The 108,988-nt window shown below is 67.4% G+C and carries 114 protein-coding genes, 1 tRNA gene and 1 pseudogene (2 of these 116 running past the window's edge); 84 read left to right on the top strand and 32 right to left on the bottom strand.

What is annotated here, in order from left to right; all coding sequences use genetic code 11:
- From ACWPN8_RS14055 to ACWPN8_RS14035, 5 genes are all read left to right on the top strand, one after another.
- Positions 1 to 985, top strand: the 3' portion of a protein-coding gene (locus ACWPN8_RS14055; RefSeq protein ID WP_109445402.1) for a long-chain-fatty-acid--CoA ligase. It extends 761 nt beyond the left edge of the window; only the last 985 of its 1,746 coding nucleotides appear in the window; the start codon falls outside the window, past its left edge; the stop codon is at positions 983 to 985.
- Positions 982 to 1,272 (top strand): acylphosphatase, encoded by a 291-nt coding sequence (locus ACWPN8_RS14050; RefSeq protein ID WP_492241171.1) that lies wholly within the window; start codon positions 982 to 984, stop codon positions 1,270 to 1,272. Before ACWPN8_RS14055 ends, ACWPN8_RS14050 begins: the two co-directional genes overlap by 4 nt.
- A gap of 90 nt (positions 1,273 to 1,362) precedes the next feature.
- The gene (locus ACWPN8_RS14045) at positions 1,363 to 1,980 is read left to right on the top strand and encodes a hypothetical protein (protein WP_492241170.1); all 618 of its coding nucleotides are present in this window, start codon (positions 1,363 to 1,365) and stop codon (positions 1,978 to 1,980) included.
- A 44-nt stretch (positions 1,981 to 2,024) separates the two neighbouring features.
- Positions 2,025 to 2,261 (top strand): hypothetical protein, encoded by a 237-nt coding sequence (locus ACWPN8_RS14040; protein WP_492241169.1) that lies wholly within the window; start codon positions 2,025 to 2,027, stop codon positions 2,259 to 2,261.
- A complete protein-coding gene (locus tag ACWPN8_RS14035; protein WP_492241168.1) occupies positions 2,248 to 2,760 on the top strand; it encodes a hypothetical protein in 513 nt (170 codons plus the stop codon). The genes ACWPN8_RS14040 and ACWPN8_RS14035 overlap by 14 nt, the downstream gene beginning before the upstream one ends.
- On the opposite strand, the gene lipB is transcribed toward ACWPN8_RS14035, so the two are convergent.
- Complete coding sequence (lipB, locus tag ACWPN8_RS14030; RefSeq protein ID WP_109445406.1) at positions 2,757 to 3,491, bottom strand: lipoyl(octanoyl) transferase LipB; 735 nt, start codon at positions 3,489 to 3,491, stop codon at positions 2,757 to 2,759. The genes ACWPN8_RS14035 and lipB overlap by 4 nt on opposite strands.
- 162 nt (positions 3,492 to 3,653) lie before the next feature.
- Between lipB and ACWPN8_RS14025 the strand changes: the two genes are divergently transcribed.
- A tRNA-Leu gene (locus tag ACWPN8_RS14025) sits at positions 3,654 to 3,738 on the top strand.
- Between the two features lie 107 nt (positions 3,739 to 3,845).
- On the opposite strand, the gene ACWPN8_RS14020 is transcribed toward ACWPN8_RS14025, so the two are convergent.
- Positions 3,846 to 4,559 (bottom strand): phosphatase PAP2 family protein, encoded by a 714-nt coding sequence (locus tag ACWPN8_RS14020; protein ID WP_492241167.1) that lies wholly within the window; start codon positions 4,557 to 4,559, stop codon positions 3,846 to 3,848.
- A 403-nt stretch (positions 4,560 to 4,962) separates the two neighbouring features.
- Between ACWPN8_RS14020 and ACWPN8_RS14015 the strand changes: the two genes are divergently transcribed.
- Positions 4,963 to 5,268, top strand: a complete 306-nt coding sequence (locus ACWPN8_RS14015) for a hypothetical protein (RefSeq protein ID WP_492241166.1) — start codon at positions 4,963 to 4,965, stop codon at positions 5,266 to 5,268.
- Between the two features lie 92 nt (positions 5,269 to 5,360).
- On the opposite strand, the gene ACWPN8_RS14010 is transcribed toward ACWPN8_RS14015, so the two are convergent.
- Positions 5,361 to 5,663: an STAS domain-containing protein gene (locus ACWPN8_RS14010; protein WP_109445408.1), complete on the bottom strand. Its 303-nt coding sequence runs from the start codon at positions 5,661 to 5,663 to the stop codon at positions 5,361 to 5,363.
- A gap of 354 nt (positions 5,664 to 6,017) precedes the next feature.
- On the opposite strand from ACWPN8_RS14010, the gene mgtE reads away from it, so the two are divergent.
- Positions 6,018 to 7,457, top strand: coding sequence for a magnesium transporter (mgtE, locus tag ACWPN8_RS14005; protein ID WP_492241165.1), 1,440 nt, complete (start codon positions 6,018 to 6,020; stop codon positions 7,455 to 7,457).
- Between the two features lie 50 nt (positions 7,458 to 7,507).
- Here the strand turns inward: mgtE and ACWPN8_RS14000 are convergent, their stop codons facing one another.
- Positions 7,508 to 8,464, bottom strand: a complete 957-nt coding sequence (locus ACWPN8_RS14000) for an acetyl-CoA carboxylase carboxyltransferase subunit alpha (RefSeq protein ID WP_109445410.1) — start codon at positions 8,462 to 8,464, stop codon at positions 7,508 to 7,510.
- Positions 8,465 to 8,657: 193 nt separating this feature from the next.
- On the opposite strand from ACWPN8_RS14000, the gene ACWPN8_RS13995 reads away from it, so the two are divergent.
- Complete coding sequence (locus ACWPN8_RS13995; RefSeq protein WP_492241164.1) at positions 8,658 to 9,410, top strand: class I SAM-dependent methyltransferase; 753 nt, start codon at positions 8,658 to 8,660, stop codon at positions 9,408 to 9,410.
- A 35-nt stretch (positions 9,411 to 9,445) separates the two neighbouring features.
- On the opposite strand, the gene aceB is transcribed toward ACWPN8_RS13995, so the two are convergent.
- Positions 9,446 to 11,050, bottom strand: coding sequence for a malate synthase A (gene aceB, locus ACWPN8_RS13990; RefSeq protein WP_492241163.1), 1,605 nt, complete (start codon positions 11,048 to 11,050; stop codon positions 9,446 to 9,448).
- 90 nt (positions 11,051 to 11,140) lie between these two features.
- The gene (gene pspF, locus ACWPN8_RS13985; RefSeq protein ID WP_492241162.1) at positions 11,141 to 12,193 is read right to left on the bottom strand and encodes a phage shock protein operon transcriptional activator; all 1,053 of its coding nucleotides are present in this window, start codon (positions 12,191 to 12,193) and stop codon (positions 11,141 to 11,143) included.
- 179 nt (positions 12,194 to 12,372) lie between these two features.
- Between pspF and ACWPN8_RS13980 the strand changes: the two genes are divergently transcribed.
- The 4 genes from ACWPN8_RS13980 (at position 12,373) to pspC (ending at position 13,999) form a co-directional block, all read left to right on the top strand.
- Complete coding sequence (locus ACWPN8_RS13980; protein ID WP_199237550.1) at positions 12,373 to 12,537, top strand: hypothetical protein; 165 nt, start codon at positions 12,373 to 12,375, stop codon at positions 12,535 to 12,537.
- A gap of 17 nt (positions 12,538 to 12,554) precedes the next feature.
- Entirely contained in the window at positions 12,555 to 13,226 is a 672-nt protein-coding gene (gene pspA / locus ACWPN8_RS13975) for a phage shock protein PspA (RefSeq protein WP_109445414.1), read from the top strand.
- An 81-nt stretch (positions 13,227 to 13,307) separates the two neighbouring features.
- Complete coding sequence (gene pspB / locus ACWPN8_RS13970) at positions 13,308 to 13,535, top strand: envelope stress response membrane protein PspB (protein ID WP_109051986.1); 228 nt, start codon at positions 13,308 to 13,310, stop codon at positions 13,533 to 13,535.
- A gap of 62 nt (positions 13,536 to 13,597) precedes the next feature.
- Complete coding sequence (gene pspC / locus ACWPN8_RS13965) at positions 13,598 to 13,999, top strand: envelope stress response membrane protein PspC (protein WP_109445415.1); 402 nt, start codon at positions 13,598 to 13,600, stop codon at positions 13,997 to 13,999.
- Positions 14,000 to 14,068: 69 nt separating this feature from the next.
- On the opposite strand, the gene ACWPN8_RS13960 is transcribed toward pspC, so the two are convergent.
- Positions 14,069 to 14,197: a hypothetical protein gene (locus ACWPN8_RS13960; RefSeq protein ID WP_256379242.1), complete on the bottom strand. Its 129-nt coding sequence runs from the start codon at positions 14,195 to 14,197 to the stop codon at positions 14,069 to 14,071.
- Positions 14,198 to 14,466: 269 nt separating this feature from the next.
- Between ACWPN8_RS13960 and ACWPN8_RS13955 the strand changes: the two genes are divergently transcribed.
- On the top strand, positions 14,467 to 15,033 hold the full coding sequence (locus ACWPN8_RS13955) for an MAPEG family protein (RefSeq protein WP_492241161.1): 567 nt from the start codon (positions 14,467 to 14,469) through the stop codon (positions 15,031 to 15,033).
- On the opposite strand, the gene ACWPN8_RS13950 is transcribed toward ACWPN8_RS13955, so the two are convergent.
- Complete coding sequence (locus tag ACWPN8_RS13950) at positions 14,972 to 15,937, bottom strand: glycosyltransferase family 2 protein (protein ID WP_492241160.1); 966 nt, start codon at positions 15,935 to 15,937, stop codon at positions 14,972 to 14,974. The two genes, ACWPN8_RS13955 and ACWPN8_RS13950, sit on opposite strands and share 62 nt — an antisense overlap.
- Complete coding sequence (locus ACWPN8_RS13945) at positions 15,934 to 17,343, bottom strand: O-antigen polymerase (protein WP_492241159.1); 1,410 nt, start codon at positions 17,341 to 17,343, stop codon at positions 15,934 to 15,936. Before ACWPN8_RS13945 ends, ACWPN8_RS13950 begins: the two co-directional genes overlap by 4 nt.
- A 368-nt stretch (positions 17,344 to 17,711) precedes the next feature.
- Here ACWPN8_RS13945 and ACWPN8_RS13940 point away from each other — a divergent pair, with 368 nt between their 5' ends.
- Positions 17,712 to 19,562, top strand: a complete 1,851-nt coding sequence (locus tag ACWPN8_RS13940) for a right-handed parallel beta-helix repeat-containing protein (RefSeq protein WP_492241158.1) — start codon at positions 17,712 to 17,714, stop codon at positions 19,560 to 19,562.
- A gap of 129 nt (positions 19,563 to 19,691) precedes the next feature.
- On the opposite strand, the gene ACWPN8_RS13935 is transcribed toward ACWPN8_RS13940, so the two are convergent.
- From ACWPN8_RS13935 to hemC, 4 genes are all read right to left on the bottom strand, one after another.
- Positions 19,692 to 21,041 carry a heme biosynthesis protein HemY gene (locus ACWPN8_RS13935; RefSeq protein ID WP_492241157.1) on the bottom strand — a complete coding sequence of 450 codons (1,350 nt, stop codon included), beginning with the start codon at positions 21,039 to 21,041 and terminating at the stop codon, positions 19,692 to 19,694.
- Positions 21,038 to 22,792: a mitofilin family membrane protein gene (locus ACWPN8_RS13930; RefSeq protein ID WP_492241156.1), complete on the bottom strand. Its 1,755-nt coding sequence runs from the start codon at positions 22,790 to 22,792 to the stop codon at positions 21,038 to 21,040. The genes ACWPN8_RS13935 and ACWPN8_RS13930 overlap by 4 nt, the downstream gene beginning before the upstream one ends.
- A gap of 135 nt (positions 22,793 to 22,927) precedes the next feature.
- Positions 22,928 to 23,698, bottom strand: a complete 771-nt coding sequence (locus tag ACWPN8_RS13925; protein WP_492241155.1) for a uroporphyrinogen-III synthase — start codon at positions 23,696 to 23,698, stop codon at positions 22,928 to 22,930.
- A 26-nt stretch (positions 23,699 to 23,724) separates the two neighbouring features.
- Positions 23,725 to 24,663 (bottom strand): hydroxymethylbilane synthase, encoded by a 939-nt coding sequence (hemC, locus tag ACWPN8_RS13920; RefSeq protein WP_492241154.1) that lies wholly within the window; start codon positions 24,661 to 24,663, stop codon positions 23,725 to 23,727.
- A 156-nt stretch (positions 24,664 to 24,819) separates the two neighbouring features.
- Here hemC and tsaD point away from each other — a divergent pair, with 156 nt between their 5' ends.
- The 3 genes from tsaD (at position 24,820) to ACWPN8_RS13905 (ending at position 27,522) form a co-directional block, all read left to right on the top strand.
- Positions 24,820 to 25,905 (top strand): tRNA (adenosine(37)-N6)-threonylcarbamoyltransferase complex transferase subunit TsaD, encoded by a 1,086-nt coding sequence (tsaD, locus tag ACWPN8_RS13915; protein WP_492241153.1) that lies wholly within the window; start codon positions 24,820 to 24,822, stop codon positions 25,903 to 25,905.
- A 43-nt stretch (positions 25,906 to 25,948) separates the two neighbouring features.
- A complete protein-coding gene (locus tag ACWPN8_RS13910) occupies positions 25,949 to 26,968 on the top strand; it encodes an NAD(P)H-dependent glycerol-3-phosphate dehydrogenase (protein WP_492241152.1) in 1,020 nt (339 codons plus the stop codon).
- 86 nt (positions 26,969 to 27,054) lie between these two features.
- The gene (locus ACWPN8_RS13905; RefSeq protein WP_109445425.1) at positions 27,055 to 27,522 is read left to right on the top strand and encodes a DUF2141 domain-containing protein; all 468 of its coding nucleotides are present in this window, start codon (positions 27,055 to 27,057) and stop codon (positions 27,520 to 27,522) included.
- Positions 27,523 to 27,541: 19 nt separating this feature from the next.
- Here the strand turns inward: ACWPN8_RS13905 and ACWPN8_RS13900 are convergent, their stop codons facing one another.
- From ACWPN8_RS13900 to ACWPN8_RS13890, 3 genes are all read right to left on the bottom strand, one after another.
- Positions 27,542 to 28,336, bottom strand: a complete 795-nt coding sequence (locus ACWPN8_RS13900) for a methyltransferase domain-containing protein (RefSeq protein ID WP_492241151.1) — start codon at positions 28,334 to 28,336, stop codon at positions 27,542 to 27,544.
- Between the two features lie 93 nt (positions 28,337 to 28,429).
- Positions 28,430 to 28,618 carry a hypothetical protein gene (locus ACWPN8_RS13895; RefSeq protein ID WP_174471096.1) on the bottom strand — a complete coding sequence of 63 codons (189 nt, stop codon included), beginning with the start codon at positions 28,616 to 28,618 and terminating at the stop codon, positions 28,430 to 28,432.
- A 119-nt stretch (positions 28,619 to 28,737) separates the two neighbouring features.
- A complete protein-coding gene (locus tag ACWPN8_RS13890; protein ID WP_492241150.1) occupies positions 28,738 to 30,219 on the bottom strand; it encodes a sensor histidine kinase in 1,482 nt (493 codons plus the stop codon).
- 130 nt (positions 30,220 to 30,349) lie between these two features.
- Here ACWPN8_RS13890 and ACWPN8_RS13885 point away from each other — a divergent pair, with 130 nt between their 5' ends.
- The 4 genes from ACWPN8_RS13885 to ACWPN8_RS13870 all read left to right on the top strand — a co-directional run bounded on the left by ACWPN8_RS13885 (position 30,350) and on the right by ACWPN8_RS13870 (position 33,181).
- Positions 30,350 to 30,664 carry a hypothetical protein gene (locus tag ACWPN8_RS13885; RefSeq protein WP_109445429.1) on the top strand — a complete coding sequence of 105 codons (315 nt, stop codon included), beginning with the start codon at positions 30,350 to 30,352 and terminating at the stop codon, positions 30,662 to 30,664.
- Between the two features lie 69 nt (positions 30,665 to 30,733).
- Positions 30,734 to 32,179: a D-glycero-beta-D-manno-heptose-7-phosphate kinase gene (gene rfaE1, locus ACWPN8_RS13880; protein ID WP_109445430.1), complete on the top strand. Its 1,446-nt coding sequence runs from the start codon at positions 30,734 to 30,736 to the stop codon at positions 32,177 to 32,179.
- Between the two features lie 215 nt (positions 32,180 to 32,394).
- Positions 32,395 to 32,604, top strand: coding sequence for a cold-shock protein (locus tag ACWPN8_RS13875; RefSeq protein WP_109052004.1), 210 nt, complete (start codon positions 32,395 to 32,397; stop codon positions 32,602 to 32,604).
- A 208-nt stretch (positions 32,605 to 32,812) separates the two neighbouring features.
- Complete coding sequence (locus tag ACWPN8_RS13870) at positions 32,813 to 33,181, top strand: DUF6481 family protein (RefSeq protein ID WP_492241149.1); 369 nt, start codon at positions 32,813 to 32,815, stop codon at positions 33,179 to 33,181.
- A 156-nt stretch (positions 33,182 to 33,337) separates the two neighbouring features.
- Here the strand turns inward: ACWPN8_RS13870 and ACWPN8_RS13865 are convergent, their stop codons facing one another.
- Positions 33,338 to 33,496 carry an entericidin A/B family lipoprotein gene (locus tag ACWPN8_RS13865; RefSeq protein WP_042692070.1) on the bottom strand — a complete coding sequence of 53 codons (159 nt, stop codon included), beginning with the start codon at positions 33,494 to 33,496 and terminating at the stop codon, positions 33,338 to 33,340.
- 174 nt (positions 33,497 to 33,670) lie between these two features.
- Here ACWPN8_RS13865 and ACWPN8_RS13860 point away from each other — a divergent pair, with 174 nt between their 5' ends.
- Both ACWPN8_RS13860 and lpdA read left to right on the top strand, forming a co-directional pair.
- Positions 33,671 to 34,258 (top strand): Uma2 family endonuclease, encoded by a 588-nt coding sequence (locus ACWPN8_RS13860; RefSeq protein WP_492241148.1) that lies wholly within the window; start codon positions 33,671 to 33,673, stop codon positions 34,256 to 34,258.
- Positions 34,259 to 34,418: 160 nt separating this feature from the next.
- Entirely contained in the window at positions 34,419 to 35,816 is a 1,398-nt protein-coding gene (gene lpdA, locus ACWPN8_RS13855) for a dihydrolipoyl dehydrogenase (RefSeq protein ID WP_109445433.1), read from the top strand.
- 101 nt (positions 35,817 to 35,917) lie between these two features.
- On the opposite strand, the gene ACWPN8_RS13850 is transcribed toward lpdA, so the two are convergent.
- From ACWPN8_RS13850 to fsa, 4 genes are all read right to left on the bottom strand, one after another.
- Entirely contained in the window at positions 35,918 to 38,098 is a 2,181-nt protein-coding gene (locus ACWPN8_RS13850; protein ID WP_109445434.1) for a methyl-accepting chemotaxis protein, read from the bottom strand.
- Between the two features lie 309 nt (positions 38,099 to 38,407).
- Entirely contained in the window at positions 38,408 to 39,373 is a 966-nt protein-coding gene (locus ACWPN8_RS13845) for a tyrosine recombinase XerC (RefSeq protein WP_492241147.1), read from the bottom strand.
- The gene (locus ACWPN8_RS13840) at positions 39,370 to 40,092 is read right to left on the bottom strand and encodes a DUF484 family protein (protein WP_109445436.1); all 723 of its coding nucleotides are present in this window, start codon (positions 40,090 to 40,092) and stop codon (positions 39,370 to 39,372) included. The genes ACWPN8_RS13845 and ACWPN8_RS13840 overlap by 4 nt, the downstream gene beginning before the upstream one ends.
- 17 nt (positions 40,093 to 40,109) lie before the next feature.
- Positions 40,110 to 40,766 (bottom strand): fructose-6-phosphate aldolase, encoded by a 657-nt coding sequence (gene fsa, locus ACWPN8_RS13835; RefSeq protein WP_063635338.1) that lies wholly within the window; start codon positions 40,764 to 40,766, stop codon positions 40,110 to 40,112.
- 105 nt (positions 40,767 to 40,871) lie between these two features.
- On the opposite strand from fsa, the gene ACWPN8_RS13830 reads away from it, so the two are divergent.
- Entirely contained in the window at positions 40,872 to 43,178 is a 2,307-nt protein-coding gene (locus ACWPN8_RS13830; protein ID WP_247872913.1) for a primosomal protein N', read from the top strand.
- A gap of 210 nt (positions 43,179 to 43,388) precedes the next feature.
- Positions 43,389 to 43,895 carry a cache domain-containing protein gene (locus ACWPN8_RS13825; RefSeq protein WP_246307125.1) on the top strand — a complete coding sequence of 169 codons (507 nt, stop codon included), beginning with the start codon at positions 43,389 to 43,391 and terminating at the stop codon, positions 43,893 to 43,895.
- Between the two features lie 92 nt (positions 43,896 to 43,987).
- Here the strand turns inward: ACWPN8_RS13825 and ACWPN8_RS13820 are convergent, their stop codons facing one another.
- A complete protein-coding gene (locus ACWPN8_RS13820; protein WP_109445438.1) occupies positions 43,988 to 44,383 on the bottom strand; it encodes a hypothetical protein in 396 nt (131 codons plus the stop codon).
- 383 nt (positions 44,384 to 44,766) lie between these two features.
- Between ACWPN8_RS13820 and ACWPN8_RS13815 the strand changes: the two genes are divergently transcribed.
- The 9 genes from ACWPN8_RS13815 (at position 44,767) to gstA (ending at position 53,839) form a co-directional block, all read left to right on the top strand.
- Positions 44,767 to 45,336 (top strand): F0F1 ATP synthase subunit delta, encoded by a 570-nt coding sequence (locus ACWPN8_RS13815; protein WP_098739058.1) that lies wholly within the window; start codon positions 44,767 to 44,769, stop codon positions 45,334 to 45,336.
- Positions 45,336 to 46,865 carry a F0F1 ATP synthase subunit alpha gene (gene atpA / locus ACWPN8_RS13810; protein WP_098739059.1) on the top strand — a complete coding sequence of 510 codons (1,530 nt, stop codon included), beginning with the start codon at positions 45,336 to 45,338 and terminating at the stop codon, positions 46,863 to 46,865. The genes ACWPN8_RS13815 and atpA overlap by 1 nt, the downstream gene beginning before the upstream one ends.
- 87 nt (positions 46,866 to 46,952) lie before the next feature.
- A complete protein-coding gene (locus ACWPN8_RS13805; RefSeq protein ID WP_109048035.1) occupies positions 46,953 to 47,837 on the top strand; it encodes a F0F1 ATP synthase subunit gamma in 885 nt (294 codons plus the stop codon).
- An 86-nt stretch (positions 47,838 to 47,923) separates the two neighbouring features.
- A complete protein-coding gene (gene atpD, locus ACWPN8_RS13800; protein ID WP_109445439.1) occupies positions 47,924 to 49,345 on the top strand; it encodes a F0F1 ATP synthase subunit beta in 1,422 nt (473 codons plus the stop codon).
- A 133-nt stretch (positions 49,346 to 49,478) separates the two neighbouring features.
- Positions 49,479 to 49,895, top strand: a complete 417-nt coding sequence (locus tag ACWPN8_RS13795) for a F0F1 ATP synthase subunit epsilon (RefSeq protein WP_492241146.1) — start codon at positions 49,479 to 49,481, stop codon at positions 49,893 to 49,895.
- A 256-nt stretch (positions 49,896 to 50,151) separates the two neighbouring features.
- Positions 50,152 to 50,976: an acyl-ACP desaturase gene (locus ACWPN8_RS13790; RefSeq protein ID WP_109445440.1), complete on the top strand. Its 825-nt coding sequence runs from the start codon at positions 50,152 to 50,154 to the stop codon at positions 50,974 to 50,976.
- A gap of 370 nt (positions 50,977 to 51,346) precedes the next feature.
- Positions 51,347 to 51,661 carry a hypothetical protein gene (locus ACWPN8_RS13785; protein WP_109445441.1) on the top strand — a complete coding sequence of 105 codons (315 nt, stop codon included), beginning with the start codon at positions 51,347 to 51,349 and terminating at the stop codon, positions 51,659 to 51,661.
- A gap of 14 nt (positions 51,662 to 51,675) precedes the next feature.
- Positions 51,676 to 53,127 (top strand): methyl-accepting chemotaxis protein, encoded by a 1,452-nt coding sequence (locus tag ACWPN8_RS13780; RefSeq protein ID WP_492241145.1) that lies wholly within the window; start codon positions 51,676 to 51,678, stop codon positions 53,125 to 53,127.
- A 97-nt stretch (positions 53,128 to 53,224) separates the two neighbouring features.
- Complete coding sequence (gstA, locus tag ACWPN8_RS13775) at positions 53,225 to 53,839, top strand: glutathione transferase GstA (RefSeq protein WP_109445443.1); 615 nt, start codon at positions 53,225 to 53,227, stop codon at positions 53,837 to 53,839.
- Between the two features lie 86 nt (positions 53,840 to 53,925).
- Here the strand turns inward: gstA and ACWPN8_RS13770 are convergent, their stop codons facing one another.
- Positions 53,926 to 55,413 carry a DEAD/DEAH box helicase gene (locus ACWPN8_RS13770; protein WP_109445444.1) on the bottom strand — a complete coding sequence of 496 codons (1,488 nt, stop codon included), beginning with the start codon at positions 55,411 to 55,413 and terminating at the stop codon, positions 53,926 to 53,928.
- 318 nt (positions 55,414 to 55,731) lie between these two features.
- A complete protein-coding gene (locus ACWPN8_RS13765) occupies positions 55,732 to 56,280 on the bottom strand; it encodes a superoxide dismutase family protein (RefSeq protein WP_492241144.1) in 549 nt (182 codons plus the stop codon).
- A 170-nt stretch (positions 56,281 to 56,450) separates the two neighbouring features.
- Here ACWPN8_RS13765 and ACWPN8_RS13760 point away from each other — a divergent pair, with 170 nt between their 5' ends.
- The 5 genes and pseudogenes from ACWPN8_RS13760 (at position 56,451) to ACWPN8_RS13740 (ending at position 60,703) form a co-directional block, all read left to right on the top strand.
- A complete protein-coding gene (locus ACWPN8_RS13760; protein WP_376957359.1) occupies positions 56,451 to 56,897 on the top strand; it encodes a Fur family transcriptional regulator in 447 nt (148 codons plus the stop codon).
- Positions 56,894 to 57,118: a hypothetical protein gene (locus ACWPN8_RS13755; RefSeq protein WP_492241143.1), complete on the top strand. Its 225-nt coding sequence runs from the start codon at positions 56,894 to 56,896 to the stop codon at positions 57,116 to 57,118. The genes ACWPN8_RS13760 and ACWPN8_RS13755 overlap by 4 nt, the downstream gene beginning before the upstream one ends.
- Before the next feature lie 323 nt (positions 57,119 to 57,441).
- A pseudogene (locus ACWPN8_RS13750) lies at positions 57,442 to 58,095 on the top strand (phage capsid protein); the annotation flags it as partial.
- A 207-nt stretch (positions 58,096 to 58,302) separates the two neighbouring features.
- Positions 58,303 to 59,367: a nucleoid-associated protein gene (locus tag ACWPN8_RS13745; RefSeq protein ID WP_492241142.1), complete on the top strand. Its 1,065-nt coding sequence runs from the start codon at positions 58,303 to 58,305 to the stop codon at positions 59,365 to 59,367.
- Positions 59,333 to 60,703, top strand: a complete 1,371-nt coding sequence (locus ACWPN8_RS13740; RefSeq protein ID WP_492241141.1) for a hypothetical protein — start codon at positions 59,333 to 59,335, stop codon at positions 60,701 to 60,703. Before ACWPN8_RS13745 ends, ACWPN8_RS13740 begins: the two co-directional genes overlap by 35 nt.
- A gap of 13 nt (positions 60,704 to 60,716) precedes the next feature.
- On the opposite strand, the gene ACWPN8_RS13735 is transcribed toward ACWPN8_RS13740, so the two are convergent.
- The 3 genes from ACWPN8_RS13735 to ACWPN8_RS13725 form a co-directional block, all read right to left on the bottom strand.
- A complete protein-coding gene (locus tag ACWPN8_RS13735) occupies positions 60,717 to 61,844 on the bottom strand; it encodes a tyrosine-type recombinase/integrase (RefSeq protein WP_492241140.1) in 1,128 nt (375 codons plus the stop codon).
- Positions 61,780 to 62,094 (bottom strand): helix-turn-helix transcriptional regulator, encoded by a 315-nt coding sequence (locus ACWPN8_RS13730; protein WP_085090270.1) that lies wholly within the window; start codon positions 62,092 to 62,094, stop codon positions 61,780 to 61,782. Before ACWPN8_RS13730 ends, ACWPN8_RS13735 begins: the two co-directional genes overlap by 65 nt.
- 69 nt (positions 62,095 to 62,163) lie before the next feature.
- Complete coding sequence (locus ACWPN8_RS13725) at positions 62,164 to 62,886, bottom strand: hypothetical protein (RefSeq protein WP_492241139.1); 723 nt, start codon at positions 62,884 to 62,886, stop codon at positions 62,164 to 62,166.
- A 444-nt stretch (positions 62,887 to 63,330) separates the two neighbouring features.
- Between ACWPN8_RS13725 and ACWPN8_RS13720 the strand changes: the two genes are divergently transcribed.
- From ACWPN8_RS13720 to ACWPN8_RS13710, 3 genes are all read left to right on the top strand, one after another.
- Positions 63,331 to 63,504, top strand: a complete 174-nt coding sequence (locus ACWPN8_RS13720; protein ID WP_492241138.1) for a hypothetical protein — start codon at positions 63,331 to 63,333, stop codon at positions 63,502 to 63,504.
- 144 nt (positions 63,505 to 63,648) lie between these two features.
- Positions 63,649 to 63,885 (top strand): hypothetical protein, encoded by a 237-nt coding sequence (locus ACWPN8_RS13715; protein WP_492241137.1) that lies wholly within the window; start codon positions 63,649 to 63,651, stop codon positions 63,883 to 63,885.
- On the top strand, positions 63,882 to 64,418 hold the full coding sequence (locus tag ACWPN8_RS13710) for a hypothetical protein (protein ID WP_492241136.1): 537 nt from the start codon (positions 63,882 to 63,884) through the stop codon (positions 64,416 to 64,418). The genes ACWPN8_RS13715 and ACWPN8_RS13710 overlap by 4 nt, the downstream gene beginning before the upstream one ends.
- Before the next feature lie 196 nt (positions 64,419 to 64,614).
- On the opposite strand, the gene ACWPN8_RS13705 is transcribed toward ACWPN8_RS13710, so the two are convergent.
- Complete coding sequence (locus ACWPN8_RS13705; protein ID WP_492241135.1) at positions 64,615 to 65,289, bottom strand: XRE family transcriptional regulator; 675 nt, start codon at positions 65,287 to 65,289, stop codon at positions 64,615 to 64,617.
- A gap of 457 nt (positions 65,290 to 65,746) precedes the next feature.
- Here ACWPN8_RS13705 and ACWPN8_RS13700 point away from each other — a divergent pair, with 457 nt between their 5' ends.
- From ACWPN8_RS13700 to ACWPN8_RS13655, 10 genes are all read left to right on the top strand, one after another.
- A complete protein-coding gene (locus ACWPN8_RS13700; RefSeq protein WP_492241134.1) occupies positions 65,747 to 65,932 on the top strand; it encodes a hypothetical protein in 186 nt (61 codons plus the stop codon).
- A 6-nt stretch (positions 65,933 to 65,938) separates the two neighbouring features.
- A complete protein-coding gene (locus tag ACWPN8_RS13695; protein ID WP_492241133.1) occupies positions 65,939 to 66,181 on the top strand; it encodes a hypothetical protein in 243 nt (80 codons plus the stop codon).
- 314 nt (positions 66,182 to 66,495) lie between these two features.
- The gene (locus ACWPN8_RS13690; protein WP_492241132.1) at positions 66,496 to 67,047 is read left to right on the top strand and encodes a hypothetical protein; all 552 of its coding nucleotides are present in this window, start codon (positions 66,496 to 66,498) and stop codon (positions 67,045 to 67,047) included.
- Positions 67,044 to 67,985 (top strand): hypothetical protein, encoded by a 942-nt coding sequence (locus ACWPN8_RS13685; protein WP_492241131.1) that lies wholly within the window; start codon positions 67,044 to 67,046, stop codon positions 67,983 to 67,985. The genes ACWPN8_RS13690 and ACWPN8_RS13685 overlap by 4 nt, the downstream gene beginning before the upstream one ends.
- Entirely contained in the window at positions 67,985 to 69,274 is a 1,290-nt protein-coding gene (locus ACWPN8_RS13680; protein WP_492241130.1) for a DUF2800 domain-containing protein, read from the top strand. The genes ACWPN8_RS13685 and ACWPN8_RS13680 overlap by 1 nt, the downstream gene beginning before the upstream one ends.
- A 39-nt stretch (positions 69,275 to 69,313) precedes the next feature.
- Positions 69,314 to 69,889 carry an ssDNA-binding protein gene (locus tag ACWPN8_RS13675; RefSeq protein WP_492241129.1) on the top strand — a complete coding sequence of 192 codons (576 nt, stop codon included), beginning with the start codon at positions 69,314 to 69,316 and terminating at the stop codon, positions 69,887 to 69,889.
- Positions 69,890 to 69,959: 70 nt separating this feature from the next.
- Positions 69,960 to 70,232, top strand: a complete 273-nt coding sequence (locus ACWPN8_RS13670) for a DUF2312 domain-containing protein (RefSeq protein ID WP_492241128.1) — start codon at positions 69,960 to 69,962, stop codon at positions 70,230 to 70,232.
- 26 nt (positions 70,233 to 70,258) lie between these two features.
- Positions 70,259 to 70,582, top strand: a complete 324-nt coding sequence (locus ACWPN8_RS13665) for a hypothetical protein (protein ID WP_492241127.1) — start codon at positions 70,259 to 70,261, stop codon at positions 70,580 to 70,582.
- Positions 70,579 to 70,905, top strand: a complete 327-nt coding sequence (locus ACWPN8_RS13660; RefSeq protein WP_492241126.1) for a hypothetical protein — start codon at positions 70,579 to 70,581, stop codon at positions 70,903 to 70,905. Before ACWPN8_RS13665 ends, ACWPN8_RS13660 begins: the two co-directional genes overlap by 4 nt.
- Complete coding sequence (locus ACWPN8_RS13655; RefSeq protein WP_492241125.1) at positions 70,905 to 72,266, top strand: hypothetical protein; 1,362 nt, start codon at positions 70,905 to 70,907, stop codon at positions 72,264 to 72,266. The genes ACWPN8_RS13660 and ACWPN8_RS13655 overlap by 1 nt, the downstream gene beginning before the upstream one ends.
- A 53-nt stretch (positions 72,267 to 72,319) precedes the next feature.
- On the opposite strand, the gene ACWPN8_RS13650 is transcribed toward ACWPN8_RS13655, so the two are convergent.
- On the bottom strand, positions 72,320 to 73,192 hold the full coding sequence (locus tag ACWPN8_RS13650) for an HNH endonuclease (RefSeq protein WP_492241124.1): 873 nt from the start codon (positions 73,190 to 73,192) through the stop codon (positions 72,320 to 72,322).
- A 119-nt stretch (positions 73,193 to 73,311) separates the two neighbouring features.
- On the opposite strand from ACWPN8_RS13650, the gene ACWPN8_RS13645 reads away from it, so the two are divergent.
- The 9 genes from ACWPN8_RS13645 to nusG all read left to right on the top strand — a co-directional run bounded on the left by ACWPN8_RS13645 (position 73,312) and on the right by nusG (position 82,044).
- On the top strand, positions 73,312 to 74,283 hold the full coding sequence (locus tag ACWPN8_RS13645; protein ID WP_492241123.1) for a DNA-methyltransferase: 972 nt from the start codon (positions 73,312 to 73,314) through the stop codon (positions 74,281 to 74,283).
- Positions 74,280 to 74,681, top strand: coding sequence for a hypothetical protein (locus ACWPN8_RS13640; RefSeq protein WP_492241122.1), 402 nt, complete (start codon positions 74,280 to 74,282; stop codon positions 74,679 to 74,681). Before ACWPN8_RS13645 ends, ACWPN8_RS13640 begins: the two co-directional genes overlap by 4 nt.
- A complete protein-coding gene (locus ACWPN8_RS13635; protein WP_492241121.1) occupies positions 74,678 to 74,890 on the top strand; it encodes a DUF7220 family protein in 213 nt (70 codons plus the stop codon). Before ACWPN8_RS13640 ends, ACWPN8_RS13635 begins: the two co-directional genes overlap by 4 nt.
- Positions 74,890 to 75,408 carry an NUMOD4 motif-containing HNH endonuclease gene (locus tag ACWPN8_RS13630; RefSeq protein WP_492241120.1) on the top strand — a complete coding sequence of 173 codons (519 nt, stop codon included), beginning with the start codon at positions 74,890 to 74,892 and terminating at the stop codon, positions 75,406 to 75,408. The genes ACWPN8_RS13635 and ACWPN8_RS13630 overlap by 1 nt, the downstream gene beginning before the upstream one ends.
- Positions 75,401 to 77,512: a DNA polymerase gene (locus tag ACWPN8_RS13625; RefSeq protein WP_492241119.1), complete on the top strand. Its 2,112-nt coding sequence runs from the start codon at positions 75,401 to 75,403 to the stop codon at positions 77,510 to 77,512. The genes ACWPN8_RS13630 and ACWPN8_RS13625 overlap by 8 nt, the downstream gene beginning before the upstream one ends.
- A complete protein-coding gene (locus ACWPN8_RS13620; RefSeq protein WP_492241118.1) occupies positions 77,509 to 78,423 on the top strand; it encodes a hypothetical protein in 915 nt (304 codons plus the stop codon). The genes ACWPN8_RS13625 and ACWPN8_RS13620 overlap by 4 nt, the downstream gene beginning before the upstream one ends.
- Positions 78,420 to 78,782 (top strand): HNH endonuclease, encoded by a 363-nt coding sequence (locus tag ACWPN8_RS13615; protein WP_492241117.1) that lies wholly within the window; start codon positions 78,420 to 78,422, stop codon positions 78,780 to 78,782. Before ACWPN8_RS13620 ends, ACWPN8_RS13615 begins: the two co-directional genes overlap by 4 nt.
- Positions 78,783 to 78,836: 54 nt before the next feature.
- Entirely contained in the window at positions 78,837 to 81,056 is a 2,220-nt protein-coding gene (locus ACWPN8_RS13610) for an AAA family ATPase (RefSeq protein WP_492241116.1), read from the top strand.
- A 451-nt stretch (positions 81,057 to 81,507) separates the two neighbouring features.
- Complete coding sequence (nusG, locus tag ACWPN8_RS13605; protein WP_492241115.1) at positions 81,508 to 82,044, top strand: transcription termination/antitermination protein NusG; 537 nt, start codon at positions 81,508 to 81,510, stop codon at positions 82,042 to 82,044.
- Between the two features lie 125 nt (positions 82,045 to 82,169).
- Here nusG and ACWPN8_RS13600 read toward each other — a convergent pair whose 3' ends face one another.
- Positions 82,170 to 82,361 (bottom strand): helix-turn-helix domain-containing protein, encoded by a 192-nt coding sequence (locus ACWPN8_RS13600; protein ID WP_492241114.1) that lies wholly within the window; start codon positions 82,359 to 82,361, stop codon positions 82,170 to 82,172.
- Positions 82,362 to 82,686: 325 nt separating this feature from the next.
- Complete coding sequence (locus tag ACWPN8_RS13595) at positions 82,687 to 82,899, bottom strand: helix-turn-helix domain-containing protein (protein WP_492241113.1); 213 nt, start codon at positions 82,897 to 82,899, stop codon at positions 82,687 to 82,689.
- Between the two features lie 320 nt (positions 82,900 to 83,219).
- Here ACWPN8_RS13595 and ACWPN8_RS13590 point away from each other — a divergent pair, with 320 nt between their 5' ends.
- From ACWPN8_RS13590 to ACWPN8_RS13515, 16 genes are all read left to right on the top strand, one after another.
- Positions 83,220 to 83,510, top strand: coding sequence for a hypothetical protein (locus ACWPN8_RS13590; protein ID WP_492241112.1), 291 nt, complete (start codon positions 83,220 to 83,222; stop codon positions 83,508 to 83,510).
- Complete coding sequence (locus ACWPN8_RS13585) at positions 83,510 to 83,692, top strand: hypothetical protein (RefSeq protein ID WP_492241111.1); 183 nt, start codon at positions 83,510 to 83,512, stop codon at positions 83,690 to 83,692. Before ACWPN8_RS13590 ends, ACWPN8_RS13585 begins: the two co-directional genes overlap by 1 nt.
- On the top strand, positions 83,692 to 83,994 hold the full coding sequence (locus tag ACWPN8_RS13580) for an HNH endonuclease (RefSeq protein ID WP_492241110.1): 303 nt from the start codon (positions 83,692 to 83,694) through the stop codon (positions 83,992 to 83,994). Before ACWPN8_RS13585 ends, ACWPN8_RS13580 begins: the two co-directional genes overlap by 1 nt.
- A 96-nt stretch (positions 83,995 to 84,090) precedes the next feature.
- Positions 84,091 to 84,594, top strand: coding sequence for a P27 family phage terminase small subunit (locus ACWPN8_RS13575; protein ID WP_492241109.1), 504 nt, complete (start codon positions 84,091 to 84,093; stop codon positions 84,592 to 84,594).
- Between the two features lie 92 nt (positions 84,595 to 84,686).
- Positions 84,687 to 86,390, top strand: a complete 1,704-nt coding sequence (locus ACWPN8_RS13570) for a terminase large subunit (RefSeq protein ID WP_492241108.1) — start codon at positions 84,687 to 84,689, stop codon at positions 86,388 to 86,390.
- Positions 86,391 to 86,397: 7 nt separating this feature from the next.
- Entirely contained in the window at positions 86,398 to 88,347 is a 1,950-nt protein-coding gene (locus ACWPN8_RS13565) for a phage portal protein (protein WP_492241107.1), read from the top strand.
- A gap of 201 nt (positions 88,348 to 88,548) precedes the next feature.
- Complete coding sequence (locus ACWPN8_RS13560; protein ID WP_492241106.1) at positions 88,549 to 89,706, top strand: HK97 family phage prohead protease; 1,158 nt, start codon at positions 88,549 to 88,551, stop codon at positions 89,704 to 89,706.
- 83 nt (positions 89,707 to 89,789) lie between these two features.
- Complete coding sequence (locus ACWPN8_RS13555; RefSeq protein WP_492241105.1) at positions 89,790 to 91,145, top strand: phage major capsid protein; 1,356 nt, start codon at positions 89,790 to 89,792, stop codon at positions 91,143 to 91,145.
- 22 nt (positions 91,146 to 91,167) lie between these two features.
- A complete protein-coding gene (locus tag ACWPN8_RS13550; protein WP_492241104.1) occupies positions 91,168 to 91,638 on the top strand; it encodes a hypothetical protein in 471 nt (156 codons plus the stop codon).
- 55 nt (positions 91,639 to 91,693) lie between these two features.
- A complete protein-coding gene (locus tag ACWPN8_RS13545) occupies positions 91,694 to 92,140 on the top strand; it encodes a hypothetical protein (protein WP_492241103.1) in 447 nt (148 codons plus the stop codon).
- Positions 92,141 to 92,277: 137 nt separating this feature from the next.
- Positions 92,278 to 92,940, top strand: a complete 663-nt coding sequence (locus ACWPN8_RS13540; protein WP_492241102.1) for a hypothetical protein — start codon at positions 92,278 to 92,280, stop codon at positions 92,938 to 92,940.
- Positions 92,941 to 92,944: 4 nt separating this feature from the next.
- Positions 92,945 to 93,286 carry a hypothetical protein gene (locus ACWPN8_RS13535; RefSeq protein ID WP_492241101.1) on the top strand — a complete coding sequence of 114 codons (342 nt, stop codon included), beginning with the start codon at positions 92,945 to 92,947 and terminating at the stop codon, positions 93,284 to 93,286.
- Positions 93,287 to 93,290: 4 nt separating this feature from the next.
- Positions 93,291 to 93,749, top strand: coding sequence for a hypothetical protein (locus tag ACWPN8_RS13530; RefSeq protein WP_492241100.1), 459 nt, complete (start codon positions 93,291 to 93,293; stop codon positions 93,747 to 93,749).
- A gap of 5 nt (positions 93,750 to 93,754) precedes the next feature.
- A complete protein-coding gene (locus ACWPN8_RS13525) occupies positions 93,755 to 93,988 on the top strand; it encodes a hypothetical protein (RefSeq protein ID WP_492241099.1) in 234 nt (77 codons plus the stop codon).
- 87 nt (positions 93,989 to 94,075) lie between these two features.
- Positions 94,076 to 95,566 (top strand): phage tail tube protein, encoded by a 1,491-nt coding sequence (locus ACWPN8_RS13520; RefSeq protein ID WP_492241098.1) that lies wholly within the window; start codon positions 94,076 to 94,078, stop codon positions 95,564 to 95,566.
- A gap of 148 nt (positions 95,567 to 95,714) precedes the next feature.
- Entirely contained in the window at positions 95,715 to 96,119 is a 405-nt protein-coding gene (locus tag ACWPN8_RS13515) for a hypothetical protein (RefSeq protein ID WP_492241097.1), read from the top strand.
- An 8-nt stretch (positions 96,120 to 96,127) separates the two neighbouring features.
- Here ACWPN8_RS13515 and ACWPN8_RS13510 read toward each other — a convergent pair whose 3' ends face one another.
- A complete protein-coding gene (locus ACWPN8_RS13510; RefSeq protein ID WP_492241096.1) occupies positions 96,128 to 96,289 on the bottom strand; it encodes a hypothetical protein in 162 nt (53 codons plus the stop codon).
- 36 nt (positions 96,290 to 96,325) lie between these two features.
- Here ACWPN8_RS13510 and ACWPN8_RS13505 point away from each other — a divergent pair, with 36 nt between their 5' ends.
- The 6 genes in view from ACWPN8_RS13505 to ACWPN8_RS13480 are tightly spaced (at most 18 nt apart) and all read left to right on the top strand, a layout consistent with a single transcriptional unit that may run on beyond the window.
- Positions 96,326 to 96,499, top strand: coding sequence for a hypothetical protein (locus ACWPN8_RS13505; protein ID WP_492241095.1), 174 nt, complete (start codon positions 96,326 to 96,328; stop codon positions 96,497 to 96,499).
- 3 nt (positions 96,500 to 96,502) lie between these two features.
- On the top strand, positions 96,503 to 97,252 hold the full coding sequence (locus tag ACWPN8_RS13500; protein WP_492241094.1) for a hypothetical protein: 750 nt from the start codon (positions 96,503 to 96,505) through the stop codon (positions 97,250 to 97,252).
- Positions 97,253 to 97,270: 18 nt separating this feature from the next.
- The gene (locus ACWPN8_RS13495; RefSeq protein ID WP_492241093.1) at positions 97,271 to 106,237 is read left to right on the top strand and encodes a transglycosylase SLT domain-containing protein; all 8,967 of its coding nucleotides are present in this window, start codon (positions 97,271 to 97,273) and stop codon (positions 106,235 to 106,237) included.
- A gap of 11 nt (positions 106,238 to 106,248) precedes the next feature.
- Positions 106,249 to 107,832, top strand: a complete 1,584-nt coding sequence (locus ACWPN8_RS13490) for a hypothetical protein (RefSeq protein ID WP_492241092.1) — start codon at positions 106,249 to 106,251, stop codon at positions 107,830 to 107,832.
- 2 nt (positions 107,833 to 107,834) lie between these two features.
- Positions 107,835 to 108,797 carry a hypothetical protein gene (locus ACWPN8_RS13485; RefSeq protein ID WP_492241091.1) on the top strand — a complete coding sequence of 321 codons (963 nt, stop codon included), beginning with the start codon at positions 107,835 to 107,837 and terminating at the stop codon, positions 108,795 to 108,797.
- Positions 108,794 to 108,988, top strand: partial view of an SPRY domain-containing protein gene (locus tag ACWPN8_RS13480; protein ID WP_492241090.1) — the beginning only. It continues 2,142 nt past the right edge of the window; the window shows 195 of its 2,337 coding nt (coding positions 1–195); it begins with the start codon at positions 108,794 to 108,796; the stop codon falls past the right edge of the window. Before ACWPN8_RS13485 ends, ACWPN8_RS13480 begins: the two co-directional genes overlap by 4 nt.

Genomic DNA, 108,988 nt, shown 5'->3' with positions numbered 1-108,988 from the left:
GGGGGAGGGCGGTGCGGAAGACGGGCAGGAGCGCATGCTGGGCGTGCTGCCGCTGTTCCATGTCTTCGCCATGACCGCGGTGATGAATTTCGGCCTTCATCTGGGGGCGGAGATCATCCTGCTGCCGCGCTTCGAACTGGAGCAGGTGATGCGCACCCTGCAGAAGGAGCGGATCACCCTGTTCCCGGCGGTGCCGACCATCTACACGGCGATCAACCATCACAAGCACCTGAAGGACTACGACCTGTCCTCCATCCGCTTCTGCATGTCGGGCGGGGCGCCGCTGCCGCTGGAGGTGAAGGAGGCGTTCGAGCGCACCACCGGCTGCACGCTGGTGGAAGGCTACGGACTGTCGGAATGCTCGCCCGTCGCGACGGTGAACCCGGCGGTGTTGCATGCGACCAAGAAGGGCTCCATCGGCCTGCCGCTGCCTGGTACGATCATCGAGATCGTCAGCCTGGAGGAGCCGCGCCGCGTCCTGCCCCCCGGCGAGAAGGGCGAGGTCTGCATCCGCGGGCCGCAGGTGATGAAGGGCTATTGGCGCCGCCCGGCCGAAACGGCTGAGACGCTGATCGACGGGCGGCTGCACACCGGCGATGTCGGGATCATGGACGAGGACGGCTACACCACCATCGTCGACCGCATCAAGGACATGATCCTGTGCAGCGGTTTCAACGTCTATCCCCGCAATGTCGAGGAGGCGATCTACCTGCATCCCGCCGTCGCCGAGTGCGTGGTGGCCGGCGTGCCGGACGAGTATCGCGGCCAGACGGTCAAGGCCTATGTCCGGCTCGACGACGGCCAGAGCCTGACCGCCGGGGAGCTGACCGCCTTCCTGAAGGACAAGCTGTCGCCCATCGAGATGCCGAAAGTCGTGGAATTCCGCCAGGAGCTGCCCAAGACCATGATCGGGAAACTGTCCCGCAAGGCCCTGCTGGACGAGGAGCAGGTCAGGCGGACCGCGGCGAAGGATGGCGCCGCATGAGCGCCGACGACCGGAAGGCGGTGCGTGTCCGCATCCAGGGCAAGGTGCAGGGGGTGTGGTATCGTGGCTGGACCGTTGAGCGGGCCGGCACGCTCGGTCTGACCGGCTGGGTGCGCAACCGCAGCGACGGCACGGTGGAGGCCCTGTTCGCCGGCCCCGCCGACACCGTCGACCGCATGCTGGAGGACTGCCGCCGCGGCCCGCCGTCGGCAATCGTCCGCGACGTGGTGTCCGAACCGGAACAGGATCCGGGCATGGCCGGGTTCGAGCAGCGGCCGACGGCATGAGCCCGGCGTTAGCCTTCCGCTAACCATGACGGCGGCATGCTGGCGGTGGATGCGGGTTTTGGGCCTTGTGGTTGAGGGGCGACGGCCGGGATGACCGCCAACAAATCGGATGTGGCCGGGATGAAGGCCATGCTCACCGGCGTCTTCGCCAAGGCGGCGAAGGCGAAGGACAAGGCCGGCCGCAAGCCGGGTGCCGCCCCGACTCCGAAATCCTCCACCGGGCCGGGGCAGGACCCCGCCGTCCGTCTCAGCCTGGGGCCTGTGGCGGTGGAGGATGCGCCGGCACGCCCGTTCCAAGCTCTCCAAGCTTCGGCGGCTGATGATGGCCTTGCCGACCGGCTGGACCCTGCGATCCGGGCGCTGGCGCGCGATCTCGGGCGGCTGCTGACCGCCTTCGGGATGGACGGAAGCGAGGCCGCGGCGGCGGAGGCGGCGCTGGCCGCCCGCTTCGGCGATGCCGAGCGCCGGGCTGCCGTCGCCGCGCTGGATGGCCCGGCGGGCGCTTTGCGGCCCTTGGCAGACGGTGTCCGGCAGGAGGTGGCGGTCGAGCTGAGCGGGATCGGCCTTGCCTTGTCCGATGGAAAGGCGTGCGTGCGGCTGGACGGTGCGGCCCTTGCGCTGGCGCGGGTGCCGGCGGAAGAGAGGGGGAGGGGCTGGCCGCCATCCTCGGCGCCCTCCGCTCCGCCATCCGGCCGGGCAAGGGGCTGACGGTCGAGACCGACCGGGTCGCCATCGACGATCTCGGCCGGGTGATGGAGATTCTGACCGCGGCGATGACCGCGCCGCCGCAAGGTCTGGAAGGCACGGTGATGCTGTCGCCCTCGGGTGCGCCTGCCGATGGCGGGGCGATGGAACTGGCGCTGACGCTGTCAGGCCGGCTGGGAGAGGCGGTCGCCCCCGCACTGCCCGAAGCCAAGCCGGCAAAGGAGCGTCAGCCTGGCGATGTGGTGGGCGAGGTGAAGGAGCGTGGGTTCGATGTCCGGATTTGATGTGCGCGTCCTGGCAGCCCTTTGCCTGTGCGGACTGGTGCTGCCGGGGGCCGCGCCGGCGCTGGCCGGTGCGCTGGAGCGGACGGAGCCCGGCCATCAGGCGCCGCCGCAGCCGGGGGGCAACCTGCCCATCGCCCCGCCCATCGTGCAGTATGCGCTGCCCTCGCAATGGATGACGATCCGTTCCAAGGAGGACTGGCGCAAGGCCGGCAGCTTCGAGAAGGAGTTGAGCAAGGATTGCGCCGCCCTGCGCTTCGGCGAAATCGAGCCGATGCGCTTCCGCGCCTATTACAAGGGCGAGGTGCTGGGCGTCGCCTTCGGCCATGGGCTGAACCTGCGCGACCCCGGCAGGAAGGCCGACCGCAAGAAGATCTACCTGTTCCGCAACGGCGATTCGACCAACTGCACCGTGCAGTCGATGGACAACAAGGACCCGCGGGTGAACCCTGCCGGCAACCAGGCCGCCACCCCGGCCGCCGGCGGGTTCAAGAAGTATTAGACTTCCGACCCATCCCGCATCTCGCCGCCGAACACCTCCGGCCAGGCCGCGATCAGGGCGGAGTCCACATCCTCCATCGTCACCAGCTGGCCCAGCGCCACGATGGAGGTGACGCCATGCTCGGCGATGCCGCAGGGGACGATGCCGCCGAAATGGGACAGGTCCGGCTCGACGTTCAGGGCGATGCCGTGGAAGCTGACCCAGCGGCGCACCCGCACGCCGATGGCGGCGATCTTGTCCTCCTGCCCTTTCAGCCCGCCATAGGGCTGCTTGTCGACCCAGATGCCGACGCGCCCCTCGCGCCGCTCGCCCTTGATGTTGAAGGAGGCGAGCGTGCGGACGATCCACTCCTCCAGGTCGCGGACGAAGCCGCGGATGTCGGCGCCGCGCGCCTTCAGGTCCAGCATGACGTAGGCCACCCGCTGTCCCGGCCCGTGATAGGTGTACTGGCCGCCGCGGCCGCTGCGGTAGACGGGGAAGCGGTCGGCCTCCAGCAGATCCTCGTCCCTGGCACTGGTGCCGGCGGTGTAGAGCGGCGGATGTTCCAGCAGCCAGACCAGTTCCGGTGCCGTGCCGGCGCGGATCGCCTCGACGCGCGCCTCCATCTCGGCGATGGCGTCGGGGTAGGGCACAGGCTCGTCGGAAATGCGCCACTCGATCGGCTGCCGGGCGGCGGAGGTGTCGGGCTGACTGGCGGACAGGCTGGCAGGCTGGCTTGTCAGGGAGGTCATTCGATGGGTTCTCTGATGGCATCGGTGGACCGGCCGGAGGGCCGTTCCGAATTTTTCTTCGCAGAAGATGATTGTAGCGCTTGATCGACCGTCGGGAAGCTGATATCTACCCGCTCCACCCGATGAGGCGCGCAAGCGAGCGTCGGGGACTACCAGCCTGATGCGGTCGTGGCGGAATTGGTAGACGCGCAGCGTTGAGGTCGCTGTGGGGCAACCCGTGGAAGTTCGAGTCTTCTCGACCGCACCACTCTCCCATGCAGATGGGACCATCCCGGGGATACGGGAAAGACGAAAGGCCCGCAGGTCGCAAGACCGAGCGGGCTTTTTCGTGTCCGGGCCCCGGCGTTGCTGGATTTAGCCGGCCAGCGCGTGCAGCAGCTTCGATGCTCCGCCGGCGGCGCGGCGGACATCCTCGAACAGCACCATCATCTCGTAGATCGCCAGGAAGGCGCCGCTGTAGAACCAGGGGCGCCAGCGGTCCTCAATCCGGGCGACCAGCCGGTGAACGCCGTCCATCGGCAGCAGCCGGGCGACCGCCACGGCGCTGAGGATGCCCAGCAGCGCGCCGCCGGTGACGTCGCCAGGGTAATGCAGGCCGAGATAGACCCGCGGCAGCGAGATCACCAGCGCCGCCCACAGGCAGGCCAGCAATCCCCATGGACGGGAGGCGCGGACGAAGGTGGCGGCCAGTGCGAAGCCCAGGGCGGCATTGTCGCTGGGGAAGGAACTCCAGTTCTTCAGCGCCTCGCGGCTCTGGCCGATGGGCGGGACGAAGGGCAGGCCGGCGTCGTGCAACGGTCGGGGCCGGGCCGGCATCACCGCCTGGATCAGGATGGATGCCGCCACCGCCAGCACCACGGCGGCGATGGCGTCCACAACCAGCCGGCGTCCGCCCTGCGTGTCCTCCCGGCGGAACCACAGCCACCACAGCGCCGCGCTGAACAGGCCGAGCTTGACCAGATAGATGTTGGCGATCCCGCGCACCGCCATGTCCAACGCCGCGCTGTGCCCGGCAAACTGTTTCAGCCAGAGCAGCAGCGTCTGGTCGAGGCGATGCAGAGACTCCACACGGCGTCTCCTCGAAAGGACGGGAGGGAGGTGCCAAGTGTTGCGGTTTTATGACAGGGGCGGTCAATGGAGCATCGGAAGACGCCATCCGGGTCAGGGACGGCGGCTTCGGGGTGCCTCTCCCGCCGATGCCTCCCGCTGGCCCCGGGCCATACACTCCCGATTGCAGACAGCGGGTGGCTTCATGAGATGAAGAAGCATTTGATATCGATGTCGATAATATGAAGAAAATATAATCGGCTGAATGATGCTGTCAGAGAACAATTGCCCTGCTGTTTTCTGCCCTACTCTTGCCGCTTATCGAAAGTGGTAATATCCTGCGCTGCGAGAGGCGGAGTGGATGGCGATAAGCCAAGCCATTCAAGATACGGATTGCATGGGGGATTTTATGGCGACTGTCGTGATGATGAAACACCCGCAGACGGGGCTTACCAAGAAGGGGCTGGTCGGGTTCAGCTGGACCACGCTGTTCTTCGGCGGCTTTCCTGCCCTGTTCCGCGGCGACTGGGGGATGGGCCTTCTCCTGACGCTGCTGGCCTTCTTCACCGGTAACATTTCCAGCATCATCGCCGCGTTTCTCTACAACAAGAGCTACACGTCCAAGCTGATCGAGAAGGGCTACGTCTTCGCCGATACCGAGGCGTTGAACAGCCTGGCCCGCGCCAAGCTCGGCGTCGATACGGGTGCCGCGGTGCCGAACCCGACCTGATCGGTCGTGACCGTTCGATCTCGAGGCGGAAAAGACGAAGGGCGGTGCACGGTGCGGCACCGCCCTTCGTCTTTTCCGGCCCCTTGTCCTTTTCAGCGGAACTCGATGTATCGGTCCAGCGTGGCGCGGCGCAGCGCGCGGACGATGTGAGGGGGAGCGCCGCTGGCGACGATGTGGCCGCCGGCCTCCCGGCAGCGGTTGGCCAGGATGAACATCATCCCGATGGCGGCGGAATCGATGAAGGTGACGAAACGCAGGTCGATCCGGACCACCGGTTTGGCCGCGAAATCCCAGTCGCGCAGCATGTCGTGGAAGCGGTTGCCATCCTCATAGGTGCAGCGGCCGGACAACAGGATGCCGTCGCAACCATCGACAGTGGTGAAGGCATACTCCATCGGCCCGTCCGGTCCCTCTCCCCATGATGCGGCGCCTGCGATGCGCTGCGGGCCCATGGGAGCATGAAGGGTTGCGGCGGTGCAAGGGTATGGTGGCAAAAGCGGCCGAGCCGGCCGGCCCCTGCCGAAGCGGGCTGGACAAACGGAGGCGGCGCCTCTATGTCGGGGTCGCTTCCGCCGACACCGGTCCCGTTCCCTTGCAGCGGATTTCCGGAACCGGCCGGAAGGCTTCCACAACCCGCAAACCCTGAACGCCGCCGGCCACCGTCCGATGTCGCGGAGCCGTCTGCCGTTCCCTTGCCGCCGCTTCGGCCTGGCATCCGGGGATTGCATCGTCGAAGGGAGGGTGCCGGCATGCCCACCGATCCCCATGCACCGGTTCCGCGGACGGACAGCGCCGCCAGCGCCCATGGTCATGCCCAGGGACAGGGCCTGGAGGCTGAGGACGAACGTCGCTACGGCGTCGAGCCGGAGTTCGTGGAGGCGATCGCCGGCCTGCTGCGCGCCCGCGAGCGCGATGCCGTGCTGGCGCGGCTGGACGGGCTGCATGCCGCCGACATCGCCGACCTGATCGAACAGGCCGAGCCGGCCGAGCGCGCCGACCTGATCGACCTGCTGCCCACCGAGCTGGATGGCGAGGTGCTGTCCTACCTGAACCCGGACCTGCGCGAATCGCTGATCGGGCGGTTCGAGCCGCAGGAACTGGCCGACGCCGTCGCCGACCTCGACACCGACGACGCGGTGGAACTGATCGAGGATCTGGACGCGGAGACGCGGGCGCAGATCCTGGCGAAGCTGCCCGATGCCGAACGCGCCCTGGTCCAGGAGAACCTGACCTACGACGAGGACAGCGCCGGCCGCATGATGCAGCGCGAGCTGGTCGCGGTGCCGGAATTCTGGACGGTCGGCAAGACCATCGACTTCATCCGGGCGGCGACCGACACGCTGCCGGAGGATTTCTACGACATCTTCATCGTCGATCCGATGCACCGGGTGGTCGGGGCCGTGCCGCTGTCTCGCCTGCTGCGCCAGCGCCGCGCCGTGCGCATCGCCGATCTGGTGACCGGCGAGGTCGACGCCATCCCCGCCACCATGGAGCGGGAGGAGGTGGCGAACCTGTTCCGTCAATATGCCCTGGTGTCGGCCCCGGTGGTCGATGCCGCCGGCCGGCTGATCGGCGTCATCACCGTCGACGACGTCGTGCGCATCATCGACGAGGAGGCGGACGACGACCTGCGCAAGCTGAGCGGGTCGGGCGACAGCGGCGTGTTCAGCGGCATCGGCGACATCGCCCGCAGCCGTGTCGGCTGGCTGATCATCAACCTCGGCACCGCCTTCCTGGCGTCGGGCGTCATCTCGCTGTTCGAGGGCACCATCGAGCAGATCGTGGCGCTGGCGGTGCTGATGCCCATCGTCGCCTCGATGGGCGGCAATGCCGGCACCCAGACGCTGGCGGTCGTCGTCCGCGCGCTCGCGACTCACGACCTGTCGTCGGCCAACGCGATGCGCGTGGTGGGGAAGGAGCTGCTGGTCGGGCTGATCAACGGCGGCATCTTCGCCGTGATGGTCGGGCTGATCGCGCTGGTCTGGTACGGCCCGCTGATCGGCGTCGTCATCGGACTCGCCATGATCATCAATCTGGTGGTGGCGGGCCTGAGCGGAGCGCTGATCCCGCTGGGGCTGGAAAAGCTGGGGGTGGACCCGGCGGTGTCGAGTGCGGTGTTCCTGACGACGGTGACGGACGTCGTCGGCTTCCTGGCATTCCTCGGGCTGGCGTCGGTGTTTTTGCTGTAGGGGAGAGTCTCCCCGCGAGTGCGGGGGAGGGCCGCACAGGGCTTCGGGCTTCAGCCCAGGCCCTTCTGCCCCATCTCCAGGAACTTCTCGCGGCGCTTGGCGCGCAGGGTGACGCCGTCCAGCCCGTCCATTTCGCCCAGCGACTCCTCGATGCAGTCGCCCAGCTTCCTGATCGTCTCGGCCGGGTCGCGGTGGGCGCCGCCGATGGGCTCGCTCACCACATGGTCGATGACGCCCAGTTCCTTCAGGTCCTGGCTGATCAGGCGCAGCGCGATGGCCGCCTCGCCCGCCATGTCGGAGCTGCGCCACAGGATCGACGCGCAGCCTTCCGGCGAGATCACCGAATAGATGGCGTGTTCCAGCATCAGCACGCGGTCGGCGGTGGCGATCGCGATGGCGCCGCCCGAGCCGCCTTCGCCGATGACCGAGGCGACCATCGGCACGTTCAGCCGCAGGCAGCGCTCGATGCTCTTGGCGATGGCCTCGGCCTGGCCGCGCTCCTCCGCCTGGACGCCGGGGAAGGCGCCGGCGGTGTCGACCAGCGAGACCACCGGCAGCTTGAAGCGGTCGGCCAGATCCATCAGGCGCTGGGCCTTGCGGTAGCCTTCCGGCTTCGCCATGCCGAAATTGTGGCGGACGCGCGTTTCGGTGTCGTTGCCCTTCTCCTGGCCGATCACCACCACGGACCGGCCGCGGAAGCGACCCAGACCGCCGATGACCGCACGGTCCTCGGCGAAATGGCGGTCGCCGGCCAGCGGCGTGAAGTCCTCGATCAGGCCATGCACATAGTCCAGGCAGTGCGGCCGATTGGGGTGGCGGGCCACCTGTACCTTCTGCGCGGGCGTGAGCTTGGCGTAGGTCTGCCGCAGGAGCTTGTCGACCTTGGCCTGCAGCTTGGCGACCTCGTCGGCGATGTTGATGTCGCCGGCGTTGGTCAGATGCCGCAACTCCTCGATCTTGCCTTCAAGCTCGGCGATGGGCTTTTCGAATTCCAGGAAGGTCTGCATGCCGGACACAGGTGGTTGGCGAGGCGCACGAAAAATCGCGCGCTTGGTAGCACGCCCGGCGCGCCTGCGCCACAGCGGAAAGATGCGGGGCACCCCGGGAAGGGTTCCGCGACGAACCCACAGGGTTTATCCTCATCCGCCGGGAAATTCCAAGCCTAATCGTTGTCCCGGTTGATCGAGGCGATCCCACCCCATGCGTTCCTTCAAGGACCATTTCTCCGGCCATGCCGGCGACTACCGCGCCTTCCGGCCGAGCTATCCGCCCGGATTGGCAGCCGCCCTGGCCGATGCGGCACCGGCGCGCGGGCTGGCCTGGGACGTCGGCTGCGGCAACGGGCAGTTCTCCGTGGCGCTGGCCGGGCAGTTCGCGGCGGTCCAGGCCACCGACGCCAGCGCGGAGCAGATCGCGCAAGGCCAAGCGCATGACCGCGTCCGCTATGCCGTCGCCCCGGCGGAGGAAAGCGGCCTCCCCGACGGCTGCTGCGACCTGATCGTCGCGGCGCAGGCGGCGCACTGGTTCGACCTCGGGCGCTTCTATGCCGAGGTGAGGCGGGTGGCGAAGCCGGGGGCGGCGGTGGCGCTGGTCTGCTACGGCCGCCAGTGGCTGGACGATCCCGTTCTGGATCCGGTGGTGGAGCGGTTCCACAACGGCACGCTGGGGCCTTACTGGCCGGCCGACCGCTGGAAGGTGATCGAGGGCTATCGCGGCATGGACTTCCCGTTTCCGGAACTGCCGGTGCCGCCGCTGGCGATGGAGGCGGCGTGGCCGCTGCCGCGGCTGCTCGGCTACATGAACACCTGGTCGGGGGTGAAGGCGGCGACCAGGGCGCTGGGCAGCAACCCGCTGGAGGAGTTTGCCGAGGAGATCGCGCCGCTGTGGGGCGACCCGGAGACCGAGCGGCGGATCCGCTGGCCGCTGACGGTCCGGCTGGGGCGGGTGGGGTAGGGGGCGCTGCGTCCCCCTCCTTGACGCTTCGCCTTTTACGCTCCCTCCGCCACCACCCGCTCATAGGCCGGCAGGGTCAGGAAGTCGGCGAAGTCCTCCCGCGCCACCAGATCGCGGAACAGGGCCGCGGCGTCGGTGTAGCGGCCCCCGGCGTAGGCTTCGGCGCCGGCGCGGGCCTTCCAGGCCGACAGCTCCCCGGCGATGACGCGGTCGACGAGGTCCAGCGTCACGGCCTGACCGTCGTCCAGCGCGGTGCCGGTGTGGAGCCATTGCCAGAGCTGGGTGCGGCTGATCTCCGCCGTGGCGGCGTCCTCCATCAGGTTGAACAGCGGGACACAGCCCTGGCCGCGCAGCCACGCCTCGATATAGCCGATGCCGACCGCCACATTGTTGCGCAAGCCCGCCTCGGTCTTCGGCCCGGCGGGCACCGCCAGCAGGTCGGCGGCGGTGACGCTCACGTCGGTGCGCTTGCGGGCGATCTGGTTCGGCGTCGGCATGTAGGCGTCGAACACCTCGCGCGCCACCGGGACCAGCCCGGGATGTGCGACCCAGGTGCCGTCATGGCCGTTGGACGCCTCGCGCTCCTTGTCGGCGCGCACGCGGGAGAAGGCGACCTCGTTGGCCTCCGGGTTGTCCTTGACCGGGATGAAGGCGGCCATGCCGCCGATGGCCGGCGCGTTGCGGCGGTGGCAGGTCTTGACCGCCAGCTGGCTGTAGGCCGACAGGAAGGGGGTGGCCATCGTCACCTCCGCCCGGTCGGGCATGACGGCGGCGGGGTCCTTGCGGAACTTCTTGATGAAGCTGAAGATATAGTCCCAGCGGCCGCAGTTCAGGCCGGCGGAATGCTCGCGCAGCTCATACAGGATCTCGTCCATCTCGAAGGCGGCGAGGATGGTCTCGATCAGCACCGTCGCCTTGATCGAGCCGTGCGGCAGATGGAGATACTCCTCCGCCACCAGGAAGACCTCGCGCCACAGCCGCGCCTCGAAATGGCTTTCCAGCTTGGGCAGGTAGAAATAGGGACCGCTGCCGCGCGCCAGCAGCTCCTTGGCGTTGTGGAAAACATGCAGGCCGAAGTCGAACAGCGCGCCCGACATCGGCTCGCCGTCCATCAGCACATGGCGTTCCTCCAGATGCCAGCCGCGCGGCCGGACCTTGAGCACCGCGGTCTTGTCCCCGAGGCGGTATTTCTTCCCGCTGGCCGGATCCTCGTGGGTGATGGTCCGGCGCACCGCGTCGCGGATGTTGATCTGCCCCTCGACCAGATTGGTCCAGGTCGGACAGGTGGCATCCTCGTAATCGGCCATGAAGACTTTGGCGCCGCTGTTCAGCGCGTTGATGACCATCTTGCGGTCGACCGGGCCGGTGATCTCCACCCGGCGGTCGAGCAGGTCGACGGGCAGCGGGCTGATCGTCCAGTCGGCGTCGCGGATCGCGCGGGTTTCCGGCAGGAAGTCGGGCTTGTGGCCCTGGTCGAGCAATGCCTGCCGCTTGGTCCGCACATCCAGCAGCCGCAGCCGTTCGCCGCCGAAGCGCCCCTCCAGCTCCGCCAGGAAGGCCATTGCCTCCGGCGTCAGGATCTCCTCGAAACCGGGGTTGATCGGACCGCGGACCTCAAGACCCGACATGCTGGTGACCATCGTGCTGCTCCCCATCCCGTATCGTGGCGAACCGCTCTGCCGGCGGTTGGCAACTGGTATAACACGGCAAACGAGCAGCCCGGGGACGGCCTAAGGTCGCAGATGGGCCGGCGGGATCAGCCCGTGCTTCTTCAGCATGCCGCGCAGCTGGTGATAGCCCAGCCCCAGCAACTCGGCGGTCTGGCGCTGGTTGAAGCGGTTGCGCTCCAGCGCGTCGCGCAGGATAGATTCCTCGAAAGCGCGGACCTGATCGAGGATGCCGCCATCGAAGGCGGGGACGGCGGCGGAGACGGGGACGGGGGCCTGCGTTGTGGGAGGCGCCGCCTCGACGCGTGCCGCCTCTTGGCGGGCATTCGGGGCCGCGGCCGGACGCCAGGGCGACTCGAAGGGGTCGAGGACGATGTGGTCGAGCGGCTCGTCGGGGTCGGCGGCGGCGACGGAGCGCTCCACCGCGTTGCGCAGCTCGCGCACGTTGCCGGGCCAGTCATGGCCGCGCAGCCGGTCGAGGGCAGCATCGGTGAAGCCGGGGAACAGCGGGCGTTGCAGCTCGCGCACCATGCCATGGGCGAAATGCTCGGCCAGCGGCGGGATGTCGGCGGGGCGGGCGCGCAGCGGCGGCAGGGTCACCACATCGAAGGCCAGCCGGTCGAGCAGGTCGGCGCGGAAGCGGCCGGCGGCGGCCAGCGCCGGCAGGTCGGCGTTGGTGGCGCCGACGACCCGGACATCGACGGTGGCGGTGCGCCCGCCGACCCGCTCGATCTCGCCATACTCGACGGCGCGCAGCAGCTTTTCCTGAACGGCGGGGGAGGCGGTGGCGATCTCGTCGAGGAACAGGGTGCCGCCGTCGGCCTGCTCGATCCGGCCGATCTGCCGGCGGGTGGCGCCGGTGAAGGCCCCGGCCTCATGCCCGAACAGCTCCGAATCCAGCAGCGACTCCGGCAGGGCCGCGCAGTTCACCTTGACGAAGGGACGGTCCCACCGCTGCGACAGGTAGTGCAGCCGGGCGGCGATCAGCTCCTTGCCGGTCCCGCGCTCGCCGATCACCAGCACCGGCCGTTCCAGCGGCGCCACCCGCGACACATGTGCCAGCGCCGCCAGGAAGGCGGGCGATTCGCCGAGCAGGGAAGGCGGAGTGGCGGACATCGTGGATTTTGCCAATGGTTCGCTGATTTGACGACTATATCGTCTAAATGGCGATGCGGCAATCCACGGGTTTGAGCAGTGCGAACTGCCCGATGTCCAGGCGTTCCAACGGGTTGGAGCCTTTTCGGCCGAACTGGCACGGTGGTTGCGATAGCTCTGTCATGGCAAGGAGGTCATCCATGAGCGACTTCAGCGATTTCCGCCGCCGCTACGGCGGTGACCGCTTCACCGCGTCGCAGGGGCGCCCGCTGGCGCGCCGCGTGCGCAACTATCTCGCCACCCGGCCGGCCGAAAGCTGGCTGTTCTTCTTCGCCGGCATCGTCGCCGGCGCCATCCTCGGCTGATTGACGGGATACCTATCATGAGCATCTTTTCGCGCCTGACCGACATCGTGCAGTCGAACCTCAACTCCCTGCTCGACCGCGCCGAGGAGCCGGAGAAGCTGATCCGCCTGATCATCCAGGAGATGGAAGACACGCTGGTCGAGGTGCGCTCCTCCACCGTCAAGATCATCGCGGAGAAGAAGGAGATCGAACGCCGCGTCGCCGATCTCCGCCGCGAGCGCGACGAGTGGGACCGCAAGGCCGAGGTGGCACTGACCGCCGGCCGCGAGGATCTCGCCAAGGGCGCCCTGATGGCCAAGTCGAAGGTCGCCGAGCAGGCCGACACGCTGACCGAACAGCTGGTGCAGGTCGAAGCGGCCCTGTCCAAGGCCAACGAGGACATCGGCCGCCTGCAGGCCAAGCTGGCCGACGCCAAGGCCCGCGAGAAGGCGCTGGTGGCCCGCACCCAGACCGCGGCCAACCGCGTCAAGGTGCGCGGCGCCCTGCATGACGAGCGCATCAACGAGGCGCTGTCGCGCTTCGAGCAGGTCGAGCGCAACCTGGACGAGCTGGAGGGCCGCGTCGAGTCCTACGACATCGGCCGCACCAAGAGCCTGACCGAGGAGATCGCCGAACTTGAGGCGAGCCAGAAGGTCGAGGAGGATCTGGCCGCGCTGAAGGCCCGTGTCGCCGCCCGCCGCAACGGCTGACGGCGGATCGGACCCGGCCGCCGGGGTGGGGCTTCGAGGCCCCACCCACTCCCCTCACGACAATAAGAAGGCCCGACGACCATGGGGTTCCTGGGTTTCGTCCTTGCGGTGCTGTTCCTGGTGGTGGTGGCGCCGGTCTGGATCGTCTTCCACTACATCACCAAATGGCGCTCGCAGCGCGGGCTGTCCGCGCAGGACGAACGGCTTCTGGCCGAACTGTGGGAAATCTCCAACCGGCTGGAGACTCGCGTCCATGCGCTGGAACGCGTGCTGGACGCCGAGGCGCCGAATTGGCGCAACAAGCTGTGACGGTGGTTCGCCGGCTGTAGCGCGCCTTTTCAGGCAGTTTCATTCAATATTTGGGAGGAGTCATGGACCGCGCGTCCCCTTACGACTCGCCGAATCCGCACCGGCTCTACCGCGACCCGCAGCGCGGGGTGCTGGGCGGGGTGTGCACGGGCATCGCCGATTACTTCGGGATGCAGCCGGGCGTCGTCCGGCTGGCGATGCTAGTCGCCCTGTTCTTCTTTTCGGTGCCGCTGGTGATCGCCTATGTCATCGCGCTGATCGTGCTGCCGGTGCGTCCGCCGCAGCTGTACCGCGATGCCGAGGAAGAGGCGTTCTGGCGGACGGTGTCGACCAAGCCCGACCGCTCGCTCGCGGGCCTGACCCAGCGCTTCCGCGACATGGAGAAGCGGATCGTCGGGATGGAAGCCTACGTCGCCTCGAAGGAATTCGAGCTGAACCGCGCGATCCGCGATCTGGATCGCTGATTGCCTCAGAGATTGCCTCAGAATGAGCCGGTCCGCCGATCCCCGACCGGGGTCGGGGGGCCGGTGACGTCAGCGCCGCTGGCGGCGCCGGTCGCGGACGCGGATCGGAATCGGTTTGGGCGTCGGCATCGTGGCGATCAGACCGGCCAACGCCGCAGCCGTCGCCACCGCACCACCCAGCAGAACGAGATCCATCATAGGCCCTCCACCATCGAGATCCCCGCGTTCACCCACATGGTGAAGCAGATGGTTACAACATGGTAGCGAAAAGAGTGACTGACAACATCTCCGCCCATTGCGGTCGCCCCTAGGTCACACCGCCAGGGGACACCGGAGGCGGCGTCCGGGCCTTGATCCAAATCACGGGCTGGGCCGTTATTGGTCGAAAGGACAGAGAGCCGTCTTTTCCAGATGGGAAGGGGCAGGCGCTTTGTCGAATCGCCGCCCTTTGACGGAGCCCCGCCCCGATGTCCGAAAGCAGCCTTCACCAACGCGCCTCCCGCCGGCGCAAATCCCTGCTCCGCGGTGCTTTGATGCTGAACGGGGCGTCGGTGGTGGTGACGGCGCTGTTGTTCGTCCTGCTGCTGTCGCTGGTGGCGCCGCCGATGGGGCTGAACGCGCCCGGCGCGCGGATGGCGCTGTGGGCCCGGCTGGCTCTGTGGCCGGCGCTGCTGCTGTTCGGCATGGTCGCCGGCGTGATGGCGATGCGCGGCCGCAGCCAGGCCTTCAACCCGATCGAGGATCCCGAGTCGCGCGGCCAGCGCGTCTGCCAGCGGGTGCTGGCCAACAGCGTGGAACAGTCCGCCATCTTCGTCCCGGCTCTGGCAGCCCTGGTCGCCACCCTGCCGCAGCCCTCGCTGGGAGCGGCGGTGGTGGCGACCGGCCTGTTCGTGCTGGGGCGGCTGCTGTTCTGGGCGGGGTATCTGGTGCATCCCTTCGCGCGGGCGCCGGGCATGGCGATGACGCTGACCGTCAATCTGATCGTGCTGGGCTGGGCCGTTCTGCTGCAACTGGGCGGGATGCAGCCCGGCTGACGGGTTTGTCCGCAGATTTTCTTTCCAGTGGGGCAGCGCTGGCCGGGGCCGCGGTCTTCGCCAGATGCAGCCAGCGATTATAGGCCTCCACACTGACCGGCGCCCGGTGCTTCCGCCCGATGCGGACGATCTCCGGCAGGGCCAGCAGCACCTTCAGATCGGTCAGGCGTGGGCCGTTGCGCAGGTTCTTCCAGCTGTTGCCGGCCCAGCTGCGCGCCAGCCGCCACGCCATCAACGACGACGGGCAGCGCGCCACCTCGCGGATCAGGTCGTTGCGGTGGTTGTAGAAGCGCTCCATCCCCGGCTTGCGGCCCTTCTCGCTCTTGTCGTGGTAGACCATGACGTCGGGCAATGCCACGACGCGGTAGCCGGCGCCGACCAGCCGCAGGCAGCGATCCTTCTCCTCGCCCTGGCGGTAGAGCTCCGGCATGTAGAGACCGACCTGCTCCACGGCGCTTCGCCGCAGCAGATGGCCGCATCCGACATACCAGGGCACGTCGAACGGAGCGGCGCCCTTGGGAAAATAGACCAGCCCGTCGCGCGTCTCGATGTTGCAGGCGACGGCGGCGACCTCCGGATTCTCCTCCAGATAGGCGACGCAGCGGGCGAGCCCGTCCGGATCCTCGAACCAGCTGTCGTCGTCGACAGACAGGATGCAGTCGCCGGTGGTGTTCACGAAACCGAAGTTGCGGGCCAGGATCAGCCCGCCATTGTGCGGCTGGCGGACGTAGCGGACGGTGGGGAACTCCGCCCGCATCATGGCGCCGGTGCCATCGCTGGAGCCGTCGTCGATGACGATGATCTCCATCGGCGGGGTGGTCTGGGTCATCAGCCGGGTCAGCGCGATGCGCAGTTCCGGCCCGCGGTTGTAGGTGGCGATGACGGCGCTGACGCTCAGCGTCATGACGGCCTCCTTCCGACGTAATTGGGCGGTGCCACCACCGGGCGAAGCGGGTCGTCGTCCAGGATGCCCCAGGCGCGCAAGGCTCGCGTCAGCCCGATCCACAGCAGGATCGGCAGCAGCGAGAAGAAGCCGAACTTCACAATGGTGATGTTGCCGTCGCGGAACCATTGCAGGCACAGCGGCAGGAAGGCGCAATAGAACAGCACGGCATAGCGGTTGCGGAATCCGCTGGTCCAGAACCAGCGGTGCAGGCGGCCGAGGATCAGGCCGACCACCACCATGGTGACGATCATGCCGATCCAGCCGGCGCTCATCCAGCCGTCGCCGGGCAGCGAGGTGGTCAGGTTGTAGAAGACGCCGTAGTCGTTCAGGTCCACCCATTTCACCGGCGCGCCCACCGGCTTGCCCGGCCACAGCAGGCGGGGGATCGGCTCGGTGAACAGCTGCAGATACTGGGTGAACCAGGTGTAGGTCGCAGATTGCTTCGGCACCACCCACAGGATGTAGGCGAGGAAGTCGAAGTTCGCCAGATCCTGGCCGGCCAGCGCGTCGAGCGCCCGGCCGCTGCCGCTGCCGCCGTTGAACTTCAGCAGGACGGAGGCGGGCGCGTCGCCGGCCAGCACGTCGCGGAAGGCGTCGCGGTTGTTGCCCAGCACGGTGAACAGCCCCATCACCGGGATGGCCGCCAGCACATGCCACAGCCGGAACCATTTGGTGCGGCTGCGGTACAGCATCAGCAGCACCAGACCCAGGATGCCCATGATGATGGCCCAGCGGCCCCAGCCCAGATAGGCGCGGTAGGCGACGAAGCCGGCGAAGGGGATGAAGGACAGCGGGTGGAAGCGGCAGACCCAGATCAGCCCCAGCGTCAGCGGCAGGCCCATCGAATGGGCCTCCGCGATGTAGCCGGTGGTGTTGGTGTAGATCGGCTGGCCGGTCAGCGGGTCGCGCTCCATCTGCACGTCGCCGGTGCCGTCGAAACTGGCGCCGCCCTGGCGCTGGACCGCCGAATAGATGGCGAGCGGACCCAGTAGCGCCGCGGTGGTCAGGAAGGCGACGATGTCGACGCGGTCGAAGGTGAAGGCCGGCGCCGGCTCGCCGTTCGGGGTCCAATCGGGCCGGACCAGACCCGCCCAGATGCAGGCGGCGGAAAAAGCGATCAACGCCACCGAACTGACCACCAGCGTCATGACGAACTGCTGCTCGCTCGGCCAGAATCCCATGAACAGCCAGACATCGTCGAAATGCTGGGTGTGGACCAGGACCGGCCGCATGACGAAGACCAGGGTGTGGAAGATCAGGTACAGCGTCAGCGGATGGAACATCGACGCGCTGCCGGAGCTGAGGTACACCGCGGTCACCAGCACCAGCACCAGGACCTGCGCGATCAGCGCCATTTCGATCATCGGCAAACCGTCCCCGGTTGTAGGCTCCGCCTGGACAGACAGGCGATCCGCAGGCAAACGGGTACGACCGGCCGGTCAGGCTAGGATGAAAAGCCAGCCTATACGTCCCGTCCCGGTCGGGCAGGTGTGCAGAGGGCGTGGCCCCTTCGCACCCGCACACCCCCTTCGCGCTTTTGCCGGTGCCGTTGGCCTGGGTCAGTCTCCCCCCTTCGGCGGCCTTCACGGCTGTTTCGCCCGGCCGCCATTTTGGAGGAGGTTCTCCCATGTTCCGTTCCCAAACTCGTCTTCGGAGTGGAGCGGCCCAAATCCTGCCTCGGGTTCTGCTGACGTCCGCGTTTCTGCTGACCGCCGCCGGATGGGGGCCGGCGTTGGCGGCACAGACAAGTTCCAATGAGACGACCTTCTACGTCTCGCCCACCGGCAACGACCGCTGGTCGGGGCGCCTTGCCCAACCGTCGGCCGATGGGCGCGACGGTCCGTTCGCCACGCCGGCCCGTGCGCTGGCCGCCGCCAAGGGAAGCGGGCCGGCGACCGTGCGGCTGCACGGCGGCACCTATCGGCTGACCGCCCCGCTGGTGGTGGATGCGTCGCTGCCGGGGCTGCGGCTGGCCGCGGTGGAGGGCGAGCAGCCGGTGCTGTCGGGGGGCGAGGCGGTCGGCGGCGCGCAGACGGCCAACGGCGTGCTGTCGGCGCCGCTGACCCGCGATCCGGCGCTGGACGTGTCCATCGGCGGCCCCGGTGAAAGGTTGCGCCTGGACGCGGCACGCAGCGGCGATTTCACGCCCGGCGATCCGCGCAGCGGCTGGTTCCCGGCCAAGGCTGTGCAGTCCGATCCCAAGAGCCAGGGGAGCAAGCGGCAGATGCGGCTGCCTCCCGGCCTGCTGAAGGCCGGCTGGTCTGGGCCGGGGGTGCGGGCGCAGGCGCTGGACCGCGAACGTCTGTCCGACGATTTGCTGGGGGTGGTGTCGGCCGACCCCGGCGGGTTGCTGAGCTTCGACGGCGACGGGCAGTATCCGTACCGCGACGGTTCGACCGTGCGGTTGCTCGGCCATCCCGATTTCCTGACGCGGCCGGGCGAATTCGCCTGGGACGCCAGGGCGAAGCGCCTGCTGGTCAAGCCGCCGACCGGGTTGAACGCCGCCGGGGCGGATCTGGTGGTGGCGCGGCAGCCGGTGCTGCTGCGGCTGGACAATGCCCGCAACGTGTCGGTGGAAGGGCTGACCTTCACCGACGTGCCGTGGGACGGCAACGCGGTGGTGGTGAGGGGCGGCAGCGGGGCACGGGTCGCCGGCAACCGCTTCGCCCTGGTCGGCACCGCGGTGATGCTGGACGGCGCCAGCCGGACCGAGGTGTCGGGCAACCGGATGGAGCATCTCGGCCGCTCCGGCGTGGTGCTGGCGCCCGGCAGCAGCGACAACCGCATCCTCGCCAACCGCATCAGCGACATCGGCGAGGTGCGCTTCTTCAGCGGCGGCGTGATGGGGGCCGGCATCCGCAACACGCTGATCGCCCACAACGACATCCGGCGGTCGGCCCGCTACGGCATCTCGATCAAGAACTGGAACCCGCAGACGGTGAACAGCGACAACACCATCGAGTTCAACCGCATCCGCGACACCGCGCGCCAGACCGCCGATGCCGGCGCCATCGAGATGCTGGGCCGCAGCGGCAACGACACCCGCAGCTTCGTCCGCTTCAACGACATCCGCGACACCGGTGGGCTCGCCACCGATGCGCAGGGGCGCTGGCTGGCCCGCTACAAGGGGTTCGGCATCTATCTCGACGACATGACCAGCGGCGTGACGGTGCAGGGCAATCTGCTGGAGAACACCGGGATGGCGGCGATCTTCCTGCATGGCGGCGACAACAACCGGGTGGCCGACAACATCACGGTGATGAACGACGGCAAGGACCGCTTCCTGCGGCTGGAATGGGTGCCCAGCGCCGGACAGGCCGGGCGGATGCACGGCAATGTCGCCGACGGCAATGTGGTGGCCGGCCCGTCGCCGAAGGAGCAGCTCGTCAACAGCCTGTCGGGCGGCGAATACCGCATCGACAACACCCGGCTGGAGAGCGCGGCGCCCGTTGCGGAGACGGCCGGTGCCGCTGGTGGTGCTGCCCGGGCCGCGGCCCCACCGGCGGGCGGTCGTCTGCTGGACCGCCTGCTGGCGATGAAGGAACTGCCGCTGGACCGCGTCGGTCCGGAGGGGATGCGGTAGGGCTGCGATGCTCGGGGAGATCGCAGGCGCGGTGGACGGGAGACCGCCGACGCCTACGTCTGTCCCATAAAGAAAAAGCGCCCTTCCCGGTGGGGAAGGGCGCTTTTTCTCGTGCTCTGCAACGATCCCTTACGCGGTCGCCGGACGGGCCAGCGCCGGGGGGATGTCGGTCGGTTCCATCACCGGGACGGCCACCGTCGGGGTCTTCCAGGTCAGGCTGTCGAAGGCGCCGCAATGGCCGCACAGGCCACCCCAATTGTGGCTGACCGCTCCGCAGGAGCCGCAGGTCCACACCGGATCCTCCGGCGCGGCGGCGGCCTGGGCCAGCCAGTCCTTCGCCGCCTCCTCGTCATGGCGCTCGCCGCGGTCCAGCTCGGCCATCAGGCGGTAGGTGCGGCGGGTCGGGCCGATCTCCATGGCGCGGTTCAGGTGCTGGCGCGCCTCGCCCCACAGCTGGGCCTCGATGGCGGCCTGGGCGACGGCGAGGTGGGACTCGGCCGAATCGGGGGCCTGACGCACCAGCTTCTGGAACAGGCGGACACGGGTCAGCGCGTCATAGCTGGACACGATGGTCCGGTAGATGTCGGCCAGTTCCGGATGCGGCGCGTGGCGCCACGCCCGCTCGACCACCTTGGCGGCCGGCTTCAGCCGGTCGGCGGCGACCTGGAGGCGGGCCAGCCGCACGGCGGCGGGGGCGAAGCCGGGCATCATGTCGTGCGCCGCCTGGGCATGCGACAGGGCGGCGTCGGCACGGCCGCGGCGCTCCGCCTCGAAGCTGCGCTCCAGCAGCAGGACGGCGCGGTGGCGGCGGCCCTCCTCGGTCGGGATGGCCCCGCTCTGGATCGCCTGTTGCAGGGTGCCCTCGGCCGCAGCCCAGTCGCCGGCCTGCGCCTCCAGGTCATAGAGCGTGCTGAGCAGCCAGGGCGTGTTGGGCTGGAGCCCGCGCGCCTTGCGGGCGAGGTTCAGAGCCTCCACCCGGTCGCCCGACTTGATCGCCTGGGTCAGCAGCCCGCGCATGCCGAGGAAGGCGGTTTCCGGCCGTTCCAGCATCGCTTCGAAATACTGGCGGGCGGCGCGCTCGTCGCCCTGCAACTGGGCGGCCTGGGCCGACAGCAGCATGGTCAGCGGCGGCTCGTTCAGCAGGCCGTCGGCCTTGCGCGCCATCTTGCGCGCCGTCGGCGCGTCGCCGGCGGCGATGGCGACCATGCCCTGGGTCAGGGCGCGGTAGCCGCGCTCGCGGCGGCGGGCCCGGCTGTGGCGGCGCAGCCGCTGCGGCGTGCGGATGACGCCACGCAGCAGGCGGTAGCCCAGCGCCGCGATGCCCAGCGTCGCCAGCGTGACCAGCAGGGCGACCCAGAAGGGCGCCTCGACGGCGTAGCCCAGCCAATGGACGCTGACGGTGCCGGGACGGTCGGCAAGCCAGATCGCGGCGGCGATGACCACCGCGACCTTCAGAAGGAACCAGAGGGCGCGGATCATTGGGCCGTCCCCTTCCCGCCGGCGGCGGTGGTCATCAGGGCGATGGCGCGGTCGTTCAGCTGGCGTGCGGCCTGATCGGCGGCCACGCGCGCCTTGGCGTCGGCCAGCCACGGAGCGGCGGTCTGGGCGGCCGGACCCTGGAGGGTCGACAGCTCCTCCACCGCCTTGGCCAAGTTGCCGGCGGAGAGAGCGGCCTCGGCGCGGGCGACGACGGCGTCGGCGGTGGTGCCGACAACCCCACCGCCCTCACGGCGCACGGTGACCAGGGTGGACAGCTTGCCGACCGCCGAGTCGATCCAGCTGTTGCCCTCGCCGCGGATTTCAGCGCGGACGATCTCGCCGGCCAGCGGCTGGAAGCGGTCGGTCAGCTGGGCGCGAGTCGGGATGCCCTTGGCGGCATAGGGCGCCACGGCGTCGAGCGGCTGGGTCACGCCGGCATCGGCGATGTTGAGCGCGCGGACCGCCTGCAGATCCTGCTGGAACGGCTGCCCGCCCGACAGGGAGGCGCGCAGCTGACCGGCGGCCAGCACCAGCGCCTGGGCGGCGGTGGCGGCGTCCTGCCGCTCGCTGACGGCCTGATTGACGCTGGTGACCTGCTGCTTCAGCGAGTCGACCTCGCCACGCAGCTCCTGCGCGGCCTGGGCGTTGCCGGAAGCGGCGGTGACCTTCTGCTCCAGGGCGGCGAGGCGGTCGGCCAGCGCCTTCTGGGCATCGGCGGCGCTGGCGGCGGCGGCGGTGTCCGGGGTGGCGGCCGGGCGCTTCTCCAGCGCATCGATCCGCTGGGTCAGCGCGGAGACATCGACGCTGGCGCTGCCGTTGCCGGCGGCGGCCGGACGCTGCTCCAGCTTGCCGAGGCGGTCGGCCAGCTGCTGGATCTGCGACCGCAGCGCCGGATCGGCCGGCGCGGGCGCGGCGCCGGAGGCGGCGGGCGGCGGGGCTGCCGGCCAGCCGGGCAGGGCCGGACCCCACCAGGGCTCCGACAAGGCGGCGGCGCCGACCAGCAGGGCCACGACCGAGAGCGCGGTGGCGAAACCGCCGCCGGAACGCGGCTCCTCGATATAGGACGGGGTGGGGGCGATGGTCGGACGCACCGGCTCGGCATCGGCGCTGCGGCTGTAGCCCGCGCTGCCGGTGCTGCCGGACGGCGTCCAGCTGGTGGTCGAAGAGGTCGTCTTCGTCCCGCCCGACTTGATGGAATCCGTCTTCGTGTCTTCGGCCTTCTCCGCGTCGCTCTTCGGCAGGTCGCCCAGGCTGTCGGTGGCGCCGATGGGCGTTGCCGGCGGGATCAGGGCATCGGCGGATTGCAGCTCGGTCACCGCACCGGCGGTCGCGCTGGGGGCCGGGGTGTCGGCGTCGGAGATGGTGCCGGGAATGGTGTCGGCCGGGGAGGCGGCCGGGATCGGCTCGACCACCGGAACCACGTCGATCGTGGTAACGGGCGGGATGATGACGGCGGCCGCGGAGGCATCCGCCGGACGGTCCTCGCTGGGGGTCGCCGCGTCCAGGTCGGCGTCGTCCAGCTTGATGCGGTGCTTGGCGGCGGCGGCGCGCAGGTCGGCATGGCGGGCGAGCGGGATGGCGCCGCGCTTCTTCCAGCCCTGGACCGTCGTCACCGGGGTGTCCAGCTTGTGGGCCATCGGGCGGATGCCGCCGAAACGTTCGACGATGCGGTCGACCGCCGCATTGCCGGTGCTGGCGCCGTCGCCGTCACGGTCGGTGCCGGGGCGTTCGGAGCCTGGACGAGAGGTCATGGGCTGTACCTTCGGTTCGCTGTTGTTCGTTGTAACGTCACAGCCCCCTGACCGGTCCCCCTCGTCCCCCGTACGGCTGAGCCGACCATCCGGAAGCACCGGAGGCGTAAGCCGTACGGCCGGACCGCGCCGGGGTTACCCGGCGACCGGCAACAGATCGAGCAGGGAGTCCTGCTCCGGCCGAGCCGCCACCCGTACGCTTCGCCACGGCATCTCTCCCTGTCCGCCGTACGCACGGGCAGCCTCCGCGACCGCGGGGCTGAGGCAGAACGCATCGACCGTACGACAACAGTCGACCAGCCCCGCCTCGGCCAGCAGCCTAACAAAGGATGTTGCGGTACGGGGAGAGAAAAACAACACGCCGTCGAGTGCGGACGTACGCAAAAATGTCGCGGTATCCTCCGAGAGGGTTAGCGCGGGTACGGCATCGTACATCACGCTGCGCCGCAGCGTGAAACCGGCCGCCCCCAGCAGGCCGGCAAGGTCGCCCGCCACCTTGCTTCCCGCCACATGCAGGAGCGTCCCGGCGGACGGATCGCGCAGCGAGCGCACCCGCTCGGCCAGCGCGTACACGTCGCCCGACGCACTGTCGACGTCGGCGAAGCCGGCCGCCCGCGCCGCCCGCGCCGTGGCGTCCCCGACGGCTTGCACCGGACGGTCACGCCGGCTCGTACGTTTGGCGTAGGCGCGTACGCCGTTTGCGCTGGTGAACAGCAGCGCCTGTACGTCCGATAGGTCGGGTTCCGGCCCGTCGAGCCAGACCATCGACAGCATCGGCTCCACCGCCACCGCATGGCCGAGCGCCTCCAGCCGGCGGACCAGCGGCTCGGCATCCTCCGCCGGACGGGTCACCAGCAGGCGCGTACGGGGGTTGCGACGGGGCGGTTCGGGCTGCTTTTCCGTCATGCGGAAAACCTGACCGGAGCGGGGGATCAGTGGGGGGCGGCGACGAAGAAATCGGGCGGCAGCTGCGCCCGGATCTCGGTGCCGGCATCGCTGCCGAGCGACTCGGCCTCGTCCGGCCGTCCGCGGCGCTCGGTCCGGAAGATGATGCTGCCGTCATGCGACAGCACCTTGGCGCGCAGATGCAGCCCGTCGCCGTCCAGCATCGCCAGCGCCGCGATGGGCGTGCGGCAGGAGCCGTCCAGCGCGGCCAGCAGAGCGCGCTCCGCCGTGACGCGGACCATGGTCTCATCGCAGTTCAGCGGAGCCAGCAGGGCGCGGGTGGTGTCGTCGTCGCTGCGGATCTCGATGCCGATGGCGCCCTGGGCCACCGCCGGCAGCATGGTTTCCGGTTCCAGCACCGCGGTGATGCGGTCGGTCAGGCCGAGGCGGCGCAGGCCGGCCAGCGCCAGCAGGGTGGCGTCGACCTCGCCGGCGTCCAGCTTGGACAGGCGGGTCTGCACGTTGCCGCGCAGCGGGAAGATCGTCAGGTCGGGACGAAGTTCCAGGACCTGGGCCTGGCGGCGCAGGCCGGCGGTGCCGACCACCGCGCCCGGCGGCAGATCGGCCAGCCCACAGCCGGTGCGCGAGAAGAAGGCGTCGCGCGGATCCTCGCGCGGCAGCAGGGTGGCGATCTCCAGCCCGTCGGGAAGCTGGGTCGGCACGTCCTTCATCGAATGGACGGCAAGGTCGGCGCGGCCGTCGAACAGCGCCTCCTCCAGCTCCTTGGTGAACAGGCCCTTGCCGCCCGCTTCCGCCAGGGTGCGGTCGAGGATGCGGTCGCCGGTGGTCTTGAAGACGACGATCTCGATGGCGCCGGGCGCGGCGAGATGCGGATGGGCAGCGATCAGGCGGTCGCGGGTTTCATGGGCCTGCGCCAGCGCCAGCGGGCTGCCGCGCGTCCCGATACGGAGCGGGTGGGTCGTCATAGGGCGTGTTCTAGGGGATCCGCGCAGCTTTGCAAGGATTCGTCGGCTCCTCATACATAAGATTGAGGCGGATCAAATTTCATGCGCGTGGGTGGGTGCCGGGCCGCCCGCAACTCCATCCTGTACCCGGACCGCCAAGGCGGCTAATTTGGCGCCATGATCGTTCTTGGAATCGAAACGAGCTGCGACGAGACGGCCGCCGCAATCGTCACCGACGCGCGCGAAATCCGCGCCGACGTCGTGCTGTCGCAGCTGGACGACCACACGCCCTATGGCGGTGTCGTCCCGGAAATCGCCGCCCGCGCCCATCTGGAACATCTGGACGGGCTGATCCGCCGCGCCATGGACGAGGCCGGGATCGGCTTCGGCGACCTCGATGCGGTGGCGGCCACCGGCGGGCCGGGGCTGATCGGCGGCGTCATCGTCGGCGTGATGACCGCCAAGGCCATCGCCGCGGCGCGCGGGCTGCCCTTCGTTGCGGTGAACCATCTGGAAGGCCACGCGCTGACCGCGCGGCTGACCGACAATGTCGCCTTTCCCTACCTGCTGCTGCTGGTGTCGGGCGGACATTGCCAGCTTCTGGCGGTCGAGGGCGTTGGGCGCTACCGCCGGCTCGGCACCACCATCGACGATGCGGTCGGCGAGGCGTTCGACAAGACCGCCAAGCTGCTGGGGCTGGGCTATCCCGGCGGGCCGCTGGTGGAGAAGGCGGCGGCGCGCGCCACCGACCCGGCGCGCTTCGAGCTGCCGCGGCCGATGCTGGGGCGTCCGGGCTGCGACTTCTCCTTCTCCGGGCTGAAGACTGCGGTGCGGCGTCATGTGGAAGAGTTGGGCGGCACATCGTGCGGCGTGCTGTCGGATGCGGATCGCGACGATCTCGCCGCCGCCTTCCAGGCGACGGTGGCGGAGGTGCTGGCCGACCGTTGCGCCCGTGCCATCCGCCGCTTCAAGGAGGACCATCCGCAGGGCGGCGCCCTGGTGGTCGCCGGCGGCGTGGCGGCCAACAAGGCGATCCGCAGCCGGCTGTCGATCCTTGCAGAAAAACAGGGCATGCCGTTCGTCGCCCCACCGCTGCGCCTGTGCACCGACAATGCGGCGATGATCGCCTGGGCCGGGATCGAGCGCTTCCGCATGGGCGAGAGCGACCCGCTGAACTTCGCCCCCCGTCCGCGCTGGCCGCTGGACCCGAACGCGGCGCCGGTGATCGGGCGTGCAGGCGTGGGTGCGGGGGTGAAGGCGTGATGGACGCGCACTTATCCTTTTCTTCCCGCGTAGGTGACCTGCCATGAGTGCCTTGCCCATCTCCACCCTCAACCGCATCGGCGTCGTCGGCGGTGGCGCCTGGGGTACGGCATTGGCGCTGGCGGCGTTGCGGGCCGGGCGGGAGACGGTGCTGTGGGCGCGCGAGCCGGCGGTGGTGGAGGCGATGAGCATCCGCCGCGAGAACCGCGACTATCTTCCCGGCGTGCCGCTGCCCGATGCGCTGCGGGTCACCGGCGAGCTGGCCAATCTCGGCGGCTGCGACGCGGTGCTGCTGGTGTCGCCGGCCCAGCATGCGCGCGTCGTCACCGCGCGGCTGGCACCAATTCTGAAGCCGGGGGCGCCGGTCGTCGTCTGCGCCAAGGGGATCGAGCTGGACAGCCACGCGCTGATGAGCGAGGCGGTGGCGGCGTCGCTGCCGGCCGGCAATCCGGTGGCGATCCTGTCCGGTCCGACCTTCGCGGCGGAGGTGGCGCGCGGGCTGCCGACGGCGGTGACGCTGGCCTGTGCCGACCATGACCTCGGCACGGCGCTGGTCGCGGCGCTGGGCAGCCGCACCTTCCGTCCCTACCGCTCGGACGATGTCGTCGGCTCGCAGATCGGCGGGGCGGTGAAGAATGTGCTGGCCATCGCCTGCGGCGTGGTCGAGGGGCGGCGGCTCGGCGACAATGCGCGGGCGGCGCTGATCACCCGCGGGCTGGCGGAGATCACCCGGCTGGCGCTGGCGCTCGGCGGCCGGGCGGAGACGCTGATGGGGCTGTCGGGGCTGGGCGACCTGACGCTGACCTGCTCCAGCCTGCAGTCGCGCAACATGTCGCTGGGGGCGGCCCTGGGCGAAGGCAAGGCGCTGGCCGAGATCCTGGCGGTGCGCCGGTCGGTGGCGGAGGGCGTCTATACCGCCGCCGCGGTGGTCGGGCTGGCGGCGAAGCTGGGCGTCGACATGCCGATCTGCGCCGCCGTCGACGCCATCCTGAACCGCGGCGCCGGGCTGGACGAGACCATCGACGGGCTGCTGTCGCGGCCGTTCCGCGGAGAGGGCGTCTAAGGGACGGGCTGATCTACGGTCGTCATGGTCGCGTACTGTACCGCGAAGCACCCGGCCGGTCGGGTGCCGCCAGGGGAGAACGGGGAATGACGGCACGGCGACGGTTCACAAGTTGGTTCACAAGGACGATTGCCCCGGTGGCGCTGCTGGCGCTGGCCGCCTTGGGATCGGGCGCGGGAACCGCTGCGGCCGGGGAACTCCGCGCAACCGTCCGCAACGTCAAGCCCAATCAGGGCAAGGTGATGGTCGCGCTGTTCGACAGCGCCGAGGCGCAGAAGGCGAAGGCGCCGCGCGCCGGCTATTTCGTCGCGGCGCTGGGGACCGAGGTGCAGGTGGTGTTTCCGGACCTGCCGGCCGGGCGCTATGGGCTGATCGCCTTCCAGGATCTCGACAACAATGGGGAGATGGCCACCGGCCTGTTCGGCATCCCGGCCGAACCGCACGGATTCAGCCGTTCCGCCCGCGGCAGCTTCGGCCCGCCGGGCTTCGACGATTATGCCGTGGCGGTCGGGGCCTCCGGCGTCGCGACGACGGAGATCCGGCTGGTCGAGTGATGGGCCGGCAGCGGAGTCCTCACACCTGCGCCAACAGGAACAGCCACTTGGTCGGTATCAAGGCGCCGCCGCTGGAATGTTCGGGATAGGCGGTCTCCAGCCGGCGGCGGTAGGCGGCAAGGAAGCCGTCGAGGTCGGGGCCGGCCAGACGGTCCATCACCGGAACCAGCGCCGACTGGTGCAGCCATTGCAGAAGCGGCACGTCGCCGTCGAGCGCGTGGAAATACTCGGTCTCCCAAAGGTCGATCACGGCGCCTTGGGGAGACAGCCAGTCATAATAGTCCTGGGCGCCGTGGCCGGGGCTTTCCGTCTGCTCCGCCGCGGGCCAGGCATCGTGCAGCCGGTCCGACCATGGGCCGTCGGCAGCGGTTTCCAGCAGCAGGCGGTGGGCGGTCTGGGACTGCGGGCGGGGCAGGGCGACGGCCAGGACGCCGCCGGGGCTGAGCGACTGCAGCAGGTCGGGGAACAGCCGTTCGTGCCCGCCCAGATGGTGGAGCCCGCCGACGGAGATGACGAGGTCTACCGGCCAGTGCGGGCGCCATTCGCCGAGATCGGCCTGCTGGTAGCGCACGCGCGACGGCGTGTCGGCGGCCCAGCGCAGCATCGCCGGGGAATGGTCGACCGCCAGCACGTCGGCCTGGGGCCAGCGCGCCGCCAGCAGCCGGGACAGCTGTCCGGCTCCGCAGCAGAGATCGACGACGGTGTGCGGTGTCGGAGAGAAGGGAAGCGCCGCCGTCAGGTCCATGACGGGACGGCGGCGCAGGACATCGATGGTCGCGAAGGCGTTGGGGTCCGCCCTTGTTGCCCATGTCATAGAGCATGTCATGTGGCACCCGCTTCGTTGGGCGCCTGCTCCCACCCGGGTGGTTCACCCGGCCTTCATGTTACCGGTCGCTTGGCGCGAGGGTCAGTGGGCGGAGCCCAGACGGTCGAAATAGCGGCCGATCGACGCGAAGATGAAGAGCACGCAGCCGAGGAAAACGATCAGGCCACCGGCCGCGAAGGCCTCGTCCGCCGCGCGCGAGGAGGCGAGCAGCCCGACGAAGGCCATGATGCCGGCGAGGATGGGGTTGATCCAGAAGGAGAAGGCTTTCACGTCGCGGAGTCCTTTCAGAACAAGGCGTTGGCGGTGGGGAAGCGCCCGCCTCCCGCCCCGCCGGGCTGCTCGCGAACGCTTCGGCTTTGAAGGAATTCTGCGGGACGAACCCGGCAGAATCAATGCGACACAAACGACTTGTGCGCTGCAACGGCTACAGCACCGCTGTCCGCATTGCATTGCGGTATGTCAAGGGCGAAGGCCGTTCCGGCGGCGTCGCTTTCCACCAGCCGCAACTCACCGCCATGGGCGCGCAACACCTCCCGCGCGATGGCAAGGCCGAGCCCGATTCCGCCGGCCCGCGCCGATCCGGCGAAGGGCTGGAACAGGTTCTCCCGCGCCCGCGGCGCCAGTCCGGGGCCGTTGTCGGCGACGGTCAGGGTCAGACGGTCGGCTTGCCCGGCCTGGATGGAGAGACGCACCCGGTCGGCGCCGGCCTGCACCGCGTTGCGGCCGAGATTGACGAGCGCACGGCCAAGCTGGGCGGCATCGACCTGCGCCAGCGTGCCGGCGGGGATGTCGTTGACCCAGTCCGCTTCCACCCGGCCGCCGTCGGGCCGGGCGGTGGCGAGAACCTCGGCGCCGACCTCCTCCACCAGCCGGCGCAGGTCCGTAGGCGCGGGAGAGAGCGGCAGGACGCCGTCGCGGGTGAAGGACAGGGTCTGGCTGCACAGCTCCACCGCCCGGTCCAGCGAGGCGACCAGCCGTGGCGTCACCCGCCGCACCTCCGGATCGGCGCTCTCGGTCAGCCGCTCCGACAGGAGGGAGGCGGTGGACAGGATGCCGCGCAGGTCGTGGTTGATCTTCGCCACCGCGGTGCCCAGCGTGGCGAGCCGCTCGCGCTGGCGCAGGGCGGCGCGCACCGTGCCCTGCATGGCGGCCAGCTCGCGCTCCGCCACGCCGATCTCGTCGGCGCGGGTGCCGGGCACCAGCGGCGGGGCGCCGTCGGGGTCGCGGCGGAAGGCGACCACCTCGGCGGTCAGGCGACGCATTGGCCGCACCAGCAGGGCATGCAGCGTGACATAGACCAGGATCGCCGCGATCAGCGAGATGGCGACCGACACCGCCAGGATGCGGCGGGAGAAATCGAGCATGGCGTCGATCAGCGGCCGCTCATCCATCGTTACCTCGACGCGCTGGGCCGGGTCGTTGGGCGACCGGTCGATCACCCGGATCACCCGGTTGCGCTGCGGCCCGACAGCGCCTCCCAGGGCGCCTTCAAGGGCGAGCCACAGGGCGTTGCCGGCATCGACGAACTGCATGCCCATGCCGGTGCCGCGCAGGTCGTACACCGCATCGGCCTGCGGCGGCATCGGGCGCGACAGCATGTAGACGCGGGCACCCGGCTGGATCAGGTCGATGACGTGGGTGCCGGTGTAGGCCAGCAGCTTGGCCTGCAATTCCTTCGTCACCATCAGGTCGGGGGCCGCCTCCACCGACAAGGCGGCGATGTGGGCGGCAGCCAGCCGCTCCTCCAGGTAGCTCATCCGGAAGCGCGCGATGGAGGGGGCGTAGATCAGCACCTCCGCCAGCAGCACGAACAGGATGGTGAGCAGCAGGAGCTTGGCCGACAGGCTGGTCGCGACGATGGGACGGGGCATGGTGGCTCGCAATGTGCCGGATGTGCTGGCGGAGAGGGCGCGTGACCTTACGCGCCGGACAGTCATCTTCTACACTAAGCGGCCGTCAGCGGCCCGGATGTCGGAAGGCGGCATGACCGGAGGATGTGCGATGCGGAATTTCCTGAAATACGAGGCGGTCACCACCATGGAACGCAATGCGGCGCTGACCGCGGTCGCCGATGCGCTGGGGGCGGCCGGGGGCTGGATCGTCGACCACACGCTGTTCTCCGACATCATGGCGACCATCCGCTTCGCGCTGCCGGGCGACCGGACCGGGATCTTCGAGGCAGCGCTGGCCGATGCCGGCCTGACCGTCGAGCCGGCGGCGGGGACTGCCGGTGCGGAGGAGGTGAACGGAGCGATCAGCCTGACCTTTGCCCGCGGATCCGGCGATCTGCGTCGGGACGTTCCCGCTTTTTCCTGATGCCTTCATTCCGGCCGGCGCAAACTTGTCCTCTGGCGTTACCGCTTTGGCATTGGTAAGACAGGCGCCATGAGCGACCTTGCCCGTCACATCGACACCCTGTCGCGCGCCAACGTGCTGTGCCTTGGCGACGTGATGCTTGACCGTTTCGTCTATGGTTCGGTGGACCGGGTGTCGCCGGAGGCGCCGATTCCCGTCCTGCGCGTGGACCGCGAAGTGCCCAAGCTGGGCGGCGCCGGCAATGTCGCGGCCAATCTGGTGGCGCTGGAGGCGGACTGCCGCTTCGTCTCGGTGGTCGGGCGCGACGGCGTCGGCACCGATCTGCTGGCCCTGCTGCGGCGCGAGGGCGTCAGCGACGGCGCCATCGTGATGGAGGACGGGCGCCAGACCACGGTGAAGACCCGCTTCATCGCCGGCCAGCAGCAGCTTCTGCGCACCGACATCGAGACGGTGGTGCCGATCACCGTGACCGACCGCGTGCTGGAGCGTGTGCGCGGCCTGCTGCCCGAGGTGGGCGGCGTCATCCTGTCCGACTATGGCAAGGGCGTGCTGACCGACGAGCTGGTGGTGGCGGTGATCGCCGCCGCGCGGCAGGCCGGGCGCACCGTGGTGGTCGATCCGAAGGGGCGCGACTACCGGCGCTATCGCGGGGCCGACATCGTCACGCCGAACCGCAAGGAGCTGATGGAGGCCACCGGCCTGCCGGCGCGCACCGACGAGGAGGTGATCGCCGCCGCCCGCCACCTGATCGCCACCTGCGGCATCGGCGCCGTCGTCGCCACCCGCAGCGAGCAGGGCATGTCGGTGGTGACCGCCGAGGATGCGGTGCACCTGCCGGCCGAGGCGCGCGAGGTGTTCGACGTGTCGGGCGCCGGCGACACCGTGGTGGCGACGCTGACCGCCGCGCTGTCGGTGGGGATCGATCTGGTCGATTCGGCGCGGCTTGCCAATCTGGCGGCCGGCATCGTGGTGGGCAAGGTCGGCACGGCGGTGGTCCGCTCGGCCGAACTGCTGTCCGGCCTGCACGAGCAGCAGTGGCGCCATGGCGAGGAGAAGGTGCTGACCCGCGACGCCGCGGCGGAACGGGCGGAGCGCTGGCGGCTGCGCGGCAAGCGGGTGGGCTTCACCAACGGCTGCTTCGACCTGCTGCATCCCGGCCATATCGCGCTGCTGAAGCAGGCCCGCGCCGCCTGCGACGTGCTGGTGGTCGGGCTGAACAGCGATGCGTCGGTGAAGCGGCTGAAGGGCGAAAGCCGGCCGGTCCAGAACGAGACGGCGCGCGCCACGGTCCTGGCGTCGCTGGGCTGCGTCGATCTGGTGGTGATCTTCGGCGAGGACACGCCGGAGACGCTGATTCACGCCCTGCGTCCCGACGTGCTGGTCAAGGGGGCCGACTACACCATCGCGACGGTGGTGGGGGCGGATTTCGTCCAGAGCTATGGCGGAAAAGTGGTGCTGGCCGATCTGGTCCAGGGACAGAGCACGACAAACACCATCAAGCGTATGAAGGGGTGAGACGATACGGCGGGCCGCGTCCGCCGGGATCGCATGTCGGCCCATCGCGATTGTCACTTGCAACCGCTCGGCCCATGCCCCAGTTAAGGGAGGTCGACGTTGCTCTGGGCTTTGTTATTCCGATCCGTCCTGCGGATTTGGGTCTCTTCCCCGAAGTGAAATTGATGCGCCTGCGCAACTTCGCGCGGGGGCAACGCCAGGAAGGGAACTGACCCATGGCTATCGGTACCGTCAAGTTTTTCAATTCGACCAAGGGCTTTGGCTTCATTCAGCCGGAAGACGGCACGGCCGACGTGTTCGTCCACATCTCCGCTGTCGAGCGCGCCGGCATCAGCAACCTCGGTGAAGGCCAGAAGCTGTCCTTCGACGCGATCCGCGATCCGCGCCGCGGCAAGGTTGCGGCCGAGAACCTGCGCGCGCTCTGAGCGCAGCAGGGTCGAAGAGAAAGGGCGGCTCCGGCCGCCCTTTTTTTGTACTGGAAATCGGGAGCGCCGCAGCCGGGACTGCTCGTCCCTGGCGCCGCATCTCTGCCTTTGGCGGTCCTGCCAATCGCATCTTTCGGCGGTTCGGCCCGATATGAGACTTGCTTGATGGTCTGCCTGCGGGCGTGACCAATTTCAGAAATGGATGGATATGAACGGTTTCAAGAATGCAGGGCTTTCGGAGCGTCTGAGCGCAGCCGCCGGCGCGAAGAAGGCACTGCTGGAAAAGTTCAAGGCGCAGCCCGGTGTGAACGATCCGATCTTCGCGGAGCGTGAAGAGGCCCGGCGGGCCGTCCGCATCGCCCGTGAGGCCCGCGAGGCCGAGCGCAATGCCGCGCGCGATGCCCGCAAGGCCGCCGAGCAGGAAGCGTTGAAGGCGGAACAGGCCGAGCAGGCTGCCCGCGAAGCGCTGGCGGTTCAGGGGCTTGCCGAGCAGGCCGAGCGCCAGATGGCTGCGGCGGCGGAGGCGAAAGCCGCCCGCGATGCCCGCTATGCCGCGCGCAAGGCCAGGAACCGCTGACGCGGATCGCGGGAGCCCGGCAACCGGTCCGACCCGCGGCACCGACCCTCTGACACAGCAATGGCCTCCCATGCGGTTCGGATCGAACGCATGGGAGGCCATTGCTTTTTGGGGTCGGCTCCGGGGGAGGTTCCCGGAGCCGCGAAGGCTTCGGGATTACATCTTCTTCTGGACGTTGTCGGCGCCGCGCTCGATGGCGCGACCGCCGGCCTGCACGTCCTGGCCGGCGCCCTCGACGGTGTTGCAGGCGGCCAGCGTGGTGCCCAGCAGGGTGCCCAGGACGGCGAGCAGGGCGAACTTCTTGATGGTGGTCATGGCGGTGGTCTCCGTTGCGGTGGCGCTGTGATGCCGTTTGAACGCAAGCGGGGCCGTAAAGGTTTCCGGAATCGGAAGGGGAGGGGACTTGCGCAAAAGGGGTGCCCTTCGCTTCCATGCCGCAATGGACTACATTGGCACTGTTCCCGAACGCCATTCGGATCGGAGACCGCCATGCCGCTCGCCCGCCGCTTCACCCCGCTGACGACCGTCGAGGAATTCCTGGCGATGGAGTTCCGGGACGACGCCCGGTATGAACTCGTCGATGGCGGGATCGTCGCTCAGGGCCATCCCAGCCGGGCGCATAGCACCCTGCAAGGCGCGCTGACACGCCGGATCGGCAATTCATTGGAAGACCGCAACCGTCGCACCGGCCAATCCTGTGTCGTTTTGCCGGAAGCCGGCGTCCGTCCGCATTTCGACCCGACGCACAATTACCGGGTCGCCGACCTCGCAGTGACCTGCGAACCCTTCAACCCGGAAATCCCCTACACCACCGCACCGGTGCTGCTGGTGGAGATCCTGTCGCCGACGGAGGAGAAGGCGCAGCGGGCCAAGCTGCACGCCTATGCCGCCATGCCGTCGGTGCGCGAGATCCTGTTCCTCAATTCGCGGGCCGTCCGGGCGGAACTGCACCGCCGCGATTCGGACGATCTCTGGCCCGCGGCACCCGAGGTGCTGGAGGAGGAGGGGCGGCTGGTGCTGGAGACCGCCGGTCTCGACATGCCGCTGGCGGAGCTTTACCGCGACCTCGGCTTCTGACCTCCCACCATCGGGCAACCCTGCCTCCAGAGACGAAGTGTCCCGTTGCCACGGGGCGTGAGCGCGGGCATAAATCGCCCCGCGGATGATCCCGCGCGCCCTCCCCGCTGGATGGGACGGCTTTTGGCAACGAGCAAGAATGGCGAAAGGAAAGCCTCTCATGGCTGAAAGCACTTTTGACGTCGTTGTGATCGGCGGCGGCCCCGGCGGGTATGTCTGCGCGATCCGCGCGGCGCAGCTCGGCTTCAAGGTCGCCTGCGTCGAGAAGCGGGGGACGCTGGGCGGCACCTGCCTGAACGTCGGCTGCATCCCGTCCAAGGCTCTGCTGGCGGCGTCGGAGAAGTTCGAGGAAGCGGCCCACGGCCTCGCCAAGTTCGGCATCAAGGTCGGCGGCGTCGAACTCGACCTGCCGGGCATGCAGGCCCACAAGGACAAGGTCGTCAAGGACAACGTCACCGGCATCGAGTTCCTGTTCAAGAAGAACAAGATCGCCTGGCTGAAGGGTGCCGGCAAGATCACCGCCGCCAACACCGTCGAGGTCGAGGGCGTCGGCGCCATCACCGCGTCGAAGGCGATCGTCATCGCCACCGGCTCCGACGTGACCCCGCTGCCGGGCATCGCCATCGACGAGAAGCGCGTGGTGTCCTCCACCGGCGCCCTGTCGCTGCCGGAGGTGCCGAAGCATCTGGTCGTCATCGGCGGCGGCGTGATCGGTCTGGAGCTGGGCTCGGTCTGGGGCCGGCTGGGCGCCAAGGTGACGGTGGTCGAGTATCTCGACCGCGTGCTGCCGACCATGGACAACGAGCTGTCCAAGCAGGCCCAGCGCATCTTCGCCAAGCAGGGCATGGACTTCAAGCTGAGCACCAAGGTGACCGGCGCGTCCGTGACCGAGACCGGCGTGAGCCTGACGGTCGAGCCCGCCGCCGGCGGTGCCGCGCAGACCATCGAGGCCGACACCGTCCTGGTCGCCATCGGCCGCCGCCCCTACACCGAGGGCCTCGGCCTGGAGGCGGTGGGCGTCGAGCTGGACCGCGGCCGCGTCAAGATCGACCACCACTTCCAGACCAACGTGCCGGGCATCTACGCCATCGGTGATGTGGTCGAAGGCCCGATGCTGGCCCACAAGGCCGAGGAGGAGGGCGTCGCGCTCGCCGAGCAGCTGGCCGGCCAGAAGAGCCACGTCAACCACGACCTGGTTCCCGGCGTCGTCTACACCTGGCCGGAAGTCGCCGCCGTCGGCAAGACCGAGGAGCAGCTGAAGGCCGCGGGCGTCGCCTACAAGGCCGGCAAGTTCCCGTTCACCGCCAACGGCCGCGCGCGTGCCGGCGGCAACACCGACGGCTTCGTGAAGATCCTGTCGGATGCCGCCACCGACAAGGTGCTGGGCGTCCACATGATCGGCCCGAACGTGTCGGAGATGATCGGCGAGCTGGTGCTGGCCATGGAGTTCAGCGCGTCGGCCGAAGACGTCGCCCGTACCTGCCACGCCCACCCGACCTTGTCGGAAGCGGTCAAGGAAGCGGCGCTGGCGGTGGACGGGCGTCCGCTGCACATCTGATCCCTGACAGCCGATCTGCGGGCTGCAAGGTTCGTAACGATGAAAGGCTCCTTCACCGGCCGGTGGAGGAGCCTTTCGTATTTTCGCGATCAATCAGCCCGTCACGCCGCGCGGATCGTCGACAGGAAGCCGTTCACCGCGCTGCGCAGGCGGCCGGCATCGTTGGCGAGCTGGCCGGAAACCGACAGGACGTTCTCGGCGGAGTGGCCGGCCTCGACGGCGGCGCTGCGGACATCGGCGATGGTCTTGGTCACCTCCTGGGTGCCGCTGGCCGCCTGTTGGACATTGCGGGCGATCTCGGCGGTGGCGGAGCCCTGTTCCTCCACCGCGGCGGCGATGGCGGTGGAGATCTCGTCGATCTGGGCGATGATGCCGCCGATGCCCTTGATGGCGCCGGCGGTCTCGCCGGTGACCCGCTGCATGCCGGTGACGTGGCCGGCGATCTCCTCCGTCGCCTTGGCGGTCTGGCTTGCGAGGCTCTTCACCTCCTGGGCGACCACGGCGAAGCCCTTGCCGGCCTCTCCGGCGCGGGCGGCCTCGATGGTGGCGTTCAGCGCCAGCAGATTGGTCTGGCTGGCGATGTCCTGGATCAGCTGCACCACGGTGCCGATCTTCTCCGCCGCCTCCGTCAGGCTCAGGACCTGGCCGTTGGCCTGCTGGGCGGCCTCGACCGCCTCGCGGGCGATCTGGGCGGAACGGTTGACGCGCTCGCCGATCTCCTGGATCGAGGCCGACAGCTCCTCGGTCGCGCTGGCAACGGTCTGAACGTTGCTGCTGGCATCCTGGGAGGCGGTGGCGACCACGCCGGCCTGCTGGCTGGTCTGGGTCGCGGTGGCGGTCATCGTCTGGGCGGTGCCGGTCATCGACTGGGCGGCGCGGTCGACGCCGTCCACCACGTTCATCACCTGGGCTTCCAGAGTGTCGGCCAGCTGCAGCATGGCCTTGCGGCGCTCGGCGTCGGCCTTGGCCTGATCCTCCGCCCGCTGGTCGATCATCCGCTTCAGCTCGGCCATCATCTTGCGCAGGGCCTCGGCCAGCGCGCCGACCTCGTCGGATTGCCGGATGTCCAGCGTCTGGTCGAAGCGGCCGGCGGCGATGCCCTCGGCGAAGGCGACGCTGGCGCGGATCGGCCGGGCGACGCCGCCGGCGACCACCCACATCACCGCGACGGCACCGAGCGCGACCAGGGCGCCGACGGAGACCTGCCAGAGGATGTTAGAATTGGCCCGCTCCCCCAACTCCATGGACAGCGCCATGCCGTCGGCCAGCACGATGTCCTTCGGCACCTGGACCAGAACGGCCCACGGCTTCTCGGTGTTGCCGAGCGTGATGGGAGCGAAGCTGCGCAGCATGTTGGTGGAGGCTTCGATGTCGACATGCGGCTTGCCCGCCTGGACGCTCGCCAGATCGGCCTGCCAGGAGACGTCGAAGGTGGAGATCGACTGGCCGATCAGGTCGGGCCGGGCACTGTGGGCGACGATCAGACCCATGTTGCTGATGATGACCACTTGGCTGCGGCCGTTGAAAACCGCGGCGCTGACCTTGGTCGACAGCTGCTGGACGAAGTCGAGGTTGAAGTCGGCGCCGGCCACGCCGCGGAACTTGCCGCCGATGACCACCGGAACCGATAGGGTCGCCAGGAACACCTGCTTGCCCTGCACGATGTAGGGCAAGGGGTCGAGCACGCTTTCCCGCCCGGTCTCCTGCGGGCCGATGTACCAGCCGCCCTTCATCACGCCGTTGGGATGACGGTCGCGGCTGTCGTACTCGACCAGCGGCTGCATGGCGATGCGGCCGTTCTGGTCGCGGTTCCAGTAGGGGATGAAGCGGCCGGTGGCGTCGGTGCCGGTCTCGCGGCGGCCCCGGAACTCCTCGTCCCGGCCATCGAGCGCGTCGGGCTCCCAGGCCGAATAGGTGCCGTTGAACAGCGGGTTGCGCTTCAGCACCGACAGCAGCACGCCGTTGAAGGCTTCGCGCCGCCGGTCCGGCGGGACATGGCCGGGCGCCCCGTCGTCGGCGAGGCTGGAGAAGCCGGTCGCCATCGTCCGCGCGGCATTCAGCGCGGTGTCGAACTCCGACCGCAGCAAGCCGGCCTGGGTCGCTGCGAGATTCTGCAGGGACTCCGTCGTCTTGCTTTCGAGGATCCGTTCGACGTTCCCGGTGACGAACTCATTGCTTGAGCGGGTCGACAGTACGGCGAAGCCGACCAGCACGGCGACGGTGCCTGCCAGGCAGAAGCCCGACAGCATCGCAATCTTGGATTGGATGGATTTCGTCTGCATAAAGTCTTTCCCCCGGCTTCTCCGCATGGATAGAGGGGACTGTCGATCTTCAAAATTAACGGCAGATTAACGAGAGTTAGGGGGTAAAACCTCGTCTTCGGGACTTAAGTATTAAGTCCGAGTTGTTCTATAGGATAATTTAAAGAAATTGCCTTAGGAGGTTTAAAAGCTTTGAGCGGTAATTTTATATCAATTGATGGATCTTGTCGTGAGCTTCGGGATTCAGCCATCTGGCCCACCGCATGTGACGCGGCCATAGGTTCAGAAATGAATACCCCAATATGCGCAGACGCTTAGAGGCGGAGAGCGTCAGCCCTTGCGCGCCCGCGGATGGGCATTGCGATACACGTTCATCAGCTGCTCGTTCTCGACATCCGTATAGCGCTGGGTCGTGGAGAGCGACGCGTGGCCGAGCAGATCCTGGATGGCGCGCAGGTCGCCGCCGTCCGCCAAAAGGTGTGTCGCGAAACTATGCCGCAGGGCGTGCGGGGTGGCGCTGTCCGGCATGCCCATCAGGGCGCGCAGCTTCTGCATCTGGTGCTGGGCGACGCTGGCGTTCAGCCGGCCGCCGCGGGTGCCGACGAACAGCGGGCCGTCGGGCGCGAGCGTAAAGGGGCAGGACTCGATGTAGGCGCGCACCGCCTCCGTCACCGCCGGCAGGACCGGGATCATGCGGTCCTTGCGCCCCTTGCCGGTGACGCGCAGCGTGTCGCCCAACGGGGCGTCCTTGCGCGCCAGTCCCAGCGCTTCGGAAATGCGCAGGCCGCAGCCGTAGAGCAGGGTGAACAGGGCGCGGTCGCGCTTGCCGATCCAGGGCTCCTCGCGGTCGCGCTCGGCCTCCTCCAGCAGGCGGTCGGCGTCGATCTCGGTCAGCGGACGCGGGGCCGGGCGCTTGACCTTCGGGGTCGCCAGCGTGGCGACGGCGGGGTTGTGCAGACGCCCACTGCGGTCGAGCCAGCGGAACAGGTTGCGCACCGCCGCCAGCTTGCGTGCCCGGCTGGCCCCGACCAGCCCGTCCATCGCCAGCCTGGACATCCAGGCGCGGAAATCCGCCGCCTTCAGGTCGCCCAGGTCGTTCAGTGAGGGCGGCGAGCCGCCGCGGAATTCGGTAAGGAAGCGCAGGAACTCGCCCACATCGGCGGTGTAGGCCGACAGGGTGTGGCGGGAGACCGCCTTCTCGCTCTCCATCCAGCGCCGCCAATGGGCGAGCACATCCTGGACGTCGGGCTTGGCGGAGAACCCCAAGCTTGGAACGCCGGGCACAGGTTCGGTCACGCCGGCAGCTCCAGCCAGCCGCGGATCACCCGCTCGATCACGCGGGCGAGGAAGCCCACCAGTTCGGTGCCCTGGCCGTTGTGGAAGGTGTCGGGCTCGCGGCTGCCGAAGGCGAGCAGCCCGTCCGGCGTCTCGCTGGAGACCTGGATGCGGATCAGCGCCTCCGACCGGACGAGGCCGGCGCCGGGGCCGTAGATCTCGGGATCGCCCTGGATGTCGGTGTTCAGCACCACGTCGGCGCGGCCCAACCGGTCGGCGATGGCGCCCGGCTCCACCACCCGCACGCCGGAGCGGTGGACATGGGGGATGTCGGTGCCGTTGGATTCGATGACCAGACAGGCGACGTCGAGGTCGAGCAGGACCGCGAGGTCGGTGGTGATGGTCTGGATCAGCTGTTCGAAGCTCTGGGCGTCGAGCAGGAACAGCACCGCGGCATGGATGCGGTTCTGGCTGTTCAGGTTGGCCCGGCTGGTGCCGATCAGCTCGCGCTGTTGGTCCTTGAGGGTGCGGACCTCGGCGCGCAGCCGGTCGACCATGAAGGCCTGGAGGTCCACCACCCCACGCCCGCGGTCGAGCGACGGCGGGGTCAGGTGGTGGACCAGATCGGCGTTCTGGGCCAGGAAGTCCGGGTGCTTCCGCAGGTAGGCGCGGACATCCTCCGAAGAGAGCGTCGACGCCTGATGCGGCGGGTGGCCCGGTTCGCGGCCCCTGTCGGCCATGATCGCTCCGGCCCGCCTTACAGGATCGACTGGCCGGTCTTCTTCCAGTCCTCGACGAACTGGGAGAGACCCTTGTCGGTCAGCGGGTGGTTGAACAGCTGCTTCAGCACCGACGCCGGCGCGGTCACGACATGGGCGCCCAGGCGGGCGGCCTTGACGATGTGCATCGGGTTGCGGATCGAGGCGACCAGCACCTCGGTCTTGAAGGCGTCGTAATTGTTATAGATCTCACAGATGTCCTTGATGATGCCCATGCCGTCCTGGCCGATGTCGTCCAGGCGGCCGACGAAGGGCGACACGAAGCTGGCGCCGGCCTTGGCCGCCAGGATCGCCTGGGCGGGGGAGAAGCACAGCGTGACGTTGACCATCGTCCCTTCGGACGAGATGATCTTGCAGACCTTCAGGCCGGCCGGGGTCAGCGGCACCTTCACCGCGACGCGGTGGGAGATCTTGGCGATCTTGTGGGCTTCGGCGAGCATGGTCTCGAAGTCGGTGGACGCCACCTCGGCGCTGACCGGACCGTTGACGACGTCGCAAATCTCGGCCACGAGGTCGAGGAATTGACGGCCGGACTTGGCGATCAGGGAGGGGTTGGTGGTAACACCGTCCAGCAGACCGGTATCGGCCAGATCGCGGATCTCGGCGATGTCGGCGGTGTCGACGAAGAACTTCATGACGAAGGGTCCATGCTTGCTGATGTTGACCGGAACCGGCCGCGCCGGAAAGCTGACCGACGCGCCGTCCCGCCCGGTGCCCGGGACATGAGGCCACTCTAGCCGATGCGTTCGATTTCCGCCAGTTCCGCCCCGGGCTTTCAGGGGGATCTTCTTGGGGACGCGCCCGAAACGGGGCAGCCCGAAGGCGATTCCGCAGCAAATTCCGCAGATTTCCCGGCGAAGCCGCAGCAGCGCGGGCCGGACCGCCGCGTCGCCGTGCTGCTGCCGCTGCCCTTGCGCGAGGCCTACGACTACCGCGTGCCCGACGGACTGGAGCTGGTTCCCGGCGATTTCGTCGAGGTGCCGCTGGGGCCGCGCCGGCTGATCGGCGTCGTCTGGGGGCCCGGTGCCGGGACGGTGGATTCCGGCCGGCTGAAGGCGGTGGTGCGCCGGTTCGACGTGCCGCCGATGACCGAGGTCGGCCGCCGCTTCGTCGAATGGGTCGCCGCCTACACCATGACGCCGCCGGGCTTCGTCCTGCGCATGGCGGTCAGCGTGCCGTCGGCGCTGGAGCCGCCCAAGCCGATGCTGGCCTATCTGCGCAAGCCGGATGCGGAACCGCCGCCCGGCTTCAAGATGACCGACCCGCGCAAGCGCATCCTGGCCCTGCTGGCGGATGGCCCGCCCCGCACCCCGGCGGAACTGGCGGAGGAGGCCGGCTGCGGCGTGACGGTGGTGCGCGGGCTGGCCGAGGCCGGGCTGCTCGACCCGGTCATGCTGCAACCGACGCGGCTCGGCCGGCCGGACTGGCGCCGGCCCGGACCGACCCTGTCGGCGAACCAGCAGGGGGCGGCCGACGATCTGCGCGAGCGGGTGACCTCGGGATGCTATTCCACCGTCCTGCTCGACGGCGTCACCGGATCGGGCAAGACGGAGGTCTATTACGAGGCGATCTCCGCGGCGCTGGAACAGGGCAAGCAGGCGCTGGTGCTGCTGCCGGAGATCGCGCTGTCGGCGCAATGGCTCGACCGCTTCGCCCGCCGCTTCGGCGCACCGCCGGCGGAGTGGCATTCGGAACTGACCGGGGCGCAGCGCCGCGACACCTGGCGCGCGGTGTCGAAGGGCGAGGTGCCGGTGGTGGTGGGCGCCCGCTCGGCGCTGTTCCTGCCCTATCCCGATCTCGGCGTCATCGTCGTCGACGAGGAGCACGACTCCGCCTACAAGCAGGAGGAGGGGGCGATCTACCATGCCCGCGACATGGCGGTGGCGCGGGCGCATCTCGGCGGGTTGCCGATCGTGCTGGTGTCGGCCACGCCGTCGCTGGAGACCAAGGTCAACGCCGACAGCCACCGCTATGCCCGGATCGAACTGCCGTCCCGCCATGGCGGCGCCGTGCTGCCCGACGTGGAACTGGTCGATCTGCGGCGCGACCGCCCGCCCGCCCGGCACTGGCTGGCGCCCAGCCTGCGCAAGGCGCTGACCGACACGCTGGCCGGCGGCGAACAGGCGATGCTGTTCCTGAACCGCCGCGGCTATGCCCCGCTGACCCTGTGCCGCGCCTGCGGCCACCGCATGCAATGCCCGAACTGCACGGCCTGGCTGGTCGAGCACCGGCTCGCCCGCAAGCTGCAATGCCACCATTGCGGTTTGCAGCAGCCCTTGCCCCATGCCTGCCCGGACTGCGGCGAGGAAGGGACGATGGCCGCCTGCGGTCCCGGCGTGGAGCGCATCGCCGAGGAGGTGGCGGAGCTGTTCCCCGACGCCCGTGCCGCCATCATGGCGTCCGACACCCTGCACGGCCCGCGCGCCATCCAGGAGATGGTCGAGAGCATCGGCCGGCATGAGCTGGACATCATCATCGGCACCCAGGTGATGGCGAAGGGCCACCATTTCCCGATGCTGACGCTGGTCGGGGTGGTCGATGCCGACCTGGGGCTGAACGGCGGCGACCTGCGGGCGGCGGAGCGCACCTACCAGCTGCTGCATCAGGTGGCGGGACGTGCCGGGCGCGGCGAGCGGCCGGGCCGGGTGATGCTGCAGACCTTCATGCCCGAGCATCCGGTGATGCAGGCGCTGGCCGCCGGCGACCGCGACGGCTTCTATCAGCTGGAGGCGGAGATGCGGCTGGAGGCCGGCATGCCGCCCTTCGGCCGGCTGGCGGCGCTGATCGTGTCGGGCGAGGACCCGACTCTGGTGGAGCGGGTGGCGATGGCGCTGGGCCGCGCAGCGCCGCGCAGCGACACCGTCCATATATTGGGGCCGGCCCCGGCGCCGCTGGCCCTGCTGCGCGGGCGGCACCGCCGCCGCCTGCTGATGAAGGCGCCGCGCAGCACCCAGGTGCAGCCGCTGATCGCCGAGTGGCTGGACAGGGTGGAGATCCCGCCGGCCATCCGCGTGCAGATCGATGTCGATCCCTACAGCTTCCTTTAGCCGCGGTTAAGGCGACCGGACCATGCTGCGGCGAATTGACACGATGCGGTCCCGCGGACGGCCCGGCATGGCACCTGTGACGTTTGGTCCATTGCACAGCGCGGGGCATGGTATTACCACGGCAGGGATGGTTCCGAATCGAAACATCCCTGCCGGGATGAAACCCGCGGAGCCGAACGTCACAGGGACAGGTTCGGGCTGATGGTCGGCATGCTCTCCAAGCTTCGTCTGCGCGTTCAGCGGCAAACCCTGCTGACCGTGCTGCCGGTTCTTCTGCTGCTGGTGGTCATCGCGTTCGCCGCCGGCGCTCCGGCCCGCACCCGCGGCACCGACGCCGAGGCGCTGACGATGATCGACCGTGCCCAGCAGCTGCTGGAGCGGATCGGTCCGGACGCGGCGGCCGAAGCGTTTGCCGGCCATGATAGCGCTTTCACCGACCGTGACCTCTACCCGATGCTGCTGGACGACAAGGGCGTGATGGTCGCCCATGGCTGGACCGCGACGCTGAACGGGTCGAACCTGAACGAGTTGCACGACATCGAGGGCAAGCCCTTCATCCGCGAGGCACTGGACGGGGTGGCGCGCGACGGGCGGACCGACGTCACCTATCGATGGATCGATCCGCTGACGGGGCAGGTCGCGCGCAAGACGATGCACGCCCGCCGTCTGGTGCTGAACGGCAAGCCCTACATGCTGGCGGTCGGCGTCTATCGCTGAAGTCTTTGTGAAACCGGTGCGGCGGGTTGCCGCACGTCACTTTTTTACATGGTGAAATTTCGGGATGGCCGCCGCTCCCGGCCTGAAGCGGATCAGAAAATCCGCGGGCGGCGCGGGCGCCAGATCGACAGGCAGTCCGCGGCGCTGTCGGCGGCGCCGATGCCGTACCAGCCCGACCGGTCATGGAAGGACAGATTGTAGCGGCCCTTGGCGTCGCGCTCGAAGCGGAAGACGGGGCGGTCGACCTCCGGCAGCAGCACCAGAAGCCGGTCATGATCGCGTCCCGACTCGCGCAGCACACCGGCCCAATGGCCGTCGCGGATCTTCGGTTCGGCCACGGCGGCGAAGGCGTCCATATCGTCAGGGGTGAAGCGGGCGCGGCAGAACTGGATGATTTTCGCCCCGCGCTCTTCCCCGCGGGAGCCGGCGCCGGCGGCGGTGTCCGCGTCGGCAGTCGCAACAATGTCGGTCGTCGGCTGGATGGTCATCGCGGATAAGGTCCCTGGTCGCCTGGAGCGGCTGCGGCGGGGCAAAATGACGGGAAACCAAGGTCGGATCGCCCACCCGCGCGGTTCCGGCCGACCGTGGATCAGATTGGTTAACCTTGAATTAAACAGGCAATAGGGCCACATCGAAGTCACAGCCGGTATGACCAGTCGAGCTCGACTCGAGTCCTCGGCGAACGCAGTTGCGACCAATGATTCCGCAGTTGCTCAAAACGCCGCAGCCAAATTGTCCAGACCCCGTTGCGTGGGCGCGATTCCTGTGATATTGGACCGCTCGCTTTCGCGGCCGGGGTGTTTGTGCCTCGGGTTGACACCCTATAAGGCCGCCGAATTCACCGTCTACCGAACTCAATTCGAGGGATCAGGTGGCATCCGAAGGAACAGGCGTATCCGAACTCGCCGCGCGTTACTCCATCGCGCTGTTCGAGCTTGCGGACGAAAACCAGGCGTTGGACACGGTCGCGAGCGATCTGACCACGCTGAAGCAGATCCTGGCCGAGAGCGCTGACCTCCGTCGCCTCGTCCGCAGCCCCGTCATCAGCCGCGCCGATCAGGGCAAGGCCATGGCCGCTGTCCTGGACAGCGCCGGCGTGTCCGATCTGACCAAGCGCTTCATCGGGCTGGTGGCGGCCAACCGCCGCCTGTTCTCGATCGACGGCATGATCGAAGGCTTCCTGGCCGAACTGGCCCGGCGCCGCGGCGAGGTCACGGCGCAGGTCACCTCGGCCCAGCCGCTGAGCGATGCCCAGCGCAACGCCGTCATCGACGCGCTCAAGGCGTCCATCGGTTCCAAGGTGCTGGTGAACACCTCCGTCGATCCGGAGTTGATCGGCGGCATGATCGTTAAGTTCGGCTCGCGCATGGTCGATACCTCGGTGCGAACGAAGCTGAACAAATTGCAACTCGCCATGAAGGCCTCAGGGGGATCAGTCTGATGGATATCCGCGCCGCAGAAATCTCTGCGATCCTCAAGCAGCAGATCGCGAATTTCGGGACCGAGGCGGATGTCGCCGAGGTTGGTCAGGTCCTGTCGGTGGGTGACGGCGTCGCCCGCGTGCACGGCCTGGACAACGTCCGCGCCGGCGAAATGGTCGAGTTCCCGGGTGGCCTGCAGGGCATGGCGCTGAACCTCGAGACCGACAATGTCGGTATCGTGATCTTCGGCGACGACCGCGGCATCAAGGAAGGCGACACCGTCAAGCGCACCGGCACCATCGTCGACGTTCCGGTCGGCCGTGGCCTGCTGGGCCGCGTCGTGGACGGCCTGGGCAACCCGATCGACGGCAAGGGCCCGCTGGTCGACGTCACCCGCACCCGCGTGGAAGTGAAGGCCCCCGGCATCATCCCGCGCAAGTCGGTGCACGAGCCGATGCAGACCGGCCTGAAGGCCGTCGACAGCCTGGTTCCGATCGGGCGCGGCCAGCGCGAGCTGATCATCGGTGACCGTCAGACCGGCAAGACCGCCGTCGTCATCGACACCTTCCTGAACCAGAAGCCGATCAACCAGGGCGACGACGAGAGCAAGAAGCTCTACTGCATCTACGTCGCCGTCGGCCAGAAGCGCTCCACCGTCGCCCAGATCGTCAAGACCCTGGAAGACGCCGGCGCCATGGAATACTCCATCGTCGTCGCCGCCACCGCGTCGGAGCCGGCTCCGCTGCAGTTCCTGGCGCCGTACACCGGCTGCACGATGGGCGAGTATTTCCGCGACAACGGCATGCACGCCCTGATCGTGTACGACGATCTGTCCAAGCAGGCCGTCGCCTACCGCCAGATGTCGCTGCTGCTCCGCCGTCCGCCGGGCCGCGAAGCCTATCCGGGCGACGTGTTCTACCTCCACAGCCGCCTGCTGGAGCGCGCCGCCAAGATGGGCGACGCCCATGGCAACGGCTCGCTGACCGCCCTGCCGGTCATCGAAACCCAGGCCGGCGACGTGTCCGCCTACATTCCGACCAACGTGATTTCGATCACCGACGGTCAGATCTTCCTGGAAACCGGCCTGTTCTACAAGGGCATCCGCCCCGCCATCAACGTCGGTCTGTCGGTGAGCCGCGTCGGCTCCGCCGCCCAGATCAAGGCGATGAAGCAGGTCGCCGGCACCATCAAGATGGAACTCGCGCAGTACCGCGAGATGGCCGCCTTCGCCCAGTTCGCCTCGGACCTCGACGCCTCGACCCAGCGCCTGCTGGCCCGTGGCGCCCGTCTGACCGAGCTGCTGAAGCAGGGCCAGTTCCAGCCGCTGCCGGTTGAAGAGCAGGTCGTGTCGATCTTCGCCGGCGTGAAGGGCTACCTGGACGCCATCAAGGTCGAGGACGTCAACCGCTTCGAGGCCAAGTTCCTGTCGGAAATCCGCGCCAAGGGCGCCGATATCCTGGCGGCGATCCGCACCGACAAGCAGATCACCTCGGCGACCGAAGAGAAGCTGAAGGCTTTCCTCGACGGCTTCGCCAAGGTCTTCGCCTGACCGACCGCGCGCGGGGGCGGGAAACCGCCCCCCACCGTCTTGAAGAGACGGTCACGGAACGACCTCGAGCGGAATTGAAGGGCCGGCATGCCTAACCTCAAGGACCTAAAGAACCGGATCGCGAGCGTCCAGTCGACGCGCAAGATCACCTCGGCCATGAAGATGGTTGCGGCTTCCAAGCTGCGCCGCGCCCAGGAGCAGGCGGAAGCCAGCGGTCCCTACGCGGAGCGTATGGGCCGGATGCTGTCGTCCCTGGCCGCCAACGTGCAGGACAGCGGCAACGGGCCGAAGCTGATGACCGGGACGGGCGCCGACAAGGTGCATCTGCTGGTCGTCATCAGCTCAGACCGTGGTCTGTGCGGCGCCTTCAACGGCTCCATCGTCCGCGAGGCCAAGCGCCAGATCACGCGCCTGCAGGGCGAGGGCAAGACCGTCAAGGTGCTGACCGTCGGCCGCAAGGGCCGCGACCAGCTGCGCCGCGAGTTCGCCTCGCTGATCGTCGAGAGCTACGAGGATGTCGGCCGCCGCCGGCTCGGCTTCAGCGACGCCGACATGGTGGCGACGAAGGTGCTGGCGATGTTCGACGCCGGCGAGTTCGACGTCTGCTCGGTCGTCTTCAACAAGTTCAAGTCGGCGATCTCCCAGATCGTCACGGTTCAGCAGCTCATTCCGTTCGCCGTCCCCGGCGAGGCGGTCGCGGCCACCGACGAGGTGAAGCCGCTCTATGAGTTCGAGCCGGACGAGGAGCAGATCCTCGCCGAACTGCTGCCGCGCAACCTGTCCATCCAGATCTACCGCGCCCTCCTGGAGAGCGCCGCGTCCGAGCAGGGCGCCCGGATGACCGCGATGGACAACGCGACGCGCAACGCCGGCGACATGATCAACAAGCTGACGATCACCTACAATCGGACGCGCCAGGCCTACATCACCAAGGAGCTGATCGAGATCATCTCCGGTGCCGAAGCCCTGTAACGGCAGCATCCGACACGTAGGGCCAAGCCCATTTGCGCCGGCGACGGCATACCGACACTTACCGAGTTCCTAGGGAGCTTTACTCCATGGCCACCACCAATTCTGTCGGCAAGATCACGCAGGTCACGGGCGCCGTCGTGGACGTGCAGTTCAACGGCGACCTGCCGGCGATCCTGAACGCCCTGCACACCCAGAACGACGGCAAGACCCTCGTTCTGGAAGTGGCGCAGCACTTGGGTGAGAGCACGGTCCGCACCATCGCCATGGACAGCACCGACGGTCTGGTGCGCGGCGCCGAGGTGACCGACACCGGCGCTCCCATCGCCGTGCCGGTCGGCCCGGAGACGCTGGGCCGCATCATCAACGTCATCGGCGAGCCGATCGACGAGCGCGGTGCGGTCAACGCCGCCCGCTCGCTGCCGATCCACCGTCAGGCCCCGGACTTCGTCGACCAGTCGACGGACGCCGAAGTGCTGATCACCGGCATCAAGGTCATCGACCTGCTGGCTCCCTACGCCAAGGGCGGCAAGATCGGCCTGTTCGGCGGCGCCGGCGTCGGCAAGACCGTGACGATCATGGAGCTGATCAACAACGTCGCCAAGGCGCACGGCGGTGTGTCGGTGTTCGCCGGCGTGGGTGAGCGTACCCGCGAGGGCAACGACCTCTACCACGAGATGATCGAGTCGGGCGTCATCAAGCTCGACGGCCCGGGCTCCAAGGTGGCCTTGGTGTACGGTCAGATGAACGAGCCGCCGGGTGCCCGCGCCCGCGTCGCGCTGAGCGGCCTGACCCTCGCGGAGTACTTCCGCGACGAGGAAGGCCAGGACGTGCTGTTCTTCGTGGACAACATCTTCCGCTTCACGCAGGCCGGTTCGGAAGTGTCGGCTCTGCTGGGCCGCATCCCGTCGGCGGTGGGCTACCAGCCGACGCTGGGCACCGACATGGGCGCCCTGCAGGAGCGCATCACCTCGACCAAGAAGGGCTCGATCACCTCGGTGCAGGCCATTTACGTGCCCGCCGACGATCTGACCGACCCGGCCCCGGCCGCCTCCTTCGCCCACCTGGACGCCACCACGGTGCTGTCGCGCTCGATCGCCGAAATGGCCATCTTCCCGGCCGTGGACCCGCTCGACTCGACCAGCCGCATCCTCGACCCGCGCGTCGTCGGTGAGGAGCACTACGGCGTCGCCCGTTCGGTGCAGAAGGTTCTGCAGACCTACAAGTCGCTGCAGGACATCATCGCCATCCTGGGCATGGACGAGCTGTCGGAAGAGGACAAGCTGGTCGTGGCCCGCGCCCGCAAGATCCAGCGCTTCCTGTCGCAGCCGTTCCACGTCGCCGAGGTGTTCACCGGCACCCCGGGCGTGCTGGTCCCGCTCGAGGAGACCATCAAGGGCTTCAAGGGCATCGTGAACGGCGACTACGATCACCTGCCGGAGGCCGCCTTCTACATGGTCGGCACCATCGACGAGGCGATCGCCAAGGCCAAGAAGCTGGCCGCCGCCTGATCCCCACAAGGGATCGCGGCATTCCGGCCCGGCTCGATCATTCTTGAGGAAGCCGGACGGAAATCGACATCAGCACACCCCCTCCCCCCGTCAGCGGGGGAGGGGGTTCCTATGAAGAGGCACCAGGAAACCCATGGCCGATAAAGTCGAATTCGAGCTGGTCTCGCCGGAAAAGCTGCTGAAGTCGCAGCCCGTGGACATGGTCGTGGTGCCGGGTTCGGAAGGCGATTTCGGCGTGCTCGCCGGTCATTCGCCGATGATCTCGACCGTGCGTCCGGGTGTCATCGACGTCTATGAAGGCGACCGCATCGTCGACCGCGTCTTCGTCGCCGGCGGCTTCGCCGAGGTCACCGAGGCCCGCTGCACCGTCCTGGCCGAGGAAGCGGTTGCGCTGACCGACCTGGACCGCGCCGCGGTCGAGAAGCAGATCAAGGACCTGTCCGAGGATCTGGACGACAGCAAGTCCGACGCCGAGCGGGCCGCCACGGAGTCCAAGCTGGCCGTCGCGCGGGCCAAGCTGGACGCGCTGAGCCAGGGCTCCGCTCACTGAGTGGCAGCGGCCGTCGGCCCGGCATGCCTGGCAAACGGCGTATATCTCTTCGGTCGAACGGGCGGCTTGGGTCTCCAGGCCGCCCGTTTGCGTTGCGACTCGGTTGCATCGCGGTGAAGACCGACTACATTCCAAGGCCTGAACCGTGAACCCTGCCGCACCCGATGGGCAGGTGGGGACACAGGCACCAGAGAACCCTTTCCCGATATGACCCGGCCGCGGAGATGCGGCCCAAAACGAGGCGGTAGAGCGGAACATGGCGCGTGCGCATTGGCGGATCGACGAGCTTCCCTGGGACCGCTTCGATGCCGGGAAGATCGACCCCGATCTGGTTCCCCTGATCAAGGCGGCGGCCCTGGTGGAATTCAACGCCGACGACTACACCGCCTATCTGTGCAACGTCTTCAACGACGATCCGGAATTTCAGGAGACCGCCCGCGGCTGGGCGGTGGAGGAGGTCCAGCATGGCGAGGCGCTTGGGCGCTGGGCCGAGCTGGTCGACCCGACCTTCGACTTCCGGGCGGCGGTCGAGCGCTTCCGCGCCGGCTATCGCGTGCCGATCGACCTCGACGCCTCGGTCCGCGGCTCGCGTACCGGCGAGATGATCGCCCGCTGCATGGTGGAGACCGGCACCAGCTCCTACTACGCCGCCATCGGCGATTCGACCGACGAGCCGGTGCTGAAGGAGATCTGCCGCAACATCGCCGCCGACGAACTGCGCCACTACAAGATCTTCTACACCTACGCCAAGAAGTATCTGGACCGCGAAGGGCTGAACAAGGTCCAGCGGCTGAAGGTGGCGCTGTCGCGCATCGGTGAGTCGGAGGACGACGAGCTGGCCTATGCCTATTACGCGGCCAACGCGCCGGCCGACGCCGTCTACGAGCACAAGCTCTACAACGCCGCCTACAAGCGCCGGGCGTTCGGCCGCTATCGCCGCAAGCATGTCGACCGCGCCATCGCCATGCTGTTCAAGGCCTGCGGGTTGAAGCCGCACACCCGGCTTTGCAGCATGGCCTCGCGCGGGGCCTGGTGGTTCATCGACCGCCAGGCACGGAAGCTGGCGGCGCAGGCTGTCTGATGCTGTCCGAACAGCCGGGTGGCCCCCCGGCTGTGGTTCTTTGCCGGGAGGATGGTACTTTCTGTCGCTTTCCCGGGAGACAAAATAAGGAACAAACTGCGGCTGCGACAGAATATCACCCGGTTCAGGTGATGGTGATGTGAGAAGGCCGAAGACATTCAGCTGATGTCTTCTGGTTGGGTCGATATGCTCGATTGAGCATTCCGGCTGCATGAAGTGGATTTTGTTGCCGTCATAGGCTTTGTCCACTTGTCGTATCCAACTTGCTGCTGATCTCCTTTTAGGCGGACTCCGAGATCCAGGCGCGCGGGCTTTGCGTAACGGTGGCTATGAGCTTGTCCGTTCGCATGCCGATGGGTGGTTGCCGCCGATGATCCGTTTCCACGTTCCAGCCTTCCTCCTGCTTCTGGCGGGCGCAGCCGCTCTGCCGGTGGCCGCGTCCGGTGCCGGGGATCCGGCAGAACCGGTCGCCGCAGTGTTCGCGCCCGGTACGACGCTTGCCGAAGCGATGGACCATGTGCTGGCGGCCGGTGGTGTTCCGCTGCGTGGCGGCCCCTTCGCAAACATCGTCGTCGCGAGGTCGGCCGACCCGGACTTCGCCGTCTCCCTGCATCTGCATGGCGCCTGGCTGCTGCTCGATCCGATTCTCGCTGGATGCGCGGACCTGCGCCGTCTGCCGTCATGACCCTGAGGTCTTCCATGAACAATCTCGACCGACTGCGCTCCGCCAGTGAGCGGGCGATGCTCGCCTATCTGTGGAGCTATGTGCCGATCCTGGCCGCATTCTCCTGGTCGATGGGCCGCGGCTGGGTCGTTCCGGTGCTGGCGCTGTTGGTCGCGGCCGCTGCCACGCTCGGCCGGTTCTCCGGCAACGGCGCCTCGCGACGCAGCCTGTCGGCAGTCGCGCTGATGCTGCAGAGCGCCCTGGTCGTCGCGGTGGGGCAGGGCCAGCCCTGGCAGGTCGATCTGCATTTCCTGTTCTTCGCCAATCTGGCGGCGCTGATCGCCTTCATCGACGTCGGCGCGCTGGTGATGGCGACGCTGGCCGTGGCCGCGCATCATCTGGTCCTGAACTTCGCCCTGCCCTATGCCCTGCTGCCGGAGGGCGGGAACCTGTTGCGGGTGCTCTACCACGCGGTCGCGGTGCTGATCGAGGTGGCGGTCCTGGTCACGGTCGCCTGGAAAGGGCAGGGGCTGCTGAACAGGCTGGAGGCGACGCTGGACACCGCCGAGGAGGCCCGCCGCCGCGCCGAACTGCTGGCTGCCGAACAGCGGGCGTCGGAAGACCGGGCAGGCGATGAGCGCCGGCGTGCCCTGAGCGAGGTGGCCGGCAAGCTCCAGGCGGTGATCGGCGCCTCTGCGGGACAAATCCTCACGGCATCCGATGCACTGAGCGGCGATTCCCAGGCCGTCGCCTCCACCATCGGCAGCACGCGTGTCCAGCTGGCGGACGCCCTGCGCTCCATCGGCGGGGCGGTGGAGCGGGTGCATGACATGACACTGGCGGCGGATCAGCTTGCCGGATCGACCGGCATCATCCGCGGGCAGCTCGACCGCGCCACCGGCATCGTCTCCACCGCTAGCCGGCAGGCGGAGGCGACGCGGACCATCGTGTCGTTGCTGGAAAACACCGCCGCCCAGGTGGAGGACATCACCCGGCTGATCGGCGACATCGCCGGCCAGACCAATCTGCTGGCGCTGAACGCCACCATCGAAGCGGCGCGGGCGGGGGAAGCCGGCAAGGGCTTCGCCGTCGTGGCGGGGGAGGTCAAGCAGCTGGCGAGCCAGACCGCGCGGGCGACCGACGACATCGCCCGGCAGGTGGCGGATATCCAGGCCTCGTCCAGGCGAACCGCCCGGGCTATCGGGGAGATCGTCGACACCATCGGCAGCATGAACGAGGTGACGCTCGGCATCGCCGGCGCCGTCGAGCAGCAGGGCATCGCCGCCCAATCAATCATCGGCCAGATCCAGACCTCGGCGCAGGAAGCCCGCGGTCTGGCGGCCACGGTCGAGGGGGTGCGCGCGGTGGCCGACGGCTCCGGCTCCGCGGCCGAGGCGATGGAGCGGCGCCTCGATGTGGTGCGCCGCAGTGCAGCCCAGCTTCAGAGCGAGGTGGCATCGCTTGCCATTTCAATCCGGGCGGCGTGAAAGAGCCGGAACCGGTTGGGACGGGGCTGGCGGCCGCTGGTGGACTGCGCTACGCCTTTCGTTCCAACCATCACCACTCAAACGGGGTTCCGGAGACATGAAGCTCTATTACAAGCCGGGTGCCTGCTCGCTGTCGCCGCACATCGTCCTGTGCGAGGCCGGGCTGCCCTTCGAGCTGGTCAAGGTCGATCTCGTGACCAAGACGCTGGCCGACGGCAGCGATTTCCGCGCGGTGAACCCGAAGGGGCAGGTGCCGACCCTGGCGCTCGATGAGGGCGGCATCCTGACCGAGGGTGCGGTGATCGTGCAGTACATCGCCGACAAGGCGCCGGCCAGCGGCCTGATCCCCGCGGTCGGCACGATGGAGCGCTACCGCGTGCAGGAACTGCTGAACTTCATCGGGTCGGAACTGCACAAGGGCGTCGTCCCGCTGTTCCCGATGCTGAACGACGTGGTGTCCGACACCCATCGCCAATTCGCCACCAAGGTCCTGAGCGGCAAGCTGGCGGTGCTGGACCAGCAGCTTGCGGGCAAAGCCTACCTGACCGGCGACAGCTTTACCGTTGCCGACGCCTATGCCTACACGGTGCTGAGCTGGCTGCCGCGCATCAAGTTCGACCTGTCGCCCTTCCCGAACCTGACGGCCTTCGCCGAACGCGTCGCCGCCCGTCCGGCGGTGCAGGCGGCACACGCCGCCGAAGCCCAGGGCTGAGCGCCGGCCGGTCTTGATGAGGACCGGATAGAAAAAGGCCCCGTCTCGGCGAGAGACGGGGCCTTTTCCTTGATGACAATCCGCGGTCAGGCGGCGTTGGGCTTGCGCCGCATCGGGGTGTTGCCGCCGGGAGTGCCGGCCGCGCGCGGCGCCTGCTTGCCGCTGCCGTTGCCATGGCTGTTGCCATGCGACACGGCGTGCGGGGCCGGGCGGCGGTCGTGGCGGTTCTGGTCGTTGCGGGCGGCGTCCGGACGCGGGGCGCCGGCCGGCTTTCCGGCCTTCTGCGGCGCCTTGGCGGGCTGCTGGACAGCCTTGGGTGCCGCCTTCGGCGCGGCGGGACGGGCCTGCTGCTGGTTGCGGTTGTTCTGGTTGCGGTTGCTGCCCGGCGCCTTGGGGCGGGGCGGCGGCTTGGACGAGGCGTGGATCTGCGCCACCTCCACCGCATGGTAGGGATGGGTGGTGTCGGCCGGGATCGGCTGGCGGATCGTCTTCTCGATGTCCTTCAGATAGCCGACCTCTTCATGGTCGCAGAAGGACACTGCACTGCCGTCGGTGCCGGCGCGCGCGGTCCGGCCGATGCGGTGGACGTAGCTTTCCGGCTCGTTCGGCAGGTCGAAGTTGATGACGTGGCTGATGCCGTCGATGTCGATGCCGCGTGCGGCGATGTCGGTCGCCACCAGCGCCCGCAGCTCGCCGTTGCGGAAGCTCTCCAGCGCGCGGACGCGGGCCGACTGCGACTTGTCGCCATGGATGGCGTCGGCGGTGATGCCGGCCTTCTTCAGGTGGTCGGCGATGCGGTCGGCGCCATGCTTGGTGCGGGCGAAGACGATGGTGCGGGCCATCGCCGAATCCTCCAGCAGGTCGGCCAGCAGGCGGCGCTTGTCGGCACGGTCGACGAACAGGACGCGCTGGTTGATGCGCTCCACCGTGGTCGACTGCGGCGTCACCTCGATGCGCTCGGCATCGGTCAGGATGCTGTTGGCGAGATCCACCACCGCGTCGGGCATGGTGGCGGAGAACAGCAGGGTCTGCCTGTCCTTCGGCAGCACCGCGACCACCTTCCGCACGTCGCGGATGAAGCCCATGTCGAGCATGCGGTCGGCCTCGTCGAGGACGAAGAACTCGATGGTGCCGAGGTTGACGTGGTTCTGCGCCATCAGGTCGAGCAGGCGGCCGGGGGTGGCGATCAGCACCTCGACGCCGCGGGCGATGGCGGAGACCTGCGGGCTCTGGCCGACGCCGCCATGGATGACGGTGCGGCGGATCGGCAGATGGCGGCCGTAGGTGGTGAAGCTGTCGCCGATCTGCAGCGCCAGTTCGCGCGTCGGGGTCAGGATCAGCACGCGGGGCGACTTGGCGGCCACGCGCTTCTTGTTCTGGAACAGCCGCTGCAGGATCGGCAGCGTGAAGGCGGCGGTCTTGCCGGTGCCGGTCTGGGCGAGGCCGAGCACGTCGCGGCCGGCCAGCAGCAGCGGGATGGCGCCGGCCTGGATCGGCGTGGCCGTGGAGTAGCCTTCCTCGGCGACGGCGCGCAGAAGAGGCTCGATCAGGCCGAGGCCGGAAAATTCGGTCATGGAAGTGATGGTCCTGGTCACCAGAATGGGGGCCGCGCCAGGAGGGAGCGGCCGGGCTTGCGCGCTCCGCGGCGGGTTGGCGCGGAGCCGTCGGGCGGCGGGCGATCGGGCGCGCGCAAGTCCTGCGCGGCGCCGGGCGCCGTCCGACCCCGGACAGATAGGGCCGATGGCTTGATTTGGCAAGCAAACTCGGCGCGCGGCAGGGGTGCGCCGTGCCGGTTCGCCCGGACAAGCGGAGGCTTGGCGGCAGGAAAGGGGCGCGGACCGGCTCCGCTCTCTTGCGGCATACGGTCGCGCCCCGTGGCTTCGCGCGGAGGCTTACGGCTTCTTGATCACGCCGCAGGCGATGCGGTCGCCGGAATTGCCAGCCGGTTGGCTGAGGTAATCGTCGGGCTGGGCATGAACGACGATCGAGGTGCCGCCCTGCTTGAACAGGCCGTCGGCGCCGTCGGTCAGGGTGACCATGTGGGTGATCGCCTCGAACCCGGCCTTGCCGGCCTCGTTGGCCCAGATGTTGGGCAGCTCGCCGTAATGCATGTGCTCGGCCTCCAGCCCGTGCTTGGCGCCCTGGGCGGCGAAATGGCCGCCGGCCGCCTTGAAATCGGGGGTGCAGGCACCGTTTTCGTGGATGTGGATGCCGTGCCAGCCCGGCGGCAACCCTTCCAGCTGGCCATGCACCAGGATGCCGTGCGGGAATTTGGTGAAGGTGACGGTGCCCAGCGGCTTGCCCTGCGCGTCGGCGACGGCGGCCTGGGCGGCGGGAGCAGGGGTGGCGGCGGTGGCGGATTGCTGGGCGAGCGCCGGAGCGGCGGCCAGCGACAGGCCGGCGAACAGCAGGGCCGGGGTCAGGGACAGGGTGCGGGGCATTCTGGTGGGTCCTCCGTCTTGAGTGTTGGCCTGTTGGCCGGCGCCCCCGGCCGGCGCGTTTGGACGGCCGGCAAGGGGGACGACTTCACGCCGCTGCGAAACCGCTCTGGGATTGCGAACGGTTTTCAGTATGATGGGGGCATCGGCAAGCAAAGACCAGGGTTGGGGTTATGACGTCGCGTCTGGAAGCGTTGTGCATGGAAAAGGGCCTGAAGATGACCGGCCAGCGTCGTGTCATTTCGCAGGTGTTGTCGGAGGCGGACGACCACCCCGACGTCGAGGAGGTGCATCGCCGCGCCGTGCAGATCGACCCGCGCATCTCCATCGCTACCGTCTACCGCACCATGCGGCTGCTGGAGGATGCGCAGGTGATCGAGCGCGTCGACCTGGGCGACGGCCGCGCACGCTATGAAGAGGCGACGGCGGACCACCACCATCACCTGATCGACACCCGCACCGGCCGGATCATCGAATTCGCCAGCCCGGAGCTGGAGGCGATGAAGGAGCGGATCGCCCACGAGCTTGGCTACAAGATCGTCGGCCACCGGCTTGAAATCTACGGGGTGCCGCTGGACGACGCGGCCGACGGCGCCCGGGATGAGGAGGAGCGTCCATGACCGATCCCCGTTTCCCCGAGGCCGACCAGCCCGTCGCCGAGGCCATCGCCTGCCGGAATGCGGTACAGCGCTGCTACTCCGGCCTGTGCCGCTGCGGCCAGCCGGAGCGCTATGCGCTGGAGGCGGCGGTGACCGTCTACCGCTACCACCATCCGGAGATTCCGCCGGCCCAGGCGGAGACCATCGTCAGCCATTGGGTGGCGGGACCGGTTCGGCATTGAGGGTCCGGGCGGCAAGATCGCCTCAGTGGACGTTTTATGAAAATAGTCCTTGATCGTCTCCGCATAAAGTCCTAAAACCAAACCTGTCAAGGCGACGGGTCCGCCCCCGGACATCGCGCCCGACAGCACCAAAGCTCCCCCCTCGCTTCGGTCCGAAAAGGGCCGGCCGGACACTCCCAATGTCCGGCCGGCCCTTTTTGTTTTCGCGTTTCGCCCGCGGCCGGCGCTGCGTCCTGCACGCACCCCCGACAACCGGATGGCGGAACGTTCCCCCCGCCTTGCTCCCCGCGGGATCCGCAGGAACGCGAAAGGAAACCATACCCATGTCGACCAGCATCGCCCAGGCATTCGTCAAGCAGTTCGAGCGCGAGGTCCATGAGGCTTACCAGCGCATGGGTTCCAAGCTGCGCAACACCGTGCGCGGCAAGAACAATGTGCAGGGCGCCTCCACCGTCTTCCAGAAGGTCGGCAAGGGTGCCGCCGCCACCAAGTCGCGCCACGGCGCGGTTCCGGTGATGAACCTGGACCACACGCCGGTGGAGTGCGCGCTGTACGACTTCTATGCCGGCGACTGGGTCGACCGGCTGGACGAGCTGAAGACCAACATCGACGAGCGGCAGATCATCGCCAATGCCGGCGCCTATGCGTTGGGCCGCAAGACCGACGAGCTGCTGATCGCCGAGCTGAACAGGTCCGTCAACTATGCCGGCAGCGCCACCGACGGGCTGACCAAGGCCAAGATCCTGACGGCCTTCGAGATGATGGGCGAGGCCGACGTGCCGGACGACGGCCAGCGCTATGCCGTCGTCGGCTGGAAGCAGTGGAGCCAGCTGCTGGGGATCGAGGAGTTCGCCAGCGCCGACTATGTCGGCTCCGACGAGCTGCCCTGGCGCGGCACCCAGGCCAAGCGCTGGCTCGGCACGCTGTGGCTGCCGCATTCCGGCCTGACGCTGAGCGGCACCGTCCGGCTCTGCCACTGAAAGTCGATGACATTGATTTTTCTGCGTTTTTCAGCCGTTTTGCAACAGTTTGCAGCGATCCTTCTCAGCGCTATGTGACCATTGAAGATCACAAATCAAAGCCGCGAAGCGCATACTATAGTATGCGAAACTCGAGGTGCTAGATCTCTATACCGAAAAGGATTATCCATATTCTCCGCCGTCTAATCTTGTTGCGGAGTTGCTATGTCGGTCGCTGACGTTGTCGATACTGATACCATTATTATTGAGCGAATGATCTTCCATATTGTCGGGGCTCAGCTAGCTGCGGCGGATTTGCTCGAAGAAATCGTCGACGTGACTCCGTATGAAGATTTTTTCGCTGAACGATTGAAGTCGGCCTTTCGAGGAGCGGCTTACCGCTTCAAAGTCGCATCAACGATGCGTGACAAGGTGAAGGAGGCTCTGGATTCAGCTGATAGGTTTGTTCCAGTTTCTCATGTATTGGCAGCGCGTTTCCAAGAGCTGTACCTGATCGATAAGAGGCTCTCGCCTGGGGCCGTCATGTTTTTTCTGTTTCGGCGTGGTGATGATCGCTTCGCTGCAGTTTTGAAGTTTGATGACACACGTGTCATCGCTTACCGTACAGAAGTTCGTGCGGGTAGGAAGCATGCTGTGCTTCAGGATCTGATGAATACGTTCGTCCAAGAGCGTGCTGCAATGCAAAAGTCGGCCGTTATCAAGATTGAAGAAGAAGGCGGCCAGCTTCTTTGCACTGACCGTAGCGGGCATCATGGGGATCTAACTGACCGCTTCCGCGATTTCTTGGATGCGCGGCGCGAGATGACCCATGCAGATATGACGAAGCGGCTTTTTGATGCCATCATGAATACGGGGCGCGCATGTGCGGATGAACTTCCGAGGGAGGTCCGTAGCCAGCTTCGCGGACGTGCACGCCAAGCCCTAGAGCGCATGGGGGGTTACAATCCTGAGCAACGAGCAGAACTCGTGCATGCGGTGTTCGGCGCCCTTGACGAAGACTCAAAAGTTCATGAAAAGTTCTCTTCTGCGCTTAAGGCGGCCAAAATCCGTGATGAGCCTATCCGCTTTGACACCGCCAATCTCCCTGTTGGAGCTAGGCGCATTAAGGAGACGACTGAGGGCGTGATGGTGGTCTATAAGCTAGAGGACGTGGAGTCTGGCGTCGTTCGGTTTACCGATGCGCCAGGAGGTCGGAAGCAGATTGTAATCGAAACGGACGGCTTTTTGCTCGACGATGACCTGGACGATAAAACTCGCATCCGCCGTTAAGCGCCTAGCAGCCGAGAGCGGAACCTTAAACGAGACAGCGGAAGCGCTTGTCGCTAGCGGTCGCCTCACGGCTTTAGACCAACTGCAGGAACTGGTGAGCTTGGCAGCGGATGCTGCCAAGTATAATGTTCTGTTGACCGTAAAGGATGGGATAAACGAAGATTTCGACGTTGCAAATTCATCTGAGGAATTAATACTAGGACAAGAAGTCCGCATACGGGTATCCAAAGGAATTGGGAGTCTTATTAGATTTTTTACGTTCGAAGGGTTTTGTAACGGCCTTACATCTCCGGATGTTATGCGGGGTGCAAGGCGGATACTGATTGCAGAAGAATTTTCGCCATTCCGTTCATTATCCTGTGATGTGCAGCCTTGGGATGAAGAGGCGAATGAGCTCGGTATCCCTGTTGGCGCTACAAGCGCAACAGAGATTGATCCGAGGAAAATCGTTCGCGATTTGACGGGAAATTCTCTGCCACCTCTTATCGATTTTTGGCTTCTGGCTCATAAGCCAGAAGCAGGCTCACGAATATTCGAAGCGTGGATGGATGCGTCAGCAAATGCCCTCATCGCTCTGCCCGCTGCCGAGATTTGGCCTGACGGAAGCGAATGTAAGGTCACGTTGGCTGGCCCTCGAAAGCGGACGCTGCGTTTCAATGCAAAAGCAATCAAGCCGCATTCTATCCACGCGGCTTTAACAGATGCAGTCCGATGGGTTTGTGATGTTCCTCGCGAAGCAGAGGTCAGGCACACACTGTTGGTTAAGCGACTGGCCACCGAGTGGCCGGCCGACGATCCATCCTGGGAAGAGGGACTCCCTCGTGTTCTCGGCGTTGCACTTGATGGTGCAAAGGCTGATTACAAAGCCCATCTCCATGAAAAAACAGCTGAAACACTCAAGGCTCTTGGTGACCTTAGAAAAGCGCTCAATGAAGAGACCGCAAAGGTTGTCGAGAGAACCCAGGGCTTAACTGCAGCATTGTTCCGTGACCTTGCATTAGCGATTGGAGCACTTTCCGTTCGTATGCTTGCATTAGCAGGCGATGGCAAGGCTCTGTCAGGGACTCGCTATGTTGTCTTGGCAATGGCGATCTGGATGATCGTCAGCTTATTATTGAGCTTGAAAACAAACCGCCGGTTCCTGCGTTTGCAGTCTCGCATGCGTGCATCTTGGCATCGTCGTATTCACGCAGTTCTCTCTAGCAGAGATTTCAATGCGTTGGCTCGTCGGCCACTGAAAGAAGCAACAAAGGCATATCGTGAGACAGCGCAATGGGTTGGTTTGATTTATCTAATTATTGCGTTTGCACTTGCCACCATTGGAATTGTGGTATAGTTCCGCAGTTGACCTACCTCGCCAAAGTGATCACATTCTGATCCCCTGGCTCATCAACGGCCCGCGCCAGCTTCCCAAACGCTCCCAGCGCCAGCTTCCTCGTCCGGGCCTGATAATCGCGCAGGCTGGTCTCTGACCGGCCTGCATGCCCGGAGATCGAGGACACCTCGGCATCGGTGCAGCCGGCCTCATAGAGCCGCGTGATCGCCGTGCCGCGCAGGTCGTGCCAGTGCAGGTCCACATCCTCGCCCAGGACCGCGTCGCGCAGCTTGCGCCATTGGTAATCGACGTTGCCGGGCTCCAGCGCCCGGTATCCCCGCTCGCCGTCCCAGGGCAGCAGCGCACCGCCACAGTCGGGCAGGTCGAGCAGCTCGTCCATCAGCTCCTGGAGCGGGGGCAGGGCGAACACCGGGATCCAGACCTGGGCGCCGGTCGTCTTCCGTGTCTTCGTCGGGATGACGTGCAGCCAGCCGTCGCGGTAGTGGTCGCGCCGGATGCTGCACATGTCCCGCTGACGCACCGCGGTCAGCAGGGCGAACCGCATCGCCCGCGCCAGATGGGGCGGGGCGGCGGCCAGGAGGGCGGCCTCCTGCTCGCCGGTCAGGATGATGTCCTTGCGGGTGCCGTGGCTGGTCAGGCGCTTGATGCGGGATGCGTGGTTCACATCGACCATGCCGCGGTCGTAGGCGAACTGGAGCATCAGCGACATGAGCCCGGTGATCTTGTCGGCCTTCGCCGGTGTGGCGGCCAGCTCATCGCGCCAGCGGTAGAAGTCCTCCCGCACGCGCCGACGGCTGAGGTCGGTCAGGGTCTGGAACTCGAACCGGTCGATGATCTCGCCGATCATGCGGTCGCGGTCCTGGCGCGTCTTCGGCACCAGGGCGAGGTATTCGGGGCTCTGCTGGTAGGCGTGGCCAATGACCTTCCAAGCGGACTCGGGCTTCTTGGCCTTCGCGCGGCGCGGCCGGCCGGCGCGGCGCGCTCGGCGGAGGCTGGCCTCGAACTCGGCGGTGCCGGGCTCTCCCTCCAGCTTCTGGTTGGTCGCGCGGTCGTAGTGGTAGACGCGGACGGAGCCGTCAGCGAGCGTGCGCCTGACGCTGTTTATGCCTTTTGGCTTCGTGGGCTTCGCGCCGCCGGTCATAATCGTCGTCCTCCGCTTCCTGCATCTTCGACGCGAAGGGACCGGAGTCAACAGCCCGGTCGATTGCAACCCGATCCCAGGTGATCCGGCCTTCCCGGGCGCCGCGTCGGACGCCCGGTGGCCAGATGCCGGCGTTCACCTCCTCGTCGAAGGTGGTCGTCGACACCCCGAGGTAGGCGGCAGCCTGCTCACGGCTGAGGAAGCGCGGCCAGAAGGGCAGGGCGGCCATGTCATCGAGTCGCGCGACCATGCTGGTACCGATCCTCCGGGTGGGTGTCGTGCCGGTTTCCAGTGCCGGCATGGGACAAGGTGGGTAGTGTCAACCGGCGTCGACCGGCGGCGAGAGTGCCTGCCCGACGACCCGGCCGATGATCATGGCGTGCTCGGTCGTCATGTGGCCGTCGTGCCCGATGCCCAGCCCGACGAAGCCCACCCAGCCGAGCCGGTGGTACCGGACGAAGTGATGGATCGGCGCATCCTCCAGCAGGGTGTGGAGAGCGAGCGTGCCGTTCAGGAGCCGCACGGCCACCTGTTCGCCCTTCCGGTAGCAGGGCGGCGTCATGTCGATCAGCTGGCCCTGGACGACGGCATAGCCCTCGCGCAGGCCCACCAGCCCGGCCGGCGGTGCGGCGGCGATCTTCGGCGCGTCCCTGGTCGATCCCTCGACGCGGAGCCGGTATTCGTTTGGGGCCTTCTGGTGCGGCCCCTTCCGGCGCCAGAGCAGCTTGCGGTCGACCAGGGCGTTCACGACGGTGCTGATGGTCGAGTAGCGGACACCGCTGCCGGTGGCGACATCCGACAGCGCAATCGGCGTCCACGACTCGGCCGACAGCCGGGGCTCCAGATAGGCCCAGACCTGACGCGCCTTCTCCGGTAGGTCCACCGAGAGGCCGGGCGGCTGGTCGTGGTGGGCGGCGTCGTTGGCGGCCTGGGCAATCTCGCCGGTCAGCAGGCCGCGCCGGTAGGCCATGAAGACCTCGATCACCTCCTTGCGGACCTGTGCGGCCTGGGGCGTCCGGGACAGCATGCAGATGACCAGCACCTGACCCTCGTTGAGCCAGTACTCCTTACCGGGCCGGCCACGCGATGGCGCAACCAATGATTTTGTTGCCGCCGACATCAAAATCTCGCCGTGCATCTCTAGCTCATTGCGATTGGCGGCGATGAGCGTTCGCACCGATCTCAGTTGAGCCATTCCCAGCCGCTCCGCGACTCGAAGGTCCAAGATGCGGAGCTCATCGTTGGCGAAGGGCTTGATGTCCGTAGGTGTCAGAGAGAGGGCGGCAGCCATGGCAGGCTACTCCTTGATTATGATGTTGCAGAAGCGCATGCTATCACGAGATTTGCTATATTCAATATCAGGAAGGCTATGCAGATAACAATTCCCGTTTGCCCGGTAGCATCGCTCGCCCTCATACCCCGTTCCATGATCACGGGTCGTCAAATCCGAGGTGCATGCGGACTGCTGGGTTGGAACCTTAAGCAGTTGGCTGAGAAGTCCGGCGTCAGTTGGGCCACGGTTCAGCGTATGCAGATGGAAAATGGAATACCGGGGCAAAGCGCACAAAAAGTTGCAGCAGTTGAGGCTGCACTGGTCGCCGCCGGTATTGAATTCATCGAGGACGATGGCGTGAAGCTACGTCGGCCATCGGCGCAATAAGCGGGTCTGGAACAACCGCTCCGATATCCCATGCGCCTGATGCATCGCATTCCATTCGGTTTTAAGTGCGACACGGTATGCCTAGGATGACAGGTCAATTGACGTGTCGAACTTATTTGTCGTACAAGGCGGAGCAAGCCCGCAGTGAATGCGCGCACCAACAACTCTGTCTGGCACGCCCCAATGGACCAAGCCAAGGTCGACGAGTTCAAGGCCCTCCTCTCCGGCAAGGGCCTGCGAGACGTTTCTCGTTGGACGCTTCCGAACGACGACGTACCGTTCAACGAGGACGATGCCCTCGCTGACTTCATGGACGGTCTGGATGCCGCTTTCGACGCCAACACCGCTGTTATCTCCAATATCGGTGCCGCGAAAAAGTGATTGCGATTCCGGATGGAGAAGATGATCTCAGCGTTCCCAACAACGACGCTGAGGAGCTGGAGCGGACGGCTCGTCGTTGCGCGTTCTTTTCGGACGCCTTCGAGGGGTATAATTCGCGCCTCAAGAAATTCGGCATCGACAGTGCCACGATGAGCGCTGTGTTGCTGGGAAATTGTGTAGAAAGCTATTTTCTCGATATCCGCCGCCTCAAGACATTTCACGGCATGGAGCGAGCGGATCGGTTCAAGATTGCCAGCTATTCCCTGAAATGGCTGAGCAAAATCAAGCCTATTCAAATCGGTCCCCTGGGGCATTTGCCGCCTGACGCTCAAAAGCGCGGCCTTTTGGTGAATGCGGACTTCGGGTTGATTTGCGCGATGTTGATTGCAAAAATTGATAACGCCAAGGTTGAGCCTCGCCTCCGCTCCGGGATGCTCTACTCCGCGCATTATCGCGAAATCGAAGCCGGTAACATGGCTTTGCATATGTGGACCTTGGCTCAGGCTTACCCCCGCACGCCTAAAAAGGCCTGAGCGCAACTCACTAAGCACTGCCCCCGCATTCTTAATAACCCCGCCCGCCATCCGGCCGGCGGGTTTTTGCGTTTTGGCCTGTCCAAACAAAGAGCGCCTCCCGGTTGACCGGCGGGCTTGATGCCCAACCGCAGGGAGACGCTATGCCGAGGTGGTGTTTTCAGTCCAGAGCTTTCTAAATCCAATCCGGTATGGATTATGGCTCCTGCAGCCCGACGACGGTATGGACGGTGTCGAGGTCTTCCTCGGCCACGGTGAACTCGCGTGCCTCCGGTTGGTACTCCCGCAGGACCACGCCCTCTGGCGACCGCCGGACGAACTCCTTGATCAGTATGGCTTGGTTCCGCTTCACGACGATGACGCCGGCACCGCAGGCCGGGGGCTTGTAGGGGTTGATGTGGAGGATTTGAGCCGGCCGGAAACGGGGCATCATCGATTCGCCGACCACATACATGCCGTACGGATCGCGGGCGTTCTTCAGGTAATCCGGCTTCTTCACCCAGTCGATGGGGCCGTCCTCCAGGAACATCTCCTGATCGACACCGCCGCGCGCAGCAGCGCGAACGGGCATGCTTTCGTGCGGGTTGTTGGGAAGGACCATGGGGGTAGGCTGCATGGCGCCTGCATTCCGCAGGGCGCCTCCAGCGCTCTTGAGCTCTGATCCCGGTAAAGGGGGCTCTAAGAGGTCCAGCCCTAAGAGCACCGTGGGCTCGACGCCCAGCGGCTTCGCGAGTTTCACGGCCCAGTCGACGGTCATCTTCCGCTGACCGGCTTCCAGCTTGTTGATCTGCGGCTGCGAGGTCCCGGCCAGTTCTGCCAGCTTCTCTTGGCTCAACCCGGCGGCCTGCCGCAATTCGCGCAATGTGCTCATGCTTGAACGATACCGTCCTGGTATTAGAAAGTCCACATCGGTTTGCACATTACGCTTGCCGGTATATTCTGAATTGGTGTAATCCAATTCGTTATGACGCTGGACCAATGGTTAGCCCTCGCTCGGCACACGGAAACGTCCTTCGCGGCCTTAATCGGTGCGACCCAGGCAGCGGTCAACCGGTACAGGCGCGGTAAGCGCATCCCTCAGCCTGACGTGATGGCCAGGATCGTGAAGGAGACCGGAGGTCTCGTCACGCCGAACGACTTCTACGGCTGCACCATGGAGGTCAACGCCCACGGCTCCCCGGGGCCGCCGAAGCCATCCCGCAAGCGTGGGCGCCCGCCCAGCCCGGCGGACCAAGCGGCACTGTAAGCGCCATCCCTTTTGCTCCCGACAATTCGAACACCAACCTATGCGCCGGCCGATCTGGCGCGAACGCCAGAGGTTTGCCCACATGCCCCGAACCGTTGCCCGTTCCGATGCCGAGATTGACGACCTGCTGAACCGCTGCTCCGCGCTGTTCGACGCTGGCGGCGACGGAAGCCTCCAAGCCGCTGCGATTTCCAACGCCTTCGAGTGGCTATACGGCGACATGGACCTCGACCCGCTCGCGTGCTTCCCCGAGCCGGAGGAGGACTGATCCGCCATGGACGACCACATCCTCCGTCCCATGGGTGCCGCAACCCTGCGCATCGAGCCCGACACCCAGCCCGGCCGGCTGATCGCCTCCATCACCGACGAGCGGGACTACTGCCTGACGCGCCACAGTGTCACCTCTGACGTAGCCGGCGCCTTGGCGATGGAGGCGATGGGTCAGCACTACCTGAGCGCCCGCTCGGGCGAGTTGTGGCTCTGTCACCGCGCCAATCAGCTTTCCCGCGCCACCTGAGTTTCGCGGCCAGCCCGCGTCCGAGGCCCGCGCCCTCCATCCATCCGGGCGTGTGGCGTTTCCTCCCAGACCTCTCGCCGCCGGGCGGCCCCCAAAGCCCGGCGGCACCTATTCCCAGCCCCTTACCCAGCGATGGGTGGGGCCTTAAGGCGTTGCGGACACCCGGCGCAACTGGGCTACCCCGCCGGCAAGCCGCTCTCCGATATCGCGCGGCGCCCCTCCGGGAGCCCGACGCCAATGGCCGAGTTTTTCCTCCTGCTCCTTCTGTACGTCGTGCTGCTCGGCATCGGCGTCGCGCTGGGCTGGTAGCCGCCATGTCCCTTCTCTTCACCATCGATCCGGGCCTGGACGGCGCCGTGACCAAGCTGCGCCACCGGGGCGGCCTGATCGTCGATTTGCGCATCTTCGACATGCCGACGGTCGAACGCCCGGTCGGCAAGGGCAAGGCGCGCACCGTCCGCCGCGAACTGGATTACGCCGGGCTGCGCGAGCTGCTGCTGCCCGATCCCTGCGAGGCGGTCGACGCCGTGCTGGAGGAGGTCGGCCCGATGCCGTCGGACGGCGCGGTTGGAGCCTTCAAGTTCGGCACCTGCTATGGCGGCATCCGAGGCGTCCTGGCTGGGCTGCACATCCCAGTCACCCTGGTTCGGCCGAACGAATGGAAGCGGGCGCTCCGCGTCCCGGCGGACAAGACCGCAGCCCGCGCCAGGGCATCCGAACTGCTCCCGGCCTATGCGGGCAATTGGCCCCTGAAGAAGCACGACGGCCGGGCAGAGTCCGCACTGCTTGGCCTCTGGGGGCTGCGCTTCCTGTCCGGCCAGTCGCCCATCGACCCGGACGCTGATCTGGAGGCGATGCTGGCATGAACAACAAGGCCCGCCTGGACAAGCAGCGGCGCGACGACCGCGCGCTCGCCCGGATCGCCAAAGAGCACCGGGCGCGTGAACTCGCCGAGCTGCAAGCCGACCCGGCCGGCCGGAACCTGATGGCCCTTCTGGACGAGTTGCGCGCCGCGCCGCTCGACCGCTGGGCACCGATCGTCACGAAACAGCCCTGGCTGTTCGCACAGCCTCCCGAATTCCGGACCACGGCGGTTCGGCTCCTGGATGACCTCTGGTGCGACCTGCTGGCCGCCACCGGAGGCGACCCGATGAACGAACCGGCCCCGTGGGACGAACCGAGCGCCTTTCAGCGCATCCGCTGGGCGCTCTCCACCCCGCAGGCCGCTCCCCGGCCTGCACCCACCACCGCAAAGGCGAGACCAAAAATCATGCTGACGATGACGCTCAACGGCCCCGAAGACGTGCCGGTGCTCCGCTCCACCCTGACCGCCCTGCACGGCGCGCTCTGCGGCACCACGGCCCTGACGGCGCCGGCCGCTGTGGACGACGACGCCGACGGTCAGGCGGGCGAGCCCACCCGCCGGAAGCGCCGGACGAAGGCCGAGATCGAGGCGGACAACGCGGCTGCCGCCGCCGCTGCCCAGCAGGCCGCCCCGTCCACCGCCACCCCGGCCACCCCGGCCGTCCCGACGCCCGCGGCTCCGGAAGAGGAAGACCCGCTGGCGATGCTGGACGACGGCCCCGCGCCCACCCCGGCCGCTCCCGCCAATCCCTGGGATGTCTGCTTCACGAAGACCTACAGCCGCGACGAGGTGAACACGGCCCTGCGTGGCTGGGCGACCAAGGCCGGCGGCGCGGCGACCCGCAACCTGCTGAACCACCTGGGCGCCCAGAACTCCAGTTCCATCGCGCCGGAGAAGTTCTCCGAGTGCATGGCCGTCATCATGGGCAAGCCGATCTGATGACCGCCGTGGTGCATGCCGAGCGCGCACATGCGTCGCTCGGCGCATCCGGGGCTTATCGCTGGATGGCGTGCCCCGGATCCGTCGCCCTGACGGCCAATCTGCCCAATCCCACAAGCCAGTATGCCGCCGAGGGCACCGCCGCACACGAAGCGCTGGAACTCTGTCTGTCCGGCAAGCACGACGCCGTCGAGATGATCGGCCGGCGGTTCGGTAAGTGCGAGGCGTTCCCGGACGGCTTCGAGGTGGACGAGGAGATGGCGGAGGCCGTTCAGGTCGCCATCGACTGGGTGCAGCAGGTGATGGAGCCCGGCGACGTCCTTTTCCTGGAACGCAAGTTCGACCTGACGCCACTGGCGCACACCCGGCCGGCCCTGGCCGCGGCGGGCGTGGCGATGTTCGGCACCTGCGACATCCTGATCTGGAAGCCGGCGCTCGGCTGGCTCTACGTCGCCGATTACAAGCACGGCAAGGGCGTGCCGGTGGACGTCGTGGGCAATCCGCAGCTCCGCTATTACGCCCTTGGCGCGCTGGAGGCCATGGCGGCTGAAGGGGCGTATCCGTCCCGCGCCGTCCTCTACGTCATCCAGCCGCGGGCGTTCCACCGCTCCGGCCCGGTGCGGTCGGACGATATCGACGTGCTCGATCTGGTGGACTGGTCGGACAGCCTCATGTCCGCCGCCACCGAGACGACGGTGGAGGCCCCGCGCCTCGCGGCCGGCGACCACTGCAAGTTCTGCACGGGCGCGCATCTCTGCCCCGAGCTGGACCGGCACAGCCGTGCGCTCGCCGTCGCCGAGTTCGATCCGGTGCCCGCTCCGGACGAGGTGTTCACGCCGCCGGATCCGTCCACGCTGACCCCGGAGCAGTTGGCCCATGTGCTGGACCGTGCCGAGATCGTCGAGACGTGGATCAAGGCGGTTCGGGCACACGCCTTCCGCCTCCTCGACAGTGGCGCAGCGGTGCCCGGCTACAAGCTGGTGCAGGGCACCGGTCGCCGGAAGTGGGCCGACGACATCGAGGCCGCCATCGTCCTGTCCGAACTGGGCGTTGCCGATGACGACTATGCGCCCCGCAAGATCGTCACGCCCGCCCAGGCCGAGAAGGTGCTTGGCGCCGTGCTGAAGCAGCAGGGCGTCAAGGGGTTCGCCAAAGAAGCCAAGACCAAGCTCTGGGGCCTGACCGTCACCCTGCCCGCCGGCGCCACGCTGGCGCGCGATGAGGACCCGCGCCCGGTGCTGGCTGGCGCCACCGGCGCCGCGGCCGAGTTCGACGCCATCCCCGACTGATTTCCACCACCACCCCTAAGAGACCAAAGGACCAAAGACATGGCCGAATCCAAGTCGCGTCTCCTCACCCCCAAGGCCCGCCTGCTGTGGGCGGCCGATCTGTTCACCGCCCAGGCCAACGACGCCGGCAAGATGATGTTCGGCTGCACGCTCGTGTTCGATGAGGCCGCGCAGCAGACGCCCGAGTTCAAGGCGATCCTCCTGGCCTACAAGGAAGTGCGGGACGCCACCCTGGCGAAAGAGAAAGGGGCGGACCCGGCGGACTACCGGAACCCCTTCAATAAGGGCGACAAGAAGGCGTCCAAGTTTGCCGGCTACGCGCCGGGCAGCATCTATCTGAACGTCAAGACGAAGTTCAAGCCGCAGGTGATCGGTCGCCGCAAGGAAGACCTGACCGAAGAGGACTGTTACTCCGGCTGCTACGTCCGGGCGACGCTGGAACGCCCGTATTTCTACGAAAACAAGGGCAACAAGGGGTTCAGCTTCGGGCTGGGCAATGTCCAGAAGATCGCGGACGGCGACCGGCTGGGCGGCGGTGCGTCGGCCGAGGACGAGTTCGACGCCGTGGATAGCGGCGGCACCACCGGCGACGACCTCGACGACCTGCTCGCCTGATTTGGGCTCGCTGCCGGGGTGCGTTGCGCCCCGGCGGCCCGCGCCACCCGATAACCCGTGAGGACCCGCAATGAGCGGCATCGGACACAACAGCGACGTCGGCGGCATCGCCCGTGACCGCCTGAAATCCTTCGTCGAGCGCATCGAGCGTCTTGAGGAAGAGAAGCGCGGCCTGCAGGAGGACATCAAGGAAATCTACGCGGAGGCGAAGGGCACCGGCTTCGACACCAAGATCATTCGCATGGTCATCCGCCGACGCAAGATGGACAAGGCGGACCGCCAGGAACAGGACACGATCCTGGAACTCTACGAGGACGCCCTCCTCGACGAACTGCTGGCCTGAGGCGCGCGATGGCCGCGGCGCGCACCTTGTCCCCAGCGAGCGAACTGGCGTTGGCCGCTGGGCTCTATGTCGGGAAGCCTTTCCCCGATCCGGTCACCGCGGCTGGCCGGCTGCGCCGCGCCCTTGAGGCGCTGGACGGCTGCCCGTTGGGCGAGGGGCTGGGCGCTCTGCGTGACGCCGCGGCCCGCCACCTTACCGGCCAAGCCGAAACGCCCACGGCGCTGGATGACGCGCTCCGCGCCTACTGCGCCGCGCGCACCTCAGCCCGCCATCGCGAACAGCCGCCTATGCGCCGCTCCCTCGGCGGCGCGACGCACGCCCACCACTCCGCCCCGGAGGACGAGCTGTGACCCTAGACAATGACCTCCTGGACCTGTGGCTGCTAGCCGGCTTGGTTGGCGGTCTGGACGAACCGACCGCCAAGCAGTTGATCGAGGAGTTGCAGGAACTTCGCGTCGAGGCGGAAGCCGCCGCAGCCGACACGCGGACGAAGATCGCCAAGGACATGTCCCTCCCGCTCGACCGTCACGACCGCGCGGTAAAGCGGCTGGAAGAGCTTCGCGACGATCTGGCTGCCCGCATGTCCGACTTCAACGAAGAGATCACCGCCGCGCTGACCGAGATCGGCGAGGCCGGTGACGAACTCCACACGATCAAAGAGGCGGACGTTTGATGGACGCCTATGCCGAATTCCTCCGCCGGAAGGCCATCATCGACCCGCCGACCGGCCTGACCGAGATCCCGGACCTGCCCGACTGCCTGTTCCCGCACCAGCGCGACATCGTGCGGTGGGCGCTCCGCCGCGGGCGTGCCGCTCTGTTCGCCGGCACCGGCCTGGGCAAGTCGCTCATGGAGCTGACCTGGGCGCACGCCGTCCACCGCGCCACCGGGCGCGACGTCCTGCTGTTCGCCCCGCTGGCCGTGGCTGCGCAGATGGTCCGCGAAGCCGAGAAGTTCGGCATCCCGGCCGCGCAGGTCGCGCACCAGATCGACGTTGCGCCCGGCGTAAGCGTCACGAACTACCAGAAGATCGAACACTTCGATCTGAGCTATTTCGGCGGCGTGGTGCTGGACGAGAGCAGCATCCTCAAGAGCTTCTCCGGCTACTTCCGGAACGCGCTGATCGAGGCGTGCGCGGGCATTCCCTACCGGCTGGCCGCCTCGGCGACGCCGGCCCCGAACGACTTCATGGAACTGGGCAACCATGCCGAGTTCCTGGGCGTGATGAGCTACACGTCCATGCTCGCCACCTTCTTCGTTCACGACGGCGGCGACACTTCGAAATGGCGGCTCAAGGGCCACGCCGAATCGGAGTTCTGGCGCTGGATGTGCTCTTGGGCCGTCATGCTGCGCAAGCCGTCCGACCTGGGTTACCCCGACGGGGCGTACAAGCTGCCGCCCCTGCACCAGCTGCTCCACGCGGTGGAGACCGGCGGCGCCCCGGCCCGGACGCTGCGCGAGCGGCTGGCCGCCCGCCGCGGCACGCTGGAGGCCCGCGTTGCCCGCGCCGCCGCCATCACCCCGACCGACCGGCCTTTCGTATGGTGGTGCAACCTGAACGACGAGAGCGCGGCCCTGGCGGCATCCATCCCCGGCGCCGTCGAGATCCGGGGTGGTGAGCCCGAGGATGTGAAGGAGCGCAAGCTGGTCGACTTCAGCGAAGGCCGGATCCGGACGCTGATCACCAAGCCGTCGATCTGTGGGTTCGGCATGAACTGGCAGCACTGCGCCGATACCGGCTTCGTCGGGCTGAACGACAGCTTCGAGCAGCTCTATCAGGCCATCCGCCGCTTCTGGCGTTTCGGCCAAACCCGGCCGGTCACCGTCAACTTGGTCGCCGCCGACGTCGAGGGCGCGGTGCTGGAGAACCTCCAGCGCAAGGAGGCCGCCGCCGACCGGATGGCCGAGATGATGGTGGCGCACATGGCCAATCTCTCCTCCGACCTCGTGCGTGCCACCTCGCGCGACCGGGGCGACTACAACCCCACCCTGCCGCTCCGGCTCCCGGACTGGCTGACCAATGAGGCTGCGTGATGACCTCGCCCTTTACCGGCACGGCGCTGCCGACGATGCGTTCGGTGGCCGACTTAGGCCATGGCCCTTTGACGTCGCTGCCTGCGCGGGTGCGCCGGAGCTTGTCCCGCATAGATTTGGCTGATCTGCCTGGCCAGTGCGTCGTTCATCTCCTTGCCTCCGGCGCCGTGATGAATATGCGTATGGCAGGTCGGACAGATTCCAGCCATATGCCTCGGATCATCGGGCCCGCCATCGCTTACCCGACGAATGTGATGCGGCTCCAAATATGGGCCGCCACCTCTACGCTGGAATGGCGCGGGCTGCCCACAGCATTCGCATACGCCGGCGGCTCGCCTCAGCACGTACCGTTTGACAACCGCGCTGCGTTGGTAGATGCGCCGTGGAGCGCCTTCTATTGGACCTGCATTGCCAGTGTCCGCCGCAGCGAATGCACGCCGCCGCAGTTCTTCAAGGTCCAAATCAAGATCGTCTTGATCGGCCACTTCTTCAATGTCGTTGAACGCTTCAATCGGGACGAGCCGAAATACGATCGCTGTGCGCATATTGAGCAAGCGATCTGGGGCTTGCTCTTCAGTAGCGCCGGCACAAAAGAACTGTCCAACGAAACGCAATCCGCCGGCACGGGGCTGTTTCTCGAAGAGCAACAGGTCTTTCCCATTCCGGAGATGATCGCGGATCGCCTTGTTGCCTTTTGTGAATCGCATCGGCCCAACTTGGCCTTCACCGAAGTAACGGAAGATCTGGCGGTCCTCTGTCCACCCGTCCGCATACCCGTGCTGCACTCCGCTTTCGCCGGTGATTGCGAAGATCACCGGCTGTCCGGCGGGTGTGATGATACCACCTTGCTCCTGCCCACGGTACGGGCCGTGGATATCTCGCTGACGGTTGTAAATTCGATCGCGAACGAAATCCCCGAAGGTCATCTGGCAAACCTATGCGTTGGTTTGCGCGATCGTATTTCCGCGACCTTGGCGTGTCATCCCGAAACCGACCGGTCTGGACCCTCCGTCCAGCGGCATCGCGCGGCGGGGGGCTCGGCGCGATGATCAACGCCATCAACCAGCACGTCACCGATCGGTATGCCCTCTACCACGGCGACGCCTGCGAGCTGATCCGGGCCATCCCGGACAACAGCATCCATTTTGGGGTGCATAGCCCCCCGTTTGAAGGGCTCTACAAGTTCAGCAACTCGGACCGGGACATCAGCAACGGCGAGGGCGAGGTGTTCTGGCAGCACTATGGCTTCCTGATCGGGGAGTTGCTGCGCGTCACCGTGCCCGGCCGGCTGCACAGCGTCCACGTTATGCAGCTGCCGACCACCAAGTTCCGCGATGGCTTCATCGGCATGCGCGATTTCCGCGGCGACGTCGTGCGCACCTATCAGGCCGCCGGATGGATCATGCATTCCGAGGTCTGCATCTGGAAGGACCCGGTCACCGCCCAGCAACGGACGAAGTCCATCCGCCTGCTGCACAAGCAGGTCTGCAAGGACAGCACGATCAGCGGCCAGGGCCTCGCCGATTACGTCGTCACCTTCCGCAAGCCCGGCGACAACCCGGAACCGGTTGCCGATCAGTTCGACGCCTACATCGGCGAAGGGCTGGACGTGAGCTATGCCGCCTACCAGCGGGAAGCCGCCGTGCGCGCCGCCAAGGGGCAGGCGCAATGGCCCTTCGAACAGTGGCGCTCCATCCTGGTCTGGCAGCGCTACGCCTCGCCCGTCTGGATGGACATCAAGGCCACCCGGACCCTGCAATACCGGGGCGGGCGGGACGAGAAGGACGAGCAGCACATCTCGCCCCTGCAACTCGACGTCATCGAGCGCTGCATCGACCTGTGGAGCAATTCCGGAGACACGGTGCTGACGCCCTTCGCCGGCATCGGCTCGGAGGTCTGGTGCGCCGTGAACATGGGGCGCCGCGGCATCGGGTTCGAGCTGAAGGAAAGCTATTACCGCCAAGCCCTGAAGAACCTGGGCGAACTCGACGCCGAACTGGAGGCGCTGCTGTCATGACGATCCTGGATGCCGCCCTGGCCGCCGTGCGCACCGCGCCGGCCGGCTCCCTGAAACTCAGCCGCACCGTGGCCTACGCGCTGGGCGACGGCGACTCAGTCAGCCGCAGAGCCTTCGAGCTTTACGGCTCGGCGATGCACCCGGAAGGCCAGCCCAAAAAAGGACCGGTCTGGCTGCCGCCGCAATACACCGAGGCGCTTGGCACGGCCGGCAAGCCGCTTCCCGAGGGCTGGAGCCTGTGGAGCGGCATGAGCCGCAGCGGCCCCTTTGCCGTCGCCTCCCACCCCGAACATGGCGAGCTGCGTGAAGTCGCAGCCACTGAAACCCTCGCCCGTCTGGCCGCCGCCCTGCGCGCCCGGATTGAGGCCGCTGCCGACCTGGAGGCCCTTCTGTCATGACCGGCCAAACCCGCATCATGTCGCTGCTGGAGGCCTCTGCGAACACCATGTCGGGCTTCGCCCTGTCCTGGGTTGCGGGGCTTTTCGTCTATCCGCTGTTTGGCGCCTCTTTCACGGCGGCGCAGAACACCGGGATCTCGCTGATCTACACCGCGATCAGCCTGGGCCGGTCCTACTGCTGGCGCCGCCTCTTCAACAGGGGGCGCTGATGCCGACCCGCGAAACTTGGCGCCCGGTGCCGGGCTTCGAAGGGCTGTACGACGTCAGCGACCTCGGGCGCGTGCGCTCGCGAGATCGCGTGTACATGCAGATCTCACGCAATGGGAATCTGCACGAGCACTCGATGCGCGGCCGGTTGCTGCGCCCCGGCCCTCTCGGGTCACTCGGGCACCTGTGCGTCGTGCTGGGGCGGGGTAACACTCGGACCGTCCACTCGCTGGCGCTCGAAGCCTTCGTCGGCCCGCGCCCCGCGGGGCAAGACATTCTCCACATAAACGGAGACGCGGGGGATAACGCTCTGGTTAACTTGAGATACGCTTCGCGCTCCGAGAACAATGTCGACATAAGCCGGCACGACCGGAGAAAGCTGAAGATTTCTCAAATCAAAGACATAAGGCGGAACAACACCGGGCGACACTACGACGCCGAGGTGCTGGCTGCTCTACACGGATGCTGCGCATCTCAGATTTGGAACATCTGGACAGGGAGGCATTGGCGCCATGTCTAGAGTTTTGCATTTGGACTTCGAGACAAAAAGCACCGTCGACCTGCGGAAGGCGGGCGTCTACCGCTATGCCCAGGACCCGACGACGGATGTCTGGTGCGCCTGCTTCGCCGTCGACGAAGCCCCGGTGCAGGTCTGGACGCCCGGCCAGCCGGTCCCGGACGCCTGGGTGCGGGCCTGCGATGAAGGTTGGGAGGTTCACGCCCACAACGCGCAGTTCGAGCGCGTTGTGGTCAACTACCTGCTTGCCCGCCGCTATGGCTGGCCGGCCCCGCGCCTGGAGCAGTGGCACTGCACGGCGGCTCTCGCAGCAGCCATGGCCGTGCCCCGGTCCCTGGAAGAGGCGCTCCGCGTCATGGGCGTGGCCGTCCAGAAGGACATGGAGGGCTATCGGCTGATGATGCAGATGGCCCGGCCGCGCAAGCCGACGAAGGATCATCCCGGCCTGCGCTGGTGGGACGAGCCGGCGAAGATCGAGCGGCTGATCGCCTACTGCAAGGTGGACGTGGATGGCGAGCGCGCCCTTGGCGCCCGTCTGCGCAAGCTGTCGCCGGCGGAGCGCGCCGTCTACCTGCATGACCAGCTGATCAACGACCGCGGCATCAAGCTGGACATCGGGCTCGTCAACGCCGCGCGCGAGTTGACCACCAACGCCCAGGCCATGCTGAACAAGGAGTTGGAGGAGGTCACGCGCGGGTGGGTGGCCGCCGCCACCAAGGCGAAGGACCTGACCGCTTGGCTGGCCGCCGAGGGCATCGAGGCGGACAGCGTCGCGAAGCCGGCCGTGCGGGCGATGCTGGCCGATCCGGACACGCCGAAGGTGGTCCGCCGTGCCCTGGAAATCCGCCAGGAGGCCGCGAAGTCCAGCACGGCCAAGCTGACCGCCATGCTGGCCGCAGTGTGCGCGGACGAGCGGGTGCGCGGCCTGCTGCTCTATCACGGGGCCGGTACCGGCCGCTGGGCGGGCAAGCTGGTGCAGCCGCAGAACTTCCCGCGCGCGTCCGCCAAGGACGACGTGATCGCCTTCATCCTGGAATGTGCCGACGCTGCGCTGGTGTCGATGCTGCTGGGCGCGCCGCTCGCCATCGTCGCGTCCCTGCTGCGCCCGTGCCTGATCGCCGCCGACGGGCACGACCTGCTCGCCGCCGACTATTCGAACATCGAGGGCCGGGTGACGGCATGGTTCGCGGGCGAGACCTGGAAGATCCAGGCCTTCCGCGACTATGACACGATCATCGGCACCACCCCGGACGGCAAGCCGGAGCGCAAGGGGCTGGACCTCTACGTGCTGGCCTACGCCCGCTCGTTCAGCCTGGACCCGTCTGAGGTGGACGACCAAAAGCGCCAGATCGGCAAGGTCATGGAGCTGTCCATGGGCTTCCAGGGCGGCGTCGGGGCCTTCCAGAACATGGCGGCCAACTATGGCGTGAAGGTCCCGGACGAAGAGGCCGACCGGCTGAAGCGCGCATGGCGCGAGGCGCACCCCGCCGTCGTGCAGATGTGGCGCGATCTTGAGGAAGCGGCGCTGGACGCCGTGCGTCGGCCGGGCGAGGTGGTCAAATGCCTGCGTGGCCGCATCGCCTTCCGGGTGAAAGGCGGCTTCCTGTGGATGGTCCTGCCGTCCGGGCGACCGCTGGCCTACGCCTCGCCCAAGGCCGAATTGGCCGAGATGCCTTGGGACGACGAGAAATGGGAGCCATGCGCCGATGAAGCGACGGCCATCCTGGATCACGGCGACGCGCTGATCGAATTCGACCCGGTGCGCCGGCGGGCTTTGGTGCGCCGCCCGGCCATGAAGGAGGCGGTGACTTTCTGGGGCGTGGACAGCAAGACCCGGAAGTGGAGCAAGCAGAAGGGCTACGGTGGGCTGTGGACCGAGAACGCCGTCCAGGCCACCGCCCGCGACATCATGACCAACGGCATGGCGGGCGCCGAGCGCGCTGGCTACCCCGTGGTGCTGACCGTCCATGACGAAGTGGTGACCGAGCCCCCGGAGGGGCACGGCTCCGTCGACGAATTCCAGAACATCATGTGCGACCTGCCGGCCTGGGCTGCGGGGCTTCCCGTCGCGGCGGCCGGCTGGCGCGGAAAGCGGTATCGGAAATGAAGCGCATCGCCATGTTCAGCGGTGGCGTTGGGAGTTGGGCGGCTGCTCGGCGCGATGCCGATGAGCATGGCGCCGCCGACCTGACGCTCCTGTTCACCGACGTGATTTGCGAGAGCGGCGACCTGTACCGCTTCCTGATCGAAGGTGCGTGCAACATCTTCGACCAGCAGCCCCCGGCGGACCTGCTGGCTTGGTGGCGCACGGTCCCGGAATACCACGAGGATCCAGCCGCCCGCGCCCAGGCGCTCGCCGCGCTCCGGACGGAGATGCGCGCCGTCCTGCCGCAACTGGTCTGGCTGGCTGACGGGCGGAGCCCTTGGCAGGTCTTCGAGGAAGAGCGCTTTCTCGGCAACAGCCGCCGCGATCCATGCAGCCGCATCCTGAAGCGGGAACTGGCGGATCGCTGGCTTCGGGACAATTGCGCGCCGGAGGACACCTTGGTCCTGGTGGGCATCGATTGGACCGAGGAGCACCGTTACGTTCGGCTCAGCGGGCTCCGCGCGCTGGAAGGGTGGTGGTACGAAGCGCCCATGTGCGATGCGCCCTTCTACATGAAAGACGCCATGTTCGCGCTTCTTGCGCTCGCAGGCATCGCCCCTCCGGTCCTCTACGGGCAGGGCTTCGCGCATAACAACTGCGGCGGCTTTTGCGTGAAAGCAGGCATCGGCCATTTCGTTCTTCTGCTCCGGGCCATCCCGTCCCTCTACGCATTTTGCGAACGCGAGGAGCAGCGGATCATCCGGCTTATCGGAAAGCCGGTCGGGATTCTGACTGACCGGCGAGGTGGCAAGCGCGTGCCCATGACCTTGCGCCATCTCCGCGAGCGGGTCGAGGCCGGGGAGAAGTTCGACCGGTTTGACCTCGGGGGGTGCGGTTGCTTCTCGGGCGTCGAGGAGCTTGAGCCAACATGACCCGCCTGTATGCCGCTCATCTCCAGTGGCATCCGGGCATCCGTTGCCACTACTGCGGCGCCGTCCTGGGCAAGCCGGGCCGGAACCTGCCGCACAGCTTCAGCCGCGATCACATCGTTCCGCGCAGCCGGGGAGGCTCGAACAGCGCAAGCAACCTCGTGCCATCCTGCCGCGCCTGCAACCTGGATAAGGGGAACATGCTGGTCGAAGAGTGGCGGCGCGCCCGCGCTCTGCGCCAGTTCCCCAGGTTCACCCCCGAACAGACGCAATGGCTGGAAGCCCTTGGTTTCCAGTTTCCCAAGCCCACTCCCGTCTTCTTCTGGTTCGAGCGGGACACCCTCGAATACATGCTGTCCTGAGAGGCGCAATGACTTCGTTCCGCGCATGGTTCGACGCCGGCTTCACGGATTCTGGTGTCCGTCGTGCCGCCCGGCGCACCGCTGTCCGAGCGCACCAAGCTGCGCCTGGAAGACCGCGGCAAGGTGCCCGGCTTGCATGGGTGCCACGGCTGGTACGGCTTCGATTGGATGAAGCACACGGCGACCGCCGATGAGGTGCTGACCTGGGAAGGCCATGGCGCCAACCTGGGTCTTCGCGCTACCCGATTCCCGGCCATCGACATCGACGTCACGGACCGCGAGATCCGGGACTTCATCCAGGGGCTAGCTGATCGGCATCTCGGTCCCGCGCCCGCGCGCACCGGCCGGGCGCCTAAGCTGCTGCTGGTCTACAGGCTGGCTGAAGGCCAGACGCCGATGACCCGCCGCCGGCTATGGTTCAAGGGGCCGGACGGACGCGACCACCTTGTCGAGTTGCTGGGCCACGGCCAGCAGTATGTCGTCGAAGGGACGCACCCCGTCACGCGCAAGCCCTACAGCTGGGACGTCAGCCCGGCCGATCTGGGCGCGGACATCCTCGCCCCCATCACCCACGCGCAGATGGACACCTTCGCCGAGGAGCTGGAGACCCTGCTCGATTGCGTTGGCTGCACGGATCTGCGATGGGAAGGCTCGGGGGATGAGGTGACGGACCGGGCGGCCATCGTGCAGAACGACCTGCTGGCGCCCAGCCTCGACGCCCTGGCCGCCGCCGTCGCCACCATCCCGAACGACAACGATCGGTTCCCGAACCGCACGGACTATCTGCGCATGGGCTGCGCCATCAAGGCCGCCGGTGCCGATGACCCTGATCGGGCCATGGAGGTCTGGGAGGAGTGGGCCGGCCGCTGGGAAGGCAACGCGATCGTCGCCGGCAACGACCCGGTCGAAGTCGTCTCGGACTGGGAGCGCATGAAGCCGCCGTTCGAGGTCGGGTGGGGCTATGTGCGCGACGTCGCCCAGGACTGCGGATTCCCGGTCGCCGCCGGCGAGTTCGACGATCTGCCGGAAGAGCCGGACGCCGCCGGCGGCGAGGAGGTCAAGCGGTACGCCCCGATCCCGCGCACCCTGCCGGCCGGCTTCGCACCCGCCGCCATCCCACGCCGCCGGTGGGTGCTGGGCGCCCGGTTCCTGCGCGGTGCCGTGACCGGTGGCATCGGCGCGCCCGGTGTCTCCAAGTCGACCATGTCCATCCTGTCGGCGCTGGCCGTCATCACCGGCCGCAGCGACCTGACGGGCGAGACGGTACATGTCCGAGGCAACGCCTGGGTCCACAACAACGAAGACCCGCTGGACGAGTTGGAGCGGCGCATCGCTGGCGTGTGTCTGCGCCACGGCATCGAGTTCGATGAGGTCCGCCCGCATCTGTTCTACAGCAGCGGCGCCGATCAGCGCCTCGTTGTGGCGGGCAAGGACGCTTCCGGCACCGTCCGGCGGCATAAGGGAGCGGCGGAGATCGAGGCCTTCATCCGCGAGAACAAGATCGTGTTCTGGGCATGTGACCCGTTCGTCTCGACGCATGACGGCGTAGCCGAGAACGCCAACGAGGAAATCGAGAAGGTGGTGGGGGTGTTCCGCGAGATCGCCCAGGCCACGGACTGCGCCCTCGATCTGGTCCACCACGCCGTCAAGAACCACTCGGGCAACAGCGAGGCCCGCGCCGGCGACATGAACGCAGCGCGCGGTGCCAGCGCCTTCATCGGCGCGGTGCGCGTCGCATACACCCTGTCCGCCATGAGCCAGGACACCGCCGAAGAGCTGAACCTGCAGGACGACGAGGCCGCGCGCCTCGTGCGCCTGGACGCCGCCAAGGGCAACTATGCCCCGCGGTCCTGGGAGCCGCGCTGGTACAAGCTGGAGAGCCAGTCGCTCGGCAACGGCGAGGACTTGGCGGACGATGACCTGCTGACCGGGGCGGGCGGCCCGGACACCGTGGGCGTCCATGTGCTGTTCGACATCGGCGCAGCACGCCGGGCTGCCGAGGAGCGCCAGGAGGACAAGGCGGCCGAGAAGATCGCCCAGGACCGGGACGACATCGTCGCCGAAATGCCCGGTGACGCCTGCCTGCTGGCCGACCTGATCCCGAGCCTGTGCGCCCGCTGGGAGGTGAAGGACCGCATGGCGCGGGAGCGCATCACGGTGGCGCTACCCGCCGGGAAGGACATGGCGGCAGCTGGATGGATGGTCCGGGCGGACCGCGCAGGGCGGACGGATCGCTCGCCTATCGAGGTTCGCCGCTGGCGAGCAGGCGGGTAGCGCGCGGCATGCTGCACCTGCGTTGCACCGTTGCATTTAGCCCCCGACTGCAACGGTGCAACCCTTGGAAACCCTGGACGAAGTGTCATGTTGCAGTGCCGTTGCAGTCGATCTCACTGCAACGCCGAAAATCAGGGCTCAAAAGCCTAGGGTTTTCAAGGGTTGCACCGTTGCAGTGGGTTGCACCCCTAAAGGGGTGTTCCGCTCCGTTGCAACGCTCCACACCCAGGTCTTTAGGGCCTTCCCCAAACACCACAACCGGAGTGGCCGCGGTGAACAGCGCGGCCACGATGGACGGAGCGGGACACAGCGCAGAACAGGGGCCGGATGGAGGACAAATCGATAGGTGGTATGATTGACGGTTGTGTTACCACCACCTGTTGATTTCTGGTTTCAGGCGCGCTACGGTCTCCCCATCGTCCCGCCCTTTTTTGCCGCTGGAGCTTGACCCATGGGCCTTGATGTTCCGGACCTTCACGGCAAGCGCTGGCACGTCGCGGTGGTCAAGCCGCAGGTGCAGTATCGGGACATCGCTCGGAAGGCCCTTGAGGCGCGTGGCTATGCGGTCCTGTTGCCGATGTGCAGGGAGCTGGTCGCCGGCAAGGCCGTGGAGCGGCCGATGTACGGGAGGTATCTGTTCGTCGGGGTCGGACCGGATCAAGACGGCTGGAGCATCCGGTGGGCGCCCGGCATCCAGCACATGACCCTGGACGCCAAGCGCCGCCCCGTCACCGTGGGCATTCCCGTGCTGGCGGCCATCGGCGCGCGCATGCAGGCCGATGGCGGGGTGGTGGACCTCTGCCCGAAGCCCGTGGCGGTCGGATCCGGCTTCGCTCCAGGCCAACAGGTCCGGGTAGCAGAGGGGCTGTTCGACGGGATGAGCGGCCTGTTCGAGGCTGACGAGGGCGAGCGGTGCCGTGTGCTTCTGAGACTCTTTGACCGCGAGACGGTGGCGCACGTTCCTGCCCGCAAGCTGGTTGCCGCATAGTCCTTGACGGACGCAATCGATAGGCGTACACCGGTCCTCAAGTGGACCTGATTTCTCGGCCCACGGCGGATGCCGTGGCGGTTCAGGTTCAAGCGCCCGCCCGGTCTTTACCGCGGCGGGTTTCGTCATTCTGGTTCGCCGAAAGGAGCCAATCCGGCCTGGACCGCAGCACAGGCGAGAGCCACAGTCCGGCTGATCGGACGTTCATCGGCTTCCCAGAGTTGGACGCTCCGTTTGGTGACGCCGAGCGCATCAGCAGCTTCCTGCTGCGTCAGGTTCTGGCCCTTGCGCCACGTCTTGAACTCTTCGCCGTTCATGCTAACCTCTCGCTCCAGGAGGTGACGCGCTTCCGTCCATCTGGTAGGTGGAGCCGGTTTCCCGGCCCCACCCTTCGGCCCTTAGCCCTTCTCCCTGGTGTCCAGTTCAATCTCGGCGGTCAACCTGATCTTGAACCTGACTTTCGGGAAGAGGCCCTTCAGCCACTCCAGAATGTTCACTGCGCGTCACCTCCTTTCGGTTCGTCGTTCGGGACCATCCCGTCCGACAAGTTCAAGATAGGCGAACAGAGTTCGCCAGTCAACAGGAAAAGCGAACTCTGTTCGTTTTTCTTTGCCCGCCCGGCCCTCACCGAGGCGGGTTTTGTCATTCCGGCCCCTCGAAATCGGCAATGCCTTGGCACAGAGCGGCAAGGGCCAGCCTGACAGTCTTCGGGATCTCGACCGGTCGCCCGTCATCGCGCCGGGTGCCACGCTCGTACAACTCGACGGACGATTTGCTGATATCGAGCGCATCGGCCAAGCCCTGCTGGCTTAGCTTCAGATGCTTGCGGGTGCGTTGGAAGTCTTGCGGGGTCATGGGATCAGCCTTACATTTGGGGGGACACGGGGCTGAGCGTCACCTCAGCCCCGCGCTCCCGCCCTTAGCCCCTCAGGATGTCAAGCACCAGCTTGATGATCCCGAGGATCAGGGCCAGGAGTTTGAGGAGGCGTTCCAAGCGCTGCATCCTCTGTCTCCCAGTCGGCGGGGGGAGGCCTGTCCTCCCCCTACCGCGCCGACAAGAGAAGAATAGCGTACTGAGTACGCTAACGCAAGCAGAAAAAGCGTACTGAGTGCGCTTTTCTTCGCCCGCCCGGTCTTTGCCGCGGCGGGTTTCGTCGTTTCGGGGATCACCGCACATGGAAAACCTGCCGATCCCCGATGTCGGGGAAACCATCGTTCGTCTTGCCGGCCTGTCTCCGGCTGCCCAGGTCGCCGCCGTCATCATGATCGGCTTGATCGGGCTGGCCTGGATCATCACCCGCCGGCCGCAACCCGGTCCCGGCAACGAGACGTTCCAACTCGTCATCAACGCAATGAACGAGCAAGCCAAAGCCACGAACGCCCTGGCTGAACAGGTCGAGCGCATCGTGGAACAGAATGCCGACATCATCGCCCGGCTGTCGGTCAAGACGATGGAGCACGCTTGATGTTCGACGCACCGGCCGATCATCTCGCCCTCGCTGCCGTCCAGATCAACGCTGTCGCTGCCGCCTACGCTCGCGCCTCCGACATCGTCCGTCCGCTGATGCGCGACATCCCGGACGGTCACATCGCTGTCGGCGCCATGGACGGCTTTGTCGCGATCATCCCGAAGCTTAGGGAGGGCTGATGCCGTCCCGCCCGCCGGTCTTCCGCGCCCCCGGCTGGCAGCCTGCGCCGCGCAAGCGTCCGCAGGTCCAAAACGCCTACTACGGCTCGTCCGAATGGAAGCGGCTCCGTGCGGCTTGCCTCGCGCGAGACGGACACCGCTGCACCGATCCACACTGCGCCACGCCTGATCGCGGCGTCGGCGGGCGCCTGATCGCCGACCACATCACCCCCCGCCGCGAGGGTGGGCCCGATGCTCTGTCGAACCTGCGAACCCTTTGCCCTGCCTGCGATAATCGTCGGCACGGCAAGCGCGGTGGGTAGGGGGAGCCGATCCTTGGCAGGCCCGAGGGGGTCTACCGGTGGGTGGTAAAATTCCTGTGCGTGCAAAATGGAAACAAAAGGGTTCGGAGGCTGAAAATGGCAGGACGCCCCCCAAAGCCGACGCACCTGAAACTGGTCACCGGCACGGCGCAGAAGTGCCGCACCAACAAGCGGGAACCGAAGCCCGAGCGTTCGATCCCGTCGCCGCCGGCCCACCTGACCGACAAGGCCAAGACCACCTGGGGCGCCGTCTCGGTGCTCCTCGACAAGATGGGCGTGCTGACCGAAGCCGACGGCTTGGCGATGGTCGGGCTGTGCGAGGCATACGCCGATCTGCTGGCCGCGCGTGAGTCGCTGTCCCGCCCGCTGACGATAGAGTCGGAGGGCGGCAGCACGGTCTTCGCCGAGGGCGGCGAGCGGTATTACTGGACCATGGGCAAAAGCGGCCCGATGCGTCGCGCCCGCCCGGAGATCGCCGACATCGCCGATGCCGACCGCCGGTTCGCCGCGTGGCTGGCGAAGTTCGGCCTCACGCCGGCGGATCGGACCCGCGTGGCTGGTCAGCTGCCCGGTGACAGCAACCCGTTCGCGGACCTGTAATGCCCCGCGCGCCTCGTCAACACCAGCCGGGCGTCCGTCGGCCCCGTGGAGCGGCCGGCGGCAAGCCTCCCGGCCCGGTCGCACACCCGCATGTGGAACTGGCCGAGCGCTACATCGACGACGCGCTGTCCGGCGCGGTGTCAGCCTGCAAATGGGTAAAGCTGGCGTGCCAACGACACCGGAACGACCTGCGCGCCGACAACGCCGCGGACTGGCCGTATCGCTTCGATGCGGTGAAGGCCGAGAAGGCGTGCAAGTTCATCGAGTTGATGCCGCACACGAAGGGCAAGTGGGCGCGTCCGGATCCGCTGAACCCGAAGGGTCATCTGCTCCGCCTGGAGCCCTGGCAGTGCTTCATCGTCTGCATGGTCTTCGGATGGGTGCGCAAGGCCGACGGCTTCCGCCGGTTCCGGCTGGTTTACATCGAGGTGCCGCGCAAGAATGGCAAGTCTGCGCTGGTGGCGGCCATCGGTCTCTACATGCTGTGCGCCGACGGCGAACACGGGGCGGAGGTCTACTCGGGCGCCACAACCGAAAAACAGGCATGGGAGGTGTTCGGCCCGGCCCGACAGATGGCGAACGGCCGGCCCGACCTGAAGCGGCATTTCGGGGTGGAGGTGAACGCTTCGAACATCTCGATCCTGGGGAACAGCAGCAAGTTCGAGCCCGTCATCGGCAAGCCCGGCGACGGCGCTTCACCGTCCTGTTCCATCACGGACGAATATCACGAGCACGCGACCAGCGATCAGTTCGACACCATGGTGACGGGCATGGGCGCTCGCGAGCAACCGCTGGCGATCGTCATCACCACGGCAGGCGATAACATCGCCGGCCCCTGCTACGACATGCGCGACGTCGTGCGGAAGGTGCTGGAAAAGGTTGCGAACGACGACGAGCTGTTCGGGATCATCTACACCGTCGACGATGCCGACGACTGGACCACAGCCGAGGCGCTACGCAAGGCCAACCCCAACATGGGGGTTTCGGTCAGCGAGGAATTCCTCCTCGCCCGGCAGCGCGAGGCGATCAACAACCCCCGCAACCGCGGGCGCTTCCTGACGAAGCACCTAAACAAGTGGGTGAACGCCCGGTCAGCCTACTTCGATATGGCCGCCTGGGACCGGTGCGAGGTGCCTGGGCTGAAGCTGGCGGACTTCGTCGGCCGCCGGGTGGCGCTGGGGCTGGACCTGTCCAGCAAGGTCGATATAGCAGCGCTGGAGGTGCTGGTCCTGCCGGAGAGCGACGACGAGCCATACCGCCTCTTCACATTCCACTACCTGCCAGAGGACACCGTCCTCCTGCCGGAGAACGAGCACTATCAGGCGTGGGATGCGGAAGGGTGGCTGATCGTTACCGGCGGCAATATCATCGACTATGGCGTCATTGAGGAGGACATCCTCGACATCTGCGCGCGGTTCCAGGTGGAAAACATCGCCTACGATCCGCACCAAGCCACGATGCTGGTAACCCGGCTCCAGGCCAGGAAAGCGCCGGTGACTGAGTACCGGCCACTGGTGCTGAATTTCTCCGAGCCGATGAAGGAACTCGACGCCCTGATTCGTGGCGGGAAGCTGCAGCATGCCGGTGACCCGGGCATGAAGTGGATGATGTCCAACGTCGTGGCCCGGCCCGACAAGAAGGACAACGTCTATCCGACCAAGGAAAAGGACGCGAAGAAGATCGATGGGCCGGTGGCCCTGATCTCCGCGCTCGGCGTTTCGATGACGCCCGCCGATGACGACGGGCCGTCTGTCTACCACTCCACGGAACGCTCTGGCGGCTTTCTGACGATTTGAGGTGCCCATGGGCAAGCGAAAGCGGGACCGGCAACAGAGCGTTGCCGTGCAGAAGGAGCTTGGCTCATCGCAGAACCCTTCCGACCTTTTTGTGTCGCTGATGGGCGGGGCGCCCGCGGCTTCCGGCGTCCGGGTTTCCGACATGGCGGCGATGCGCGTCTCCGCGGTCTATTCCTGCGTCCGGGTGATCGCGGAGGATGGGGCGAAGTTGAAGCCGCAGGTCTGGCGGGAGAAGCCGGACGGCTCGCGGGAGCCGGCAACCGACCACCCGCTCCACGCGATCCTGCGGCGCCCCAACCGGCACATGACCCCGGTCAGCCTGTTGCTCGCGCTGTTCTCGGCCTGGGGGTTCCGGGGCAACTCCATCGCCGTGATCCTGCGGGACCGGTTCGGAAACGCAACCGGGCTGTGGCCGGTGCATCCGGGCAGCGTCACGATATACGAGGCGATGGACGGACGCCTGTTCTACGCCATCTCCCGGCGGACGACGCTGGAGAACGCCATGCTCCGCAACGTCCCGCTGATGGTGCCGGATTACGACATCTTCCATGTCCGCGGGATGACGTTCGACGGCGTCGTCGGCCTGTCGCCCCTGGCGCAGCTTCGCGAGTTCATCGGCATTGCCATCGCGGGCGAGGAGCTGTCGGCTAAGCTGATGGCGAACGGTGCCCAGCCAAGCGGCGTCCTGAAGCACCCGAAGGTGCTCACGAAGGATGTGGCCGACCGGCTGAGCGCAAGCTGGAACGGCCGGCACGGCGGACCCGGCAACGCCGGCAAGACGGTGGTGCTCGAGGAGGGGATGGAGTTCGACCAGCTGGGCATGACCTCGGTTGACGCGCAGTTCCTGGAGCAGCGCAAGCTGACGATCGAGGAGATCGCCCGCGGCTTCCGCGTTCCGCTGCACATGATCGGCATGCTGGATCGGATGACGAACAACAACGTCGAGGCGCTGACCCGCGCCTACTACGATCAGACCCTCATGCCGATGCTGGAGGCGTTTGAGGCCGAGTTCGCGCGGGCCTTCAACCTGCCGGACGGCGTCTACGTCGAGTTCGATGTCCGCCGCCTGCTGCGCGCCGACTTCAAGACCCGCCAGGAAGGCATGCGGACCATGTTCCAGTCCGGCGCCCTGATGCCGAACGAGTGGCGCATCGAGGAGGGTTACAACCCCACCCCGGCCGGCCGCGTCTTCGCTCGCCCGCTGAACACCGCCTACGTGGACGAGCACGGCGTCGTCGTCTCCATCACCCCGCCCGGGGGGAGCAGCGACGGAGGTCAGACCAAACATAAGAATGACGACGATTCGGGCGCTCTGGAGGTGGCGCGCGCCCCTTTTGACCGAAAAGTTATAGGGAAGTTGAGACTGAAGCGGGTCTACGTCCGCGACAGCAAAGGGCGTTTTTCCCGTGTCCCACACGCTTCGGATAACCGGATCGCTGCTTGGGTGCTTGCCCTTGCCGGCCGACGAAACCGCGGGCAAAAGCTCCGCTTTCGCCAGACGCTGAGGAAAGTCGGCGAGATATCCTCAGCGGTGTCCGAGGCAGCAAAAGCTCACGGTATCAAGCTGAATGGCCGCAGCCTGCACGTCAGCGCGAAGGATATCGATCATATGCTGTCGCTACACCGCGATAAGGATCGGAACCGGGTACCGGCCTCAGTCATTGCCACTCTGCCGGCTATTATGCGCTCTCCAAAAGCCGTCCTGGCGCAGATTGTCGGGAACGATATAGGCGGACGTCCAATCTATGCCAACGGACTGGTTTATGTGGCGGATGTGCCCGGAGACACACGGCTGGCCAGGATCTGGGTTCCATTCGACAATCCCATAACCATGCCTGCCCGGTCCGGGCAGAAGCGACAGAAGATCGTCGCGCCGGGACCGCACAGCGCGACGCTGACCGATGCGCATCATCTGCGGAATAAAGAGAAATTCAGGGTTCTGACGGGAAGTCTTTGAGACCGCTCGGAGGGGCGCACGTCCCTCATACCGAGACCCCTGCAAGCAAGCTTTCAGGAGACGCGTGCCGGCCACGGCGATTTCCGGTCGTCGAGCGGTCTCAAGAAAAATTATAGGGGCTTTCGCCAGCCTGCACAAGTCGCCGGACAGCGCTTTCGTGTGCGCTCGGACTACGGCACGTTTGCTACACGAGGAACTGAAATGAACATCCAGCGCAAAACACAGAGCGGTGTTGCCACCACTCTGTCCGACCTGCGGCAAGTCCGCGTCATCTGTTCGGCCCCCGACGTGGACCGCGCCGGCGACATGGTGGTTCAGTCCGGCATCGACCTCGTCGCCTATCGCTCCAACCCGGTGGTGCTGTGGCAGCACGACCCGGACCGGCCGATTGCCCACTGCGCCGAGATCGGCGTCACCGACGGCAAGCTGACTGCCCTGGTCCAGTTCCCGCCGGCCGGCGAGGACGAGCTTGCCGATCTGATTTACAACCGTGTGAAGAACAAGGTTGTCAATGCCGTGTCCATCGGCTTCATGGGCAAGAACCTGTCGGCGCTGGACCCGGCCAACCCCCCGCGGTTCGACACCAACGGCTGCAACCTGGGCGGCGGGGTCAAATACGAGACCTGCGAACTGGCGGAGCTATCCTTCGTGTCTGTCCCGGCAGTCCGCGGCGCCCTGGTGGTGGAGCGGTCTGGCACGGTATCGATCGATGCCGCTGAACTGGCGAAGCTGCGCGCCGCCGCCGCCGTGCCGCAGAAGCTGGCAAGCGAATTCCGCACCATCGCCAAGACGGCGCAGAAGGGGGTGAAGGGGCAAATCCTCCGCCTCGCCAACATGGCGGAGAGGTCGGTGGAGGGGGCTGTAGCCAAGGCCGCGCCGCCGCTGACCGCCAAGGGGTTGTGGCACATCGGCCATCTCGCCAGCACCCTCTCTGACCTCAACTGGATCCAGGGTAGCTCCGCCGCCGAGGCGGATTGGGAAGGTGACGACAGCGCCGTTCCCGGCATGCTGGCCGACGCGATGCGCCAGCTGGGCGCCGTGCTGATCGCCATGACCCAGGAAGAGGTCGGGGAATTGCTGGCCGAGCTGGGCGAGCAGGAAGGCGACGACATCGCCAAGGATGCTCCGGCGCTGACCGTGAAGGACATCATCGGTGCCCTGCACGGCAAGGCCATTCCCAGCCTCACCGTCAAAGCCGGGCGCGTGCTGTCCAGCACCAACGAGGCCAGCCTGACCCAGGCCCGCGACTTGATCGACGGCGTGATCCAGCAGGTCGCGACCGAGGACGACGATCTGGAGACCAGAGCGGCCGACCTCCGGATGCTGGAACTGAAGACCCTCGAACTCACCCTCGCCTAACCGCAGGGGAACCCAATCCGCTTTCCTGGCGGATGACCGGCCGGCCGCACCTCGCGCCCGGCCTCTTTTGCGTGGAGCATTTCATGAAGACGATCCCCGAAATCCGCCAGGCACTCGCCGCGGCGGTTGGTACCGCCAAGACCGCGTCCGCCGCGATCACCACGGCCAAGAGTGCGCTCCGCACGGCCGACGCCGCCGGCAAGGAGACTGCGACCAAGGCCGTGATCGACGCCGAGAAGGCGTACACGGACGCCCATCAGGTCGCGAAGGAACTGGGCGAGGAACTGGAGCGCGCGGTGGCGATGGAAACCATGGCGGCCGGCGGCGCCACGCCGCGTAGCGCTCCGGAGGGCACCTTCGCCCCGCTGCCGGCCACCGTGAAGGGCAGCGAGGAGGTGGTCAAGATGGCGCCGATCCGCCGCATGCTCGCCGACATCATGGTCCGCCACACGGGCGGCGAGCTGAATGCGGAGAAGTGGCTCGGGCAGGCCTATGGCGAGGACACCGTCGCCGTCATCCAGCGCTCGATGAACCTCAGCAACTATGCGGCCGGCGGCGCGCTGTCCCTCCCGGACTTTGCCTCGGTGATCATCGGTGGCCTGGACAACATGACGGTGGTGCGCCGCATGTCGCCCCAGGTCCTGAACGTGCCGGGCACCATGATCCTGCCCAAGGAGACGCAGGCGCCGAACGGTTCGTGGACCGGTGAAAACACCGCGCCGACGCCGGGCGAGTTCAAGTTCGGCGACATCCGCCTCGACCCCAAGCGCCTTGCCATCGAGGCGGTCATCTCCCGCCGGTTGCTGGATCAGGCACGCAACGGCGGCGCGGCGGTGCGCAACCTCGAAAGCTATGTCGTTCGCCGGTTGCAGGAGCGCACGGCGGTCAATGAGGACTCCGGCTTCCTCCGTGGCGGCGGGACCGAGCATGTGCCGCTCGGCCTGCGCTCGCAGATCGCCGCCGGAAATGTGTTCGCCAGCAGCGGAGCCGACTCGGCCTCCATCGAGGCGGACCTGCGCAAGGCGGTGACGAAGCCGAAGGAGGCGAACATCATCGTCACCAGCGGCTATTGGGTGATGGCGCCGCGCACCGTGGCGAAGCTGGCCGACCTGCGCGACCCGAACGGGAACAAGATCTACCCGAGCATCGACGTCAACAACACCCTGCTGCGCAATCCGATCATGGAGACCAATCAGGTTCCCGTGAACCTGGGCGGGGCCAACACGGAGATCCTGTTCTTCAACGGCCCGAGCATCATCGTTGCCAATGGCTCGGACGCTGAGGTCCGCGTGTCGCTGGAGGGCGGCTACATCGGCGCGGACGGGAAGAGCTACTTCCTGACTCAGACCAACGAAATCCTCATCCACATGGAGCTGTACGCCGACTGCAAGCTGGAGCGGCCGGAAGCCGGCTCCTGCATCACCGGCGTCAGCTACTAACCCGAGCGGGAGGCATATCACCATGCACGCATCCATGCAGAATGCGGCGGCGCTGATCGCCGCCCGCCACGGCGTTGCCGGCGTCGACGTGACGGCCGGTGGAGCCGGCGACAACATCGAGGTCAACTGCGCCTGGGTCGACCGCCGCGGCTTCGCGTCGCTCAAGGCCGTGGTGACCTACACCGCCACGCTGGCCGCCGCCGCGACGCTGACCTTCGCCGCCAACCTTCAGGACGCCAGCGACAGCAGCGGCACCGGTGCGGACGATTACGGCCCGGCGCTGCCGGCCACCGTGGTTGGCACCGGGCCGGGCGGCAGCGGAACCGTGACCGGTGTGGTGGAGCTGGACTTCGACCTGAGCGGCACGGGCCGGTATGTCCGGCTTCAGGTGACGCCGAACCTGTCGGCGGCCAACACGGACGTCTGCGAGTTCGGGGTGACCTACATCCTGGCCGGCGCCACCGAGAACCCGGTCAGCGGCACGCTGGTCTGATCCGGTCCCCAACCAGAACCAGAAGGGGCGGGGTCGAAAGGCCCCGCCATGCACCATGCTCGTGCGCTTCCTGAAGAACCACACCCCCTATCTCGCAGGGGAAACCGCCTCATTTCCCGCCGCTCAAGCGGCCTCATTCATCGCCAAGCGCGTGGCTGTGGCGGCCACCTCCACCCCGCTCGACAGCGCCGAGGACGGGCCGCCCACCCTGGGGGAGCAGCTGGATAGCCTGCTGGCCGGCTTCCGGCAGCGCGGCATCGATGTCGATCCGACCACGCCGATTGGCGATCTCGTGTTCCACGCCGAGAGCATCCTGGCGGCCGACCGGAGCGCCGCCGACGCCGGGGTGGCGATCGGCCCGGCGCCCGGCGGCGAGGACGCGGCCTCCGGTATCGCCCCCGCCGGCGATAAGCCCGCCGCTGAGGCGAAGCCCGAACCCGAGGTGACTGAAGGTCAGCGGCGCACCGTGACCCCTCCCCGCGTCGCCAAGAGCGCCCAGTGATGGCGAGCGCACCGGAGCGGGACGAAGTCGCGAAGCCGGCGCCCGTCGAACAGCCCCAGCGCATCACGCGCGATCTGCGACCGGCGAAGCCGGCGGCAACGTCGCGGGGCGTTCCTTACACCACCAAGGGGTGATCTATGCCGACCATCGTCGTCACCTCCCCCGCAACCGACCGTCGGCTGTGCGCTCTTGACGCCCTCAAGGCGGAACTCGGCATCGATGCCGGCGACACCCTGTCCGACGCTTGGCTGGAGGCGGAAGCCCTGTCCGCGTCCGACCGGGTTGCGGAGGCATGCCGGATCGCTGGCGACGATGCCGGCGATGCTCCGGCCACCTTTGTGGCGGAGGTGGCGGTTGTCACCTTCGGCGCTGACGAAACCCCGAACGGGAACGTGCTGGAGCTTCCCTGGCGCTACCCGGCCCGCGTGACCGCCGTCGCCATCGGCGGGGAGGCCCTGGACAGCGCTTTCTATCGAGGGCAGCCGAAATCCGGGCTGCTGTCGCGGCTGGTCTCGGGCGGCCGGGCTGGCTGCTGGGAGCGCGAAGAGATTGCCGTCACCATCGTGTCGGGCTGGGCGGTCGATAAGATGCCAACGGTCCTGCAGGATGCCGTGAAGCGGCTGGTGCGGCTGCGCTGGGAGGCCAAGGGCCGGGATATCACGGTGAAGGCCGAAGAGACCGACGGCGTCGGGCGTACGGAATATTGGGTCGGCAGCATGGCGGCCTCCGGTTCGGCCCTGCCGGTTGATGTGCTCGACTCGCTCTATGCGGCCGGCTTTGTCGATGTCGCCGGGGGGTGAGGCCATGGCCCGCTCCCGCGAAGCCCGCATGATCGGCAAGCGTGGCAAGCCGGTTGTGCTGCGCCGCCTGCAACCCGCCTTCACCGAAGTGATCCTCCAGGCGTTCTGGCGGGAGACCGGCAATGACCCCCTGAACGGCAGCGCCGCGCAACGGACCTTCTCGGTCATCATCGCGGCCGACGCCCTGGCGGAAACCGCCTTCCCGGCCGGCGGGCCGCAGAAGGGCGATTTGGTCATCATCAAGCCGACCATCGCGAACGGCGCCTGGACCGGCGGCGGTCAGACGTTGACGGTTTCCACCCCCGGCGAGCGCATCGGCGGCTGGTGGATGGAAGCGAAGGGTTGACCCCATGGCGACGATCCAAGCCTTCAACGCGATCCGCGCTTTCATCCAGGCCAATTGGCCGGACGTCGCGCCGCACGACTGCCCCCTGGAATGGGACAACGAGCCGATCACGCCGCCGCAGCCCTACGGCTCGATAGACCCCAGCACCAATAGGCCGGTGGTCAACGCCTGGGGCCGGGTGCTGATCGACGGCGACCTGTGGGGGCAGGCCAGCATCGGTACTGGCAGCCCGGACACCGATCGGTGGGAGGAAACCGGCTCGCTGATGCTGTTCGTCTTCGTGCCGGTCGGCACCGGCTCCGAGCTGACCCGCGAGTTGCTGACCGCCTTCGCCGAAATGTGCCGCGGGCAGGACATCGGCACCGTCGAGTTTCAGGACATCCGTTTCGACCCCATCGGCGCCAAGGACGACACCGGCAACTGGTGGGGCATGCACATCGTCATCGACTGGAAGAGAGGATAGCCATCATGGCTGAGACCACCCCCACCCCCATCGTCGCCAAGTCCTTCACCACCCTCAGCCGCCGATTCGCCGCCGGCCAGCCGGTCACCGAGGCCGACATCGACGGCCAGCTGACCTTTGCCGATTGGGTCCGCCTCGGCCACATCGCCATGCCCGCCGCCGCGGAGTCGGAGCCCAGCGCCGCGAAGAAGGGCGGTAAGGCGCCCGCTGGCGACGCGACCGAGCCGCCCGCCGCCTGATCCACCTCCCCCCACCCCTGACGATCACCACGCCGCCGGCACCGCCCGAGCGGCTTTTTTCATGCCCGGCTGAAAGGAGCCGCCACCATGTCCAGTTCCAACCGTGTCCGCCTGACCGGCGTCGCCGAGACGACGTACGGCACCACCCCCACCACCCCGCGCATGCGCAAGCAGCGCGTCACGTCCATCGGCCTGTCGAACAAGGCGGTCTACGTCGACAGCGACGACATCCGCGACGACCGGATGAACTCCGACTCGGTGCTGGTCGGCCAGACCAACGACGGCCAACTCGGCATCGAATGGCACTACCCGGCTGACGGCTGCCTGTTGTCTAGCGAGATGGAGTCGGCGTTCGGCAGCCGCTGGAGCAACACTCCGAGCCGTGACAACGACGGCACCGCCGGCAGCGTGATCCAGTCGGTTACCGCTTCGACCCAGGTTGTTGCGGTGGCGAATGCCGCCGCCTTCGTCACCGGTCATCTGGTCTACTTCAGCGGGTTCGGCCCCGCCGCCAACCGCAACAAGCTCGCCAAGGTCACGACCGGCAGCGCGACTGCCCCGGCCTTCGTCGGTGCCGGACTGGTGGACGAGGCGAGCCCGGCCACGGGCGCCCGCATGAAGGTTGTCGGGTTCGAGGGCGCCGCCGACGACATCAAGGCCGTGGCCGACGGGCTGACCTCCGAGGCCGGTGGGCTGGACTTCACCACGCTCGGCCTGCGGGTCGGCCAGTGGGTGAAGCCCGGCGACATCGCCGCCGGCAACCGCTTCGCCACCGCCGGCACCAACGGCTTTGCCCGCGTGGTCGGCATCGCTGCCCGCAAGCTGACCCTGGACAACCTGCCGGGCCAATGGGGCGCAGACACCGGTGCCGGGAAGTCGATCCGGGTGTTTTTCGGGGACGTGCTGGTCAACGGCGTGGAGCAGATCGGCCTGACCCTGGAGCGCGGCTTCATGGATCACACGCCGCCATCCTACATCGCCCAGACCGGTATGCGGGTGAACACGCTGGAGTTCGGCGGGCAGGCCAAGGAGAAGGCCACCGGTTCGATCTCCTTCACCGGGATGAAGGGGATCGTCAGCCCGACCAGTCTGGACGCGACGCCCGATGCCGAGCCGGACAGCAACCTCTATCCGGTGATGGCGTTCAGCGCCAACTGCGGCCGGATCGGTGAAGCCGGCGCGGCCCTCGGCAAGCCCAATTGGGCGAAGGGGGTGAAGTTCACCCTCAACAACAACCTGAGGACCATCGACGCGGCGGCTGACGGCGACAGCATCGCCATGGGTCCGGTCGATGTGGTGGACGGCTCCTGCGATGTGTCGGTCGATCTGGACACCCATTTCGGCAACGCGGACCTGCTCGCCAAGGTGCTGGCCGGCACGCCCACCAGCCTCAACGCCCGCCTCCAGAAGGGCACCCAGGCGATGGTCTGGGAGGCTCCGCGCCTGACCCCGAAGGAAGGCGACCCCAACATCAGCGGCAAGAACACGGACGTCATGCTGCCGGTGAAGCTGTCCGGCTCGAAGGACAGCCTGACCGGGGCGCAGCTGATCGTGAACCGGTTCGAGTTCGTCCGCTGATCTGACGAGACCCCGACGACCACGGGAAAGAGGCTGCCGGCCCTGCCGGCGGCATGACGGCACGCGCGGGCCGCGGGCGGGCGTTTGGTCGGCGCCCGCCCAACCATCGCGCATTTCCGACCAACCGACCAATCAAGGACTTTCGACCGTGGCAAACCTCGCATCCCTGAAGCGCTCCACCGCCGCCCTCACCTCCGGCGCCTGGAAGCGTCCCGACCCCGATCTCGATCTGCAGATCCTCACCCGCGGCTTCACCGACGAGTATCAGGACGCCCAGGCATCCAAGCAGCGCAAGGCCGCCAAGGGCTTCGGCGGTGATACGGAGAAGCTGCCGGTGGCGATGAAGCGCTCGATCAACATCGAATGCCTGATCAAACATTGCCTGCTCGACGTCAAGATGACGGACGACGACGGCAACCCGGTCTCCTTCGAGGAGTTCTGCGACACCATCCGCGATCCGGATTTCTCCGAACTCGCCACCGCGGCCTTCACCGCCGCCGGCATGGTCTCCGCCGACCGCGAGGCCGACGCAAAGGAAGCCGAGGGAAACTGACGGCGGCCCTACGGGACCATCTCAACCGCAAGGCGGACAGCAACGATCTGCTGGCCGACCTTGCGGAGGATGACCCCGACGCGGCCGAGATGGTGGCCGCCCGCCTGGATGACGAGGGCGAGGCGGTCGAACCCCTGCCCTGGTGCCGGTGGGCGTGGCGTGCCTGGCACGCGCTCTCCGATGACCGGCAATGGCGGGGCGGCGGTATGGGGCCGCCCAGCCCCTGCAACATCCCGTGGTCAGTGGCCCGCGCCTATGCCGACGACCACGGGCACGACCTCCCCCTCCTTCTCCGCCTGCTTCGCGCCATGGACGGCGTCTATGCCGAGTGGTGGGCGGAGAAGGTGAAGGAGGCGAACAAGAAGCCGACGACGGAGTGAGCGATGGCGACGAAAGCAGCAGCCTTCAACGCCCGGCTCCGGGTCTTCGTGGATCGGGCGCTCTCTCCAGAGGCCCAATCCCGCCGGCTGGCGGAAATCGCCATCACCGAGCGGGACAGGCTGATCGCCGCCGGCCGGGCCACCCGCCGCTATCGGCGCTGGGTCGATGGGGTCGAGGGTGCGCCCGAGACCGCAGTTCGGCCAGCCGATGGCGGGCGGATCGTCTACCGGTTCTCGATCATGGGCGCGGTCTGCACCTTCGCCCTGTCGTTCCTCATCAACCGCTCGCCGCCCCGATCCTCCGCCCCGCTGAACCCTGCCACGGGCAAGACGGCGCACTACCGGGACGGCTTCTATTTCGGGATCAAGGACAGTTCATCGCCCCGCGGGGACGCCGGTGGCCGGTTCGTCCCCGCCGCACAGTTCAACCCTGCGGCGCTGTCCCCCACCATCACCGAGATCATCATCGGCAACGTGCTGCCCTACAGCCGCAAGGTCGACGTGCAGCTGATCGGGGGTCAGTCGCTGTCATTCCCGGTGCCGCCCGGTCTGTTCGATGATGCCGTGAAGGCGATCCGCTCCCGCTTCGGCGACCTCGTGGAGGTCAAGCGGGTCTACACGATGGATTTCCCCAACCAGTACCGCCTGCGCCAGCGGCAGGTCTGGACCACCGGCAAGCACAAAGGGCTTTCCCGTGGCCGGCAAGGCACGCGCGTGGAAAGCCCCGCCCTGATCATCCAGCCCCGCCGCTGATGCACCCGAGGACCGCCCATGACTGATCAGATCGAGAGCCTTGACGTAGGCTTCCAAGACGGTGTGTCGGCTGGCGCCAAGAAGGCGACCGACGCGGTCACGGGCCTGGGCGACGCCTTCAGCGCCACCGAGGCGAAGGCGGAGCGTGCCGGCAAGGGCACGAAGAAGGCGACCGACGAGGTTGCTGCCGGTGCCGCCGCCGCCGGGAAGGCCATCGACGCCTATGCTGGCACCGTGGAGCGCGCCGACGAGCGTGTGAAGCGGCATACCCAGACGGCGGACCAGCTCGCCAACAAGTACGACCGCACCAAGCGCGAGGCGAACGAGATCGCCAAGGCCACGGCGCGCTACCGGAAAGACCTGGAGGATCTGGAGCAATCCAGCGCGTCCGCCGCCGCAAAGGAGGAGCAGCGCGCGGCCATCATGGCGAAGATCGAGGGCGCGACGGAGCGCGCTCGGGCCAGGGTCGCGAAGTTCTTCGCGGACATCGAGGCCGGAGCTGCCGCTGCGACCGCATCCGCCGGCGGGATGTCGGCCGGCATGATCGCCGCCACTGCATCGGCCGGTAGCTGGGCCGGCGCGCTGGGCAAGGTCTACGAGACGGCCGGCAGCGCGACCAACGGCCTGACCCAGGCCGCCCGCGCGTTGCGGGCGCTGAACGCCGATTTCCTGTCCGGCCATGCTGAGATGACCGAATGGGCGGCCGGGGCGAAGGGGTTGGAGGCCAGCTTGCGCGGCGTGTCCGCGGCGCAGAAGGCCATCAACGACTCGGTCGGTCTGTCCCGCCAGACGGCAAACGCCGCGGTCATTGGCCCGACGCGCTACGCCACCACCGGCCGGGGATCGAGCGGGACCGGCTCCATCACCTTCGGGGATGACGGCAGCGCGCAGCGCCTGGACGACATCACCGCCGCCTTCGCCGAGGCCGACGCCAAGCTGGACAGCTACCGCGCCTCCCTCGGGCTGACCGACGTTGCCCAGCAGCGGTGCGAAACCGGGCTGGCGGAGCTTCAGGCGACGATCCGCCGGGCGGGCGTGGACGAGGCCGAGGCAACCCGGCTGCTGACCGCCTATGCGGCTGCCCACGATCCGGCGATCAGGAAGGCCAAGGATCTTGCCACCGCACATGCGACCGCCGCGAAGGAGGTTGAGCAGGCGGAGCGCGCTGCCCTGGCGAAGATGTCGGCCGATTGGGACGCCGCGGTGCGGGAGCGCGAAGCGGATGCGGCCATGATCATCGCAGCCGAAAAGGAGACCGCTGCCGCGGTGAAGGCCGAGGAAACGGCCCTCCGCTCGCTGATCGGCACGCTGGATAAGACCTTCGGCGCCGACGAGAAGCTGGCCGCCTCGCAGCAGCAACTCGACAAGGCTCTGACCGACGGCGTCGGCGGGATCAGGCTGACCGCCCAGGAGCATGCCGCCCTGTCGGCGAAGCTCAAGGATCAGCACGAGCTTTCCACCCGCGCCGCCTCCAGCACGAAGCTGGCCGCGCACGAGTCGCTGAACCTCGGCTACCAGATCCAGGACTTCGTGGTGCAGGTCGGCAGCGGCCAGAGCGCCATCACGGCCATGCTTCAGCAGGCGCCGCAGGCTGTCGGTGCCGTGGGTGGTCTGTCCCGCGCCTGGGCGCTGCTGGTCTCGCCCGTCGCGCTGGTCGCGCTCGGCATCACGACGGTGGTGGGCGCCTTCGCGCTGGTCGGCACGCGGGCAATCCAGATCAACAGCCAGATCCGCGATCTCACCGCCACGATGCGGACCTATGGCACCGAGTCGCAGGCGACCGCCGGATACCTGCGCGATGTCGGCAAGGCGCTTTACGAGGGCGGGGCCGACCGGGGCGAGAGTTTCGCCACCTCGAAAGTTCTAGCATCCACCCGCGGCCTTTCTGCCTCCCGCGGTCGCGAGTTGGCGTTGCTCGGCAGCGACATCACCGCCGGCATGGGCGGCTCGGTCGACGAGATGACCAAGCAGCTGGCCGCCATGGTGACGGACGGCTACCCGGCGATCATGAAGCTTCAGGAGGCCATCGGTTTCCTGAGCCCGGCGGAGGCTCAAGCTGTCCGCGTGATGGCGGAGCATGGCCGGCAGTCCGAGGCGCTGGGCGTGGCGCTGGACGCCCTGCATCGCCGCTTCGACGGCATGCGCAAGGACGCCATGAGCCCGGCAGCCACGGCCATGCACGAGCTTGGCGTGGAGTTCAACCGGCTGGTGGATGCTGCCGCAACGTCGCCTCTCGTCATCTCCATCACGGTCGCCGTGTCCGACGCCTTCCGGGATGTTGCCGACTTCATCGCGAACCCGAGCCTGGAAGGGTTCGGCAAGATCGCGAAGATCGGCGCCTATGCGGTCGCGCCGGGCCCGACCATCGTGGGCAGCTACATCGCCAACCGGCTGTTCGGTCCGGAGGACGAGGCCGCCCTGCGGAAGCGGCTGGACGAGGCCAAGAGCAGGGTGGCCGATCTGGAGGCGCATGCCGGCGCCAGCGATCCGGGTGGCGGCTTCCGGCCCGAGCTGGAGGGCGCCCGTGCCGAAGTCGCCGCCCTGGAAAAGCGGATCGATGCGATCACCGGCAAGGCCAAGGCCGCCGCGGCAACCGCTACGCCGGCCAAAGACCCGAACGGCGCCTCCGTCACCGGTGGCGCCGATGATGACGCTGCCCGGAAGGCGCGGGACGCCAAGGCCACGGAGTATGTGAAGGCGCAGACCCATGAGGTGGACCGCCTCTCCGAGGCCCTGCGCGGGAACGCGGTAGACCGCGCCATGGCAACCGCAGCGATGCGGGCGCAGGACGAAGTGCGGGATAAGCACTTGGAGGGCACTCCGAAGGAGAACCTTCTCCTGCTCCGCCAGCGGGAAGCGCGGCTCCAACTGGAGGTCGCCGTCAACGACAACAACCGAGCCGCCGCCGCCGAGGTGGCTGGCGCCGAGTTGGTGGCCCGCGCCTACGGCCAGTCCACCGCGGCAGTGCGCGAGGCCGAGATCCAGACCAAGGCCATGGCAGAGGTGGCGCGCGGCACCATCGAGCCGTACAACGCCATCGTGACGCGGCTCCGGTCACTGGACGATGCACAGCGCAAAATCCAGTCCGCGTCTTTCGACGCTACGCTGAAGCAGCAGACCGAGGACGCCAACCGGTTGGCTGCCGCCTGGGGACAGGGCGCCAACGCGGCGCGGGAGGCAGCGCTCGCCAACGAGGCCCTGGCCGAGGCCCGCAAGCGCGGCTTGGACCCGACCAAGGACGCCGGCCAGATCCGTGACATCGGCGCCGGCATCCTGGCCCGCGACTCGGCGCAGCGCTCGCAGCAGTTCGCCCAGATGGCGGAGGAGCAGCGCCGGGCCGTCGAACTCGCCAACAGCGAATACGCCATGCTCGGTCAGAGCAACGCGGAGCGCGCCAAGGCCGTGGCGGTGATCCAGACCACGAACGAGTTGCGCGACAAGGGCGTCGACCTGACCGACGCTGGCACCCAGGCTTATATCCGGCAGGCCGGCGAGCTGGCGCGGGTGAACAGCCAGTTGCAGGACGCCGCCCAGCAAGCCGCCGACATCGCCCAGCCGATCACCACGGCGTTCGAGGATGTGGTTGTCGGCGCCAAGAAGGCCAGCGATGCCGGCAAGGCCCTGGCTGAAGATCTGAAGCGGGTCTTTGTTCGCACGCTCATCACCAAGCCCGCTGAGACTTGGTTGACCGGCACGCTGACCAAGCTGATGTCCGGCGGCGTCACGACCGCGAACGACAACGTGCCCAAGCCGGCCAACGACCCGGGACGGCTGGAGCGCATCGTCGGCACCGTGAAAGGCGGTCTCGGCACCTCCGCGGACAATGCCATGTGGGTACAGATTGCCGGGTCTGCCGCTGCGGTTGCGCTCGATCCGCAGGCCATGACCGGCAGGCAAATGCCCGCGGCATCCGCGAGCGGCACGGTCGCCAGCATCGCCACCCTGTCCGCGACGGACGCCCGGCCTCTGCCTGTGGCGATCAAGGACGGCGGGCAGGTCACCGACTTGGTCCGGGCGCAGTCGCTGGTCCTGTCGGAAGCGCGAGCGCAGGGGGTGCCGGATGAGGTGGCGCTCGCCATCACCAAGATGGAAAGCGGCTTCCGGCAATTCCGCCCTGACGGGAGCGTTCTGACCTCCAGTGCCGGAGCTATGGGTATGATGCAGCTGATGCCCGGCACGGCAAAGTGGCTGGGAGTCGATGCGACCGATACCCAGGAAAATGTCCGGGGCGGCATCAAGTATCTTGCGATGCTCGGTCGGCAGTTCCATGGCGACTGGAACATGGCCGCAGCCGCCTACAATGCCGGGCCAACTCGGGTGCAGCAATATCTGACCAAGGGTCGGGCGCTGCCGGGCGAAACGGTCAAGTACGTCGAGACGTTCGGGAAAACCGTTAAGAGCGTCGGCACCGATGTCGCGACCCTGGGCGCCCGCACCGACACCGTGACCGCGGCGCAGGAGCGCGCTCTCCAGGCACAGCTTGACGCGGTAGAGGTCCAACGCGGCGCCAACGACAGCACCCAGACGATGACCGCTACACAGCAATCGTGGGTGGATAGCGCGCTGGGGCTGACCTCGGTCACCAAGGACGCCTCTGCCGTTATCGAGGTGAAGAGCCGGGCCGTCTCTCATATCAACGAAAATGCCATCTCCGCAGGCGACGGGCTGACCCAGGCGGGCGAAAGCGCGACAAAGTTCAGCACGGCGGTGGACGATGGAGCCGACACCTTCCTCGGTGGCATCCAGAAGCTGTTGGGTGGGGCCGGCGATTGGATTAGCGAGCTCTTCGGTGGCCGCGGCGGCCAGCAGCAGAAGGTCATCAAGAACGCCGATGGGTCCACCAGCTTTGCCCCGGCGACGAAGGGGGCGGGTGGATCATGGCTGGACCAGCCGATTTTCGGACAGCAGGCGGCACCGTCCAAGGATTTTGTCGGTCCAATGCCGGCGGCGGACGGCCTCTGGGGCTGGAACCCGACCTACAGCCAGCTCGCCACGGGCGGCTTGGCAGTGGTCGGCGGCCTGACCGCCGCGACACAGAAGCAAGCTTCGACCGGACAGGTTATCGGCGGCGGCCTGACCGCGGCCGGCGGCGTGCTGATGACCATGCAGAACAGCTACGCCAAGACGGCCGGTGCGGTCCTGTCCGTCGGCGGTGCTCTGCTCTCCGCCGTGTCGGGCGCCAAGGATCGGGGCGACAAATACAGCATCAGCCACATCACCCTGGGCGCCAACGGCCGCTATGCGCTTGGCGCCTCTGCCCAGGACAATGACGGCGACGCGACGAGATTTAACAGCGACGCAAACAAACTCGCGAAAGGCCTGAATGACATCATTGGCCGGCTGAACCTCACGCCGACCAACAAAGGCAGCTACATCGACAGCAAGACGAAGAGCGCGGAGCAGGCCGCTCTCGAGCTGCTGAAGGGCATGCAGTCGGCGGTTCCGGCCGTTGCCTACGCCTTGGCCCATGAGACCTCCACCAGCCTGGAGGAGGCGCTGGGGCACCTGGAGTTCGCCAATGGCTTCGACCGGCAGATCGCCGGCCTGCGGTCCAGCATTTCCGACCTGTTCACGCAATTCCAGGCCGGTGTGGACGACGCCAATACCTTCGGCAAGACGCTGTTGGATGTGGTCGACAATGCGCAGACCGTCTTCGCGGTCAGCAAAGGCGCCAAGCTGCCGGGGTTCGCTCGCGGAACGCTGTCGGCGCCCGCCGGCTGGGCCGTCGTCGGCGAAGAAGGCCCGGAGGTTGTGCGGCTTTCCGGCGGCGAGCGCATCTGGAACGCCCGCGAAAGCGCCCAGATGCTTGCCCAGATGGGGCAAGGCCGGGATGACACCCTGATCCACCTCCGTGGCGGCGACGAGCTGGCGGCGGTTCGTCGGGCGCTGGGCCATCCGGGCACCATCAACCCGGAAACCGGCCTGCTCGGTTTCGAGTATGGCGGCGGGGATCATGGCAGCCCCGGTTCCGGCGGGTCGGCGGGCTCTGGCGGCGGATCGAGCGGCAACTCCTCTGGTGGCTCGGGTGGCAACTCCGGCGGAGCGGGGACGGCGGGCGAAGGGCCGTCGATCAGCAGGACGAGCAGCACGCCGATGTCGCAAGGCGACATGCAGTCGTACGGGGGCTACAGCTTCGGCTCGTTCACCGCGGATGATCGGTCAAGCACGATCGGCTTCGGCGGAGCCGCGAGCTATGCGTCTCCGACCTCCGAGCAGGTCACAGCAACGGCTGCCGCTGTCGACAACGTGTTCGGGACATCGCTGTCCGGCTGGCTGGAAAATGCCGCACTGAAGTATGGACTGAACATCAACAAGTCCATCGGCGTCGATCCAGAGACCGGTCTGAACAACACCCAACTGAGCATCAATGCCGCCGGTTTGGCCGGAGACATCGCAAGCTTGGCGACCGGCATTCCAGGCCTCGGCCTCGCGCTGGGAGCCCTGGCCGACCAGCTGGGCGTCGATCACATCTCCCTCGGATCAATCGACGCCAACGGAAGGTTTTCCGGCGCCACGGGGACTGCGAGCACCGCATCGGGCGCCATCGCACGAAATGGCGGCGACCCCGACCGGTACAGCAGCAATCTGGCCGCCGCCGACACCAGGGCTGCGGCTGACCGGGATGCTACTGCGGCGGCTGAAAAAGCCGCGGCGGATGCAGCAGTGCAAAAGGCCGCTCAACGGGCAGCGCTTCAGGTCCAGTTCGATGCCGTCGGGCTGGCCCAGGACCGCGTCGACGAGCTGAACACCATCGTTCAGTCCCTTGGCGATGGCACCTTCTCGCCGATCGGCAAGGACTTCGACACGCTCGCTGCCGATATGAAGCGGGCCGCCACGGCCTACACCGCGGCCGGGCAAGCCGTGCCCGACGCACTGTTCGGCGCGACCAAGCAGATGGAGGCGCTGGGCGCGGTCAAGAAGCGCCTGCTGGACGAGGTGGCCGGCACCACAATCGAAAGCAGCCCTGAGCAACAGAAGGTCGAGCAACTCAAGGGCAAGTGGTCGAACACGGCCACGGATCTCGTGAAAGCCTTCGCCTCGGTGGGCATCGTCGGCGACGAACTGGCTGCCAAGCTGAACGAAGGTTTCGCCAATGGTCTGAAGAAGGAACAGAAGTCCTACAGCAACAGCCTGGACACCGCCTATCGCAAGGCGAAGGGCGAGGAGGGCTACGACTCGGCCACCGGGCTGATCGACAGCTACAAGACTGCGGTGAAGGACGTCAACGCGCTGTGGCCGGAGGGCGCCGACCGGGCAGAGCAGATGGCGAAGGTCACCGGCACGCTGACCGCCGGCATGGAAGGGCTGGTCAAGAGTGGGTCGATCACCAGCACCAGCCTACAGGAGATCATCACCACCTTCGCCGACACGCCGGAGGTGGTGACCGCGGCGACGGCGGCGATGAAGAAGCTCAACGACGCGACGGCGGAGGCTACCAGAACCTTCAACGCGGGCGTGGACTCCCGCATGTATGCCGCACTCGGCAATGCCCGCGGGTCCGGGCTGATCACGCTGGATGAGCAGCAGCGGCAGGAGCTGCTCAAGGCCAAAGAGGACGGGCGCGACACGGGCCAGTTGGTTCAGGTCCAGGCAGCGGAGCGCGGTCTGAAGGCGTTCGAGTTGGCGCAGGCCGATGTCCTGTCCTGGTACGATCAGGAAATCACCGCCCGCCAGACCTTCATCTCCGACCTGCAGGATGGGGCGCTGAAGGTGTCGCAGGCGGCGGCTCAGTTCGCCGCCGCGCGCGATGCCCTGGCGATCAGCCAGGACGCACCGATCAGCCCGCAGGAGCGGCTGGCCGAGACCAAACGCCAGTGGGATGCGGCCCTCGCCACCGTCCAGTCGACAACCGCCAGCGACGCGGATCGGGACACTGCCCGCTCGAATCTGATCAGCCTGGGCCAGACGCTGACCAGCATCGAGAAGGAGAACAGCGGCGGTACCGCCCGGTCGCTCTATGACGAGGTGATGAAGGTGCTGGGTGAACTCGGCACCGTGGCCCCGGACAGCGCTGCCGCGACCGCCGGTGCTCAACTCAAGACTGCCCAGGACGCCCTCAAGGAGCTTCAGAAGGGCCGGGCAGAAGCCGCCGCCGTCGGTCAGAAGCAACTCGGTTCACTCGACACCCTCAAGAACACGATGGGTCAGAGCCTCGCCGTCTGGCAGGCGGCGCTGACTCCGCTCCTGGCGCTGACCGGCACCTCCGACACCCGGCCGCATTACAGCGCACCGGCGTCGGTTCAGTCGGCCTGGGACGGGCTGTCGGCCGAGCAGCAGTTCGGCATTGCCCGCGCCATGGGCTGGGGCGGATCGGTGGACGAGGCGTTCAACCTATGGCTGGCCGCCGACACGAGCCGGGCGGCGACCTTCGAGGGCAATGTCGCCACCATCGGCAGCGGGGCGCGGTATGGCGCTCCGGAGGATGTCGGCCGGGCCTGGGACGCGCTGACCCAGGCGCAGCAACTCGCCGCGGTGAAGGCGGCCGGCTATGACGGCGGGATTGATGCCGGACTCAATGCCTGGGTCCGGCTCGGCCACGCCGCTGCGTTCGAGGCGGCGGTGCGTGGCGCGGCTCATTCCGCCGGGGTGCCGGGCTTTGCCTCCGGCACCATGTCCACCCCGCCCGGCGCCGTGTGGGTGGGAGAACGCGGGCCGGAGCTGCTGTGGCAGGGCGGCGGCGCGGCGGTCGCGTCGTCGGTCGACAGCATGCGGATCGCCGGCATGTACCAGACGGCGGCGAACGACCGCTACCCGGTCAACATCACCCCGATCCAACCGCCGGCCGCCCCTGTGGTTTCGGACAACCGGGAAGTCCTGTCGGTTCTGCGGGATATCGCTCGCCGGATCGAGCGGCTGGAGAAGGCAATCCACGAGGCCGAGGGCGAGGCGCAGTTCCAGCGCAGCCGCATCGCCCAGGACGAACTCAAGCTGATGCGCCAGCAGCTGGACGAACTGCGCGATCAGCAGGCCAAGCGCGCCGCGTAACGGAGGCTTCCATGGAAATCCACCTGTACGACCTTGTCGCCTATCACCGGGCGACGGGACACCTTCACCGCTGGCCGCTTTGCGCCGGATCGGTGGCCTACCAGTCCCGGAGCGACGACGACCCGGCGTCCGCGACCTGGCTGCCGCTCGTCGGGCAATGGCCGTCCGTGGCGGTCACGGCAGCGGGCGACGGCGCCAAGGCGCAGATCGACGACCTGAGGCTGATCAACGTCCGGCGGACGGACGACCTGCCGCGGTTCGCCTCCGTCTTCAACATCACGACCGGGGTGTGGGAGCGGGTACTGTTGGGCGTCCGGCCGCTCAACGTCCTGCTGACCGATTACATCGTCCAGTCGGTGACCGAGCGGGTGGTGGCGGCTGGCGCACCCCTCAGCACGGCGGTGACGGTCTGGCAGGCCAAGGCCGGAAAGATCGCGCCTGATCGGACCGAGCTGCGGCTGCCGGTCTACGACAGGCAACTCGACTTTGACGCGCCGATCCAGAAAGACGACGCGAAGTACGCCGGCACCGGTGGGTATGAGGGGCCGTCCACCCTCAAGAACACGTTGAAGGAGCGCTGTATCGGGCACTGTTTCATGGTGCAGCCGACCTATCTCGGGATCATCGACCAGGGCAGCGGCAACGGCGGGCTGCTGCATGTCTGGTCGGTCAATGGCGGGCTGCCCATCGAGGACGTGCCGCGGGGATGGTCCGGCGGTGCCGCCGTCGCCAAGACGGCCGGCATCCCGGGCTCCAACCAGCTTCGCGTCGATGTCTCGACCGGCAGGATCCACACGGCGGTCCATTACGAGGACTTCCGGGTGGAGGTGAAGGGCGACAAGACCGGCGGCGTCTGGCGCCGTTATATCGGCGAGGTGATCGCCTTCCTGGCCGTCCAGCATGGCGGCATCGTCACTGCGGCCGACGTCAGCGGCATGGACGCGACGCCGCGCACCGTCGGACTGTACCTGCCGGCCGGCGACGGGCGGACCCACCGGGACGCTTATGGCAAGCTGGTCGGGTCGGTGCCGAGGGGGAGGTGGTTCATCGACTTGGCCGACCGGCTGGTGGTGACCCGCCTGCCGCGCGCCACCGCGGTCACGCCGACGCGGGCCTACAGCAAGGCCAGCGGGTCAACGGACGGGCTGAAGCCCACCGCCGGCAGCGACGTGGTGCCCACCAAGAAAGTCACCGTCCTCTATGCGGAGAACCCGAACGCCAACACCACCGCGGTTGCTGATGCGACGGCGGCGGACGCCGCCCTCTGGACCCAACAGTGGCGCGAGTCGGATAGCGCGACGGATCCGGTGATCGCCGCCGCCTATGGCGTGTCGGGCAAGACCGAGCGGATCGAGACCTGCCTGACCCTGAAGGCCGACGCCGACGCCGAGGCGCCGCTGTGGCTGGCCGAGAAGGCATGGCCGCCGCAGTCCTACAGCCTGAAGGTCCGGGACGGAGCGCCTGGGCTCTGGATCGGTGGGGCGGTGACCGTCGTGGACGACATCGCCGGCTTCGAGGATGGCGCGACGCTGGTCATCACCGGCCGAACCAACCGCGACCGCGGCGGCGGAGCCACCCTCTACGGGGAACACTGATCATGGCCGGCTTGATCTACGCCTACCTCGCCGACCGGAACGAGGTGCAGAACGGCCCGCTGGACAATCCCGTCACCATCGCCAGCCCCGCCGCCTGGGCGTCCACCGCCCCTCTGGAGTCGATGCTGACGACACCGGTCTCCGACCGGGCGGTGTGCCTGACCAAAGGCGACGTGGACTATGCCACCGGGGCGCCGATCAACCCGGTGATCGTGACTTTGACATGGCAGTTCCCGATCTTCCTGTCGGTTGCGTCGCTCCTCAACACCAACCTCCGCCAGGAGGCCTTTTACCGGATGGAGGCATTCGGCGATGCCGCGATGACGGAGCTGGTGGCGACGTCCGTGGTCGATGGGGTGGACGCCAACGTCGTCCCGCCTCTGACCGATCCGGAGACCATGCGGGCCGGCGCGCCCAACCAGATGCGCGGCGATCTGGATCCGCGGGACATCCCTCTGCTGCCGATCAACATCCACTGTGTGGTGCCGCAGGTTCCGGTGGTCGCGATCCGTTGGACCCTGTGGGGCGGCGCCTTCCAGCCCGACGGCAGCGAGGACACCGGCTATCGCATCGGCCTCGCCTGGGCGGGCGATGGCCTGATCTTCTCCCGGCATGTCGGGAAATCGGGCGAAGGCGTGAAGGACAACGACGAGATCATCACCGGCGCCGGCGGATCGGCCTGGGTCGAAGAGGGCATCGCCAAGCGCACCGTCACCATCGGCCGCGAGGTGACCGACCGCACGCTCCGCGACGAGCTTTTCAAGATGGCGCTACGCTCGGGCAAGCGGAAGCCGCTGCTGTACCTGCCCAGCATCGGCGACCCGGCCGATCCGACAAGCCTCGGCGATCCCGCCGCCAACTTCCTCTACGGCGGCCTGTACCGCCGATCTTCCGACCACAGCCAGAGCTACGTCAGCGCCCGCTACACCTCGACCAGTGTCGAACTGGAGGAGTTCAAGGAATGAGCCTTTCGCAACTGGTGCTCGACGCAATCGACCGCCTGAAACAATACAATCTCGGTGTCTACAACGCCGCTTCCAACAAATTCGGCCTGTCTGGCGTTGGCGGTATGGCCGCCAACTGGAGCCGTCACTCCAAGGACATCGCCACAGCCTGCGAGACGGTCGGCACTCTGGCCGATGCCGCGTCCACCAGC

It is taken from the genome of Azospirillum sp. UENF 112521, assembly GCF_058780665.1.
The sequence above is the reverse complement of the archived record's forward strand: the minus strand, read 5'-3'. Positions and strand labels throughout refer to the sequence as shown.

What these genes read in the sequence shown, in the direction of transcription:
- ACWPN8_RS13825 (WP_246307125.1), top strand. Translation starts at nt 43,389, where the DNA reads ATGCTCTCCAAGCTTCGTCTGCGCGTTCAGCGGCAAACCCTGCTGACC.
- ACWPN8_RS13695 (WP_492241133.1), top strand. Translation starts at nt 65,939, where the DNA reads ATGGACGACCACATCCTCCGTCCCATGGGTGCCGCAACCCTGCGCATC.
- ACWPN8_RS13760 (WP_376957359.1), top strand. Translation starts at nt 56,451, where the DNA reads ATGACGTCGCGTCTGGAAGCGTTGTGCATGGAAAAGGGCCTGAAGATG.
- ACWPN8_RS13535 (WP_492241101.1), top strand. Translation starts at nt 92,945, where the DNA reads ATGGCCCGCTCCCGCGAAGCCCGCATGATCGGCAAGCGTGGCAAGCCG.
- ACWPN8_RS13995 (WP_492241164.1), top strand. Translation starts at nt 8,658, where the DNA reads ATGCGTTCCTTCAAGGACCATTTCTCCGGCCATGCCGGCGACTACCGC.
- ACWPN8_RS13580 (WP_492241110.1), top strand. Translation starts at nt 83,692, where the DNA reads ATGCCGTCCCGCCCGCCGGTCTTCCGCGCCCCCGGCTGGCAGCCTGCG.
- ACWPN8_RS13520 (WP_492241098.1), top strand. Translation starts at nt 94,076, where the DNA reads ATGTCCAGTTCCAACCGTGTCCGCCTGACCGGCGTCGCCGAGACGACG.
- ACWPN8_RS13745 (WP_492241142.1), top strand. Translation starts at nt 58,303, where the DNA reads ATGTCGGTCGCTGACGTTGTCGATACTGATACCATTATTATTGAGCGA.
- ACWPN8_RS13500 (WP_492241094.1), top strand. Translation starts at nt 96,503, where the DNA reads ATGGCGACGAAAGCAGCAGCCTTCAACGCCCGGCTCCGGGTCTTCGTG.
- ACWPN8_RS13785 (WP_109445441.1), top strand. Translation starts at nt 51,347, where the DNA reads ATGATCCGTTTCCACGTTCCAGCCTTCCTCCTGCTTCTGGCGGGCGCA.
- lipB (WP_109445406.1), bottom strand. Translation starts at nt 3,491, where the DNA reads ATGACCTCCCTGACAAGCCAGCCTGCCAGCCTGTCCGCCAGTCAGCCC.
- ACWPN8_RS13830 (WP_247872913.1), top strand. Translation starts at nt 40,872, where the DNA reads ATGCGTTCGATTTCCGCCAGTTCCGCCCCGGGCTTTCAGGGGGATCTT.
- ACWPN8_RS13575 (WP_492241109.1), top strand. Translation starts at nt 84,091, where the DNA reads ATGGCAGGACGCCCCCCAAAGCCGACGCACCTGAAACTGGTCACCGGC.
- ACWPN8_RS13850 (WP_109445434.1), bottom strand. Translation starts at nt 38,098, where the DNA reads ATGCAGACGAAATCCATCCAATCCAAGATTGCGATGCTGTCGGGCTTC.
- ACWPN8_RS13615 (WP_492241117.1), top strand. Translation starts at nt 78,420, where the DNA reads ATGACCCGCCTGTATGCCGCTCATCTCCAGTGGCATCCGGGCATCCGT.
- ACWPN8_RS13680 (WP_492241130.1), top strand. Translation starts at nt 67,985, where the DNA reads ATGACCGCCGTGGTGCATGCCGAGCGCGCACATGCGTCGCTCGGCGCA.
- ACWPN8_RS13865 (WP_042692070.1), bottom strand. Translation starts at nt 33,496, where the DNA reads ATGACCACCATCAAGAAGTTCGCCCTGCTCGCCGTCCTGGGCACCCTG.
- ACWPN8_RS13545 (WP_492241103.1), top strand. Translation starts at nt 91,694, where the DNA reads ATGCTCGTGCGCTTCCTGAAGAACCACACCCCCTATCTCGCAGGGGAA.
- ACWPN8_RS13910 (WP_492241152.1), top strand. Translation starts at nt 25,949, where the DNA reads ATGAGTGCCTTGCCCATCTCCACCCTCAACCGCATCGGCGTCGTCGGC.
- ACWPN8_RS13870 (WP_492241149.1), top strand. Translation starts at nt 32,813, where the DNA reads ATGAACGGTTTCAAGAATGCAGGGCTTTCGGAGCGTCTGAGCGCAGCC.
- pspC (WP_109445415.1), top strand. Translation starts at nt 13,598, where the DNA reads ATGGACCGCGCGTCCCCTTACGACTCGCCGAATCCGCACCGGCTCTAC.
- ACWPN8_RS13740 (WP_492241141.1), top strand. Translation starts at nt 59,333, where the DNA reads ATGACCTGGACGATAAAACTCGCATCCGCCGTTAAGCGCCTAGCAGCC.
- ACWPN8_RS13900 (WP_492241151.1), bottom strand. Translation starts at nt 28,336, where the DNA reads ATGACATGGGCAACAAGGGCGGACCCCAACGCCTTCGCGACCATCGAT.
- gstA (WP_109445443.1), top strand. Translation starts at nt 53,225, where the DNA reads ATGAAGCTCTATTACAAGCCGGGTGCCTGCTCGCTGTCGCCGCACATC.
- ACWPN8_RS13930 (WP_492241156.1), bottom strand. Translation starts at nt 22,792, where the DNA reads ATGACCTCTCGTCCAGGCTCCGAACGCCCCGGCACCGACCGTGACGGC.
- ACWPN8_RS13805 (WP_109048035.1), top strand. Translation starts at nt 46,953, where the DNA reads ATGCCTAACCTCAAGGACCTAAAGAACCGGATCGCGAGCGTCCAGTCG.
- ACWPN8_RS14035 (WP_492241168.1), top strand. Translation starts at nt 2,248, where the DNA reads ATGTCCGGATTTGATGTGCGCGTCCTGGCAGCCCTTTGCCTGTGCGGA.
- ACWPN8_RS13540 (WP_492241102.1), top strand. Translation starts at nt 92,278, where the DNA reads ATGCCGACCATCGTCGTCACCTCCCCCGCAACCGACCGTCGGCTGTGC.
- ACWPN8_RS13980 (WP_199237550.1), top strand. Translation starts at nt 12,373, where the DNA reads ATGAGCGACTTCAGCGATTTCCGCCGCCGCTACGGCGGTGACCGCTTC.
- hemC (WP_492241154.1), bottom strand. Translation starts at nt 24,663, where the DNA reads ATGACGACCCACCCGCTCCGTATCGGGACGCGCGGCAGCCCGCTGGCG.
- ACWPN8_RS13620 (WP_492241118.1), top strand. Translation starts at nt 77,509, where the DNA reads ATGAAGCGCATCGCCATGTTCAGCGGTGGCGTTGGGAGTTGGGCGGCT.
- ACWPN8_RS14050 (WP_492241171.1), top strand. Translation starts at nt 982, where the DNA reads ATGAGCGCCGACGACCGGAAGGCGGTGCGTGTCCGCATCCAGGGCAAG.
- ACWPN8_RS13670 (WP_492241128.1), top strand. Translation starts at nt 69,960, where the DNA reads ATGAGCGGCATCGGACACAACAGCGACGTCGGCGGCATCGCCCGTGAC.
- ACWPN8_RS13700 (WP_492241134.1), top strand. Translation starts at nt 65,747, where the DNA reads ATGCCCCGAACCGTTGCCCGTTCCGATGCCGAGATTGACGACCTGCTG.
- ACWPN8_RS13730 (WP_085090270.1), bottom strand. Translation starts at nt 62,094, where the DNA reads ATGGTCGCGCGACTCGATGACATGGCCGCCCTGCCCTTCTGGCCGCGC.
- ACWPN8_RS13630 (WP_492241120.1), top strand. Translation starts at nt 74,890, where the DNA reads ATGCCGACCCGCGAAACTTGGCGCCCGGTGCCGGGCTTCGAAGGGCTG.
- ACWPN8_RS13860 (WP_492241148.1), top strand. Translation starts at nt 33,671, where the DNA reads ATGCCGCTCGCCCGCCGCTTCACCCCGCTGACGACCGTCGAGGAATTC.
- ACWPN8_RS14000 (WP_109445410.1), bottom strand. Translation starts at nt 8,464, where the DNA reads ATGCAGACCTTCCTGGAATTCGAAAAGCCCATCGCCGAGCTTGAAGGC.
- ACWPN8_RS13650 (WP_492241124.1), bottom strand. Translation starts at nt 73,192, where the DNA reads ATGACCTTCGGGGATTTCGTTCGCGATCGAATTTACAACCGTCAGCGA.
- ACWPN8_RS13885 (WP_109445429.1), top strand. Translation starts at nt 30,350, where the DNA reads ATGCGGAATTTCCTGAAATACGAGGCGGTCACCACCATGGAACGCAAT.
- pspF (WP_492241162.1), bottom strand. Translation starts at nt 12,193, where the DNA reads ATGTCCGCCACTCCGCCTTCCCTGCTCGGCGAATCGCCCGCCTTCCTG.
- nusG (WP_492241115.1), top strand. Translation starts at nt 81,508, where the DNA reads ATGGGCCTTGATGTTCCGGACCTTCACGGCAAGCGCTGGCACGTCGCG.
- ACWPN8_RS13595 (WP_492241113.1), bottom strand. Translation starts at nt 82,899, where the DNA reads ATGACCCCGCAAGACTTCCAACGCACCCGCAAGCATCTGAAGCTAAGC.
- ACWPN8_RS13690 (WP_492241132.1), top strand. Translation starts at nt 66,496, where the DNA reads ATGTCCCTTCTCTTCACCATCGATCCGGGCCTGGACGGCGCCGTGACC.
- ACWPN8_RS13905 (WP_109445425.1), top strand. Translation starts at nt 27,055, where the DNA reads ATGACGGCACGGCGACGGTTCACAAGTTGGTTCACAAGGACGATTGCC.
- ACWPN8_RS13675 (WP_492241129.1), top strand. Translation starts at nt 69,314, where the DNA reads ATGGCCGAATCCAAGTCGCGTCTCCTCACCCCCAAGGCCCGCCTGCTG.
- fsa (WP_063635338.1), bottom strand. Translation starts at nt 40,766, where the DNA reads ATGAAGTTCTTCGTCGACACCGCCGACATCGCCGAGATCCGCGATCTG.
- ACWPN8_RS13525 (WP_492241099.1), top strand. Translation starts at nt 93,755, where the DNA reads ATGGCTGAGACCACCCCCACCCCCATCGTCGCCAAGTCCTTCACCACC.
- ACWPN8_RS13820 (WP_109445438.1), bottom strand. Translation starts at nt 44,383, where the DNA reads ATGACCATCCAGCCGACGACCGACATTGTTGCGACTGCCGACGCGGAC.
- ACWPN8_RS13640 (WP_492241122.1), top strand. Translation starts at nt 74,280, where the DNA reads ATGACGATCCTGGATGCCGCCCTGGCCGCCGTGCGCACCGCGCCGGCC.
- ACWPN8_RS13795 (WP_492241146.1), top strand. Translation starts at nt 49,479, where the DNA reads ATGGCCGATAAAGTCGAATTCGAGCTGGTCTCGCCGGAAAAGCTGCTG.
- ACWPN8_RS13485 (WP_492241091.1), top strand. Translation starts at nt 107,835, where the DNA reads ATGGCCGGCTTGATCTACGCCTACCTCGCCGACCGGAACGAGGTGCAG.
- ACWPN8_RS13765 (WP_492241144.1), bottom strand. Translation starts at nt 56,280, where the DNA reads ATGCCCCGCACCCTGTCCCTGACCCCGGCCCTGCTGTTCGCCGGCCTG.
- ACWPN8_RS13790 (WP_109445440.1), top strand. Translation starts at nt 50,152, where the DNA reads ATGGCGCGTGCGCATTGGCGGATCGACGAGCTTCCCTGGGACCGCTTC.
- ACWPN8_RS13780 (WP_492241145.1), top strand. Translation starts at nt 51,676, where the DNA reads ATGAACAATCTCGACCGACTGCGCTCCGCCAGTGAGCGGGCGATGCTC.
- ACWPN8_RS13945 (WP_492241159.1), bottom strand. Translation starts at nt 17,343, where the DNA reads ATGATCGAAATGGCGCTGATCGCGCAGGTCCTGGTGCTGGTGCTGGTG.
- ACWPN8_RS13840 (WP_109445436.1), bottom strand. Translation starts at nt 40,092, where the DNA reads ATGGCCGACAGGGGCCGCGAACCGGGCCACCCGCCGCATCAGGCGTCG.
- ACWPN8_RS13960 (WP_256379242.1), bottom strand. Translation starts at nt 14,197, where the DNA reads ATGATGGATCTCGTTCTGCTGGGTGGTGCGGTGGCGACGGCTGCGGCG.
- pspA (WP_109445414.1), top strand. Translation starts at nt 12,555, where the DNA reads ATGAGCATCTTTTCGCGCCTGACCGACATCGTGCAGTCGAACCTCAAC.
- ACWPN8_RS13590 (WP_492241112.1), top strand. Translation starts at nt 83,220, where the DNA reads ATGGAAAACCTGCCGATCCCCGATGTCGGGGAAACCATCGTTCGTCTT.
- mgtE (WP_492241165.1), top strand. Translation starts at nt 6,018, where the DNA reads ATGCCCACCGATCCCCATGCACCGGTTCCGCGGACGGACAGCGCCGCC.
- ACWPN8_RS13550 (WP_492241104.1), top strand. Translation starts at nt 91,168, where the DNA reads ATGCACGCATCCATGCAGAATGCGGCGGCGCTGATCGCCGCCCGCCAC.
- ACWPN8_RS13890 (WP_492241150.1), bottom strand. Translation starts at nt 30,219, where the DNA reads ATGCCCCGTCCCATCGTCGCGACCAGCCTGTCGGCCAAGCTCCTGCTG.
- ACWPN8_RS13635 (WP_492241121.1), top strand. Translation starts at nt 74,678, where the DNA reads ATGACCGGCCAAACCCGCATCATGTCGCTGCTGGAGGCCTCTGCGAAC.
- ACWPN8_RS13505 (WP_492241095.1), top strand. Translation starts at nt 96,326, where the DNA reads ATGGGGCCGCCCAGCCCCTGCAACATCCCGTGGTCAGTGGCCCGCGCC.
- lpdA (WP_109445433.1), top strand. Translation starts at nt 34,419, where the DNA reads ATGGCTGAAAGCACTTTTGACGTCGTTGTGATCGGCGGCGGCCCCGGC.
- atpD (WP_109445439.1), top strand. Translation starts at nt 47,924, where the DNA reads ATGGCCACCACCAATTCTGTCGGCAAGATCACGCAGGTCACGGGCGCC.
- tsaD (WP_492241153.1), top strand. Translation starts at nt 24,820, where the DNA reads ATGATCGTTCTTGGAATCGAAACGAGCTGCGACGAGACGGCCGCCGCA.
- aceB (WP_492241163.1), bottom strand. Translation starts at nt 11,050, where the DNA reads ATGGTCACCAGCATGTCGGGTCTTGAGGTCCGCGGTCCGATCAACCCC.
- ACWPN8_RS13685 (WP_492241131.1), top strand. Translation starts at nt 67,044, where the DNA reads ATGAACAACAAGGCCCGCCTGGACAAGCAGCGGCGCGACGACCGCGCG.
- ACWPN8_RS13565 (WP_492241107.1), top strand. Translation starts at nt 86,398, where the DNA reads ATGGGCAAGCGAAAGCGGGACCGGCAACAGAGCGTTGCCGTGCAGAAG.
- ACWPN8_RS13770 (WP_109445444.1), bottom strand. Translation starts at nt 55,413, where the DNA reads ATGACCGAATTTTCCGGCCTCGGCCTGATCGAGCCTCTTCTGCGCGCC.
- ACWPN8_RS14015 (WP_492241166.1), top strand. Translation starts at nt 4,963, where the DNA reads ATGATGAAACACCCGCAGACGGGGCTTACCAAGAAGGGGCTGGTCGGG.
- ACWPN8_RS13935 (WP_492241157.1), bottom strand. Translation starts at nt 21,041, where the DNA reads ATGATCCGCGCCCTCTGGTTCCTTCTGAAGGTCGCGGTGGTCATCGCC.
- ACWPN8_RS13495 (WP_492241093.1), top strand. Translation starts at nt 97,271, where the DNA reads ATGACTGATCAGATCGAGAGCCTTGACGTAGGCTTCCAAGACGGTGTG.
- ACWPN8_RS13735 (WP_492241140.1), bottom strand. Translation starts at nt 61,844, where the DNA reads ATGACCGGCGGCGCGAAGCCCACGAAGCCAAAAGGCATAAACAGCGTC.
- ACWPN8_RS13950 (WP_492241160.1), bottom strand. Translation starts at nt 15,937, where the DNA reads ATGACGCTGAGCGTCAGCGCCGTCATCGCCACCTACAACCGCGGGCCG.
- ACWPN8_RS13875 (WP_109052004.1), top strand. Translation starts at nt 32,395, where the DNA reads ATGGCTATCGGTACCGTCAAGTTTTTCAATTCGACCAAGGGCTTTGGC.
- ACWPN8_RS13655 (WP_492241125.1), top strand. Translation starts at nt 70,905, where the DNA reads ATGGACGCCTATGCCGAATTCCTCCGCCGGAAGGCCATCATCGACCCG.
- ACWPN8_RS13645 (WP_492241123.1), top strand. Translation starts at nt 73,312, where the DNA reads ATGATCAACGCCATCAACCAGCACGTCACCGATCGGTATGCCCTCTAC.
- ACWPN8_RS13955 (WP_492241161.1), top strand. Translation starts at nt 14,467, where the DNA reads ATGTCCGAAAGCAGCCTTCACCAACGCGCCTCCCGCCGGCGCAAATCC.
- ACWPN8_RS13925 (WP_492241155.1), bottom strand. Translation starts at nt 23,698, where the DNA reads ATGACGGAAAAGCAGCCCGAACCGCCCCGTCGCAACCCCCGTACGCGC.
- ACWPN8_RS13490 (WP_492241092.1), top strand. Translation starts at nt 106,249, where the DNA reads ATGGAAATCCACCTGTACGACCTTGTCGCCTATCACCGGGCGACGGGA.
- ACWPN8_RS13555 (WP_492241105.1), top strand. Translation starts at nt 89,790, where the DNA reads ATGAAGACGATCCCCGAAATCCGCCAGGCACTCGCCGCGGCGGTTGGT.
- ACWPN8_RS14045 (WP_492241170.1), top strand. Translation starts at nt 1,363, where the DNA reads ATGACCGCCAACAAATCGGATGTGGCCGGGATGAAGGCCATGCTCACC.
- atpA (WP_098739059.1), top strand. Translation starts at nt 45,336, where the DNA reads ATGGATATCCGCGCCGCAGAAATCTCTGCGATCCTCAAGCAGCAGATC.
- ACWPN8_RS13705 (WP_492241135.1), bottom strand. Translation starts at nt 65,289, where the DNA reads ATGAGCACATTGCGCGAATTGCGGCAGGCCGCCGGGTTGAGCCAAGAG.
- ACWPN8_RS13600 (WP_492241114.1), bottom strand. Translation starts at nt 82,361, where the DNA reads ATGAACGGCGAAGAGTTCAAGACGTGGCGCAAGGGCCAGAACCTGACG.
- pspB (WP_109051986.1), top strand. Translation starts at nt 13,308, where the DNA reads ATGGGGTTCCTGGGTTTCGTCCTTGCGGTGCTGTTCCTGGTGGTGGTG.
- ACWPN8_RS14010 (WP_109445408.1), bottom strand. Translation starts at nt 5,663, where the DNA reads ATGGAGTATGCCTTCACCACTGTCGATGGTTGCGACGGCATCCTGTTG.
- ACWPN8_RS13560 (WP_492241106.1), top strand. Translation starts at nt 88,549, where the DNA reads ATGAACATCCAGCGCAAAACACAGAGCGGTGTTGCCACCACTCTGTCC.
- rfaE1 (WP_109445430.1), top strand. Translation starts at nt 30,734, where the DNA reads ATGAGCGACCTTGCCCGTCACATCGACACCCTGTCGCGCGCCAACGTG.
- ACWPN8_RS14040 (WP_492241169.1), top strand. Translation starts at nt 2,025, where the DNA reads ATGGAGATTCTGACCGCGGCGATGACCGCGCCGCCGCAAGGTCTGGAA.
- ACWPN8_RS13530 (WP_492241100.1), top strand. Translation starts at nt 93,291, where the DNA reads ATGGCGACGATCCAAGCCTTCAACGCGATCCGCGCTTTCATCCAGGCC.
- ACWPN8_RS13625 (WP_492241119.1), top strand. Translation starts at nt 75,401, where the DNA reads ATGTCTAGAGTTTTGCATTTGGACTTCGAGACAAAAAGCACCGTCGAC.
- ACWPN8_RS13755 (WP_492241143.1), top strand. Translation starts at nt 56,894, where the DNA reads ATGACCGATCCCCGTTTCCCCGAGGCCGACCAGCCCGTCGCCGAGGCC.
- ACWPN8_RS13585 (WP_492241111.1), top strand. Translation starts at nt 83,510, where the DNA reads ATGTTCGACGCACCGGCCGATCATCTCGCCCTCGCTGCCGTCCAGATC.